The 110,067-nt window shown below is 39.0% G+C and carries 83 protein-coding genes, 2 pseudogenes and 1 other annotated feature; of the genes and pseudogenes, 7 read left to right on the forward strand and 78 right to left on the reverse strand.

Annotated features, from left to right (window positions below; all coding sequences use genetic code 11):
• The 11 genes and pseudogenes from ACSU6B_RS18305 to ACSU6B_RS18355 form a co-directional block, all read right to left on the reverse strand.
• A pseudogene (locus ACSU6B_RS18305) lies at positions 1–226 on the reverse strand (IS5/IS1182 family transposase); the annotation flags it as partial.
• 331 nt (positions 227–557) lie between these two features.
• On the reverse strand, positions 558–2,057 hold the full coding sequence (locus ACSU6B_RS18310) for an acyl-CoA synthetase (RefSeq protein ID WP_410887418.1): 1,500 nt from the start codon (positions 2,055–2,057) through the stop codon (positions 558–560).
• 113 nt (positions 2,058–2,170) lie between these two features.
• Positions 2,171–3,067, reverse strand: a complete 897-nt coding sequence (gene phaZ / locus ACSU6B_RS18315) for an intracellular short-chain-length polyhydroxyalkanoate depolymerase (protein ID WP_410887420.1) — start codon at positions 3,065–3,067, stop codon at positions 2,171–2,173.
• Entirely contained in the window at positions 3,060–4,082 is a 1,023-nt protein-coding gene (locus tag ACSU6B_RS18320; protein ID WP_410887422.1) for a 3-oxoacyl-ACP synthase, read from the reverse strand. The genes phaZ and ACSU6B_RS18320 overlap by 8 nt, the downstream gene beginning before the upstream one ends.
• Positions 4,083–4,100: 18 nt before the next feature.
• Complete coding sequence (locus ACSU6B_RS18325; RefSeq protein WP_410887424.1) at positions 4,101–4,280, reverse strand: hypothetical protein; 180 nt, start codon at positions 4,278–4,280, stop codon at positions 4,101–4,103.
• A gap of 12 nt (positions 4,281–4,292) precedes the next feature.
• A complete protein-coding gene (locus ACSU6B_RS18330; protein ID WP_374102991.1) occupies positions 4,293–5,291 on the reverse strand; it encodes a branched-chain amino acid ABC transporter permease in 999 nt (332 codons plus the stop codon).
• Positions 5,292–5,298: 7 nt separating this feature from the next.
• Positions 5,299–6,159 carry a branched-chain amino acid ABC transporter permease gene (locus ACSU6B_RS18335; RefSeq protein ID WP_410887426.1) on the reverse strand — a complete coding sequence of 287 codons (861 nt, stop codon included), beginning with the start codon at positions 6,157–6,159 and terminating at the stop codon, positions 5,299–5,301.
• Positions 6,160–6,177: 18 nt separating this feature from the next.
• A complete protein-coding gene (locus ACSU6B_RS18340; RefSeq protein WP_214730895.1) occupies positions 6,178–6,885 on the reverse strand; it encodes an ABC transporter ATP-binding protein in 708 nt (235 codons plus the stop codon).
• Positions 6,863–7,636 (reverse strand): ABC transporter ATP-binding protein, encoded by a 774-nt coding sequence (locus ACSU6B_RS18345; RefSeq protein WP_215002398.1) that lies wholly within the window; start codon positions 7,634–7,636, stop codon positions 6,863–6,865. The genes ACSU6B_RS18340 and ACSU6B_RS18345 overlap by 23 nt, the downstream gene beginning before the upstream one ends.
• A gap of 104 nt (positions 7,637–7,740) precedes the next feature.
• Positions 7,741–8,922 carry a substrate-binding domain-containing protein gene (locus tag ACSU6B_RS18350; protein WP_410887563.1) on the reverse strand — a complete coding sequence of 394 codons (1,182 nt, stop codon included), beginning with the start codon at positions 8,920–8,922 and terminating at the stop codon, positions 7,741–7,743.
• A 154-nt stretch (positions 8,923–9,076) separates the two neighbouring features.
• Positions 9,077–12,325 carry a BTAD domain-containing putative transcriptional regulator gene (locus ACSU6B_RS18355; RefSeq protein WP_410887429.1) on the reverse strand — a complete coding sequence of 1,083 codons (3,249 nt, stop codon included), beginning with the start codon at positions 12,323–12,325 and terminating at the stop codon, positions 9,077–9,079.
• A 418-nt stretch (positions 12,326–12,743) separates the two neighbouring features.
• On the opposite strand from ACSU6B_RS18355, the gene ACSU6B_RS18360 reads away from it, so the two are divergent.
• Positions 12,744–15,293, forward strand: coding sequence for a bifunctional diguanylate cyclase/phosphodiesterase (locus ACSU6B_RS18360; RefSeq protein ID WP_410887431.1), 2,550 nt, complete (start codon positions 12,744–12,746; stop codon positions 15,291–15,293).
• Here the strand turns inward: ACSU6B_RS18360 and thrB are convergent.
• Both thrB and ACSU6B_RS18370 read right to left on the reverse strand, forming a co-directional pair.
• Positions 15,286–16,203 (reverse strand): homoserine kinase, encoded by a 918-nt coding sequence (gene thrB, locus ACSU6B_RS18365; protein ID WP_410887433.1) that lies wholly within the window; start codon positions 16,201–16,203, stop codon positions 15,286–15,288. The two genes, ACSU6B_RS18360 and thrB, sit on opposite strands and share 8 nt — an antisense overlap.
• A gap of 98 nt (positions 16,204–16,301) precedes the next feature.
• On the reverse strand, positions 16,302–17,597 hold the full coding sequence (locus ACSU6B_RS18370; RefSeq protein ID WP_410887435.1) for a homoserine dehydrogenase: 1,296 nt from the start codon (positions 17,595–17,597) through the stop codon (positions 16,302–16,304).
• A gap of 286 nt (positions 17,598–17,883) precedes the next feature.
• Positions 17,884–18,096 (forward strand) — a binding site (T-box leader).
• 63 nt (positions 18,097–18,159) lie between these two features.
• Between ACSU6B_RS18370 and serA the strand changes: the two genes are divergently transcribed.
• Entirely contained in the window at positions 18,160–19,803 is a 1,644-nt protein-coding gene (serA, locus tag ACSU6B_RS18375; RefSeq protein WP_410887437.1) for a phosphoglycerate dehydrogenase, read from the forward strand.
• Between the two features lie 45 nt (positions 19,804–19,848).
• Here serA and ACSU6B_RS18380 read toward each other — a convergent pair whose 3' ends face one another.
• From ACSU6B_RS18380 to ACSU6B_RS18430, 11 genes and pseudogenes are all read right to left on the reverse strand, one after another.
• The gene (locus tag ACSU6B_RS18380) at positions 19,849–20,973 is read right to left on the reverse strand and encodes an HAD family hydrolase (RefSeq protein ID WP_410887439.1); all 1,125 of its coding nucleotides are present in this window, start codon (positions 20,971–20,973) and stop codon (positions 19,849–19,851) included.
• 145 nt (positions 20,974–21,118) lie between these two features.
• Positions 21,119–22,540 (reverse strand): NAD-dependent succinate-semialdehyde dehydrogenase, encoded by a 1,422-nt coding sequence (locus ACSU6B_RS18385; RefSeq protein ID WP_410887565.1) that lies wholly within the window; start codon positions 22,538–22,540, stop codon positions 21,119–21,121.
• 39 nt (positions 22,541–22,579) lie between these two features.
• Complete coding sequence (gene gabT / locus ACSU6B_RS18390; protein ID WP_410887441.1) at positions 22,580–23,950, reverse strand: 4-aminobutyrate--2-oxoglutarate transaminase; 1,371 nt, start codon at positions 23,948–23,950, stop codon at positions 22,580–22,582.
• A gap of 27 nt (positions 23,951–23,977) precedes the next feature.
• Positions 23,978–25,351: a putrescine aminotransferase gene (locus tag ACSU6B_RS18395; protein ID WP_410887443.1), complete on the reverse strand. Its 1,374-nt coding sequence runs from the start codon at positions 25,349–25,351 to the stop codon at positions 23,978–23,980.
• Positions 25,352–25,376: 25 nt separating this feature from the next.
• A pseudogene (locus ACSU6B_RS18400) lies at positions 25,377–26,402 on the reverse strand (aldehyde dehydrogenase family protein); the annotation flags it as partial.
• Between the two features lie 231 nt (positions 26,403–26,633).
• Positions 26,634–28,757 carry a sigma 54-interacting transcriptional regulator gene (locus ACSU6B_RS18405; RefSeq protein ID WP_410887445.1) on the reverse strand — a complete coding sequence of 708 codons (2,124 nt, stop codon included), beginning with the start codon at positions 28,755–28,757 and terminating at the stop codon, positions 26,634–26,636.
• A 116-nt stretch (positions 28,758–28,873) separates the two neighbouring features.
• Entirely contained in the window at positions 28,874–29,122 is a 249-nt protein-coding gene (locus ACSU6B_RS18410; protein WP_215002421.1) for a biotin/lipoyl-binding protein, read from the reverse strand.
• A gap of 22 nt (positions 29,123–29,144) precedes the next feature.
• Positions 29,145–29,435, reverse strand: a complete 291-nt coding sequence (locus ACSU6B_RS18415) for an SAV0927 family protein (protein ID WP_410887447.1) — start codon at positions 29,433–29,435, stop codon at positions 29,145–29,147.
• 196 nt (positions 29,436–29,631) lie between these two features.
• Entirely contained in the window at positions 29,632–30,486 is an 855-nt protein-coding gene (locus ACSU6B_RS18420) for a nuclease-related domain-containing protein (RefSeq protein ID WP_410887449.1), read from the reverse strand.
• A gap of 431 nt (positions 30,487–30,917) precedes the next feature.
• The gene (locus ACSU6B_RS18425; protein WP_210427077.1) at positions 30,918–32,279 is read right to left on the reverse strand and encodes an APC family permease; all 1,362 of its coding nucleotides are present in this window, start codon (positions 32,277–32,279) and stop codon (positions 30,918–30,920) included.
• Between the two features lie 360 nt (positions 32,280–32,639).
• A complete protein-coding gene (locus ACSU6B_RS18430; RefSeq protein WP_410887451.1) occupies positions 32,640–33,233 on the reverse strand; it encodes a cell wall hydrolase in 594 nt (197 codons plus the stop codon).
• Positions 33,234–33,594: 361 nt separating this feature from the next.
• On the opposite strand from ACSU6B_RS18430, the gene ACSU6B_RS18435 reads away from it, so the two are divergent.
• The 3 genes from ACSU6B_RS18435 to ACSU6B_RS18445 all read left to right on the forward strand — a co-directional run bounded on the left by ACSU6B_RS18435 (position 33,595) and on the right by ACSU6B_RS18445 (position 36,055).
• Positions 33,595–34,041 carry a Dps family protein gene (locus ACSU6B_RS18435; protein WP_410887453.1) on the forward strand — a complete coding sequence of 149 codons (447 nt, stop codon included), beginning with the start codon at positions 33,595–33,597 and terminating at the stop codon, positions 34,039–34,041.
• 139 nt (positions 34,042–34,180) lie between these two features.
• The gene (locus tag ACSU6B_RS18440; protein ID WP_410887455.1) at positions 34,181–35,446 is read left to right on the forward strand and encodes an FAD-dependent oxidoreductase; all 1,266 of its coding nucleotides are present in this window, start codon (positions 34,181–34,183) and stop codon (positions 35,444–35,446) included.
• Between the two features lie 522 nt (positions 35,447–35,968).
• Positions 35,969–36,055, forward strand: a complete 87-nt coding sequence (locus tag ACSU6B_RS18445; RefSeq protein ID WP_168246269.1) for a YjcZ family sporulation protein — start codon at positions 35,969–35,971, stop codon at positions 36,053–36,055.
• An 83-nt stretch (positions 36,056–36,138) separates the two neighbouring features.
• Here ACSU6B_RS18445 and ACSU6B_RS18450 read toward each other — a convergent pair whose 3' ends face one another.
• The 5 genes from ACSU6B_RS18450 to ACSU6B_RS18470 form a co-directional block, all read right to left on the reverse strand.
• Positions 36,139–36,543, reverse strand: coding sequence for a disulfide oxidoreductase (locus ACSU6B_RS18450; RefSeq protein WP_410887457.1), 405 nt, complete (start codon positions 36,541–36,543; stop codon positions 36,139–36,141).
• A gap of 1 nt (position 36,544) precedes the next feature.
• On the reverse strand, positions 36,545–37,252 hold the full coding sequence (locus ACSU6B_RS18455; protein WP_410887459.1) for a DsbA family protein: 708 nt from the start codon (positions 37,250–37,252) through the stop codon (positions 36,545–36,547).
• Between the two features lie 163 nt (positions 37,253–37,415).
• Positions 37,416–39,197, reverse strand: coding sequence for an ABC transporter ATP-binding protein (locus ACSU6B_RS18460; protein ID WP_410887461.1), 1,782 nt, complete (start codon positions 39,195–39,197; stop codon positions 37,416–37,418).
• Entirely contained in the window at positions 39,184–40,953 is a 1,770-nt protein-coding gene (locus tag ACSU6B_RS18465) for an ABC transporter ATP-binding protein (RefSeq protein ID WP_410887463.1), read from the reverse strand. Before ACSU6B_RS18465 ends, ACSU6B_RS18460 begins: the two co-directional genes overlap by 14 nt.
• Positions 40,954–41,168: 215 nt before the next feature.
• Positions 41,169–42,002 carry a helix-turn-helix domain-containing protein gene (locus ACSU6B_RS18470; protein WP_410887465.1) on the reverse strand — a complete coding sequence of 278 codons (834 nt, stop codon included), beginning with the start codon at positions 42,000–42,002 and terminating at the stop codon, positions 41,169–41,171.
• Between the two features lie 132 nt (positions 42,003–42,134).
• Here ACSU6B_RS18470 and ACSU6B_RS18475 point away from each other — a divergent pair, with 132 nt between their 5' ends.
• Both ACSU6B_RS18475 and ACSU6B_RS18480 read left to right on the forward strand, forming a co-directional pair.
• Positions 42,135–43,223 (forward strand): Gfo/Idh/MocA family protein, encoded by a 1,089-nt coding sequence (locus ACSU6B_RS18475; RefSeq protein ID WP_410887467.1) that lies wholly within the window; start codon positions 42,135–42,137, stop codon positions 43,221–43,223.
• On the forward strand, positions 43,220–44,014 hold the full coding sequence (locus ACSU6B_RS18480) for a sugar phosphate isomerase/epimerase family protein (RefSeq protein ID WP_410887469.1): 795 nt from the start codon (positions 43,220–43,222) through the stop codon (positions 44,012–44,014). Before ACSU6B_RS18475 ends, ACSU6B_RS18480 begins: the two co-directional genes overlap by 4 nt.
• Before the next feature lie 58 nt (positions 44,015–44,072).
• Here the strand turns inward: ACSU6B_RS18480 and nagA are convergent, their stop codons facing one another.
• The 49 genes from nagA to ACSU6B_RS18725 form a co-directional block, all read right to left on the reverse strand.
• Positions 44,073–45,227 (reverse strand): N-acetylglucosamine-6-phosphate deacetylase, encoded by a 1,155-nt coding sequence (nagA, locus tag ACSU6B_RS18485; protein ID WP_410887471.1) that lies wholly within the window; start codon positions 45,225–45,227, stop codon positions 44,073–44,075.
• A gap of 57 nt (positions 45,228–45,284) precedes the next feature.
• Entirely contained in the window at positions 45,285–46,373 is a 1,089-nt protein-coding gene (locus ACSU6B_RS18490) for a GNAT family N-acetyltransferase (protein ID WP_410887473.1), read from the reverse strand.
• Positions 46,374–46,420: 47 nt separating this feature from the next.
• Positions 46,421–49,567: an alpha-mannosidase gene (locus tag ACSU6B_RS18495; RefSeq protein WP_410887475.1), complete on the reverse strand. Its 3,147-nt coding sequence runs from the start codon at positions 49,565–49,567 to the stop codon at positions 46,421–46,423.
• 14 nt (positions 49,568–49,581) lie between these two features.
• A complete protein-coding gene (locus tag ACSU6B_RS18500; RefSeq protein WP_410887477.1) occupies positions 49,582–51,357 on the reverse strand; it encodes a glycoside hydrolase family 2 protein in 1,776 nt (591 codons plus the stop codon).
• Entirely contained in the window at positions 51,354–52,124 is a 771-nt protein-coding gene (locus ACSU6B_RS18505) for a sugar phosphate isomerase/epimerase family protein (RefSeq protein WP_410887479.1), read from the reverse strand. Before ACSU6B_RS18505 ends, ACSU6B_RS18500 begins: the two co-directional genes overlap by 4 nt.
• A gap of 74 nt (positions 52,125–52,198) precedes the next feature.
• The gene (locus tag ACSU6B_RS18510; protein ID WP_410887481.1) at positions 52,199–53,260 is read right to left on the reverse strand and encodes a Gfo/Idh/MocA family protein; all 1,062 of its coding nucleotides are present in this window, start codon (positions 53,258–53,260) and stop codon (positions 52,199–52,201) included.
• Complete coding sequence (locus ACSU6B_RS18515) at positions 53,254–54,294, reverse strand: Gfo/Idh/MocA family protein (RefSeq protein ID WP_410887483.1); 1,041 nt, start codon at positions 54,292–54,294, stop codon at positions 53,254–53,256. Before ACSU6B_RS18515 ends, ACSU6B_RS18510 begins: the two co-directional genes overlap by 7 nt.
• A gap of 21 nt (positions 54,295–54,315) precedes the next feature.
• The gene (locus tag ACSU6B_RS18520) at positions 54,316–55,113 is read right to left on the reverse strand and encodes a DeoR/GlpR family DNA-binding transcription regulator (protein ID WP_410887485.1); all 798 of its coding nucleotides are present in this window, start codon (positions 55,111–55,113) and stop codon (positions 54,316–54,318) included.
• Between the two features lie 37 nt (positions 55,114–55,150).
• The gene (locus ACSU6B_RS18525) at positions 55,151–57,622 is read right to left on the reverse strand and encodes an alpha-mannosidase (RefSeq protein ID WP_410887487.1); all 2,472 of its coding nucleotides are present in this window, start codon (positions 57,620–57,622) and stop codon (positions 55,151–55,153) included.
• Complete coding sequence (locus tag ACSU6B_RS18530) at positions 57,622–59,445, reverse strand: MBL fold metallo-hydrolase (RefSeq protein ID WP_410887489.1); 1,824 nt, start codon at positions 59,443–59,445, stop codon at positions 57,622–57,624. The genes ACSU6B_RS18525 and ACSU6B_RS18530 overlap by 1 nt, the downstream gene beginning before the upstream one ends.
• Positions 59,446–59,500: 55 nt before the next feature.
• Positions 59,501–60,850 (reverse strand): protein O-GlcNAcase, encoded by a 1,350-nt coding sequence (locus ACSU6B_RS18535; protein ID WP_410887491.1) that lies wholly within the window; start codon positions 60,848–60,850, stop codon positions 59,501–59,503.
• Between the two features lie 40 nt (positions 60,851–60,890).
• Positions 60,891–61,811 carry a class II fructose-bisphosphate aldolase gene (locus ACSU6B_RS18540; RefSeq protein WP_410887493.1) on the reverse strand — a complete coding sequence of 307 codons (921 nt, stop codon included), beginning with the start codon at positions 61,809–61,811 and terminating at the stop codon, positions 60,891–60,893.
• 41 nt (positions 61,812–61,852) lie between these two features.
• On the reverse strand, positions 61,853–63,367 hold the full coding sequence (locus ACSU6B_RS18545; RefSeq protein WP_410887495.1) for an FGGY-family carbohydrate kinase: 1,515 nt from the start codon (positions 63,365–63,367) through the stop codon (positions 61,853–61,855).
• A gap of 38 nt (positions 63,368–63,405) precedes the next feature.
• Entirely contained in the window at positions 63,406–64,281 is an 876-nt protein-coding gene (locus ACSU6B_RS18550; RefSeq protein ID WP_410887497.1) for a carbohydrate ABC transporter permease, read from the reverse strand.
• Positions 64,278–65,240, reverse strand: a complete 963-nt coding sequence (locus tag ACSU6B_RS18555; protein WP_257208684.1) for a carbohydrate ABC transporter permease — start codon at positions 65,238–65,240, stop codon at positions 64,278–64,280. The genes ACSU6B_RS18550 and ACSU6B_RS18555 overlap by 4 nt, the downstream gene beginning before the upstream one ends.
• A 74-nt stretch (positions 65,241–65,314) precedes the next feature.
• Complete coding sequence (locus tag ACSU6B_RS18560) at positions 65,315–66,652, reverse strand: ABC transporter substrate-binding protein (protein WP_410887499.1); 1,338 nt, start codon at positions 66,650–66,652, stop codon at positions 65,315–65,317.
• Positions 66,653–66,920: 268 nt separating this feature from the next.
• The gene (locus ACSU6B_RS18565; RefSeq protein WP_410887501.1) at positions 66,921–67,529 is read right to left on the reverse strand and encodes a YesL family protein; all 609 of its coding nucleotides are present in this window, start codon (positions 67,527–67,529) and stop codon (positions 66,921–66,923) included.
• A gap of 88 nt (positions 67,530–67,617) precedes the next feature.
• Positions 67,618–68,595 (reverse strand): Gfo/Idh/MocA family protein, encoded by a 978-nt coding sequence (locus tag ACSU6B_RS18570; RefSeq protein WP_410887503.1) that lies wholly within the window; start codon positions 68,593–68,595, stop codon positions 67,618–67,620.
• Positions 68,596–68,642: 47 nt separating this feature from the next.
• Positions 68,643–69,455, reverse strand: a complete 813-nt coding sequence (locus ACSU6B_RS18575) for a sugar phosphate isomerase/epimerase family protein (protein ID WP_410887505.1) — start codon at positions 69,453–69,455, stop codon at positions 68,643–68,645.
• A gap of 31 nt (positions 69,456–69,486) precedes the next feature.
• Positions 69,487–71,370: a beta-N-acetylhexosaminidase gene (locus ACSU6B_RS18580; RefSeq protein WP_410887507.1), complete on the reverse strand. Its 1,884-nt coding sequence runs from the start codon at positions 71,368–71,370 to the stop codon at positions 69,487–69,489.
• A gap of 7 nt (positions 71,371–71,377) precedes the next feature.
• Positions 71,378–72,721 carry a GH1 family beta-glucosidase gene (locus ACSU6B_RS18585; RefSeq protein WP_410887509.1) on the reverse strand — a complete coding sequence of 448 codons (1,344 nt, stop codon included), beginning with the start codon at positions 72,719–72,721 and terminating at the stop codon, positions 71,378–71,380.
• A gap of 96 nt (positions 72,722–72,817) precedes the next feature.
• Positions 72,818–73,114 carry a hypothetical protein gene (locus tag ACSU6B_RS18590; protein WP_410887511.1) on the reverse strand — a complete coding sequence of 99 codons (297 nt, stop codon included), beginning with the start codon at positions 73,112–73,114 and terminating at the stop codon, positions 72,818–72,820.
• Positions 73,115–73,131: 17 nt separating this feature from the next.
• Positions 73,132–75,285, reverse strand: coding sequence for a Sip1-related alpha-galactosidase (locus ACSU6B_RS18595; protein WP_410887513.1), 2,154 nt, complete (start codon positions 75,283–75,285; stop codon positions 73,132–73,134).
• A 36-nt stretch (positions 75,286–75,321) separates the two neighbouring features.
• A complete protein-coding gene (locus ACSU6B_RS18600; RefSeq protein ID WP_410887515.1) occupies positions 75,322–76,299 on the reverse strand; it encodes an ROK family protein in 978 nt (325 codons plus the stop codon).
• Positions 76,296–76,925, reverse strand: a complete 630-nt coding sequence (locus ACSU6B_RS18605; protein WP_410887517.1) for a D-sedoheptulose-7-phosphate isomerase — start codon at positions 76,923–76,925, stop codon at positions 76,296–76,298. The genes ACSU6B_RS18600 and ACSU6B_RS18605 overlap by 4 nt, the downstream gene beginning before the upstream one ends.
• Before the next feature lie 28 nt (positions 76,926–76,953).
• The gene (locus ACSU6B_RS18610) at positions 76,954–78,225 is read right to left on the reverse strand and encodes a four-carbon acid sugar kinase family protein (RefSeq protein ID WP_410887519.1); all 1,272 of its coding nucleotides are present in this window, start codon (positions 78,223–78,225) and stop codon (positions 76,954–76,956) included.
• Entirely contained in the window at positions 78,222–78,890 is a 669-nt protein-coding gene (locus tag ACSU6B_RS18615; protein ID WP_410887521.1) for a class II aldolase/adducin family protein, read from the reverse strand. The genes ACSU6B_RS18610 and ACSU6B_RS18615 overlap by 4 nt, the downstream gene beginning before the upstream one ends.
• A gap of 1 nt (position 78,891) precedes the next feature.
• Positions 78,892–81,318 (reverse strand): alpha-mannosidase, encoded by a 2,427-nt coding sequence (locus tag ACSU6B_RS18620; RefSeq protein WP_410887523.1) that lies wholly within the window; start codon positions 81,316–81,318, stop codon positions 78,892–78,894.
• Positions 81,319–81,348: 30 nt separating this feature from the next.
• Entirely contained in the window at positions 81,349–82,266 is a 918-nt protein-coding gene (locus ACSU6B_RS18625) for a class II fructose-bisphosphate aldolase (protein WP_410887525.1), read from the reverse strand.
• 20 nt (positions 82,267–82,286) lie between these two features.
• Complete coding sequence (locus tag ACSU6B_RS18630) at positions 82,287–82,946, reverse strand: aspartate/glutamate racemase family protein (protein WP_410887527.1); 660 nt, start codon at positions 82,944–82,946, stop codon at positions 82,287–82,289.
• Between the two features lie 88 nt (positions 82,947–83,034).
• Positions 83,035–85,071 carry a hypothetical protein gene (locus tag ACSU6B_RS18635; RefSeq protein ID WP_410887529.1) on the reverse strand — a complete coding sequence of 679 codons (2,037 nt, stop codon included), beginning with the start codon at positions 85,069–85,071 and terminating at the stop codon, positions 83,035–83,037.
• Between the two features lie 5 nt (positions 85,072–85,076).
• Entirely contained in the window at positions 85,077–86,333 is a 1,257-nt protein-coding gene (locus ACSU6B_RS18640) for an amidohydrolase family protein (protein ID WP_410887531.1), read from the reverse strand.
• A 140-nt stretch (positions 86,334–86,473) separates the two neighbouring features.
• Positions 86,474–87,757: an ABC transporter substrate-binding protein gene (locus ACSU6B_RS18645; RefSeq protein ID WP_410887533.1), complete on the reverse strand. Its 1,284-nt coding sequence runs from the start codon at positions 87,755–87,757 to the stop codon at positions 86,474–86,476.
• A gap of 210 nt (positions 87,758–87,967) precedes the next feature.
• On the reverse strand, positions 87,968–88,861 hold the full coding sequence (locus ACSU6B_RS18650; protein ID WP_410887535.1) for a carbohydrate ABC transporter permease: 894 nt from the start codon (positions 88,859–88,861) through the stop codon (positions 87,968–87,970).
• Positions 88,862–88,919: 58 nt separating this feature from the next.
• Positions 88,920–89,801 carry a carbohydrate ABC transporter permease gene (locus tag ACSU6B_RS18655; protein WP_410887537.1) on the reverse strand — a complete coding sequence of 294 codons (882 nt, stop codon included), beginning with the start codon at positions 89,799–89,801 and terminating at the stop codon, positions 88,920–88,922.
• A gap of 128 nt (positions 89,802–89,929) precedes the next feature.
• Positions 89,930–90,949 carry a LacI family DNA-binding transcriptional regulator gene (locus tag ACSU6B_RS18660; protein WP_410887539.1) on the reverse strand — a complete coding sequence of 340 codons (1,020 nt, stop codon included), beginning with the start codon at positions 90,947–90,949 and terminating at the stop codon, positions 89,930–89,932.
• Between the two features lie 431 nt (positions 90,950–91,380).
• Positions 91,381–92,019 (reverse strand): YesL family protein, encoded by a 639-nt coding sequence (locus tag ACSU6B_RS18665; protein WP_410887541.1) that lies wholly within the window; start codon positions 92,017–92,019, stop codon positions 91,381–91,383.
• A gap of 29 nt (positions 92,020–92,048) precedes the next feature.
• A complete protein-coding gene (locus tag ACSU6B_RS18670) occupies positions 92,049–93,362 on the reverse strand; it encodes an amylo-alpha-1,6-glucosidase (RefSeq protein WP_410887543.1) in 1,314 nt (437 codons plus the stop codon).
• A gap of 1 nt (position 93,363) precedes the next feature.
• The gene (locus ACSU6B_RS18675; protein ID WP_410887545.1) at positions 93,364–95,805 is read right to left on the reverse strand and encodes an alpha-mannosidase; all 2,442 of its coding nucleotides are present in this window, start codon (positions 95,803–95,805) and stop codon (positions 93,364–93,366) included.
• A 265-nt stretch (positions 95,806–96,070) separates the two neighbouring features.
• The gene (araA, locus tag ACSU6B_RS18680; protein ID WP_410887547.1) at positions 96,071–97,555 is read right to left on the reverse strand and encodes an L-arabinose isomerase; all 1,485 of its coding nucleotides are present in this window, start codon (positions 97,553–97,555) and stop codon (positions 96,071–96,073) included.
• Positions 97,556–97,678: 123 nt separating this feature from the next.
• On the reverse strand, positions 97,679–98,374 hold the full coding sequence (gene araD, locus ACSU6B_RS18685) for an L-ribulose-5-phosphate 4-epimerase (RefSeq protein WP_410887549.1): 696 nt from the start codon (positions 98,372–98,374) through the stop codon (positions 97,679–97,681).
• Positions 98,368–100,062, reverse strand: coding sequence for a ribulokinase (gene araB, locus ACSU6B_RS18690; protein ID WP_410887551.1), 1,695 nt, complete (start codon positions 100,060–100,062; stop codon positions 98,368–98,370). Before araB ends, araD begins: the two co-directional genes overlap by 7 nt.
• A 333-nt stretch (positions 100,063–100,395) precedes the next feature.
• Positions 100,396–101,724 (reverse strand): glycoside hydrolase family 30 protein, encoded by a 1,329-nt coding sequence (locus ACSU6B_RS18695; protein ID WP_410887553.1) that lies wholly within the window; start codon positions 101,722–101,724, stop codon positions 100,396–100,398.
• Positions 101,721–103,757 carry a beta-galactosidase gene (locus ACSU6B_RS18700; RefSeq protein WP_410887555.1) on the reverse strand — a complete coding sequence of 679 codons (2,037 nt, stop codon included), beginning with the start codon at positions 103,755–103,757 and terminating at the stop codon, positions 101,721–101,723. The genes ACSU6B_RS18695 and ACSU6B_RS18700 overlap by 4 nt, the downstream gene beginning before the upstream one ends.
• 46 nt (positions 103,758–103,803) lie before the next feature.
• Positions 103,804–104,628 carry a carbohydrate ABC transporter permease gene (locus ACSU6B_RS18705; RefSeq protein ID WP_098930746.1) on the reverse strand — a complete coding sequence of 275 codons (825 nt, stop codon included), beginning with the start codon at positions 104,626–104,628 and terminating at the stop codon, positions 103,804–103,806.
• Positions 104,625–105,554, reverse strand: a complete 930-nt coding sequence (locus ACSU6B_RS18710) for a carbohydrate ABC transporter permease (protein ID WP_410887567.1) — start codon at positions 105,552–105,554, stop codon at positions 104,625–104,627. The genes ACSU6B_RS18705 and ACSU6B_RS18710 overlap by 4 nt, the downstream gene beginning before the upstream one ends.
• Positions 105,555–105,668: 114 nt before the next feature.
• Positions 105,669–106,946, reverse strand: a complete 1,278-nt coding sequence (locus ACSU6B_RS18715; RefSeq protein ID WP_410887557.1) for an ABC transporter substrate-binding protein — start codon at positions 106,944–106,946, stop codon at positions 105,669–105,671.
• Positions 106,947–107,047: 101 nt separating this feature from the next.
• The gene (locus tag ACSU6B_RS18720; RefSeq protein WP_410887559.1) at positions 107,048–108,121 is read right to left on the reverse strand and encodes a response regulator transcription factor; all 1,074 of its coding nucleotides are present in this window, start codon (positions 108,119–108,121) and stop codon (positions 107,048–107,050) included.
• A complete protein-coding gene (locus tag ACSU6B_RS18725) occupies positions 108,121–109,932 on the reverse strand; it encodes a sensor histidine kinase (protein ID WP_410887561.1) in 1,812 nt (603 codons plus the stop codon). Before ACSU6B_RS18725 ends, ACSU6B_RS18720 begins: the two co-directional genes overlap by 1 nt.
• Between the last annotated feature and the right edge of the window lie 135 nt (positions 109,933–110,067).

The following is a 110,067-nucleotide window of genomic DNA, read 5'->3' on the forward strand; positions in this document are numbered from 1 at the left end:
GCTCGGATCGGATGCCATATATATAACCAATAAACATCATTTTAAATAGAATAGTGGGATCGGATGGGCGTCCGTTATCATCACTATAATAAGGACGTACCTTTTCAAGAAGGAATGAAAGATCAATATATTTATCGATTAAACGAAGAAGGTGATTGTCAGGAACCAATTCATCAATAGAAACAAATTCATATTCACTTTGGGTAGATACTCTTGGTTTAAACATAGATTTCACCACTTAATTTTTTATTGTTTGGTTGTGTTAAGAGCAGTGTATTATTGATTGTACAGCTCTGTTGATTTGCGCGGAAGGCACGCAGACTCCTGCGGGAGTACGGGGCAGGGGAGACCCCGCAGGTGCTTCAGCGCCGAGGAGGCTCCCCGGCACGCCCGCGGAAAGCGAAGTGCCTGGAGCGCAAATCAACAGACATGTTGCAAAGTCTATATATTAATAATATTATAATAAATTAACGCGGTGAATGGTTAAAGTTATTGTAGAAAATAAGAGGCTGTCGAAAGTTTCTCGACAGCCTGAGGGAGAACAGTTTGTTCTCCCTTTAAATGACCGTGCTCATTTCCTTTAATTTCTTTTTATCTATTTTTCCCACATGGGTTTTTGGCAGTTCTTCTAAGAAAATGAATCGCTTTGGAATTTTGTATCGGCCTAGTTTAGCCGCGCAATAAGGTCTCAATTCTTCCTCTCCTACAGTTGAGGAGTCTTTTAAAACAATAAAAGCAGCTACAATTTCTCCCCATTTTTTATCCGGCAATCCGAGGACTGCGACCTCATCTATGTCTGGGTGTTCCGCGAGCCATTGCTCTATTTCAAGCGGATATACATTCTCCCCGCCTGTGATAATCATATCTTTCTTTCGGCCGACAATATAATAGAAGCCTTCTTCATCCCTTTTGGCTAAATCCCCTGTATGAATCCAGCCCTCCATCAACGTTTCCGATGTTGCTTGTTCATTATTCCAATAAAACGAAAAGGCATGCTTCCCTTTAATTAATAACTCACCAACCTCATTGTTTTCTGCTTCTCGGCCATCTGGTTTTACTAATTTAATCGAATTAAACAGCATCGGTTTACCGACAGACCCACGTTTTATTTGGGCATCTTCCGGGCTAATATAAAAATTATTCGGCCCTGCTTCAGTTAACCCATAACCCTCTTTAAAGGCTAACCCCTTTTTTTGAAAAGAATCATATATTTGTAAAGGACAGGGCGCGGCACCTGATAAAAAGATTTTCATTGTCGGAAAATCACTGCCTTGAAATTCATCGGTTTGAATGAGCAAATGATACATGGTAGGAACCAAGAGAATAATTGTACAGCGATAACGATTGATGGATTCCACAGCCTTTTGCCCGGTAAATTGATCGCCTATAACGACAGTCCCACCAATCATAAGGACAGGGATACTAAGCGCATTTATTCCACCCGTATGAAACATCGGTAAATAATTTACCGTAACATCCTCAGCTGTTAAGCTCCAACTTATTATTGTGTTCATTGCATTCCATAAGATTGACTGATGACTTAACACTACACCCTTAGGTTTACCGGTTGTTCCCCCTGTATAAATCATCGCCAACGGGTCGGTTTCAATGATTTCTTCTGTAAAACTATCTCTAATTGGATACGAAGAAATTTCAAGATAATTTTCCGCTCTAATTAAAAAGGAATTCGGGTAAACGTTGGTTAATTGTTCGTAGATCGTCTCAAATTGCTGATGGATTCCAATTAACACGGGTATACAATCCTGCAATATTTCGCTGATCTCATGCTGCGATAAACGCCAATTCAGAGGAACCAAGATGGCTCCTATTTTTCCACAGGCAAATAATAAATCAAAATAGCTAATATCATTAGGTGATAAAAGGGCAACCCGATCGCCTTTTCTAACACCTTGGGACAGGAGCCAGCTGGCTACAGACTTTGCCCTTTTATTTACTTCTTTAAACGTCCAAGCTTGGTTTGTTTTTTCATTTATAATTGCATCCTTTTCCGGAGATAATCTTGCTCTACTATCAAGCCAATCCAGTTCCCACCTCACCGAATAATCGCTCCTTCACTACTAGATGCAACTATCTTACTTATTTCCGGTTACAAGGGAGTTACATAATCAGACTCTAATATCGGATATGAATGGTTATCGACACATTTTTCTTAAACATCACTATCTATAAATTGTGTAATTGCGTTTACTAACTGTGCAAGATCATCCACCAATGGGGAGTGACCACAATTCTTTAACTCAATAAACCTAGCTTTTTCCCCTAGGTCCTCAATTAATTCCTTCGTCATGTCTCCAGTTACCACAAAATCACGGTCTCCGCTTAGTACCAGTACTGGTACCGTAATATCATCAACTTTCCCATTTCCTTCAACAAGTCCATTATGATGGTGGCTAATATTAAACGTGTTATTGGAATGATGCACCTCAGCTAAGTTCCGCTGGGTTCTCATATCCTGAACATACTCATCATAAAGGTCAGGTGCAGGCTGATTGTGAGTATAGATTACAGCGTTCCAAATGAGCTTCAATAATTCAGTGTTATTCGTGTCATAGGCAGTCTGGACAGGAATAGTTTTAGTAACATCCCTTTTAATCTCTTCATGTAACGCAAATCTCCGCGGCTCATCATTTTCATTTAATTTCCCGTCAAATGGATAGCCACGAGTGGATTCAGATGCTAACAAAATAAGTTTGTTTGCGTACCCAGGGTAATCTGCGACAAACTGCATGGCAACCGCACCGCCGGTTGACCATCCAACAACCGCAAAATCCTTTAAGCCTATTTCATCAACAAACAGCTTTACATCATCTGAAAAATCTTTTATAGACATCACTAGATTGGTATAGGTTGAACCGCCAAATCCTCGTAAGTCAACCGCATATAGTTTATATTTGGCATCCAAATTCTCAAGCACCAAATCCCAGTGCTTCGATGAAGTCATATTTCCGTGGATTAACAAAACCTTTATTTCTCCTCCAGCCCTTTCCCGATAAGTAAGTGTTTCGCCATTTGTAAGTTTAGCTTCCTTTAATGTCACATTAATCATCCAGATCAACCTTCCCCCATTTAATAGTAGTAGCTCCCCACGCATAGCCAATTCCAGCACTAACTAAAACGACAACATCGCCTTCTTTAACTTTTCCATCTGATAAGGCCAACTCCAAGGACAATATCTGATCAATTTGCCCGATATGACCATAATCTTCTAGATAAATAGACTGCTCTTCGGACAAACCCAGTTCATTTAAAACATATTCATGTGCGGACTTTTTCATGTGAAGGATACCAAGATAAGAAATATCCTTCTCGCTAAACCCACTTTTCCTTAAAGATACACGAATGACCTTTAGAAAATTATTCATTGATTTCTGTTCGAGGCGCTCCTTCATACCTTCTGGATCGAGAACATCGAGCTTATTAAGCCGCTGAGCTATAGCCTCTTTTGTAATGGGGTTCTTAGTCCCTCCGGAAACAACGACGACGTCATCTGAAAAAGAACCATCAGTAATTATATCCGTTTCCATTAATAGGTTTTCGTTATGGCCACTTTTTAAAAGTATGGCTCCACCGCCAGCACCGAGATTAAACATGAAACGGGTCCTTGGATTGTCGTAATCAATGAAATCCACATTCCGATACCCACCTGCAAGAAGAACCGTTTGAATACCTGGATCAGCAATCATCATAGATTTTGCTACTTTTAATGCCATGACAGTTGTCCCGCATCTTAAGGCAACATCAAATGCCCATGCATTCAAAGCTCCAACTGCTTCTTGAAGTTTAATACCAGCGGTCCACAGAGGGTATTCCTTATGTTCCTCACCAATATAAATGACAAGGTCAATCTCCGTTGGATCTATTGCTGCTTTAGCAATAGCTTGTTTTGCAGCGACGATCCCCATTTCACACGTATGGTCTTCCGGTCCTGGGATATACTTTTGCTTTATGCCCATTTTTTCTTCAACAACTGAAACAGGGATATCGGCCATTTCTGCAATCTCTTTTCCAGTCAAAAATTGTTCAGGCAAATAAATGCCCGTGCTCAGGATCCCGATTTGCAAAGCTAATCACCTACCTCTCTATGCTTTTTCCGCCATAGCCTTCATAAAAATCAGCGCTTCTTCAATTGATTCAAATAATGTTTCTTGGTCTTCTTGAACATGGGTAACTTTTATTCTCCATTGTTTCTCGCCTGTTTCCTTTTCAAAAGCGGCCAACTGAAACCGAACAACAAAAGAAGCAATTTGATTTAGCTCCATTCCTTCCTCCCTCTATCCCGCCAGTTTCCCCTCTTTTTTTGCGGATGGTTGTTTTTTTCTTTTCCATGAAAGCGTACTTAACGTACCAACAATTCCACGAGGGAAAAACATAACCACCAAGATATAAATTATCCCGAAGAAGATTATCCAACGCTCAAAAATCCAATGCTCTTTCGCTAATTCTGTCAGCCAATCATGAGCAAATTCAATTAGTCCTGCCCCGATAATTGCCCCAATTAATGTTCCAACCCCGCCAATGATCGTCATTAATAAGGCGTCTAAGGTGATATCCATTGAGAACACACTCGTATTCACAAATCGGAGCGAAATCGCATATAAAATCCCTGCAACACCCGCCAGTACTCCAGATACAACACTTGCGGCAATTTTATAATGAAGAACATGATACCCTAATGATTCCGTCCTCTGCTCATTTTCCCTAATTGCCTGCAACACGCGTCCCAACGGTGAATTGGTAAATCGCTTCAGGATGAGAAAAACGGCAACCATAACAATAAGACTGAGGAGATAAAAATTAGTTCGGTCAATAAACAATTCTGGGACCCGAAAAGTGAACCCATCATTTCCATAGGTCAAGGTCCGCCACTTTTCCGCCAGAACGAGGAAAAGGCCAGATAAAGATAGGGTTAGCATAGCGTAAAAATGGCTTTTCAAACGTAGTGTAAGCAACCCAACAATGAAGCTGACCACAGCTGTAAGCACAATTGTTGTTAAGACTGCCAGTAAGAAGAAAATAAGCGTTGGTTCAAATCGTTTCATAAAAATGCCCATAGAATAAGCTCCAATTCCAAAAAACATGGCATGCCCAAAGGAAACGATTCCCGTAAAGCCCAATAAGAGGTCATAGCTCATCGCAAAAATTGAAAACACAAACACTTGTGTTAACAAAATCAAAAGGTTTCTAGATTCATAAACAAAAGGTAATAGCAGCAGAAAAGCGGCGACGACTAAAAAGATCGCTGTCATTCTATTCCCTTGAATAAATCTCAATGTATTTTCACCCCTTCGCTCCAAATAAACCCTGCGGCCGAATAATAAGGACAATTGCCATTAGGAGCATATTAACTGCCAGTGAGAGGTCCGGGACATAATAGGCCATAAAAGAACCGGAAAGCCCTACTAAGATGGCGGCTAAAACGGAGCCCTTAAAATTGCCCATCCCCCCAATGACGACAACAATGAACGCTAAAATGGCAAACTCCATTCCCATACCCGCATGGATTACTCCCGAATATGGTCCAAGGAGGACACCACCTAGAGCAGCCATTCCGGCACCAATCATAAACACAAACATAAATACCCTTTGTATATTGATTCCAAGCGCCTGAACCATTTCTTTATTCATGACGCCAGCTCGGACCACTAGACCAATTTTGGTCTTTTTGAGTAAAAATTGAACGCCGGTAAAAATGAGAAATCCCACAAAAATGATAAAAACTCGATACTTAATAATAATGACGCCGCCAAGCTCCCAGCTTCCTTTTAAATAATCGGGGGGAGATGCGGTTATTTGATTAGGACCCCAAATGACTTTCAGCATTTCGGATAAAACCAGCATTAAACCAAGAGTAATTAATATTTGCTGGACATGATTTCCATACACCGGTTTAATGATCCACTTTTCGGTAATAATCCCTAACAGGAATCCTGTTAGGATGGCGCCAATAATTCCAATCATAAAGCTGCCTGTTTTCGAGTAAATCCAAAGACCACTATAAGCTCCCCAGGCAAATAACCCGCCATGAGCAAAATTCAGCACGTCCATCAAACCAAAAATGAGGGTTAAACCGGCGGCTAATAAAAAAATCAGCATCCCTGTTGCCAAGCCATTTAAGGTTAAATTCATGAGTACTTCCACAAAGATGTTCCCCCTTCCTTACGCAATCCCTAAATATTTTCGTTTCATTTCTTCATCTTCTTTTAATTGCTTCATTGTTCCCTGACTTACAGTTCTTCCATCATCGATAATATAAAAGCAATCACCAATCGTGCTTGCCATCATGAAATTTTGTTCCACTAACACAATGGTGGTTTGATCTTTCATTTGTAAAATAGATTCCATCACCTTCTCAACCACGATGGGGGCCAAGCCTTTACTAGGCTCGTCAATTAACAAGAGCTCGTTTTCATTTACATAGGCTCTGGCAATCGAAAGCATTTGTTTTTGCCCGCCGCTTAAAAGGCCGCCTGGTTTTTTCCAAAACTTTTTCAAGTCTGGAAACAACTCTAAAATCGAATCCATCCTTTTAGCCGTTTCTTCATTTTCTTTCTGAATCGCCACGCGCATATTTTCCTCTACGGTTAAACCTGCAAAAATCCCTTGATCTTCGGGGACATAGCCGATACCCTTTTTAGCAATGGTATAGGTGGGCAGTGTTTGTATTGTTTCTCCTTTAAAAGCAATACTTCCCTTCGAAGCTGGATTTAGTCCCATAATGGTTCGTAATGTCGTCGTTTTTCCTGCTCCATTTCTTCCAAGCAGTACCGTTACTTCGCCTTTTTTCACCTCAAAGGAAACACCTTGTAGAATATGGTATTGACCAATATGCGTTTCTACTTGATCAAGCTTCAACAGGTCGTTCATCAAAATGACCTCCTAAATAGGCAGACTGAACGGTTTCATTTTTCATGATTTCTTCAGGAGTTCCGTCTGCTAGCAGTTTTCCATTAAATAACACCATCACTGAATCCGATAGATCCAAAATCATATCCATTTTGTGTTCAATCAGGACAATCGTCCGGTTCGCTTGTTCTTTTATTTTCTTAATAACTTCTAATATCGCTGGAACTTCTTCAAGCGACATCCCCGCTGTTGGCTCATCTAATAAAAGTACTTCAGTTTCAAGAGCCAGCAGCATCGCAATCTCAAGCTTCCGCTTTTCCCCATGTGCGAGGTTACTTGCTAGTGAATTCTTTTTTTCATCTAATAGGACCAATTTCAGCCACTCAAGCGCCTTTTCTTCAAATACCCGGTACTTTTTATAGTGGAAAAACATTTGGTAACGAATTCCTGCTTGCGATTGAACGGCTAACCTGACATTTTCTAAGACTGTTAGATTTGGAAAGACATTAGTGATTTGAAAAGAACGGCCGATTCCCACCCTTGTTCGATTCGTAGATGAAAATTTCGTAATATCTTTACCGCGGTAATATATTTTTCCTTTAGTAGGGTTTAATTGTCCGCTTAACAGGTTGAAAAAGGTTGTTTTCCCGGCCCCATTTGGTCCTATAATTGATTTGAAGTGTTTTTCAGGAACGGAAATACTGACGGAATCCACTGCAGTATGACCGCCAAACGTAATTGATAAATCATCGGTTTCAATAAGTGTAGACATTCGTTTCACCACCTAAGTTCTTAGCATAAAATAAGGAAGAGGGTGACCAGCAATTTATGTCGGTCAAACCCTCGTCATTTTTTATCAGTTGAGATGACTTTAACTTATTTATTCCGTATTGGCGGTGCAGTTTCTTCAAGAGATAGCTCCCTGATCAGTACTGGGACCGGGTATGGAACACCATCTTTTTTCTCTAGCTTAATTGCATACAAGGTTTGCAGTGCCTGGTGATCCTCTGGTCGGTAAGTCATCTTTCCTTTCGGTGTTTCAAAGGTCATACCTTCCATGGTTTCGATTAATTTATCAGCATCTGCAGAACCTTCCGTTTTCTTCAATGCCTCTACAATCGAAATAGCAGCACTCATCCCCCCTGGGGTAAATAAATCAGGAACTTCGTTGTTAAATCTCTTCTTATGTTCCGCTACGAGCCAGTCGTTAATTTTATTTTTCGGCAGGTCATGATAATAAACAGTAAAACCTTCCATCCCAATCAACGGCTCCATTGTTGATAAAGCAGCAATATCCGGGGCCCCAGTCGAAATTTTGATTCCTTTTTCTTGAACCTTCATATCGGACAATTGTTTCCAAGGGGAGTTTGCTCCTGCCCATACCACAAATAAGTAATCAGGTTTTGAGTCAACAATTTTTTGAATATTAGAAGTAAAATCTGTCGCTGCTGGATCCGCATATTCTTCCTTTACGATTTCAGCACCCAGCTTTTGGGCGGCTTCTTTAAAGGCAGCAACGCCATCACGACCAAACGAATAATCCGGAGCAAGTGTCGCTATTTTCACTCCTTTTTTTGCAATCGCTGCAGCACCTGCTACGGCATCTTGAGAAGAGTTACGTGCTGAACGGAACATATACTTATTAAACTCTGAACCTGTAATGCTATCAGCTGCTGCAGGTTCAACTACCATTATCTTTTGATATTCTTCAGCGAGCGGTAAGACGGCCAAGGTATCCGCAGAACTGGAGGATCCAACAAGGAAATCTACCTTATCTTCCTCTAAAAGCTTTGTTGCTTTTTGCACAGCTACTTCCGGCTTTGTTTCTGTATCTTCCACAATGAATTCGATTTTTCTTCCAGCAACCTCCAATTTACCTTCGGTTGCATAATCAAGGCCTAGCTCAAAACCTCTTAAGGTTTGCTTTCCATAGGCTTCTAAAGCCCCAGTTTTGGAGGCAAGCACGCCAATTTTGATTGGATTTTTATTTTCCGAACCACCATTGTCTTTCGAGTCTGATGATGATTGATCTGAACTGCATGCACTGGCAAACATCATCACAAAAATAAGTAAACCTAAAATTGCCCATTTCCCTCTATTACCCTTCACTCTTTTTCCCCCTTAAAATGTTTAATATCAAAATGGCATAGCTTTGATTTTATGATAGGAGATGGAAGTTACAAACTAGTTACAAAATAGAAGCAGCCTCTTATTAAGGCTGCTTCATTGGATGGATGACTTTTTCTGATTCAATGATCATCTGGTACATATGCTTGGTCGGTTCTAACGGAGTTACTCCTAGTTCTTCCTCTAATACTTCTGTACATTTTTTATACCATTTCATCGCTTGAGGACGGTTATTTTTCCGGTAATAACAATACATAAGCAAACGATACGCTTCTTCCCATGTTCGGTCACGTTCAAGGATTTTTTCACACCAGAAGATTGCTGTCTCGTAATTTTCCTTGCGGACCATTAACTGGGCCATTTTCTCGGCCCCTCGTAAAAAATAAACGAGCATGCTCTCTCTTTTGTTAATACACCAATCATCATAACGGCGGTCAGGTAAGTATTCTCCTTGATAAAGTTGCAAGCCCTTTTCTAAAAAGTTAATGACTTTATCAGAATCAGATTCTTGTAATCCTTCTAGAATCCATGTTTGAAATTGGGTCGTATCTAATTCAATCACAGCATTCGGATTTAGCCCATAGAACAAGCCTTCCCTTATTATAAAAAATGGTGCAGCCCTCGCCTTTCGTAATGGTTCCAGCACATTTTGCAGACTATTTAAGGCCACTTTAAAATCACGGTCCGCACTCTTTTTATCTTGATAGGGCCAAAGGATCTGAATGATTTCATCCTTGGCAATCGATTCACTTATTGTAATTAATAACTGAAACAACTCCTTGGCTTTTTCTCTTTGCCAATCCTTCTCCCCAACTTCCTTCTCACCGAGCCATAGTTTGAACTGACCAAGAGTTTGAACCCGAATTGTGTAACCTGGATGTGCATCAAACGTGGCAACTCCCATTTCCCGAAGGATTTTCTCGACATATGATTTTTGAATTTCCACTTTCCTGCATTCAATTAACAAAGGTACAAACACTTGCAAATCCTTTGGACTAAATACAGATCTCTTCTGAAAAAAGAATTCAAAATCGTGAACTTGGACGGAACGTAAGAATTCTGTCATCGTTTTCATAAATAAATCTGTTTCTTTCTGTAAATAAAAAATATAGGAAAACCAGAAATTGCTTAACATTAGCCCAAATGAATCTTCACATTGTTCGAATAAAGAATTGGCTTTTTCTAAAAACAGATGGGCCTTAGGCAGCCGTTGATTATAAATACAGGCGATCCCCATGCAAAGAGTAATAAATGCAGAAAGCCAGACATCATGGACTTTCTCTGTCTCTTGAAGAGCCTTTTCGCCTGCATCTAAGGCCCGTTGGAGTTCTCCACTCGTTCCATATAAAATACAGAGACCCATTAGTGGTTCCGCTTTCCCTCTGTCGACATTCAATTGATCCATAATTTCTAAAGCAGTCTGGTAGCAGTTTTCAGCTAAGTTTAATTCATATTTATTTAGAATCTGTACGGAATGACCCATTCGAATCCAGCCACAAGCCTCAACAAATGGGGCCTTTAGGCTTATTCCTTGCTGAATTCCCGCTTGTGCAAGTTCTTTTGCCTTTAATCCCTCGCCCGTAAACGCTTCAATTAATGATAGTAATAAATTGGTTTCACGGTGTGCTTGCGGCAGGGACGCAACCTTAGTCCCGTTCTTTTCCTCTTGAAACAGATAAAGCAATTTCTTCGCCTCATCAAAACGCCCGGTTCTTAAATACAATCTTGCTTGTAAATTTCCGTTCGGACTTGAAGACTTCGATTCCTGTGTCTTTTTGATCCATTTTTCTGCCTCTGATGATTTACCCGAGTTTAGCAGATTCTCCGATAGCAATTGATAAAGTTTACCCTTTTCCTCAACTGAACCATTGGTTTTTTCTCGATAGGTTATTGCCTCATATAAATACCTCTCAGCATGCTGCGGCTGAATTGTATCTAGATAAATTTTGGCTTTCCCTTCTAATGCTTTACTCATCCCAAGATAATCTTGCCTTTTTTCTGCCATAGAATAGGTCCGATTATAACAATCCTCTGCCTCTGTATAGTGGGAACGATAGCGATGAATTTCTGCCTTTAAATACCAAAGGTGGTAATAAACATCCATATCCGAATCAGGAATCATCGTTAACTGATCATATAAGCTTTCCAATTTTCCGCTTTCAAGCATCGTTAAGCCATTCAATTGTAAGATGGAGGCAATCGCTTGATAGTGATTGATTTTTTTATAATGATGGAGTGCTGCCTCCCACAGTTTCCTTTTCTCATAAAAACGAGCACATTTTTCGTGGAGACTAGCATAGTTTCCCGGGTTATTTTTTTGAAAAACATTTTCGAGAAATTCTTTAAATAAGGCATGATAACGGTAGTGGGTTAATCCAATCTTTTGGATAAATAAATTCCGGTCTTTTAGCTGTTCAAGCATACTGGAGGCTCCATGAATCCCAATTACCTCATCACATATTTCTTCCTCCATCTCTTCAAAGATTGAAGTTTGTTCTAGAAACTGCTGGATTATTAGGGGCTGCTTTGAAAAGACTTCCATTACTAAATACTGAAAAAAGTCTTGAAGGGAATGCGAAGAGTGTTCAAAAAGCTCAGATATATCATTCTTAAGTGGAATCTGAGTGGCAATCATGCACAAAGCTATAACCCAGCCTTCTGTCATTTGGTAGATGGTTTGGAGGTGTTGGGATTCAACTTCTAATCCGTAAAGATCTGTTAATAACAGGTCCATCTCTTCAATCGTAAGGACTAGGTCATCTCTTGTAATCTCTAATAATTGCCCACAGACCTTCATTTTCGTCAGATTCTTCCATCCTGGACAGCTCCGGCTTGAAATAACTAAATGAAAATTGGCAGGGATGTGTTCAAGTAATTTTTCAATCCAGCTATTGATGGCATAGGAATGTTCAATTTGATGGAAGTCATCGAGGATTAAAGTAATCTCTTCATTTATCAATAAGATTTCATTAATAAACAGGGAACACAAAACACCTAATTCCTCATCGCGAATATAACGATCCATTGATTCGATGTATGTAACTAGTTCGGTTCCAAAGTCAGGAGTAATTCCGCGAATGGAATGGATGATATAGGTGAGAAAAGGCAGGATATCATCATCGATCGATGAAATGGAGTACCAGCAGCCTGGAATTTTTTCATCCCTCATAAATAAAGCAAGTGCCGTACTTTTCCCAAAACCAGCCCCAGAATGAATAAGGGTCAAAGGGTATTCAGGGATTTTCTTCATTTTCTGAGTGAGCTTAGCCCTTCTGATAAAGTCATCTTTTACAACTGGAATGCGCAGCTTTGTTTGAATGATCGGCAGATTCAAATGATCGGCCCCCTTTCCATTTTCGCAATATTTACACTATTTTACCATATTGGGAGTAATAAGTGTACGAGTAGGAAGGAAAACACAATCAATTGTTAATTTAAACATAAGTGGGGATTTTTTCTATGTAATAAAAATAAAAAATGGAAAAAACTATAGAAATAAGAACTAAGGAGGGTTTCTATGCTTGAAAAATGTTTTTATTGTACCACTGAGATTGAAGAAAGACAGTTGCACTATGTCTCATTTGTATCCTCAAACCAGGAAAGAAATGAATCACTTTGTGATGAATGTTATAAAGAATGGTTGGAAGGTTTGAAAGGTTAAAATCCTATTTGGTAGTGAAGTTATAACAAAACAGCTGTGACTCCTCCCTATTAAAATGGCTGGGTCACAGTTTAATTGGAGTGTCGCGTTATTGTCCATCAAAAAAAAGATGCCATTGATTTTTTGCTTGTTGGTTTTTTTGATTTTATTAACCAATAATGCCTTTCATTATATTCGTTCAAAAAACCAGCTGCTCGAAACTAATGAAAGAGAAATTGAAATGATCACTCAAGAAGTGTCATTCCAAGTTGAGAATATAAGAGAAGGCACATTGTATGTTGAAGATATTCATGCCAGAGAATTAAGGACAGCATCGTTAGCGATAAAACATGCACTGCCACCTAACTATCAAGATATTACAAATAAGCAACTAAGGAAACTTGCCCAAGAAGTAAGGGTATCGCATATAACCCTGTTAGCGAAAACTGCAGATGATATTATTGGTGTTCGGTCATCAGACGATAAGGAAATTAATATGTCTACCAAGGGATGGGGATATTGGTATGATGCATTTCACCAATTGTTTGCGTTAACGCCTGTTTCTGTTGGAAAAGGTTTAACCTTGCCTTACTTTTGGTCTGGGCCGATTGAGATTGCTTCTTCCAATCCCAAGCATACGGATAAATGGGGCTATTATTTTGATGGCACGACCAACTATATTATCAATCCTTATTTTCGTGACAATGAAGTATTAGAGTATGAACGAAGATTTGGACCTGGGGAAGTAATAAAAGGTTTTACAAAAGAACGAGGCATCTTAGAACTGACAGTGTTCAATCCAAAGAACTTCGGTAAAAAGAAAGAAGTTGTCACTTTAAACGGTAATAGTTATATTCGTATTTCTGCCAAACCAGTATGGTACGGATCATATAGATATAAAAACTATCAAGTTGATGCAAAAATTATTAAACAGGCGATAAATTCAAAAAAAGTGCAATCCTACAGAGATGATCTTAATGGTAAAGATATAATGAAAACCTTTGTACCAGTTTTCTCCACACCCTCTGAACCATTTGTCATCGGCCTTGTTTATAATTATGGGCTCATTGAGAAAGAACTCACACATGAACTTTTTGTTCATATTTTATTTTCCTTCTTTATTATGATTATCGTATTTATTATCAGTTTGATTTTTTCCCGTTCGATTACACAGCCAATCGGTTATATCGTTGAGCAAGTGAATGAAATTGCACAAGGTAACTTTAATAATAAATTACACTTAAAACGAAAAGATGAATTAGGCCTGCTTACGGAAAATGTAAATGCCTTATCTAATGATTTGCAGAACTATGTGAATGATTTAAATAAGAGCAAAGAATTAATTGAATACCAGGCATATCATGATCCATTAACTGGTTTGTCAAACAGAAGATATTTTTCAGAAAAATTAAAACCTACCATCGAACACGCAAAAGAAACTGGTGAAACGGTTTCGGTTTTATTCATTGATATGGATCGTTTTAAACAGGTGAATGACTCCTTTGGACATAACAAAGGGGATGAAATATTGAAAATTGTTGCCGAGCGGATTACTGCGTGTTTGCCTAGTGACAATAGTATCATTACTAGACAAGGCGGTGATGAATTTATTATTTTGCTAATGAATCTTGATCTCTCAGCAACAAAAGCTACAGCAGAAAAAGTTGTCAATACTCTTAAAAAAACCTATCTATTAGATGGCAACGAAATTTATCTCAGTGCAAGCTGCGGTATTAGCTTATTTCCAGAGCATACAAAAAATATGGAAGCGCTCGTTGTTTATGCTGACGTTGCAATGTACTCTGCCAAAAAGCAAGGTGGTAACAAAGTCATTGTTTATACCGAGAAATTAATAGAGTCGAACATTGAAAGACCAAAGCTTGAAGCTAGGTTACGGAAGGCCATTGAAAAAGGCAAGGTAGAAGTTTATTATCAACCGAAGGTTACTGTTGATTCCGGTAAAATTTATGGAGCTGAGGCACTATTAAGATGGAATGATGATGAACTTGGATTTGTCTCACCCGAACTGTTTATTCCTATTGCTGAAGATATCGGCTTAATCCATCCTTTATGGGAATTTGTTATGAAGGAAGCTTGTTATCAGGTGAGCAAGTGGAATCGTAACCGTCCCAACCCGATATCAGTTTCAGTTAATTTCTCGGCCCATCAATTTCATGAACCTTATAGCATGGTAAAACATGTCACAGAGATTCTGAAGGAAAGTCAATTGGGTTCTAATAATTTTGAAATAGAAATTACCGAAAGCATTCTCTTGAGTAATTCAACGGAAATTATTCAATCACTTAAATTGCTTAAAAGCATGGGCATTGCTATTTCGATTGATGATTTTGGAACAGGATATTCTTCCTTAAGCTATTTGAGAAATTTACCAATCGATACCTTGAAAATTGATAAATCATTCATTCAAGATATCCATGAAGATTATGCAAATTCAGAGATCCCAGAGGCGATTATTAACCTTGCTCGAAGTCTCCATCTCAATGTAATCGCAGAGGGCGTCGAAAAAGAGTATCAAAGAGATTTTTTACTATCGAAAAATTGCATTCAAATGCAGGGCTATTTATTCAGCAAACCGTTAAACACAGAGGAATTTGAGCAATACCTTCGAACCGATGAAAATAAAAGTGGAGAGATTAATTAATAAATCTCTCCACCATATTAACCCTGCTTCCTCTATAATCTATATTTAGTATCTTCGCTGACATAGTTGAAAATGCACTTTGGATTCCTAGTGCGAGCTGGTTTCCTTTTCCCTTCTCCGTAAAACAAAGAACAGTTGGTCCAGCGCCGCTTAGTGCCACTCCGAATGCACCATTGGATTTAGCGATATCTACTATTTCTTGATAGAAGTTAATCAATGGTTTTCGGTAGGGTTGGTGAAAAAGGTCCTGCTCCATCATTTTCCCTGCCATCTCCCAGTTTTGTGTTAATAGGGCCGCTACCAAAAGATTAGCAGTAGAAGAAGCTTGAATGGCCTCTTCACGGGAAAAAGCTGCTGGAAGCACCCCGCGTGAGTCCTTTGTTAAGAGGATCTCATCTGGAATAACTGCTACCATCTCAAAAGTAATATTAGTAAAGCTTAATATATCTACTTCGTTTTGTTTATATGAGCCGATGACCAGTCCACCGAAAAGAGAAGCACCCACATTATCTGGATGACCCTCAATCTCTGTTGCGATTAGCAGCTTTTCTTGCTGTGTTAGACCTAGCTTTCCTACCGTATCCGCTAGTTCAATCCCCGCAACTATCGCTGCAGCACTTGAACCAAGCCCACGTGCTAGCGGAATATCACTGTCGACTTTTATTTTGCAAGGATGTAATTCGATGCCATAGTTAGATGCCGTTTTAATAGCAATCTGACAGATAAAATGGGTCTCATCAGTTGGGAGGGATTTCAATTCATCACAAGCAGACCGAATATCCCACTTTTGGCTCTCCTCCACCTCTAACGTCAAATACAAATCAACAGCTAGTCCCATTGAATCAAAGCCTGGGCCTAGATTTGCTGTACTTGCAGGTACTTTGATGGTAAAACGATCATTTAATGTCACTATAGACAACTCCTCGAATATGTTCAGTCACTGCCTTTTCATCATTTGGTAATGGGATTGGCTTACGCGTATATCTTCTTCTAATAATCCTGGCCACCTTATAACGATTTCCTCACTACCCGATACGCACTTTTTATTTCCTTAACTGCCTTGAGATCATTTAATTCTTGTAAAATTTGATCATAATTAGTTAATGATGCTCGATGTGTTACTAAAACAATTTCTGAGGTTTCATTTTTCTTAACAGGCAGCTGTAAGATCTTTTCAAAGCTGACTCCATATTTTGCAAAGATGGTGGTGATATCAGCGAAAACACCAACCTCATCTTGCACATGAATCCTTAAGAAATATTTAGAGTATTTCTCCCCATTATCTTTTAATTGCTTTGGATATTGAGGTGTCACAGCACTTCGTCCATTTACCCCAAGCCTTAGATTTTTGATTACCGCGACTAAGTCTGAAACGATTGCAGTTGCAGTTGGCAAGCTTCCAGCACCCGGTCCATAAAACATAGTTTCACCAACCGATTCACCATAAACGTAAACAGCATTATATTCATTTTGAACCGAAGCAAGTGGATGATTATTTGATAAGAACGTAGGGGCCACACTTACCTCGACTTTTTCCCCTTCACGATGGGCATAGCCAATTAGTTTCATCGTATATCCTAATTGTTTTCCATAGCGCAAATCTTCCTCGGTTACCTTCGAAATACCGGATACCTGTACATCTTCCAAATCAATATGCATCGAAAAGCCTAATGTCGCTAAGATTGTCATTTTACGGGCAGCATCTAGTCCTTCTACATCCGAGGTAGGATCTGCTTCGGCAAACCCAAGGTCCTGTGCTTCCTTGAGGACCTCTTCATAGGAACGGCCTTCGTCGCTCATTTTGGTTAGTATATAATTGGTTGTTCCATTTACAATTCCCATCAGCTGCTTAATTCGGTCAGAGGCAAGTCCATCGACTAATCCTCGCAGAATTGGGATCCCGCCGGCAACACTTGCTTCATAAAACAAATCACAGCCGTGTTCAGAAGCTACGGTTAACAGTTCCGACCCATGCAAGGCCATTAGATCCTTATTCGCAGTAACTACATGCTTACCTTGACGAAGGGCAGTGATTAAATAATCTTTTGTATCTTGTACTCCGCCCATTACCTCGATTACAACATCAATTTCCTCATCGAAAAGGATTTCTTCCGTGTTTGAGGTTAAAACCTTAGCATCTATTTCAACTGGTCTAATTTTATGTATATCTTGGACAAGTATCTTTTTTATTACAACCGGGCAGCCCACCTGGTGGATTAATTTATCTTGATTTTTTTCAATAATCTTTACTACCCCACAACCTACAGTGCCTAAACCCAATAATCCAATCGAGATTGCTTTCATGTTTTACCCTCCCACTTTTTTGTCCACTCAAGACATACAATTGTTTCTCTGTTGTAGACATTATATGATTCTCTTTATTTTTTTACAATAGGTTTATTTCTAGTAATTATATTTTAACCGCTTACTACCGTATTATAAAGGGATTACTATTATTGAGCAAAATTTTTTAGCAAAATTTGAAATATTTTTTCTTTTTTATCCCTTTACAATATTGAAGGTATGGTTGTAGAATAATCACTATATTCAGTTATTTTTTGAAATTTCAATCTTTTAGATATTCCATAAATGAAAAGTGATGACGAAGACGGTATTAAGAAAATGCTTCAGAGAGCTGGTGCTTGCTGCGAACCAGTGCAGTTTTCTTAAGATGCCCAGCCCTTCTGAACTGGCCGCCGAAAGTTTTAGTAGGCGGGGCCCGGTTGAAACCGTTAACTTGTTGAGGCTGCTTTTATTTTGCAGCAAAAGAGGGTGGCACCACGCGTTTATTCACGTCCCTCATAACAAGACAATTCTGTCTGTTATGAGGGACGTTTTTTATTAGAAATTAAAGGAGGATTCAAAAATGTTTAAAGTCCTTGTTACCGATGGAATTAGCAATACGGGGTTGAAAAGCTTAATAGATCATCCTAATTTTACGGTAGACCGACAGCCAACACTTCCGACAAACGAGTTAAAAACGATCATTGGCGAATACGATGCTCTTATTGTCCGGAGCCAAACGAAAGTAAGTGAAGAACTGCTCAAAGCAGCTGGCCGTCTCCGTGTGATCGCTAGAGCAGGTGTCGGTGTCGATAACATTGATGTGAATGCGGCAACTAGAAAAGGGATTATTGTCATCAATGCACCTGGTGCTAATACAATTGCAGCAACCGAGCATACCTTAGCAATGATGTTATCATTAGCAAGAAAAATTCCCCAAGCCCATCAGAAAACGACCACCGGCGAATGGGACCGTAACTCCTTTAAAGGGGTGGAATTATATAAGAAAACACTTGGCGTAATTGGTATGGGTAAAATTGGAACTGAAGTGGCGAAACGAGCAAAAAGCTTTGGGATGAACATTTTAGGGTTTGATCCCTATCTAACTGAAGAGCGCGCAAAGAAACTGGGCATGACGAAAGCCAGTCTCGATTTAATTGCTCAAGAATCAGATTTTATTACGATTCATACGCCCCTTACCAATGACACAAGAGGACTTATTAATGATGACTATTTGCGAAAAACCAAAAAAGGGGTCCGTTTTGTCAATTGTGCCCGCGGCGGTGTTATCGACGAAAAGGCACTAGTTAGAGCCATTCAGACAGGACATGTGGCTGGAGCAGCCCTTGATGTTTTTGAAAAAGAGCCTGTTGCCGATCCAGAATTACTGCAAAATCCAAATATTATCGTAACACCGCATCTTGGGGCTTCCACGGTTGAAGCTCAAGAAAAAGTGGCCCAAGAGGTAAGTGCAGAAATCATTGAGATTTTCGAATCTCAATCCATTCAAAATGCGGTTAATATGCCGCAAATGTCAGGGGAAACACAGGCGAAACTGCAGCCATACTTACTGCTTGGTGATCAAATGGGGCAGCTTGTCATTCAATTATTAAACAAACAGGCACCTACTAAAATTGAAATTAATTATTATGGCGAATTAATCGGTGAAGATACAGAATTGTTAACTCGTACGATGCTTAAAGGTGTCCTTTCTTATCATTTAAGTGATTCGGTCAATTTAATTAATGCTCTTCACCTGTTGAAGGAACAAGGAGTCTCTTATAATGTTGTAAAAAACGCTTCGAATAAAGGCTTTGCAAATTATATGGAACTGAGTGTTACCAATAATTTTGAGACGGCCAAAATTGGTGCTACGGTCTTAAACGGCTACGGAGCTAGAATTCTAAAAATCAATCAATACCGGATTGATGTCAAACCAGAAAAATACCTGTTATATATTAAGCATCGTGACGTACCAGGGATGGTTGGTAAGGTCGGTTCTCTATTGGGTGATCACCAAATCAATATTGGAACAATGCAGGTTGGTCGAACAGAGGTCGGCGGCGAAGCTATCATGGTTTTAACCCTGGATAAGACATTAAATGCTAATGTCATTCACGCCTTAAAATTAATTGATGGACTAGAGGAAGCACAAGTCTTGGAGTTATCAAATGTGGATTCTTTTGAACCGGGACGTATGGAAATAGAAAAAGTAGAAAGTATCTAGGCAGAAGAAGAGGGATTGCGATCAAGCAATCCCTCTTTTTTGCACCTATAATATCCCTTTCAAATCGAGCACCGTATCAAGAATATATTCTGCTTCATGCTTTTCAAAATCACTTCTCGCATCTTTTCCTGACAGACCAGTTAACACCGCGGCAAACGGGCAGCCCAGTTGTCTAGCCGCTAACAAATCCGCCAATGAGTCGCCAACCACTAGAACGGTCTCCGCATTTTCAAGCGGTAAACGCGTATTTAAACAATCCTGAACTGATGCTTCTTTTCCGAGAAGTCCCATGATATATGTAAATGGATGCGGCTTCGACAGCGACTTCCTTTCGGGCAGCTCTTTTTCCGCCATTAGCACTTCATCAGCGGTGACGATCCGATTCACTTCAAAATGCTTTAACCAATCTAAATGCTGGAACGGCTGAATTGTTTCTAATTCAGGCCTGCCTGTCCCGATTCCAATCGTGAAACCTGATGAATTTAAGAATTGAAATAACTCATCAATTTCCTGCCTCGGGGCTAATGTGGTTTCATTTGCCAGAAAGCCCTTTTTCCCCTTTTGAACCGAGGGTCTTCCCATAGAGGCAAGAACATGTTCATCCCCCACATACCATTCTTGGGATACATGCTCACAAACGGACCAAAGTTCTCCCTTTTTAAAAATAGAAGTTTCGACCCCAAGCTTCTCCTTGGCCAACTCATTCAAATAACTAAACAACTCCTGCTTCGTTGCTTCTGAGCGCGCAAACTCTTCCACAAACAAATTGAAATTCAACTTTACACGATAATTACTCAACACCCTGCCAATCTCCAATAATGTTTCTCTAGTGATTGGTGCCTGACACCATTTAGTGATTTTCTCAAATTCAGTATCCTTAATTTGTGACAACAGGTGGATAAGTTGGTGGCAGAATGATAGATAGATCATGTCCCAGTTGGCGTTTAAGCCGCGTGATTTCATAAACTTGAGAACTTTATCGTTTTCAAATACTAACTCTCTTATTTCCTTGATTTCATCTTCACTATAATCCGTTATAAACTGCTCTGGTTCAAGTCCCAAGTAATTACAGCTAATCAACATCTCCCAAACGGTTAAGGCGGAAGCATCAAAATAATGCTCCTCGCTTAAAAGTACCCCATCTACGTCAAACAAAATTGTTTTAATCACTTATCCCACCCTCATTTCCAAGTTTGCTTTTATACGCTATCGTAACACAGTAGAACAATCAATTTGAAGTAAATTGTTTAAATTAAAATAAAAAGAACAAGCAGTGTATGAAGTTCTCAAAATGCACGGCTTGTTCCCATTGCTGCTATAAATCCAAACCTATCGATATATATTTTACTTCTAAAAACTCTTCGATGCCGTAATGTCCACCTTCTCGTCCAAGGCCGCTCTCTTTAAATCCCCCAAATGGGGCTTGAACGACTGAAGGCAGGGCATCATTCAGGCCAATGATTCCGTATTCCAGTTGTTCCGTAATTCTAAAGGAACGGCTTAAATTTTCTGTATACACATAGGCAGCTAATCCGTAACAAGAATTATTGGCCCGTTCAATAACTTCCTCTTCCGTTTTAAAGGTGGAAATCGGAGCGAGTGGGCCAAAGATTTCATCCTTCATGCATTCCATTTCGTCATTAATATTGGTCAAGATTGTTGGAGCATAGAAATAGCCGTTGTCTTCCGCAGGCTTGAGCCCGCTATAAGTGACTCTTCCACCCTTTTCAACTGCATCCTTGACCAGTCCTTCTACTTTTTTATAAGCGTCTTGATCGATTAGTGGGCCGATATCTGTTCCCTCTTCCAGTCCGTTGCCGACTTTAAGCTTTTCTAATTCTGTTTGAAAAAGGTTAATAAATTTGTCGGCTATTCCTTCTTGAACAAATACTCGGTTTGTACAAATACAAGTCTGACCGGCATTACGAAATTTTGATTGCACAAGTCCTTCAGCAGCTTTCGCTAAATTTGCATCATCCATCACAATAAATGGAGCATTTCCGCCTAGTTCTAGCGATACCTTTTTGACAGTTTCTGCAGCACCGCGCATTAACGTTTTTCCAACTTCTGTTGAGCCAGTAAAGGTAATTTTTGTCACGCGCGGGTCCTTCAGCCACGCTTCACCTATTTCTGAAGACCTTCCTGTAATCACGTTTAACACACCTGCAGGAATTCCAGCTTCATGGGCAAGCTCCGCCATTTTTAATGCCGTAAGCGGTGTTTGATTTGCCGGCTTCACCACAGCCGTACAACCTGCAGCTAGGGCTGGTGCTACTTTTCTCGTAATCATTGCCGCCGGGAAGTTCCACGGGGTTATCGCCGCTATTACACCAACTGGTTCCTTTCTAACTAGGATTCTTTTATTTGGATGCGATGCCGGAATCGTTTCACCGTACACCCGTTTTCCCTCTTCGGCATACCAAGAAATGAATCCATTGGCATACTGAACCTCTCCAAGTGCTTCTTTTAGCGGTTTACCCTGTTCAATTGTCATAATCCGTGCAATATCATGCTTGTTTTCTTCAATTAAATTGAACCATTTCATCAGCAGCTTGTAACGCTCTTCCGAAGTTTTCTTCGACCAGATTTTGAAGGCTTTATGGGCTGCATTGACAGCCTTTTCTGCTTCATATGCGCCGCCTGTTGGCACGGCACCAATTACTTCCTTTGTAGCAGGATTGATTATTTCTGTTATAACCTCATAATCACTTCCAACCCATTCTCCGTTAAGATACATGGGATAGATTTGATAATTTTTCTTTACAGTATCCATATTTTATTCCCCTCCAACGTATATGGCAGGATCATTTTTATAAACTTCTTCCATTGCTTCTTCGAGAATTTGTAATCCTTCTTCCAGTTGATCATCAGGGATCGTTATGGGCATGAGCAGGCGAATAACATTGCTATATATCCCCGCGCTAAGTAACATCAAGCCACGTTCCCCTGCAGCTTTTACAATTTTTCCAGCCGCTTCTTTATCGGGTGTTTTCGATTGTCTATCCTTGACGATTTCCATCGCACACATGGCACCTAGGCCCCGCACATCACCAATTCCTTCGAAACGTTCCGCAAGGAGGTGCATCTTTTCGAGAACGCGGTCTCCTAGATTTCTGGCGCGGTCATTCAGTTGTTCATTTTCAATAATATCTAATACTGTCAGCGCTGCCCGGCATCCGAGCGGACACCCAGCATAGGTTCCGCCGATTTCGCCAACTTCAGCGGTATTCATAATTTCCGCCCTGCCAATCACGCCACTGATCGGAACACCAGCCCCCATTGATTTCGATATCGTAATTAAATCAGGGACGACTCCAAAATGATCGATGGCAAAGTATTTTCCAGTCCGCGCGAACCCGGTTTGGATTTCATCGGCAATAAACAAGATTCCATACTGGGTGCAGATTTCCCTTACACGCTTAACAAAGGCAGTATCAGGCACGATAAAGCCGCCTTCTCCTTGCACAGGTTCCATCACGACAGCAGCAATCGTTTCAGGGGCGACTTCTGCCAGAAGAAACTGTTCAAATTGCTCGATAACCATGGCGCTATATTGCTGCTCATTCATTCCTTCCGGGCGGCGGTACCCATAGGGATATGGCGCCTTGTACACCTCTGGTGCGAATGGTCCAAACCCATATTTGTACGGCTTTACTTTACTTGTCATTGTCATTGTCATTAAGGTCCGGCCATGGAACCCTCTTGTAAACGAAACAATTCCTTGGCGATTTGTATATTTCCTGGCAATTTTTACAGCGTTCTCAACCGCTTCGGCACCACTGTTAAAAAAAGCAGCCTGCTTGTCAAAATCACCCGGGGCAAGCTGGCAAAGCCGCTCGGCTAGTGCTATATACGATTCATACATCATCACATTAAAGCCCGTGTGGATAAATTGACTAGCTTGTTCTTGAAGAGCTCTAACCACTCTTGGATGTGAATGGCCAACATTTATCGTTCCAATAGCACCAGCAAAATCAATATAACAATTACCGTCCACATCTTCGACCAGGGCTCCTTGCGCCTTTTTAACAAAGGAATGGCAGTTATTACTGATTCCTTTGGGGACATATTTATTTCTCCGCTCCAAAATTTCCTTAGACTTCGGCCCAGGTATCTCTGTTTGGAGCTTAACATATTTCTTTTCCACTTCTGTGCTCCCCCTTTTTAAAAATCGTTAGGCATCTAAATGTTCTAATACATCTTTAAAAGTGCTAACCACTTTATTTACCTCATCATAACTAATGGTCAAAGCTGGCTCGATACGAATAGTTTTTGAATTAATCAAAGTCCCTGCTACTAGGACCCCTCTGTCAAACATTCCTTTTGAAACTTCGTAGCCGATTTCATCTTGATGGAATTCAATTCCAATCATTAAGCCCTGACCTCGGATTTCCTGAACCTTATCTTGATGGCCCTCTGCTGCCTTTTTCAGTTCTGCAAGGAAATAGGCCCCCACTTCCGCTGCTCTTTCTGGTAACTTTTCTTCAATTAACACCCCAATCGTCGCAATCGCAGCCGCACATGCTAACGGATTGCCCCCGAAGGTTGTTGTATGCATAAATGGATTATCAAACCAGCTCCTGAATACATTTTCTGTAGCTACAACAGCACCTGCTGGCATCACTCCGCCGCCAAAGGCTTTTGCTAGACAGATAATATCTGGAACAACCTCATACAATTCAGCAGCAAACATTTTTCCAGTTCGGCCCATTCCTGTTTGCACTTCATCAAATATGAGTAAGGAGCCATATTGATCACAGATCTCACGAACTTGTTTTAAATAATTTTCCGGTGGAAGGATGATTCCTCCTTCACCTTGAATCGGCTCTAAAAGAACTGCAGCCACATCTTCTCCAACGGAAGCACAGACTTCAAACGTTTTTCTCATCATGTCTATATCGCCAAACGGCACATGACGGAAGCCTGGTATTAACGGTAAGAATGGTTTACGGAACATCCCTTTAGCCGTTCCTGACAACGAGCCTAAACTTTTCCCGTGAAATGCACGAGTAGTAGAAATAAATGTTGTCCGCTCGCTGTACATTTTCGCGAGCTTTAAGGCTGCTTCCACACTTTCTGTCCCGCTGTTGGTAAAAAAGGCATACTTTAAATTGCCTGGAGTGATATCGGCTAAGATTTTTGCTAACATCGCACGAAGCGGATCCAGCAAATCCTGACTATGAAGTGCCTGACGTTTTAATTGGTCCGTTACCGCCTTAACCACCTTAGGGTTGCGATGACCAACATTATAGATGCCAAAGCCGCCTAGACAATCAATGTATTCCTTACCATTAACATCCTTAAAGCATGATCCATTATCAGACCATTCCACTGCAGCAAATTGGCCGCCTTCAGTAACTGTTTTGCGGTATTCTAGGAAGCCTGGGTTGACGTTCTCACGGAAGCCGTCAACGGTTTCTTTCGTAATCCAAGCTGCTTCTGCTTCGTTAATTTCCTCTTTTTCTATTAAACTTAGAACCTTATTAATATATTCACTTACATTTTTATTTTGCTCACTTTTTAATTCTCGTTCTAAATCGATACTCATAATTTATATTCCTCCTAGTAGTAAATTAGTTTGAAAACCAGCCAACCGGCTCAACCTGTAAATTGATATTAATCTGTTTTATTTCTTGAAATTCTTCAAGCCCAAACGTTCCAAGGCTGCGCCCAATCCCACTTTGCTTATAGCCTCCCCATGGTGCTTCGTTATAAGTAGGATGGTAGGAATTTACCCAAGTAATCCCTGCACGCAGCTTTTTAATGACCCGCAAGCCCTTTGCACCATTATTGGTAAACACACCACCGGCTAACCCATATACCGTACCATTTGCAAGTTTTATAGCTTCCGCTTCGTCCTTGAACTTCTGAATCACAACAACAGGACCGAAGATTTCCTCTTGGACAATTCTCATTTCTTGGACCACATCGACAAAAACGGTGGGTTCAACAAAATAACCTTTTTCTAACCCGTTGCTAACCATCCGCTTTCCTCCGCAAGCAACTGTCGCACCTTCTTGTTTTCCTATTTCAATATATGAAAGAACCTTTTCTAAGTGTCCCTGACTGACAAGCGGACCCATCTCTGTTCCAGATACATTTCCTGGTCCTACTTGAATTTGCTTAGCTCGTTCGACAAACCGCTGGACGAATTGATCATAGATGCTTTCTTCGACAAGGATCCTTGAACCAGCTGAACAGACTTGACCGGACCCTGCGAAGATCCCAAATAAGGCATAATCGACGGCCGTTTCAAAATCAGCATCGGCAAAAATGATATTGGGCGATTTACCGCCTAATTCTAATGAAACTTTTTTCATCGTCTCAGCTGCTGTTTTCATAATGTGCTTGCCCGTTTTCGTACCGCCGGTAAACGAAATCATATCGACCTCAGGATGGGAAGCGATTTCATTTCCAACAACCGCTCCAGCGCCCATTACCATATTAGCCACCCCTTTTGGCAAACCAACTTCTTCAAAAATTTCAAATAGCTTTTTCGGGGTCACTGGTGTCACTTCAGACGGTTTAAAGACAATTGTATTTCCCGCGGCTAAGGCAGGGGCAATTTTCCAAACACTCATTAACAGCGGATAGTTCCACCCTCACTGGAATTAATGCAAGAAGCGTGCCAACGCCTATTGACTATCGAAATAGGTTTCTTTCAAAATATATGAATAAAAACTATGCAATTTTGCATAACCCTAGTTTATTTTGCATAATCGAAAAGCGGAAGCGCCTTGTCCAGGGGCTTATGCTCCCGAGCCCAAAGGCGCTGGAGCTGGACATAAAAAAAGCTGCTTCAGATCATCAAGATCTAAAACAGCTTTTCATTAAAAGGTCGATAAATTTTCGATTTTAATATTTTTTTCTGTTAATATTTTCTGATACTTTCTGCTTACAGATGACTGGCTGATTCCTAAGGCTTTGGCGGCTTTTGTGGTCGTTTTATATTGATTCATCGCCATCACAATTAACTGCTCTTCAACATGATCAATAGCCTCTTGCAATGGAATGACCCTTGTAATTACTGGTTTCATCTTTTTATGTTCCAAGCCGATTGATAAAAATTGGCTGACGAATTCAGCATCAATCGTAGGGTGTTCGGCAGTGACTACTAATCTTTCAATAATGTTTTGAAGTTCCCTGACGTTACCTGGCCATGGATAAAACTCTAGTACATTAATAGCATCAGGGGTTAGATGATAATTCCGCTCATATTTCTCATTCAATTGCTGAAGGAAATGAAAGGCGAGCAGCGAAATATCCTCCGTCCGTTCTCTTAATGGCGGAATGTGGATCGGAATGACATTCAAGCGATAAAACAAATCCTCGCGGAAGGTACCCTCTTCAACCATTTTCTCTAATTTTTTATTGGTGGCAGCGATAATCTGCACATCCACCTTTATTGGTGTTGTAGTTCCAATCGGAATTACTTCCTGCTCCTGCAGTACACGTAACAATTTTACCTGTAGATGGATTGCCATCTCACCGATTTCGTCCAGAAACAAAATACCGCCATCAGCCTGTTTAAAGTATCCTTCTTTTCCATTCTTATCCGCTCCGGTAAATGACCCTTTCGCATAACCGAATAGTTCACTTTCAAGTAAATTTTCTGGGATCGCCCCGCAGTTTAATTTAAGAAATGGCTTTGTCGAGCGTCTGCCTAATTGATGGATCGCCTGTGCAATTACTTCTTTTCCAACTCCAGATTCCCCGTTAAGAAGGACTGTCGAAGAAAAGTCAGCAATTTTCTTGGCTTGATTGATAATCTTCTCCATTTTCGGACTACAGTAAATAAGCTTTTTCAAAAAGCGGTCCTTACTTTTAAAATCGTCCAATTCCTTCTTATATTGTTCTGATATCTTTTTAATTTCTTGCAGTTCACTTTTTAATCGTGTAGTTTCGGTAATATCGCGAGATGCAATGATAATCCGGTCGAGTTCATTTTTTTCATTTAAGACAGGATTTCCTACGGCAAGAATTTTTCTTCCAGCTTTTGTTTCTTGAACAACAGAGACCTTTTTTCCTTTTTCTAAAACAAGTCTTGTGACCGAAGGTGTAAACAGCCCTTGGTCCTCAAGTTCGAGAATATTCTTACCAATCAGTTCTTTTAAATCTACTTTCCAGAAATCTTGAATGATGTTTTCACTGAACCTGATTAGTTCCCCTTTGTTATTCACCACGAGGATTTCATCATATATACTAGACAAAATCGCATGCAGATCCTTATTTAAGTCCTTAATATATTCAATTTCCATGGCCATTTCTTCGACCATAGGCAAATCCTGGGCAACAATGATGATGCCATCGACTTCATTCTCATAGTTTAAGATGGGGCTATAATCGACAAGAATCCCGATTTCATTTTTGATGACCAAATGATTAAGAAGCGTCTTACCGGTTGTAAATACCTGATCAAGATGGGTACTGCTAAAAATTTCTCCTGCAGGAAGATTCATAACCTTTTCTGCTGTTGATCGAATCATTTTTAATCCGGCTTCATTATAATTTATAATTTGTTTTTCCTTATCCAATACAAAAATCCCCATCGGAATCGAAGTTAGAATAATTTTAAGTAAGTCGACACTTTTATTTTCCTGCTTAAAAAGCTCCGCTAGAACGTCCTCTCTACGAATATAACCTGCTGGAATACCATCCTCACCTCTAATGATGGCAAAGGGTTCGCCAATTATTTGGAACAAAGCAGGCAAGGAAATTTGTTCGCTAAGATGGCAGATGCTATCTAGCGATTTCGCTTGTTCAAGTAGAGATGCAATCGAAGCATGCTCTTTTTTATGGTTTTCAAGCAGTACATAAGCAAATAAGTGATTTTGTCTTATTAAAAACAAAAAGGGTTCTTTAAGGTTATTTAAGGTAGATCGAAAAACTTCTTCACTTTCATCCACGTCTACTGAAATAATTGGTTTCACTTTTTCTTTGGCAACGGAAAACATCGTTTACTTCCCCCTTAACACCTTATCTATTTAATACTATCATTTTATTTGCCATATTTTAAATTAAATATGGCAAAAAAAAAGAAGATGTGCGTACCATCTTCTTTTCCTAGCAATTAATCATTACCATTAACAAATAAATCTTCTTTAATATAAGCGAGAACCATCCCTGGAATAACTTTATCACCTTCCTGCACTTCAAGCGATTCAACTTCGCCGCTCAAACTAGTCTGAACCGTTTCTAATTTGCCTGACTCTGTTTTGATCATAAATAAGGTTTCCCACTCATAAATTCTTGACTCGCCCTTAATCGAAATCCTTGCCACCTTTCCATAACAAGGGCTAAGAACTACACCATAATACATAAACATCCCTCTCCCTTATGGTTTAATACTGCTCTTGAAAAGGCCGTGTCTGTAATACCAAACTGAAGAATTCTTGAAATTCAGGGATATCCTCTGCTTGGATTCCCAGTCTTTCTGCCCAATGATCGTCTGAATAGGTGTCCTCTTGGCAAAGTAACACCATTTTCCCAGACTGAATCGAAGTGACCATCGCTTTCCCAAAGAATTGCTCTGAATAGCCAATCGTCAAATCGTACCGATGGTTATTTGATATTAAACAAAAGTAATGGAACAGTTGCTGTTCTTTTTGTTCGGCTAATATCTCCAATTTCATAAAAACGTCCCCCTCTATTTGGTAGTGTTATTTATAGTAATAGCAAGTTTCGTGCCAACTAATAAATACCTGTTTTTATACGGTAATCTAGTGAAAAGGAGATAAGAGCTATGAAAAAATGATTGAATTATTCATTGCTGCATAAATGTAATTATGTCCGTTGGGAAATGTGCTAGGGGCATTTCAGAGGAGCTTACTACTGAAGAATTGGTGGTTGATGATATACCCGATTTTTAAACTTCCCTGTGTAGGGCAAATTCAATGATTTTAATATCTTATATCCAATATTTAAGGAGTCAATATGAAGAAATTGGCAGAGTTCAGCGTTTGTTATCGAGGGCTTTATTAATAGAAAGTAATCCTTAATAGCTTGAATATGTGCTGTTTTGGAAAGCGTTGCACATTTTGGACAACACCATTTTCCCTTTTTATAAACCATTGGTATGGTACTGCATTCTGGGCATTGGACACCGGAAGGGATATCTTTTTGAGATAAATTGAAGGCCTTTAAGATATCAGGGTTATCGGGCGTGTGGTTGGTTAATAGGAGACGCTTTATCTTTTTTAACTCTTTTTTGTCTAGCTTGTCTGTATTATTATATTTTGCTATTTGATCTATTTTCTCTAATAAATCTTCACTATTACAAATGTGTTGAATCATCTGGTCATTTCTTGATTCTGTTCTTATGATTGTCCTATCATTACTATTTACAAAAAAATAGTGAATGGGGACTTCGGTACAATTATGCTCCCGCAGCCAATTTTTTAGCTTTCTTGCCTGCAGCTTTGCTTGTAAAACAGGATTTTTCATCCTTTCTTCTGTCCCATTTTTTTTGCAAGTTGTCTGATTAAAATTCTTTTCAAAGGATATCTCTCCAGTCATATTTTTAACCTCTAGATCCATTGCAAAAGCTGAACAAAGTAGAAGGAAATCAATTTGGAAGTAGTATTGCCTATATAAAAGGCGAAGTCCATGAAAAATAAGGTATTTTGCGTCGGGGAGCATACTTAAGTGAAAGCCCACAGATTTCTCGCCTTGATATCCAGCCATTCTCCTTTTATATTCTGACACCACATCATGCCATTTCGGATGAAAAGTACTCAGTCTTCTGGATAGGGCCTCAAGCTTTTCAATTCGTGGGGTAATACAAATTTCTTGAGCAAACAAAAGTATCAGTCCTTTCTATTTTTTATCTTATTTCTCTTTTTTAATTCCATATTCCTGCAAAAATCGACAATAATTGTGAACTTGTCGTGAATTATTCATAAATTAATCGGTACATTTTGGGGCGGGTTCTTTGTTACCCGTCATTTTTAAGGATTTACCCGTCTAAAATCCAGAGTTACCCGTCAACTTTTCCATTTACCCGTCCGTTTACTGATTTACCCGTCACTTTCCTCTTTTTACCCGCCAACCCTTCCAACCACCCACCTATACAAATAAAAAGCCAGGCGATTAGCCTGGCTCAGGTAATTTTTTTGTTAAAGGGAAGAGGTCTTTTCAGCGTCATCAATATTTAAATCAGCAATTTTGATTTTAAAGAATCTTGTTTGGAAAAGCATATAAATCACACCAATTCCGATCCAAACAATTCCGCCAATGAGTGCATCAAATTGTAAGTTTGCCCACAAAATTCCCGTTAATCCAGCTCCAATGATCGGCATAATTATATAGGAGAAAATATCTTTACCTGTTTTATATCTCTTCTGGCGAAAAACGAAATGAGCAATGACTGATAGGTTGACGAATGTAAAAGCAATTAACGCTCCAAAGTTAATAAAGGAGGAAATCAACTCAAGGCTTGGGGCAATCGCAAGCAGTGAAACAACCCCGACTAAGATGACATTAAAAACAGGTGTCCGGAATTTGGGATGGACATAACCGAACGTCTTTTTAGGCAATACCCCATTTCGACCCATAACATACAACAACCTTGATACACTTGCATGTGAGGCTAGTCCGGAAGCGACTGTTGCTGCAAAAGCACCTGAAAGGAAAATCAGTTTGAAGAGTGTCCCACCCACAAACAAGCCAATTTCTGGTAAAGTGTCATCGGTTACCTTGAATCCTGAAACATCTGGAAATAAAGATTGGGCAAAATAACTACAAACGAAAAAAATGGCGCCGCCAATGAAGACCGTCAACATAATCGCTCTCGGCATCGTTTTTTGGTCAATCGCTTCCTCTGCATACATGGTTACTGCATCAAACCCAATGAATGAGAAGCAAACTACGGTTGCCCCTGTCAAAATTGCTCCGAGGTGGATATCGGAATGGAAAAGCGGTGCTGTTGTAAAAATCGTTCCTTGTCCCATTCCTTTGGAAAGCTGGACAAAGGCAAGGACAATAAATGCAGCAATTAAGACAACTTCAAAAATAACGAGCAGTGAATTTAAACTGGATGTTTTCCCCATACTCCATGCATTAATGGCAGTGACGATCGCGACATAAGCGACAACCCAAATCCAGGCTGGAACACTAGGAAATACTGAAACCATATAGATACGTATAATCAATGCATTTACCATAGGAAGCAATATATAATCAAGTAACGCTGCCCAGCCGACTATGAATCCTAAATGCGGGCTCATGGTCTCCCTTGTATACGTATAGGCCGATCCGGCACTTGGAAATACCCTTACCATTTTTCCATAACTAATAGCGGTAAATACCATAACAACTAATGCTGCAAGGTACGCAAGTGGGACAACACCATTTGTTTCTTCTGAGACAATTCCAAAGGTATCAAATACTATGGTTGGTGTCATATAACCCAATCCGAGCATAACGATCGCCCATAGCCCAAGTGAGCGTTTAAGAGTCGTATTCTCCAATTTAACCATCTCTCCTTTTATATCCGGATATTTGTTTATTAATAAGAAATTGTAAGCATTTACATTTTGTTTCAAGCGAAGATGGTGTAATTAATTAAAACAAATTAACTCAGAAAGGTTCCTCCTTTCATTTTACTAAAGAAGTCTAACTATTTAAAATTATTGCAATTTTTGTGCCAACTATGATTAATCGAGTTTGTCTGCCGAAACTCCTAGTTTGCACTTTTTAATTTCGTTTTTATTATTATGAAATTTTGCATAACCTACTCTAATTTGCATAACAAAAAAGCAGTGAATCCATTTTTAGGAATTCACTGCTTCGCTGATTATAATATTAAGTTCATGACATACTAGAATTACACAAGATAATTATTTCGCGAAACGGTGGTTACCGATCGTTACCGTTACTGGACGTGAATAGATCCACTTACTTACCGCTGTTTTTGGATTGTAGAAAAATAAAGAACCATTTCCTTTGCCCATTAATGCTATTGCTTCATTAACGGCTCTTTTAGAAGCAGCATCAGCAGGCTGATTAATCTGACCATTTGCTACAGGAGTAAATGCATAATGTCCATTTGAAATTTGATTGATGACTCCACGGACTGTGTTAGGGAAGTCGGGGCTCTTTACTCGGTTTAAGATGACGACCGCAACTGCAACTTTTCCACTGTAGGGTTCCCCTACTGCTTCTGCATGAACAAGACGTGCCATAAGGTCTTTATCTGCTACTGAAATTAGAGAGTTTGGTAGTGTCATATTTTGACCTGCAATAAGTGGCTTACTATTATTTGCACTCATTAATCTATTAATAGGAATACCAAATCCTTTTGCTAATTTCCAGTATGTCTCACCATACTTCACTGTGTGAGTTGTGGCCGCTTCTGTTGTTCCATTTAATGTAAAAGCTGACATGGATAAGATTAGGCCGGTCGCAATCATTAGTTTTTTAAATTTATTCATTTTATTACCTCCAATATTTGACTCGCTTCTCTACTATTAAGGCTAACAGTTGTAACATTCCAATTCATTACCCAAAAAGTGGTAACATACGAACGGCTTAAATAGCGCCCTGCATGAAGGCTTTCATCTATTAATTGGAAGTAATATCCATTATCTATTTATTTCCTAAAAATAACTCTCTTGGACAGTTTAGGAACGATTATTACATCCTGTATCAGGAATGTAACACTAAAAAGGCCTATTAAGACCGTCAAAATCACAAAACCTTCACCAAATTGACAACAAATCCCTTTAATTTGTACAGGATTTAACGTCAAACTTTGGTAATAATAAAGAGAGGATAAAAAGGAGGCTATTTTATATGGAAAATCAATTAGTCAGCATACTTAACAAACAAATTGCAAACTGGTCTGTGTTGTATACGAAATTACATAACTATCATTGGTATGTAAAAGGTGGACAATTTTTCACCTTACATGTCAAATTTGAAGAGTTTTATAATGAAGCTGGACTACATGTTGACGAATTAGCCGAACGATTGCTAGCAATCGGTGGAAAACCGGCAGCTACGCTGAAAGAGTACTTAGAAATTTCATCTATTAAGGAAGCAACAGGTAATGAAACTGCAGATGAAATGGTTGAATCAGTCATCAATGACTTCTCCATTATCATTGGTGAACTTAAAGAAGGCATGAGCTTTGCGGATGAGAAACACGATGAAACAACAGGAGACATACTGCTTGCGATTCATTCGGGGCTTGAGAAACATGTATGGATGCTAACTGCATTCTTAGGAAGATCCATTTAATTTTCATATGAGAAGCAAACAGTCCAACAATTTGTTGGACTGTTTTGTTATTTATAATAATTATTAAAAACTATTGACTTTTATTTAGTAATTACACTATTATTAAATTAAAGATACTTACAAATTGGAGGTTTCCTAAATGTCAACACCTGAAATTATCGTTTATAGCAGCACCGGCTGCCCCTATTGTGAAAAAGTAAAAACATTCCTAAAAGATCAAGGCTTTGCATATGAAGAGCGAAATGCTTCCATACATAAGGAATATTTTGATCAATTAAAGGAACGTAAAATTTATGGAACTCCTGCAACACTCATTAACGGAAAGCTGGTCCTTGGCTTTCAAGAGAAAAAATTCAATAAGCTGCTTGGATTATCAGAAGACTTTGCTCCCGCCGTGAGCAATTCAATACCAGAAACCAGCGAAGAAAGTGCAGATACTATTTTCCAATCAGTTAATGAAAAAATTCTTCAAGACGTATATGATTTTGTCACCATCGGCGGCGGACCCGCAGGTGCTTCTGCTGCTGTTTATGCTGCACGTGGGAAATTAAAAACACTTGTCATTGATAAAGCTCCAAAAGCAGGCACCCTAGCAATTACTCATAAAATTGCGAACTACCCAGGTGTGCGCGAAGAAGTTACAGGGCTTGAACTATTAACAAGAATGCAAGCACAAGCAAAGGATTTTGGCGCAGACTTCATCCGTTCCACCGTTCTATCGGTTGATTTTTCGGATGAAATCAAAAAAATTGAATTAGCTGAAGGTACCATCAAAGCTAAAAGTGTCTTCATTGGCGTTGGCGCAAAAGCTCCTTCTGGCAAGATTAAAGGCGAAGAGGAATTTACTGGACGGGGTGTAAGCTATTGTTCAACCTGCGATGCCGCCTTTTATCAAGACCGAGTTGTCGCGGTTGTTGGAGATAATGATGAAGCGATCCACGAGGCCGAGACATTGGCCAAGTATTGTAAAACAGTGAAATTGTTAATTCCAACTGAACTAAAAGGGGACGTGGATCTTTCTCAATTAGAAAATAACTCAAAAGTTGAAATTTATAAGCGTCACCGTGTAAGAGAAATTATTGGGACTGATAGTGTTGAGAAAATTGTCGTCCTTACTGATAAAAAGGAAGAACAGGTATGGGATGTCGATGGAATTTTCTTATACCTCGGCGGGATGATGCCAGGAACAGACTTCTTAAAAGGTGCTGTTATGCGCGATGAAGAAGGCTATGTGATCGTAGATGAGTACCTGCGTACCAATGTTGACGGCGTCTTTGCGGGCGGTGACGCTAGAAGAACACCAATTAAACAAGCAGTTATTTCAGCAGCGGATGGGGCGATTGCGGCTTTAAGTGCTGAGCAGCACGTCAATAAACGCACGAAACTTCGTCCCCAATATAGTTAATCTTTCAAAAAAAGACGGCAGCTGCCGTCTTTTTTTACCCGCTATAATTAGACTAGAATTGTTTCTTTAACAACTCCATTGATAACATAAGATTTCTTTATGTAAAAATTTCTTTGTTTTTCCTAGCCACCAAAACTGAATAAAAAAGCACATAAACATAAAAAACGTTTTTCGAAACCTCTTGTTGAATAGTAAGCGTATCATCTCACGCATCCTTTTCCTCACCTTTCATTGACAACTCCACGGGACAAGCCTGCGTGGTTTTCTTCCAAACTTACAACTTATTCTTTTTCCCCATCGTCTTCGATGTCTGTCTCTGTTTTTTCAAAAATTTCTTTGGCAATTTTCTCGAACCTTTTCGACTTGTTACCAACAATACCCTTCACAGATTATACATATGTCGATTTTATGACCTCTTGAAGTATGAATTTCATTCCTTTTTCTAATAGTCAACGTTTGTCCATTTCACTAGCAATGCTTCATGCATACATTGTTATTAAACAGCTGAGGGAGGTGATTTCTATGGGACATGGCGGAAGTAACAACTTCGCGTTAATTGTTGTGTTGTTTATTTTATTGATCATTGTTGGAGCATCTTTTATGTACTAATTGAGTAGACACTTTAGAAGCTCTAAAGCAGAAAAGAGCGGGAAACCATTGGTTTCACCGCTCTTTTTTATGGATGTAAGGATCTACTTTTTGCTGCGAGCTAAAATAATTAAGCTTACAGTAATAATCGTAAAAGCAATCAATGCTAATAACGGAATGGTAATAAAGCCAAGCCAGTTAATATAATCCTTTGAGCAAGGCACTCCGCTTGTACACATTTCAAACTGTTGTAAATAGGGGATTTTTTGTAATAACGTATGGTATCCTGCGATCAGCATCCCGATAATTGACAATGGCAGCGCATATCTAAATATTCCTTTATCATCCCGGTAGACGGCAACCCCTAAGATGATTGCCAGCGGGTACATAAAGATCCTTTGGTACCAGCAAAGTGTACAAGGAATGAAATGCATAACCTCACTAAAATATAAACTGCCAAGTGTAGCTATGATGGCAGCAATCCAGGAGAGAAGTAAGGATTTATTCATTCTATTCACCTTTTGCGGCTTTCGCTACCATTTCTTTTAAGTCATCAATGGTTTGTCCCTCGAACTTTTCTCCATTAACAAAAATAGTTGGGGTTCCTGTAACACCTAGTTTTACAGCGTAATCCATATCCTTATCCCAAGCCTTATCAGACTTCTTGTCCTGGAAGTTTTTCACAACCTTATCGACGTCACTATCGCTAGCTACTTCCTTCAATGTATCAACTAGGAAGTCTTCAGTAAAAAGATCCACTTTCTCATATTTGGTATCTTCAGGCTGCTTTTCGAATAATAGGTCATGGAATTTCCAAAACGTTTCATTACCAAGCTCTTGAAAAACTGATTCAGCAAACTTAGCTGAACGGGTAGAGTCCACATTGATGAACGAATCATTCATGAAATAAAATTTTGCCTTTCCGGTATTAACCAATTCCTGTTGGATAATTGGTACCACATTCTTGTCAAAATTTTTACAATTAGGGCATTTATAATCGCCAAATTCTATAATCGAGACGGGTGCTGATTTCTCTCCAAGGAATGGCTGATTGCTATAATCAATTTCAGTTCCTTTTGTTTCTTCTTGTTTTTTTGAATGATTTCCTAAGAAAATGAAAGCCAAAATGAAAACCGCTACCAATCCGACGACCCAAAAGGTGAATGTAGTTGACGATGATTTTGCTTGATTTTTCTTATTGTTTTTGTTTTTTGCCATGATAATCTCCTTTATATATTAAGGTAAGAATAGAACTTTTAATTCTAGATAGTATAAATATCACTTATCCTATTGAATAATGCAAATAAAAGGATTTTCTTTTATGTAATAAGTAAAAAAGAGAACTGCACTATCTTAAGTACAGTTCTCTTTATCTGACTATTTATCCCACTTCTAAAGATTTATGCTGTGATTGATGCAGTTTCCAATAGTAACTCTTGCGACTCATTAATTCTTTATGGGATCCATCCTCTATGATTCTACCTTTATCAATAACAAGAATACGGGTTGCATTTTGAATAGTAGAAAGACGATGAGCAATAATAAAGGATGTTCTGCCCGCCAGTAAAGTCTCAAGTCCCTTTTGTAATGCAAGCTCGGTTTCCGTGTCAATCGATGAGGTAGCCTCATCGAGGATTAGTATTTTCGGATTGGCTAACAGTGCACGGGCAAAGGAGATCAGCTGTCTCTGCCCAGTCGAAAGTCTTGTACCTCTTTCGTTGACCTCTGTTTGATATCCATCTGACAACCCGCTAATAAACGGGTGAGCCTGCACCGCTTTCGCCGCTTCAATCACTTCTTCGTCCGTAGCATCAAGCCGTCCATAACGGATATTATCCATTATCGTACCAGAAAAAATAAACGGGTCTTGAAGCATGACACCCATTTGCTTCCTAAGGGATGGGATGGTAACCGTGTTAATATCAACACCATCGATTTCAATTCGCCCTCTGTTCACATCGTAAAAACGGCTAAGCAAACTGACGATCGTTGTCTTCCCCGATCCTGTTGCACCGACAAGAGCAATGGTTTCACCAGGATTTACGCTGAAATTAATGTTATTAAGGATGTCTCCCCCTTCATCATATCCAAAAATAACATCTTGAAACTCCACTTTTCCTTTGATTAAAGGAAGTTCTCCAGCATTGGGACAATTTTTTACTGTCGGTTGTTCATCCATCATTTCAAAAATTCTTTCCAAATATGCGGTCGCATTAATGATTGCATTGTAAAAATTCCCGATATTCGCAATTGGTGCCCAAAACATCCCTATATACCCAACAAAAGCAACTAAAGCCCCAACTGTTACACCATCACCTATAAGAGATATACCGACAACATATATTAAAGATGTCGTGAGGACTGATATATTTTCAATCGAAGGCCAAAGCAAGAATTGAATTCGTACCGCCTTCATCCACGAGCTTCGATAGCTTTCAGATACTTCACTAAAAATGCGTTTATTTTCTTCTTCCCTCGTAAATGCTTGGGTCACTTTGATGCCGTTGATACTTTCATGAATATATGCATTCATATTGGATTGCTTGTTACTTAAATTTTGCCATGCTTTTCGCTGGGCATTTTTAATAAGCAGGATGACCGCAGCAAGAATTGGGAAACCAAGCATTGCCATAAGAGTTAACTTTACGTCAATGGCTAACATAAAACCTAGAATAACGAAAAGGCTGAAAAGGTCCGTAATCAAGTTAATTAAGCCATTCGATAATAAATCACTTAAGGAGTTTACATAGTTGACCACTCTCACTAAAATCTTCCCATGCGGCCTACTGTCATAAAATGAGAATGATAGCCTTTGTAAATGTGTAAACAAGTCTTTTCTAATCTGGAGAATGACACTCTGGCCAATCTGAGACATCATTCTAATCTTATATTTCATACAAATCCCGGTAATAACGAGGGCGATTAAGTAAATTCCGGCAAGAACCCATAAACCTCCAACATCTTTGCTAGGAATTTCCTCATCAATAGCTTTTTTAATCAAATAGGGCCCGATTAAATTTGCGCCACTGGCAATTAACATGATAAAAACAGTTAAAAGTATTTTTTTTCTGTAGGGTTTTAAATAAACCAACATCCTCTTAAGATGAATAAAACTGAAAGGTGATTCCAACTCTTCATCCACATCAAATTTATTGCGCGCCATTGAGATAGATCACATCCTCACCATCGTGCTGACCATCAAAATTCCCATTTTGGTTTCTAAACACTTTATAATAATATCCTTTTTTTGCAAGCAGCTCTTTATGCTTTCCTCTTTCAATAATCGTGCCATTTTCCATTACCAGAATTAAATCTGCCTCTTTTACAGAAGAAATCCGATGGGCAATAATAAAACAGGTTTTCTCCTTTAACATCGACTTTAATGTTCGTTGGATTCTCAGCTCCGTTTCCATATCAACAGCTGATGTTGTATCGTCTAGGATGAGAATGGATGGATTTTTTAGAATCGCCCGTGCTAGAGCAATCCTTTGCCTTTGACCGCCTGAAAGACCTACTCCTCGTTCCCCTATAATGGTATCGTAACCATCTGGAAGCTTGGAAATAAAATCGTGGGCCTCTGCCATTTTGGCCGCAGATTGAACTACTTCAAAGGATGCCTCTGGATTCCCATACGCAATATTTCCTTCAATGGTATCCGAAAAAAGAAATATATCCTGCATAACCATGGCCATACTATCTCTCAATTTATGAATATCCCAATCCTTTACATTGAGTCCATCCACCCTTATCCCCCCGCTGGTCACATCATAAAATCTGCTGAGAAGATTTACTAATGTTGATTTACCTGCACCAGTTGGTCCGATAATGCCCACCGTTTGTCCCGGCAGGACTTTAAAGCAGATATCCTTCAAAATAGGTTCGTCACCATAGCTAAAGGAAACATTATTGAAATCCACTACCCCCTTGAAGTGTTTCACATTGAAGCTTTTTACTTCATTGGTTATCTCAGGTCTTGTATTTAACAAATCTTCTACTTTTTCAGCTGAAGCAATAAACCTTTGAACATCATTGATTAACCATCCAGCCATACGCATCGGATTATTTAATGCCCAAATTAAGGAATTAAACGTTACTAATTCACCCAATGAAAGAGAACGATTAATTACCATACTGCCTCCAACTAAGATCATCACAACTGTTAATACTCCTGCTAATGAATCGAGCACTGGTAAATATTTTTCCCAAACTCTTGCGGAGGCAAGATTCTTTTCCTTGAATGCCTCATTTTCTCCTGAAAACTTCTCAATTTCGTAGTCTTCCTTTGCAAAAGCCTTTACCACTCGATTTCCGCTAATGTTTTCCTGCACGACTGAATTTAACCTTGCAAATTGTCCTCTGATTGCAGAAAAAGTGGGTTTGACAGTAAAGGATAAACGACCAGCAAAATAACCAATAAGTGGTGTCACCACAAGCATAGCTAAAGCTAACGGGGGATGAATATAGAACATAAACCCAATAGCAAAAATTAAAATGGTAAGATTTTCAAAGATCATATAAATAACCCAGGAGGTAAAATGCCTAACGGCTTCCAGATCCCCGGTCATTCGAGCCATAATATCTCCTGTTTTTGTGCGATCGAAAAAACTAAAATCTAATTGGTGAAGCCGATCATACAACTGATCTCTAATTTTGAATATAGCACTTTGTGAAACCCGTTCGAAGATTAGTTGATAATTATATCGTATAACCGTTTTGATCACAGTTATCCCAATCATGGCCCCCAAAACGGGCCATAACAAACCATCTTGATGACCATAGATAACCTTATCGACGATTTTTCCTGCAAAATATGGATTCAGCATATTTAATACAGAAACAAGTAACGCCAGAAAAAGACCGCTAAATAATCTGATCCTAAAGCTCCTTATATACTCCCACAACCAACGTATGCTTTGCATGATCTACTTCCTCCTTCCGAATCTGCATTAAACATAAATCATATTATTATCGTTACTTCTCTTATATGTATGGACAAAAGAATAATAGGCCTATAGTTGGTGTTGAAGTTTCAATCTTATATTAATAGTGTAATATTATTTAAAATTAAAAATGGAGTATCTAAAAAACGATACCCCATTTTCGAAACTGTTCTATTTATAGTTGTTATTTACGTTTACATATCGTTCTTTTTTCTATACTCACGGGGAGATAGCCCTATATACCCTTTAAATTGCTTGTTGAAGGCACTTAATGACTGAAATCCGCTTGCAAAGGCGAGATCGATCATACTTTTATTCGTAGAACGAAGTAAATCACTTGCACTTTGTATCCGCAATCGGTTGAGAAACTCATTAGGAGTCAGTCCTGTCAACAGACGGAACTCTTTAAAAAACATCGTTCTCCCCAACCCGACCTGCCACGACAGTTTTTCGATATCTAAAGGCTCGTGGTAATGATCAAGCATGTATCCCACGGCTTCAACTATTTCAGAAGGTGGTAACTTAAGGTTATTCGTAGAAGAAGTTTCTTTAACAAACTGATTCACCTGTAACAAAATATCAATAAAATACATGAATTGATGAGTCGTCCAAGTATCTGTCATTTGCTCCTGAGCTTCCATCGCTAAAGTCGCAGCCTTTCTTATTGCTTTTGCGTAAATCGTGTGAGCAGGTATTAAAGGCTGTACACCTTGCGCAGTATAGAAGGGCTTAAGTAACTGATTTCCATCTGGAATTTTATGTACAGCAGAGGGTGTGAACAGAACTAGAATACATTCAAACGGTTTATCAGGCTTAGAAAAACTCCAGTGCGGCTCAAAAGGACGGCAGAGGAACACATCTCCTGGCTGGCCGAGGTAGGTATGATCATTGAACCTATATTCCAGCTCGTTTTTAAGCACAATTCCAATTTCTAAACAATCATGAACATGCAAATCATGCTCTTCATCTGAGCCCCAGACTCGGCAAAATGCAAACGATCGCTGCAAATGTAAATGTTCTACGTACATTTTTTCACCCCCTAATCTATTTTATCAAATTTTCCATTGTACAAAATGATGAGTTTTAATCTAATTTTGAGGAGAATCTAATTTTTTGAATGTGGTAGAGTTTAACTATTATTGATAACAGAGGTGAGAATTTTGAGACTATATATAATTGGTGCGGGCGTTATCGGCCGTACACATGCAGAAGCAGCTAGTAAACTTTCAGAATCGATTAAATTGAGAGTGGCCGATACAAATCCTAATGCACTAGCTGCTTTTTGTAATCAGTTCCCTGATGCCATTGGTTTTACTGATATTGGAGAAATGCTCAATTTTGAAACAGCAAAAGAGGATGATATCGTAATCGTCAGTACCCCCCCATTGGCACATTTAGATCCAACAAAGTTGGCACTCGAGTCTGGTCGTCATGTCCTATGCGAGAAACCTCTTGCTATGAATTTGTCACAAGCCGAAGAGATGGTTCAGCTCGCGGAAAAGCATGATCGGTTATTAGGATGCTGCAGCGTCCGTTTTAAAGGTATGCCGCACATGGAAGCAGTCAAAGAATTCATTCGCTCTGGCCGTCTTGGGGACATTTATCATGTTACCTTTGTAAACAAATGGGAACGAAGTCGTTCCGGGATTGAATATCAACCTGCCAGCCGCTGGTTCCTTGATTCAACCCAAAGTGGCGGAGGTGTCCTAATGGATTGGGGGCCTTACGACTTTGCCACGTTGAACGACATACTTAATCCGAATGTAATAGAAGTAAATTCTGCTTGGATGGCTAAACCAATTACAGAAATTGACCCCACCGATACACCATTTGATGTTGAAACACATGTTGGGGCATCCATGACGTACATCTGCGATAACCATCCGGTCCATGTTCATTACGAACGTGCTTCATGTGCTCATGGTGAGGAGTACGTAAGGGCGGAAATCGAAGGGACACTAGGCTCAGTTAAATGGACTCCCTTTGATTCACGCCAGCCTGTCTTTAGTCGATACGATAAGCAGGGACAAATTGTTGAAGAGCAGGTTAAAACTGGTCCACGGAGTGAGTTCACCATTTTTGATAACCCGCTTCTTCACTTTTACCGGCAAGTGAGAGGCCTAGACTCACACGCTAACGTGAATCAACAAGTTCTAAATAACTTTCAATGCATAACCTCTCTATATACTGCCGCAAAAATAAGTGAAAAACAAACGATCGACCTAGTTCAGAAGGGAGTAATTATTTGAACATTCAAGGAGTTTCATCAAATATGTATGGCTGGGTTGAGCGTTGGAAAAGGGACGGCAAAAAACCTGAATGGGAGGAGCTATTCCATGCTTGTGCGGAAGCCGGGCTAGATGCTGTAGAAATCGATGCGGATACTGAAAAACTTAAATTAGCACGTTCCTATGGATTGGCCATTTCAGCCTCCTATATTGGTCTCCCTTTACATGTTCCATTCAACGATCTTGAAGTGGAGCAATCTGTGCTGCCATATGCTGAACGCTTAGCCACAGCTGAAGGTTCTGATTTGCTGTTAAATGCTGATCCACTCAATTGGAAACATGTCATTGCCAAGTCGGAGGATCATTTTAAGCAGCAAGGTGAAAACTTATCTCGTATTTCTGAACTTGTTGCCCCATTGGGGTTAAAGGTTTGCTTGCATAATCATGCCGCTGACAACCACAATGCCGTAGGAGACCTGCGATCGGTCATCCAATATGCAGATCATTCTGTAGGACTTTGCGTTGATACCAGTTGGGCCCATGTATCTGGGTGCAATCCAATTGAGTGGGTTAATACCTATCCTGATCGAATTCACGCCTTTCATTTACGTAATCAACAGGGGAACGTGCCATCCGAAGACCTGCTTGAAGGAGATATTGATTTCTCCGTCCTTATGGCTTCAGCAGCGTCAATTCACTATAACGGCTGGCTGGCACTCGAACTATGGCATCCTGAAAGTATTCAGCCTTGTCGGACGATGGGTGAGGATGTTCAACGATCAATAAACTATTTACGGAGTTTTCTTACTTAAATTAAAAGCATGAATCCATTTAGATGGATTCATGCCTTTTGTATTGAGAAACCATAGCTTAGGACCGACTATATACTATTATCCCATTTACAATTGTCCACAGTACCTCGAATTGGTCATTCAAAAGAACTAAATCCGCGTCTGCGCCGGGTTCAATCCGGCCTTTATTTGGCATGCCCAGTATATCTGCCGGTGTCTGTGTTGCCATTAAAACAGCGTCTTTTAAAGGGATTCCCGACTGAACCGCTTTCTGTAATGCTTCATTCATTGTAACAGTGCTTGATGCAAGTGTACCGTCAGTTAATTTTGCAACCCCATCACTCACCTTAACTTCATGCCCACCGAATAAATAAGTTCCATCACCCATACCCATTGCCTGAAGAGCATCTGTAATGAGGACCATTTTATCTGCTCCTTTTTCCCGATAGATCAGCCTTACGATCGCTGGGTGAAGATGTACATCATCCACTATAGCTTGTACACTAACGGAGCTTTCCTCGAATGCAGCGATGACCACCCCTGGGTCACGATGATGAATGGGCCGCATTCCATTAAAACAATGGGTAACATGGCTGGCACCACTCTGAAATGCTAGTTTTGCCTCTTGGTAGGTTGCGTCAGAATGAGCAATCGCCGCAATGATTCCTTTTCCCTTTAAAAAACGGATCATTTCAAGACCACCAGGTAACTCTGGTGCCAATGTCACCATTTTGAGGAGCGAACCGGAAGTCTCTATAATCGATTTTATTTCATCCAGATCAGGATGCCTCAAATAGCGCTCGTTTTGCATCCCTTTCCGTTTCACATTTAGATATGGCCCTTCTATGTGGAGGCCAATTAGCTGAGCCCCAGGTTCTTTACCTGCTACCTCTTTTACATTTTTAATCATTTTTAGAAGGTCATCTAATGTGGATGATACAGATGTAGCTAAGAACGACGTACATCCTGTTCGAGCGCAGGCTCTGGAAACGGCTTCCACACTTTGGATGGTGCCGTCCATCATGTCAAACCCTTCTGCTCCATGTATATGTACATCGATCATTCCAGGGATAAGGATTTGCCCATCTCCATAGATAACGGTATCAGCTTTAATTACAAAGGATTCCTCATCATTATGGACTGATTCTATTTGTCCATTCCGAATAAGGAGGCATCGAAGCTTCGGTTCAGCATCAGATAAGAAACGAACGTTACGAATTAAAATAGTATCCATGATTTACTCCCCCCTTTTTTATGGTTTAATATTACTCATTTTTACTTCTTTCAATATCTATACATAATTTAAGCCTTCAGGGAATGGAAGCGGTATCGGAAAAATATCGTTTAAATAACCGTCTAGCTTTGGATCTCCTTGAAGGATTAACTTTTCTAAGGAAATGTTATCTAAGATGATTGACTTTTGATTAAAAATTAGTTTTTTGCTGCTGTTATCCACATCTACTATTTTGACTTTTCCACGGAAGAAAGGCTCTGCTTGATTTAACAACAAATCCAGGTTAGTAATTTTAATCGTCCCTGGGTACGGAGCATCTGTTTTTTCTAAAGAGTTTAGTAGTTTGTTAATCTCTTTTTCATGCATAGGAAATGAACATTTTAGTGATTTTATTCCACACTGGAAAGAATTCACTAAAATGGTTTGGATCGCTTGCGGTTCCCCGCCCCATTCAATGACTCGCGCTAGCTGATCACCAGAACCTAACGAAGAATTAGGAACCGCCAAAACTACAAATCCCTTTATTGCATTTTCAGATTCAGCAACTAATATCTTGTGTTTCATCTTATGAATACTAGCAAATCCAGCTGCCTTATATAGGACGGAAAAATCATAAATACTTTGTTCAACATAAACAGGACGAGCATGAAGTAATTTTCGTAAATAAAACCAATCAAACGGGGATAATTCCCTAACTAAGTAGCCTTCAGTACCTAGTAAATCTCCCTTATTTATTTCGTATTTGTTTAATTTGCCGTAGTAAGAACAGCCTGCTTTTAGATACATTGGTAAATTGCCGGATACAAACAAGATAGATGCTTCAGATCTCTGAACATGGGTCAAAATCTTATCTAAAAGCAAGCTGGCATAACCTTTCTTACGATGATTCGGGTGTGTACAAACAGCTCCAATCGAATAGGCTTGAATCTCCGCATCTCCTAGATGGATGATAGAAGGCACTAAGCCAATATAGGAAACCAGTTCATCATTTATAAAAGCGCCATAGGATTGATTTAGTTCACGTGAAAATACTTGGGGGAAGGCTTCCCCCATCGATTTATGCTCCTCATCCCGGAACACTTTGTCCGCTAATCGTATCGCTTGTTCGTACTCGAACTCCGATTTTAGTAATCTAACATCTATCATCTTGCTCTCCATTCTATTATTTAGTGCTATGAATTCCGCTTATATCGTTAGAACCAGATTTTAAATGTCTTAATTTCATATGGAGAGACAGAGAAAGTAAGGGTTTGATTCTGATAGTCCGCTTCCTTTTCTTCTTCTTCTATTAAGTTGCATTCGACCGCTTTCTTAATTGGTTTTGCAAAGGAGACATTTGTTTGATTTCTATAGTGCTTATATTCATAGAAACGTACGATGATTGCATCATCGACTTCTGCTTTTTTGACCGTTTCTAATAGAACATTATCATTATCAATTTCTGCAAATTGATTTGTTGCTGGTAAGCTTCCATTCTGATTAGCTTTAAGTTCACCTGCTAATAATGGAACATTTAAATTGTAGGCTTCTTTAACAATATTTCCCTCGCGCCAGTCCCCTTTATGCGGCACTAAGCTATACGTAAATTCATGAATGCCTCGATCAGCTGTCTCGTCAGGGCTAATTGCAGATTTGATTAATGTTAAGCGTAAAACATTGTCTTTGACATCGTGACCATATTTACAGTCATTTAATAAACTCACCCCAAAGTTCCCTTCGGACATGTCCACCCATTTGTGGCCGACCACTTCAAAGCGGGCATGGTCCCAGCTTGTGTTCCAATGAGTTGGGCGTTCAATATTCCCAAACTGGATATCATAGGTTGCTTTTGTTGAACGAATATTCACAGGGAACGCGACTTTTAATAAGGTCTGTTTCTCCTGCCAATCCACCACTGTGCGGAAATCAATTCTTGGTGAATTTTTATAAACGCTGATATATTGTGTGATCGTAGAATCATAGAATTCCCAGATGAATTTTAAGCTTCCGCGAATTGGACCTTCTTCATGCACCTCTACTGATGCTAAACGATCAACCTCACGCATTTTTTCTTGGTAATAGAGGTCAATATCCCAAGCATCAAAATTCATCGGTTTATCTTCAAATGTCTGTAGGACGTTCCCCCTTGCCCCTTCAGCAAGGACTTCTCTGGCATAACACTTATCAAATAAAGAAGTAATCTGACCCTTTTCATTGAAACGAATTTGATAAAAATCATTTTCAATATAATCTTTCTTCACAACAAGACTGGACTGTAATACTGAACTGTTACTTAGTCTAAAGGTTTTATATCCTAATGCTGGGACGTTTTTAGCTTGTATTAACACCTTTTTGGTATTCTCTTCTTGGATTACTTGTGCTGGGAAAGTATTTCCTTCTTCATCAACAATGGTGGTTGTCTCCGTAAAAATTGGCGACACAGGCACTTCAATGAAACCGTCCCGTTGATATGAAAGTGAATTATAAACAATTATGCCGTCCTGCTCCATTTGAATGTTTTGTTCAATGGAACTTTTCGCTTCATTAATAACCTTTTCTCCAATATTTTGCACAGCAGCATAATCCCTGCGTGCATCCTCATTTACTTGGCGAATCGATGAACCCGGCAAGATGTCATGGAATTGATTAAGGAGTAACATTTCCCAGCCTTCATTTAAAGTAGCATGTGGATAATTTGACTGAGCTGTTAATTGATCAGACAGCACACTGAGCCATTCAGCATTATGATAGATAAATTCCGCTTTACGATTTGCCCGTTTTAACGCTGCTTGAGATGTATAGGTCCCCCGGTGGTACTCTAAATATAATTCCCCATCCCAAACTGGTAAGGTTTTATCTTTCACACGGTCTCTTAACCGTTCAAAATAGGGTTCTGCCTTATCCATTTGGACTCTTGGAAGCCCCGGTAGATTTTTCATGGCCTCAGCCGATTCAATCATGTCTTTTGTTGGTCCTCCGCCGCCATCCCCCCAGCCAAAAGCAAGTAATAGCTCATCATTTACTTCCTTCTGCTGGTAGGCATCCCAAATCCCTTTCACACTGGCCGGTTCAACCATGCCGTTATATGTGTACTGCTTTGCTCCCTCTTCAGGAGTCGTAATAAAATGCGTGAACATTTCGGTTCCATCGATGCCGCGCCAATTAAACGTATCAAATGGGAATCTATTATATTGGCTCCAACTAATTTTTGTAGTCATAAAAGAGTCAATTCCACTCTTTTTCATAATTTGCGGCAGTGCCCATGAATATCCAAACACATCTGGAAGCCACACAACCCTTGTATCCACTCCAAACTCTTCTTTCATAAACCGTTTCCCAAACTGGATTTGGCGAATTAACGACTCTCCATTTGGGACATTTGTGTCAGGCTCAATCCACATACCACCCGTAATTTCCCATTCACCAGTTGCTATCTTGTCTTTTACTTTCTCAAATATTTCAGGATAGTCTTCTTTTAAATATTTGTATAATTGCGGGGATGTATGGATGTATCTGTAATCAGGATATTGGCGCATTAAATGTAATACCGTTGAAAATGTCCGCGATGCTTTTTCACGGGAATGAACTAAACGCCATAACCATGCCATGTCAATATGTGAATGGCCAAGTGCGGTTACTAAAGGTTTTAATTCATCCATTTCCCCAAATTGATCGACCTTTGATTTAAGGAATTTATATGCTTCATGGATGGATTGATAAAAGAATTCTGAACCGGGTTTTAAGAAATCAATTTTTAAAATAGATTCATTTAATAATTGAAGCATCTTTGTTCTTCTTAAGTCATTTTCATCAAGAACTTTTACTGTATTTGCTAGTGTGTAAGCTAAATAGTAGTATTTTTCGGTTGGTACATCCACACAGGCAAGCCTTGCTGTTTTAAATCTTCGGCGGTCAGGAGGATTTAATACACCGCTCCATGCTTTTATGGCAATGTGAATCTTATCATTTTGCAGAAACTCTGGCGGCAGCCATGCCTCTTCGTGCCAGACATCAATGCCTTGCAGTGGAGTGCCATTAACGTATAATAATGATTCTGCAGTTGATCCACCACCGTCACGCGGGCCTACTAAAAAGTGTAATACTAATCGTTCATTCTTCCATTCTTTTGGTATTGAAACCGTTGTTCGGAACCAAGCAGATTTATCATAGCCACCCCAAGCATCTCCAATCTGGAAGTTCTTCCAGTTTCGGTCATCAAAATCAGGTGTATAGGCGTATTTATCCTCTTCACCAAATTCCCATTCTTTATATTGAAAAGCTGGAATTTCTTTTGTTTCTTTGTATATATACTCCTTCAATTCTGCTAAATTTTTCTCGATTTTTTCAACTGTAAAATACAAACTAATCACTCCTGTCATTCTTTTTCAATAAAGGTTAGCTTTTTACCCTCATTAATTTCACGAATAATGTTTAGGTCAACCTTTGGCTTGCGGTCATAGGTTAAAAGTCCATTAATTTCTTGCTCGACGTCTGTGATTTGGGTATAACAGAATCCCTGTACAAGTGGTGACTCTAGTAAACTAGAAACAACATGATAGTAGCGTTCAATAAAATCATCATCGTTCGATGCAGAGGTATAGCCCCACCCCTGCCATTCGCTTTTCTTATAGGCGATTCCACCAAACTCCGTCACCATAATAGGTTCATCATGATATTGAAAACCTTTTACATATAATGACCGATCTGCTGGAGTAAACTTTAAGACATTCTCAAGTTCTGAATAACGTTCCGTTAAAACCTTCTTTTCGCCTGCATAGTCATGGATTGTGAGGATATCTGAAATCGTATGCTCCCAGCCATCATTTGAAATCACTAAACGGGAGGAATCAATGGATTTTGTCAAATAATACATACTTACTAAATGATTGGCCTGGCGTGGATCCCGTTTTAATCGCGGCACTCCCCAGCTCTCATTTAACGGTACCCAGGCAACGATTGACGGATGGTTATAATCCCGTTCAATCGCTTCCTGCCATTCCGATGTCATTCTTTTTACTGACTGATCTGTAAATGTATGACTGTTTGCCATTTCACCCCAGACTAGCAGCCCTAGTTGGTCAGCCCAGTATAAGTACCGCGGTTCCTCAACCTTTTGATGTTTTCGAACCCCATTAAAGCCCATTTCCTTCGTTAACGCAATGTCTCTTTTTAAATCTTCATCCGTTGGGGCTGTCAGCAGGCCTTCAGGATAATACCCCTGATCAAGTACAAGCTTCATATAATATGGCTTATTATTGAGCTCGATTTTTCCATCATGTATCGTTATTTTTCTCATCCCAAAATAGCTTTGTACTTTATCTAAAAGGACATCATCTTCTTTTAGATAGAAATTTACTTGATAAAGGTTTGGAGTTTCTGGGCTCCATAGCTTTCCTTCGCCGTTTGCAAAATCTTTAAGAGAAACACTGTGCTGATTTTTCCGCTGAACAGGATGGACTGGGATTTTTTCATTGGCAATCATTTGGCCATCATAAGAAATTTCTACTTCGAGTTCTTGTTTTTCCGTCCTATTTTGAACTAGGTATTCTATCGCTACTTCACCAGAATCAATATTTGGTGTAATTTTTACTCGCTCAAGGTAGGCTAGACTTACCGGTTCAAGCCATACTGTCTGCCAAATGCCTGTAGTTCTGGTGTAGAAGATCCCGCCCGATTCCTGTTCCCAGTATTGTTTTCCACGCGGCTGTTCCAAATCAGTCGAACGATCCTCTGCTCTGACCACTACACTATTTTCTCCATTTAAAAGAGCATCGGTTATGTCAGCATAAAACGATGTATGTCCACCCTCATGGGACCGAACAAATCTTCCGTTAACCCAGACGGTTGCTTGGTAATCAACCGCTCCAAAATGCAGATGAATCTTTTTATCCTGCCATGCTTCTGGAATGGTAAAGCAACGTTCATACCAAACAACATCATGGAATTCTTTTATTTCAATTCCACTTAATTTTGATTGAAATGCATATGGAACGGTAATTTTTTGTGAATAATCGTGATTTAAATACCATTCTTCTCTCAACCCGCTATTGTTATCATCAAATTCAAAATTCCAATGTCCGTTAAGATTTAGCCATTCGCTTCGCGTGAAGCCTGGCCTTGGATATTCCCAACGAGGAGTTACTTTTGTCATTTCATCGATGCCTCCGCTAATAAATGTTTAAGATTATCTACATTAATCGCAAGACTTTCATATTGATCACCTTCAAATTCTTCTTGCTCCACTGTGTACCACTCAACACCAAATTCTCTTGCGTCGTTAATAAGGGATGCAAAATCAAAGAGACCTCTCCCAACTTCTGTTCCTGTCTTTCTACCGTTTACAATTTTCATATCTTTAATATGAAGTGACACGACTCGATTTTTATATTTTCGAATGATTTTTATCGGATCATGTTCTGCAAAGCTAGCCCAATAGCAATCTAGTTCCATTTTCACTAAATCGGGCTCTGTATTATCAAATAACAACTCAAGCCCAGTTTTATTTCCAAATTTTTTAAATTCAAAGTCATGGTTGTGATAACCAAAAATAAACCCAGCTTTCTTGCACGCTTCTCCAATTTTGTTTAAGGTTTCTGCTGTTTTCTTATAATCATCAGCGGTCTGCCTCATTTCCTTTGGAATAGCTGGGCAAATAATTAATTTGTTTTCAATTGTTCTATGATATTCAAAAGTATCCTCTAATTCATCATCTAAAAGTTGATGGATACCTACATGTGCTCCAGCAACCAAAATTTCTTTCTCATCTAATAATTGTTTAACTTTATTGGCTGGAGTATTATAAAAGCCCGCAAACTGAATCCCTTCATAGCCAAGATCAGCCACTTTTTGAATCGTCCCAAAAAAATCCTTTTCTGCATCTTTCCAGACAGAAAATAATTGTAAGCCTATTTTACTCATTGAAAGCTCAACCCCTTTTTAAAAAAAGAAGCGGTTAAAGTTAATTAACCGCTTCTCTTTTCTGAATGCACCAATTAAACAGTTACATTTTCACTTATTTTAATTGCCTCGCCCTTTTCGGCCGACTCATAAAGCCCATTAATGATTTTCTGAAGGTAGACACCTTGTATACCTGTACTTAAAGGTGTTGGTCCTTCTAAACACGCGTCTACAAATCTCTCAAGCTCTGTTTCATACCAGTCTTTCTTTGACAAGTGAGATGGAGTAATATCTATTAATGTATCATGCTTTTCTTGATAGATTTTCAGTGGAAAAACATCTGCCCCCCCTTTATCCCCCATTAAGGAAACATTCATCACATCATGTTTTTCCACATTCGCGGCAAAAGCAGTTTCTAATAGGATCGAAGCTCCATTTTTAAAAGTGATCATCCCACGGGCCATATCCTCGATTGTGAAGTTTTCCCAATCCCATGCTCCCAGGAGACCTACTCCTTTTTTGTTCCCAAGCTTTTGGTATGTTACACCAAATACAGTATCTGGTTCAGGATAACCCATCAAATATAAAGCAGTATCCAGCATGTGTACCCCAATATCAATTAATGGTCCCCCACCCTGAAGCTCTTTGTTTGTAAACACACCCCAGCCTGGAATTCCCCGTCGTCTCATCGCTGTTACGCGTGCAGCATAAATATCACCAAGTTCTCCCCCATCAATAAAGCGCTTTAACACTTCTACATGTGGAGCATGACGGAAATGAAAACCATAGGTTAAGATTTTTCCAGCCTTTTCAGCAGCGATTGCCATTTCCTCTGCTTCTTTAGCAGTCATAGCCGGCGGCTTTTCGCATAAAACATGACAACCTTCATTTAACGCGGCCATTGTTGCCGGATAATGGACTTTATTGGGTGTACAAATACTCACGGCATCTAGTTGAATATTTTCAAGCATTTCTTTATAGTTTGAAAATACATGGGGAATGTTGAATTCTGTTGCTAATTTTTCCGCCTTTTCTTTAATAACATCACATATTGCTACAATTTCTACCTTTTCTCCGCATTTTAAATAGTTTGGAATATGTGCTGCTGTTGCAATGCCACCTGCACCGATAATACCCACTCTTAATTTCTTCAACATTTTTCCCCCCTGATTTTAACCTTGTGTTTTATGGTCATTATTTCAGATGTTTCTACTCTTCGCCCTTGAGCGTGTGATCGTACTGCGGCCTGATTTATTAACGTTAATCCTTGAACATCATTGTCTGTAATTGTTGGAACATTCCCTTCAATAATGGAGTTTACCCATTGTTCCATTGGCAAGGGAAGCGCGTCTGGCAGTGTTTCCGGAGTAATCCACCCTACGCCTAGCTGTTTAGATTTTAAGCGGACCTTATCATCTTCTATTAATAATGCTCCTTCTGTTCCATAAAGTTCTAGTTGAAAAGGGCTACCACTAGAAAGAAACCCTGTTTCAATTGTTCCTAAAGCACCACTTTCATACTCAATGATGGCAACTGAATTAACATCTACTTCATCCTCTGATTGTGGCTGTAAACGAGCCGTCACAGCTTTAACTGGTCCTGCTAAGCGATTTGTCAAATAAATCGGGTGTGCACCAAGGTCAATAAATGCACCTCCACCGCACTCTTCCTTATTAAAAAAGTGCTTAGGAAGCCATCCGTTTGGATTTCCCTCTAAAGGAACCGCACCATTATGTGCTAACCGACAACGAATAGATGTTAGTTTCCCTAAAAGACCTTCATTCAGGACTTGTTGAGAATATAAATAGTAATTCTCAGTGAGCCGAGGTAATGAAACCATCAATTTTACATGATTCTTTTTCACTGCTTCATAAATTTCTTTACAATCTTGAACTGTAAAGGCGAGTACTTTTTCCGTAAAAATGTGCTTTTTATTTTCAGCAGAAAGAATAATAATCTCTTTATGAAGGTTTGTGGGTGTATCTACTATGACAGCATCAATCTCAGGGTTGGTTAATACTTTCTTTAAGTCTTGTTCAAAGGGTACTGCAAGTTTTTTTGCCCATTCTTGACCGCGTTCAACATTTTCATCCCAGACTACTTTGATCTTAATTTGTCCATTATCCTTAGCTTGACGTGCGTAATCGTCCGCATGCACGTGCCATTTGCTTAGCAAAGCAACATTAATCATTGGATCCCCTCACTTTTGGTCTTAAAATTCATTTATCTCGTCTGATACAGGTACAACAAGAACTTCCACACCTCTTTTTTCAATTTCCTTAAGAATCTCTTTATCGGCGAGTTCACTAGTAATAAATATATCTGTCTCATCAAAATTACAAAAAGAGGTTAATCCTGCCTTTAGAAGTTTACTATGATCAGCCACCACTACAATCTTTTGTCCGGAAGAAACCATCGCACGTTTGATTTCTGCTTCATACAAATCAGAACTCGTAAAACCATGGCGTAGTGAAATGCCTGATGTTCCTAGGAACACATAATCCGCATTGTAGTTTTTCAATTCAATTTCTGCCTGTGGACCAACGAGACTCATTGAATTTCGTCTTAATTTCCCACCTAATAAATAGATAGAGGCGGTTTCGTCCTTGCTGCATTCTTCAGCTACATCCATGGCATTGGTAATGATCGTTAAATTACTGTTATCCGGTAAGTTTTTCCCCACATACCAGTTTGTTGACCCTGCATCAAAAATGACAATTTGCCCTTCTTTTATCAAATGAGCTGCTGCTTTCCCAATTGAATCCTTTTCAAGTGAATATTGCAGTTTTCGTTTATTTACTGGAGGAATCAAGGAATGGTTCTGGTCTTCTTCAATCAGGATTGCCCCTCCGTAGTTTTTCTCGGCAATTCCTTCTTTTCCGAGCTGGGTGAGGTCCCGTCTGATCGTTTCCTCTGATACATGCAGTAATTCGACAAGATCAGAAACTTTGACACTTTTATTTTTTATTAATAGTTCTTTAATAACCTTCCTTCGCTCTGCCACAATCATTTTGAAATACCCCTTCTTGCTCAAATAAGCTTTTTACTTAATCTTCCCATTCCAGTAAATTGTTTTCAACTATTGATTTAGATTGATCTTTTGGGATCCGGAATGTTTTTATTTCTGATGGTTTAAACTCTGTATTTATGGTTCGATCCCATTTTGGAAGACTGATAACGGCAGTAGTCGCTTCATTGGATGTTTCATATGCCCGCACAATGAGATCCTCATTGTCTTCTGCTTGCTTGATAACACTTACAATGACATTTTCAACATCAACAGACAAGAAGGAATCTCTCTGTGGAAGTGATCCTTTATGATAGGTTTCAATGATACTAATAGGTTTTTGGTTTAATTCAGCTGCACGTTTTACGGTACCTGCTGTTTCCCAATTTCCTGAATGCGGCAGAAGGGAGTATGTGAATCTTTGAATTCCCTGGTCAATAAATGAATAATATCCGTTCTCCTCCGGAACGATTGGATCATGATGTGCATAGATTGGGCTGCGAAGAACAGTCATACTCATTTCCTTGTTATGTATATCAAAGCTGTACTTGCCATCATTTAATAAGCTTAATCCGTATCCTTCCCCAGTTGAAGGATGAGATCCAGAGGTATCAATCCAATTTTGGCCCGGTTCTTCTTCACCATTCCCCTCTCTGACAATATGCCCGTACGGAATTTCATAGGTTGATTTTCTAAAAATAAGATTGACAGGAAACTTCAGTTTTAGTGCTTTAAATTGTTCCTGCCAGTTTAATGAGCAATGGACATCAATCTGGTCAAGCTCCTTATACATAGTAAAGTCCTGAACGAGAGTTGATTTACCAAATTCACTAACGACACGAATGACAGATTTTACTGGCCCATATTCCACTAACCTCACGCTCACCGCTTTGAATGTGCCCGCTTCTTCATTAAAACGAAGGACATTGTGGGACCATGTGTCGCTCTTGTCTTGGATAACAACAGGTCTTGCTGCTGGTCCACTGAGTAATTCTAGGTCCTTTTGTTTATCAAATAAGCTCGTAACAAAGCCGGTTTGTGAATCGATTTCAACCCGGAAATGGTCATTTTCTAAGATTGTTTCACTTGCTTTGAGTGATGTGAATTCCTTAATCGCATGACGACGGACAATTTTATAAACCCGGTATCCCATAGAAGGAAGCTCGGCAATGAAGCTTACACGGGATCGACCCCCTGCTGTTGCCTGTGATTGAACCGTTTGCATTGGAACTTGATTTCCCTCTTCATCTACTAAAATATCTCCCGGCTGTAATCCCCCTACTTCTTGTTCAACATTTACTTTGCTATTCCAGGAATGAGGATTAAAGATAACGAGAGGTTTCATTCCTTCTTCTTCTTCAATATTAATCCTCCAGGATAACGATTGAATCGCGTAGTTTACACCTCTTTTGGCAATCGACATCGCTTCTCCATGCATATCCCGTGCATCATCATAGGCTACTTCTAAACTTGTACCGGCCAATATGTCATGAAACTGATTGAATAATACATTTTTCCATGCCAGTCCGTATTCAGTAACCGGATATTTTTGCCCTGTGGTCCAATTTGCAAGAGCCGAGAATTTTTCAGCTTTTATCAGTGCATTTTCTGCTTCCCGGTTCCATTTTTTAATTCCTGAGTGAACAGAGTAACATCCGCTTGCATGGTGCTGCAGGTCATCATGTACTACTGGAAACGGAAGATTCTTTTTCATGAGTTCATCAAAAAATTTATTTGGTGTGCTGAATACGAGCTTTGGAAATGATGAGTCTTCATTTAATTGTTTAATGCTTTCGATATTTTCCTTCGTCGGTCCGCCGCCGTGGTTACCCACCCCGTAAAAGGTCATTAAATCATTAAAAGGTGCTTTTAATTCATCGGCATTTCGACGTATATGTTTCTCAAGTTCCTTGCCCCATGTGCAATATTCAAATGGAATACGGTACGTTAATACACGAGATCCATCATCTGATTCCCACCAGAATAACCTTCCTGGAAGACCTTTTTCCTGCGGACTTGGGCGCATGAAAATATAATAATCCATGCCGCTTTTCTTTAAAATTTGTGGCAGCATTCCATGATGTCCAAAGCTGTCGACATTATAGCCAACCTTTGCCGTCACCCCAAATTTCTCTTGGAAATAACGCTGGCCATACAATCCCTGGCGTACAAACGATTCTCCGCTTGGTATATTACAATCAGGCTGGACCCACCAGCCACCGACAATTTCCCAGCGGCCTTCTTTAATACGCTGTTTAATTTCTTCAAACATTTCCGGTTCGTTGTTTTCAATCCATTCATAGTTAGCGGCAGAACTATTCGTGAACACGAATTCAGGATACTCGTTCATCCTGTCGAGTGCAGAGCGAAAGGTTGCTTTTGTTTCCTGGAACCCTTCCTGCCATTGCCATAGCCAAACTGGATCTAGATGAGCATTTCCAATCATATGTAAAGTTTTCTCTTTTGTTTTCGGCAATTGTTTTTCTTTTGTAGCAATCGTTTTCTCTGTCATTATTTGTCCCCTCCTAAAACAGGCTGATTTTTAATCGTTACAAGAGCTTCAGCATGCTGCCCAAAATGATGTTCCCCAACGGTAAGATCAACAGCAATTCGTTCTCTATAGCCAGTAGTTCCTAGAGGAACTGTTATGGTTGTTGTATATTGTACTGTTTCCATTCTAGGCAATTTCGCTTTAAACTCATCTTTATCGACAATCCAGTTGATTGGTGTAATCATTTTTGCAAAAACCTCTTTTTCTTCATGAAACGGGTTTTTTATTTCCACGGTTACTGAAAAAGTTTTTCCTGACTGAACCTCCGTCTGGTAGGGGTGAATGATGGCTCCAAAGCCTTCAGCCCCTAAATCTAGCTCATTTAAAGGCAAAAGATCTCGATGGAGTTGTTCAAGTACCTTCCCTTTTTCATCAATTCGCTGAAGAAATTCCTCGGTAACAAATATGGGGTCCCAATGCCCGGAAATAAGAATGTCGGGATTAACAGTTTTATAGAGTTCTGCGCTATCAATGTAATCCCATATTCTGAACTGGTTATGATACACATAATTGAATTGTCCGTCGTCCCCTTGATACTGATCTCCAATCGCGAGAACTCGTTTCCCATCGACGATAAATTCAATCGCAGCCGCATATAAAGTATGACCTGACTGCTCATAAAAAGTGAATTCGAACTCTTCCCACTTAATTTTTTTATTTAATGGCAGCTGTCGATCCACAGGGATTGGGTCGTACCACAAACATGGCAAATCATACTTTTGGGGATTTTCGAGAACATCTGAAAAGTTTTCAGGACACCAAATCTCCGTTCCTTCTACATCCCTCAATAAATTGAGTCCAGCCACATGGTCATCATGGTAATGCGTTGGAATGACAACATCTATTTTTTCGACCCCATATTGTTCTTTTAACTTTGATAAAGTGTATAACCAGGGTCTCCTTGAAGCTCTGTCACTTCCAGCTGCGATCCCGCCAATAAAATCGTAACCAAAGTCAATCAACAGGGCTTTGCCGCTTTCAGAAAGCACTACATAGGCATGGGACATGCTAGTATTGTTTTTTAACAAATGGGGTGTAATTTCTTCATAGGGGTTTTCCCTCAATGTGAATAGCCTTGGGTTGTGATTTCTTTGTTCCATCAAATCTGCAAAACGCTCAATGAGGAGGTTAATAGCTTCAGAAGCGGGCTCCATTATTTGCCCATGTGAGGGCAAAAGCAAATCAGGATTTCGGTCTTTTAGATCCAAAAGGGAAAGAACACTTAACGCAATCCCCTCACCACCATTGTACGACCATTGTGTAGCCGACATCGACCAAACCTTGCCTGGTGCATAAATTAAATCTCCGGTAAATGCTGCCAGCTTACCATCAAATTCTGCTATGACTGTAATCGAACCAATGGTATGGCCTGGAGTAGGAATGATCGTTAAAGAGATACCGTTAATGACATGTGTGGAATAATCTTTTAAAGTTCCATAAACAGGTACAGATTGAAGCAGAGAAAAACGATCCTGGCGCATATTGTAGTTGTTAGTGATTTCCCGGGCCTTCCAATGTTCATCGATATGATGAAATAAGTCTTGTTCAATATGGGGCACCCAAATTCGTATCCCTTCCTGAACAGCAATAGGCAGCCCCTGGGCCTGGTCGCGGTGATGATGTGTCATAAAAATATCTGTTACGTTCTCAACCCCAATCGAGGACAGATGCTGAAGAACATTTCCATCTCCAAAGTCGATTAAGACCGCAGTTACTCCGGTCTTAATCACGTATACATTACAAGCATCTTCAAATAAGAAAAGATTTGTTGAGATTTTTCTCATCCCTAGGTACATCCCCTTATATCTTTAATTAAAGATATTTACACATTCGTTTTTTTCAATCAACTTTCGACTCAACATACTCAATCAATGGAAGGAGTATGCTTCCTGCATATCGTTTCGGATGTCTCCGTATTTCACTGACCGACTCCTTAAGCCAATTGAGTGGAGCAGTAATATCCTCGTTGTTTTCCAAAGCCCTTAAAACCGCAATGGCCCTTCTCCCTGCCCATGCCAAGCTTTCCATTATTTCAATCCATGGAACAAGATTATTACGCAAGGCGTAATTAGACATTCTGTATTTAAGATGGTATCCAGCTTCATCAAGTGAATCCAGGTAATCAAACAGTTTTTGGACGTCCTTACTAACGGATGCTGCTTCACCTGAGCGAAGGCTAAAAAGTGCCTTCTTTGCCAACAGGTCCAATAATGCTGCCTCTGGATAACCAAGACATGAATACAAAGAATTCTCAGCAAAGAGTTTTATAGATTCGTAGCTTTCCTCTCCAGCGATTGTTTTCAATGCTTTTTCCCATGATAGCCATGGTTCATAGCAAACTGGGTTTTTGAAATATTCGGCGAAGGTTAGCAAAGCTATTTTTGAAGCCTCTGCCTGGCTCATCGTATTGACGATAAACCCTTTACACACTCTCGGAAGACTAGATTCACGTCCGGTAATCGGACCGATATGCATCTCACTCTCCATCGCTAAATCATTCACTGGATAGTTGTCCCAAATAACCGGTTTTCTCTGGACTGCTGCGGCAAAGTCAGCTGTGTCCTGTTCCGATATGGTTTCAGAACAAATCTCTGGTCCTGTATAAAAGATATCAATCTCTTGGTCTAATCCTTTTCCTAGTTCATGAATATAATCACTAAATGGAGCCCTCCCATGGTAATCAGTTGGACAAAGTGATAACTTGCATGATTTATCGAGCGATTTCAACCAATGGAACAATCTGTTCGCAGTATAAACATGTGCTCCAGCATAACTATTAAACATTAGTTGTTCTTTTTCATGATGGAATTCAGCAGCAATGTCATCGAGCATAATCATAAAATGTCTAACTCCAATATCATAAAAGGCTTGATACTTTGATGTAATCAATCGGAAATCTTCTTCAGATGCATAATTGATTGAAACCCCTGATCCGATCGAATAGCAGAATTCTATCCCTCGATTCATTGAGTGTGCCACTGTTTCAGTAAACTGTTTCATAATGAAATCTGGATAAGGCTCCCGCCAGCGGGCACGATGCTGGCGATCATTTTTGGGTCCGTAAATGTAAAGATTAAAGCCATGATCTGCAATAAAAGAGATTAAATCATTTCGTTCGGGAGCCGTGTAGAACACACCATAAAATCCTTCAATGATCCCTCTTACTGGAAAATGGGATGATCCTGTCATCTAATACCTCCCTTATTAAGTGGTTAACCTTTTCCTCAATTTAAGCCTGAAATCTTCCAGCCTGATGCGCACTCCCCAGAAAGTTCTCGATTTTTTCGATTACTGTTGCCTCAACTGCGTTTTGTGCAATTTCTAACTGCTCCTTTGAAAGTGCTTTGCATTCCTCGTTTGTCATCCGTTCTTCTTTTCCAAGGGATTTTAGAAGGGCAATCTCCAAATCTGTTGCGATATTAACTTTACTGACACCGCCATTTGGAAGCTTAGTGGCTTCGATGATCATTTCAGCCGGAACACCAGATCCACCATGGAGAACTAAATGAACCGGAGTTAACTTACGGATTTCCTTTAATCGGTCAAGGTCCACCTTTGGCTGTCTAACAAGATAAACACCATGGGCGGTTCCGCATGAAACGGCCAATGCATCACAACCGGTTTCATTTACAAACTGCAAGGCTTCAACCGGATCCGTATACAGTTCCTCATCCTTATCGGTTTCCACAAAATCCGTTGTCCCGATTTTTCCCAACTCTGCTTCAACAGAAACTCCTTTTGCATGGGCATAGTCAACAACTTTTTTACTGATTAATATATTTTCGGCTAATTCATGCTCAGATGCATCAATCATAACGGAAGTAAACCCAGCCTCAATAGCATCCTCAAGCACAGAGATTTGCTTTGTATGGTCAAGGTGTAGAACGACAGGAACCGTAACGTTCTCCTCTTCGACTGCTTTGTAAAATTCTTCTGCAAATTCAAACGGAGTAATCCCATACCGTTCCAATTCTTTTTGTGAAATCTGGACAATCAACGGTGATTTCGTCTTTTCACCCGCACGTAAAACAGGGCGAATCATTGGAGTATACCGTGGGGAGAAAGAGCCTATTGCATAGCCCTTTTTTTCTGCTTCCTCTAGTGCTTCTTTTAGCGTCAATACATTGATTAATTCAGTTTTATTTGTCATAATCACGAGCTCCTTAAATTAACTATTATTTTATTACTTTTTCATCCATTCGTTGGGGACGATGGGAAACTACGATAAAAGTTCCGTAATTGTTCCTGAAGGCCCATATACCCTTCTTTGTACAAGCATTTATATTCTTGATGGAATTCCTGATTTGGTACTATTTCCTGGGAGTGTATAAATTGGATTGCCGAAACTGCTTCCTCCTCGCACTTATAAACTCCGGTACCAATTCCTGCCGTTATAGCCGCACCAAGCAGGGTTGCTTCATTAATTTCTGGAATGGTTAACTGACAGTTTGTAATGTCTGATTTTATTTGCAGCCAATATCTGTTTTTCGTCCCCCCGCCAACTGAAATCATTCGGTTGATCGGATGTCCAGATATTCTTTCTGCAGATCTGCGAATGGATTCCAATTCATACGCTGTACCCTCCATCATTGCTTTCAAAAGATCTTTACGTTGATGAGATGCCTTGAGACCAATGAAAGCTCCTCTTGCGTATGGGTCGGGCTGTGGTGAGCCACTTCCGGATAAGTATGGGTAATATAAAATACGTGATGGACCCTCTTTCACCTCTGTGCAGAGAGACATAATATCTTCATAGGACATTTTCTGATTAGAAAACTGTTCCCTGAACCATTCAATTGAACCTCCAGAGGCTGAAATCCCTCCCATCCAAAAGAAGCGGTCCCGCACGATATGACAGCCAAAGGTCATACCAGAAGCGTAATCCATTTCTGTAAGCAGCTTCTTTTCAAACGTTCCTACCATTGTCTCAGCTGTTCCGATAGAGTCGAATACGATTCCTGGGTTTATCGCACCAACGGCAAGGGCAGCAACGAGGTGGTCATGACCTGTAATTGTGACAGGAATCCCCGGGGCTATTCCTAGTTCAACAAGCTCTTTTGATTGGGTTACACCCATTTTGCTTCCGCTCGGCAATGCTTCTGGAAACAATTGTTCCGGTAAGTTAAAATGCTTCATCCAGGGCTGGTCCCATGTTAGATAATCAATTCGAAACGCATATGTTCTTGCAGCCAAAGAATAATCAGTAGCAAAATTCCCTGTAAGCCTATAAGCAATATAATCGGATGCAGACAGCCAGATTGCCCCTTTTAAAATATTTTCATCTTGCTTTTTTAATTGCAATATTTTTGCAAGCCCATACTTGTAGCTGTTATGGAGTCCTGTTTTTTGAAAGCGATCAAAGGGTTTATCCTCATTCGATATCTCCGCTGCTTCAGCTTCTGCAAGGCGGCTGAACCATGGAATGAAATTAGTTCTTGGCCTTCCTGTGCTCCTGTCCAGCAGCAGACCGGTTTCAGCCATACTGGTGATACCGATTGCCGAAATCTTTTCCTCACAGCCAACTAAGATTTCCTTCAGGCAGCTTGCAATATTTCCCCATATTTCTGTAGGAGAAAAAAACGGATCACCTTGTTGGTTATAATGAGTAATGGTAGGACGAACAGCTATTTTAATGACTGAACCATCTTCCTTAAAAAAACCTGCCTTGCAATGAGTTGTCCCAATATCAATACCAAGTAATGCCATTGATCAAACAATTCCTTCCATAAATTCCTTGTACACCATTATCCTTTAGAACCAGCTGTTAAATTCATCCCTTCGATAAAATAACGTTGGAAGAAGAAGAAAAGCAGGATAACCGGTAGTAGAACCATGATGGATCCAGCCATCAAAAAGTTCCATTGGGTGTCATTTTGTCCTTTAAATACTTGCAATCCTAATTGCAGCGTAAACAGTGACTCATCATTTATGAATAGCAGAGGACCAAGAAAATCGTTCCATGCACCATTAAAAGATAAAATCGCAACCGTGGCTATCGCCGGTTTTGAGAGTGGCACAAAAATTTTCCACCAGATAATTAAATGGTTAGCGCCATCTATTTTAGCTGCTTCAATTAATTCATTTGGTATTGTTAAAAAGAATTGTCTCAGCAAGAAAATGAAAAAGGCACTTCCAAAGAATGCAGGAAGGATTAACGGTAAATATGTATTTAACCAGCCCAATTTTGCATATAGAACATATTGAGGGATTAATGTAACGAATCCAGGAATCATCATTGTAGCTAGGACGATCCCAAACAAAACATTTCTGCCTTTAAACTGGATCTTCGCGAATCCGTATGCGATAAACGAGTTAGCGAAAACATTCCCAAGTACAACGAGAGAGGTTATAAAAAGCGTGTTCATGGTGTATTTCAAAAATGGACCTTTTTGAAGAGTGATTAAATAGTTTTCCCAATGCCATTCCTTTGGAATGAAGCTTGGCGGGTATGTCATAATTTCTTTCATATCCTTCAAAGAAGTGGCTATCATCCACCAGATTGGAGATAAAATTAACAGGCTTCCAGCAATGAGTACGAAAAGTACAATGAATTGGCCCATTTTTTTCTTGAACTTTACACTTTCAAAATAATTATTCTGCTTTTGGGCTTTTACACTCATTTCCGATCCTCCCCTTCATAATGTACCCAGCGTGGGGCAAGCTTTAGGTTGATTACGGTTAACACAAGGATGATGATGAATAAAACCCAGGACATAGCCATCGCATAGCCCATATCAAAAACCTTGAATGCCTTATTCCACATATGCAAATTGAAGAATACCAATGAATTAGCTGGTCCACCTTCTCCATTCTTACTCATTACGTAGGCTTCCTGAAAAATTTGGAAGGCTCCGATTGTACTTGTCACGATATCAAAAAAGATGACTGGGGTAATCATTGGCAAGGTTATATGAAAAAACTTTCGAAACGAACTTGCGCCATCAATCTCAGCTGCTTCATACAAAGACGGTGATACACCTTGAAGGCTTGCCAGGTACAAAAGCATACCTCCACCCACACTCCACATTTTCATAAAAATTAAAGCGTTCTTTGTCCAAGAAGGATCTGTCAGCCAAGCAGGACCATCAATTCCTATAAAGCTCAGCAAAGTATTTACCAATCCTGAAGATGGGCTTAATAGCTGCATCCAAAGCAAATACACGCCCACACCGGAAAGAACAGCCGGTAAATAATAAATTGTTCGAAATACTCGCATTCCCCGTATTCCTTGATTTAATAGAACGGCAAGCACGACAGCCCCAGCCGTTGTTAAAGGCACAGAGACGACGACAAAATAAAGCGTGTTTCGCAGTGAGAGCCATATGATTGGGTCATTAGTAAACATTTTTTTGAAGTTATCAATGCCGATAAAATCCATCGTCGAAGTAATGTTGAAATTGGTAAAGCTGCCATAGAGGGAAAATAACAGTGGTCCAGCCATGAAAAATAGAAACCCAATGATCCATGGTGCAATAAAAAGGTATCCTTGCAATCCTTCTTTTCGCTGTAACGAGGCCTTTACTTTTGATTTTTTTAATTTTTTTGTAATTACTGGTTTGCCTGAAATCATTCTTTCCATCTCGTTCATCCCTTCTTTCAAGGTTAAACAATCAGGGAGCGAAATGAAGTCACTCCCTGAACAATTTACTATCATTATTTGTTACTTTTAACCAACTCTTCTACTGCCTTTTGTGCAGCATCCAATCCTTGTTTCGGTGACTTTTTCCCTAATAGAACCAACTCAAGCTCAGGTTTAATTAAATTGACATAGTCAGGCGCTTCAATTGGCGTTGGCGTAAGCAAGGTTTGTTTCATGTTTTCATTTGCTGACGAATACACCATCTTGCCATCCTCTGTAAAATCTGCACTGCCAGAAGCTTTTTCTGCTGCTTCTTTGTTTGCAACAATATCAAAGTTTTTCACAGCCCAGTATTCTTGTGCTTGAACATCTGTTAAATACTTTAGGAATTCCCATGCTTCATCAGGATGTTTTGCTCCTTTAGGAATTTCAGCCACAAATCCACCGCCCCAGCTTGAATTGCCAGTTCCTGGTTCCATTTCAGGTAATGGAGCAACGCCGAAGTTCATCCCTTGACCATAATCTCTTATTTTCGTGAAGAAATTTGCATTATCAGTAGTCATTGCTAGTTTACCAGCAACAAATGGATCTGCCGTTTGCTCACCAAATTCTGCCTTAAAGCTATTAATCGTTTTATCACCGTAGTAGTCATAATACTTTTTCATCCATGTTAAAGCTTTTACGTTTGTTTCATCATTGATAACCGGTTTATTTGCATCAAAATCCCAGTAGCCTTTTCCGTCTGCATTGATCATCCAGACATCTGATTCAATTCCATAGTTAGGCAGATAACCGATTCTTTCGAATTTATTACCCTTCTTCACATCTAGCTTTTTCCCCATTTCTTCTAACTCTGCCCATGTTTTTGGTGGTGTATTAGGATCAAGGCCAGCTTCTTTAAACATATCTTTATTCCAGAATAAAAGACGTGTATCTGTGTTGAATGGCAATGCGTATGTTTCCCCTTTGTACTGAGTAGCATTATACAATTCCGGGAAGAAGCGGTCCTTTACTTCTGGGTCCTTCTTTAAATATTTTTCAAGATTCGTAATTTGATTGTTTTTCGCCCGGCTTCCAACTGCGTTTATGTCGTTAATGATTAGGTCAGCTGGATTTCCAGCGGCGATTGAAGCTAAGTTTTTCGTCCAAATATCCCCAAATGGCAGATATGTATGTTTTACTTCAATTCTGTCCTGAGATTTATTGAAATCATCAATAATTTTTTCAATGATAGGACGGCGGATCTCAGATCCCCAAAAAGTCCAAAAATCGATGACAACTTTTTCGCCGTTCTTAGATTTGCTGCTATTTTCATTTGCACCAGATTCTTTGCTTGAACAACCAGTCAGGATTAATGAGAAGCTCATTGCTAGAATAAACAGCGTCATTAATGTTTTTCTTACTGTTTTCATTCAATTTCCCCCTAGAAAATTTTATAATCGGTCAAAACCTCACAAACTATTAATAATTTATTTTAATTTCACTCTCCTTCGAATGATTTTTTCTCACAAGACTATGGTATTATGACTATTTTTGTGTAATTATCCACTCATCATGTGAGGTTTTGTGGACTTGTTACTATTATTATATGAATACGCTTACATGTCAACAACTTTTGAATATTCTATTTATTTTATTTGGAGACGTACTCAAAAAGTTTGTACAAAGGACGCTAACCGATTAGTTAACTCCTTGTGAACTCAATTTAGGCAAGCTATTAATGATATATTGCGCAGATATGGTACTGATTAATGCAATTAAACTCGCAAACAGTAATACTCCAATGCCGGTAACAAACAAAAGCAGTAATATAATCAACAAAAAGCCACACGATATTAAGAATGTGATGACAGGTTTACGCACTCCGAGCATAAAAGAAAAAAATAGAGTTTTATACCATGGAAATTGGTAGCGCAGAAAAACTGGAAAACTATAGACTACGGCAATTAGAAACAACAAACTAACTGCTAAAACTGCAACCCTAATAATTTCAGCCACATCAGAAACAGCATTTCTTAGTATCAATAAATCCAAAACTAGTAACCCGCCAAAAATAACGATTGAAAGTCCAAGTGGATAGCTTTTTAAAAATAATCTTTTAAACTCACTTAAAAACACATTAAAGTCGGGCTCGTCCTGATCCTCTCTCACCAATCTGTCCATTACTCCAAACATAGCCGCTGTTGCTGGAATAATCGTAAAAATAGGCAGTGAAAATAATAGCCAAATTGCGTTCAGGTATAGTAGTCTCCACAGCCACTCCATTATAAACATCAGTGCTCTACGCATAATAACGCTCTCCTTATAAAGACTTAATCATAATGGAAAACCAAGGATGCCTCTAAATCTCATGACACCCCCGGCCAAACTAAACTATTTATCTAGTTATTTTTGTAGTAGCTTCGAGGGCATCCATTGCTTTTAGAGCAACTGAAAGAGATTGAATACTGTCTTTATAGGTTGAGAGTACCAATTCAGGATTCTTTTCTTCGATTGCTTCTGCAAATGCTGCTAGCTCCAGCTGGTATAGTGCATTATCTTCCGTTTGAAAGGAAATAGTTTCTCCCTCCACCTTCCCCGTTACACTTCCTTTTACAAGGTCAAGCGTTAAGTGAAGTTGGTCAGAAATGAGTTCAATTTGTGTAAAAACATCTGGATAGGACCATGTATGAGTATGATTTTGTAAAATTCCGTTCTGATATTTCATCGACAAATTAAAGCTATCTTCAACCGTAAAGTCTCCGCCTTTTGGGACTACGAGATTGTCTTGATAACCAGTTACTCGCTCCACTTCACCAAGCAGGTAGCGTGAGAGATCAAAGATATGAATCGCTTGGTCAAAGACAGGCCCTCCCGATATTTTTTTATTAAAGAACCAGCGCGGCCAGTTGGTACGAAGCGCTAACCCATCAAGCATCGCACTGCGGACCAAGGCAATTCTTCTGCCTTTAATCAGCTCTTTTAAAAAGGCAACAGCAGGGCTATACCTGTACATAAAACCCACACTATTAATGACACCAGTTCGGTCTAATATCTCTTCAACCTTTTTCGCCATTTCCAGACTTTTTGCAGGCGGCTTTTCAATAAAACAATGGATGCCCCGCTCCGCTGCTTCACGTACAAGAAATTCCCGGACCTCTGGCGGTGTACAGATAATGACCCCGTCGGGTTTGCTTTCCTCGAGCATTTCCACATAGTCTGTAAAACCCTTCACTGCAAATTTATTCGCAGCTTTTAAGAGGGTTTCTTCATTTAATTCACAAACACCTACTACTTCAATTTCTGGCATTTTCTTCATCGTACTTAAATGCCCTTGGCCTTGCCAGCCGGTGCCAACTACTGCAATCCGTACCATTATTTCATTCCTCCTCATTATTATTTTATGTAAACCTAAACAAAGCTCTATAGCCCTGAAATCGGCTGGCTCTCTTTAAGTAAACTCTTTACCCATACAAGAGCTTTAGCGCAGTCATTGGTTGGATCATGTTTTCCTGCTTCATGTTCGATTGATACTGCCCGATCATAGCCGATTTCTTTTAGGGCTTGTACACACTCAGCAATACCAGCAATTCCTGTTCCGAGCGCAACGGGATTATGCTCCCCTATTTCCCTGACATCTTTAAGATGAACATTAAGTAAATAATCCTTTAATTGCCAGATTGCTTCGGCTGCTGAAAAGCCCTGCGTCCCATACCAGCCTGTATCGACGGTCGCACCAAGTAAGTCACCATAATCCCCAATGGCAGCCTTTATCTCGTCTGGGTGCTTTTCTGGATGGTTCTCAACGCCAACCTTCATTCCATATTCATTACAAAGGCTATAAATAACTGGAGCTGATTCTTTGGTAATTCCGCTAGTAATTAACTCAATTCCAAGCATTTTGGCTGTTTCAAAACAAAGACGGGTCCATCTTGGATATCGAACGGGATCGCCAAGCGAGCATGAATATGAATAAACACTTAATCCATGACTTTTCCAAATTTTCTGTAATTCCTCCGCAAAAAAAGGAGTCATAAATTTAGGAAAGGAATGTCCCATCCATAGTTCGATGTCCTGAAACCCTGCACCTTGAATATCCCCGCAAATACGGTCAAATTCAGCTAGGCTAAAGGTCTCAATTACTTTCCTTTCCGCTTCTCCCCACATATCCATACTAGTCTGGTAGTTAGTTGCACGGGCAAAATAGTTTGCCGTTTGAAAGCCAATTATCATCATCAACACCCCTATTCTATATTTTGCAAGCTACTTATGCAGAGAATCCTCCTGCTGTTACTATTCGATGGTATGAATTTCTTCCTAAAGCACCTTCAGGCATCTTCCATGGCGCATCAAAGAAAAGACGTTCTTCCTCTAATTCTTCGATTCTGCTAATGCTTCCATCAAGCCATTGGTGCAGGCGATATTCCACTGTTTCTAATCGAGATAATATCCCTCCGTAGCGAATATCGATTACTTCCCAGCCAAAAGGCTTCAAGGTTGTAAACCATAAGGAGCGGTGTAGTTTCCTCAGTTCATCTACCTTGCTGCGTAATAATGGAAGCTGGTCCTTTAAGTGTGTTAACTTCTGTTTATCCACTTGATCATAAGCAGCTTTTAAATGGATGCCAAACTCTGCTTTTATACTTAGAACATGGGCAAGTTGAGTATAAAAAGAAAACATCTCTGACCAATTTTTATTCCGTTCCATAGCTTTACCCATACGTGAAGCTAAGTTTAAATAATGTTCACTTATCGGCAAGGTGCGAATATTTTCATCATATAAACCGAGTAAAACATCCTGCCATAACAAAAATTTAGATGGATGTGATTCATGGAGATTATCCTTTGAAACACCCGGGGTTTCATCAAACTCATTTAGGGCAAGGAAGTCGTCCCAATTTCCACCGGTACAAAATGAAAAACGTTTTGCTAATCTCTCTTCACTCACTTCCATTCCATATCCATGTTCAGCATACAGCTGCAGTCCAGCCAAACCAGCAAATGGATGTGTTTCTGCCCCGTTATCGCCCCACATGGTAGCGAATACCTCGGTGATTCCTTCTTTTTTACATGCTTCCAAAGCAGCATTTGTAGTTGCTATTGTTTTTCCATAGTTTGGGGCAATCCCATTCCAAGTCCACACGCCGCCTGCAAAGATCGGCTCAGAGCCAAATTCTTTATGCTTTTGCAAGAACGTTCGATAAAAACCCTCATCTGTATGGTAATAATCCCAATAAACCATCTGGACATCTTTCGGCATTGAATCAATGACATCCGCTGGTATATGGGCATTTAGGTCGTAATAATTTCCTGTTTTCGAACCAAGTCGAAAATACATATCGCTCCAAATCATTGGTTTTAACGAGTGCTTCTCTGCAAGTGCCACAACTTTATGAAGATGTTGATTCATAATCGAGAATCGTTTTTGATAACCATGCTGCTCCAAATATTTTCCTAAGCCAAGCTGATGTGCTTCATCCATACCTATATGAATTCGTTTGCTTCGGAATGGCTTAGAAGCAGCCTTCAATAACTCCTCAATAAATTCGTAGGTTTCCTCATTACCAACCAATAAGATATCGCTCGTATCTTTTATGGTCGAAGCATAATTCCATTTCAGTGCCTCAGTCAAATGCGCAAGAGTTTGGATACAAGGGATCATTTCAATTCCAAAATGATCGGCATATTCATCACATTCTTGTAATTCCTGCTCACTGTATCTGCCACGCATATATCCAAAATAGGGATATTTCTCAACTGTAAATGTATCCTCTGTATACAACATGACGACATTTAGGCCCATTAAAGCCATTTTTCGTAGAAGATTTTGAATCCCATCTACGGTCATAACCGCATTTCGAGAAACATCGACCATCACACCATTGGTTTTAAATTGAGGCTCTTCACTTACCTGGAAGTCATTGCTTTCCTTAAATTCTTGTATCCACAATCCTAATGCTCGAAAAAAGTGAATTTTCTCTTGAAAGAAAATTTCGCCGCGTTCCGGCTGGCAGTTTACCGTTATCGGACCAGCCATTTGTTTCACATTAATAGGAAACCCTTGTTCACTTTGTTCAATCTTTAGCTCGTTACAAATGATTGCTAATCCTTGTTCAAGACCTTGGATATCGCCGTAAAAGTGAATTTTCATTGGGAAACTACACCTCAAACCAATAGTTTTGATTCAACTTACTGTACCAATAATAGCTGTCTTTCTTTGTTCTTTTTAATGTTTGATAGTCGACATGAACAAGACCGAAACGCATGCTATAGCCGTATGACCATTCATAATTATCCATCAATGACCAGATACAATACCCTTTTAAATTAACACCGGAGCTTAGAGCACGACTAATTTCCGTTAAGTGCTGCTTCAAGTATTTAATACGCTTATCATCGTGAACACGTCCATCTACTGGTTCTTGATTGTACGTTGCGCCATTTTCGGTAATATAGATAGGAACATCACCATATTTATTTTTAATATCCATTAGTACTTTATAAAAGCCTTCTGGATAGATAGTGAAATCAATGTCCGTACGATCAATTCCGATATCAACATGTTCACAATCGAACGTCCCCTGACCTTCTTTATATCTGGAAACCGTTCCAGTATAATAATTGATTCCTAAAATATCGATCGGCTGAGCAATAATTTCCATATCGCCTTCCTCGATGTTGACCTTTGCACCTTTTTTTGCAAACCAATCAACTAATATTTGTGGATAGCCGCCTTTAAAGACAGGGTCGAAAAACCATTCCATGAACCAGGCAGATATACGATTGCAAGCCTCTATATCTTCTGGTCGGTTACTAAAAGGTTCATACCAAGTAACGTTAGGTGCAAAACCAATTTCTCCTGAAATTCCAAGCTCTTTAAAACGTTTTACCGTTTTCCCATGTGCAAGTAATAAGTGATGTGCTACATCAAGGGCTGATTGGAGATTTTTTTCTCCTGGTGCTTGTTCTCCAACGAAATACCCTAAGAATGAAACACACCATGGCTCATTGATCGTTAACCATGATTTGATTTTTCCAGAAAACTCATGGAACAATAAATCAGCGTACTCCACAAATGCCTCGATGGTTTGACGATTCTTCCAACCGCCTTCATCTTGAAGTGCTTGGGGCAGGTCCCAATGATAAATAGTGCATAGCGGTTCAATTCCGTTTTCTAACAACTTATCAACAAATTCATGGTAGTGATCGAGACCTTTTTGATTGACTTCTCCTCTTCCATTTGGAAAAATTCTCGGCCAGGCAATTGAGAAGCGGTATGTGTTTACACCTAATTCTTTTAATAAGGCAATATCTTCATCGATTCGATGGTAACTATCACAAGCGATATCGCCATTGTCTCCGTTTCTGACTTTTCCCGGAATCCGACTATAGGTATCCCAGATGGACATGCCTCTGCCGTCTTCGTTATAGGCACCTTCTATTTGATAAGCTGCGGTGGAAACACCAAAGCGAAAATCTTTTGGGAAAGTAATAATTGACACGATTGTTAACCCCTTTCGATAAGTTACTTAGTCGCTTTAAGGAAGGCTTAGACACGTTTCCAAAATGGAGGGAGTAGTGCTGCCTTACCTAGTTGACTATAAAGTTATTTTTCTTAGAATCGTTTCATTGTTGTCACAAAGATCTGTATGCACAATATATGGTTGTGGTTTTAAACAAGCTTTTTCACTCTCAAGCCAATTGCTCCAAGCCTTTTTATCCTTATGAAGCGGAAGGGCACTTAACCGCTTTAATTCTGTAAGAGCCTGCTTGCTAAGTAAGGAACGGACATCATCCAGATAGTTGATTAGAATTTCATACCCTTTTGTACTACCGCATCGGGCCAAGGCCCTGCCAATGGCTAATTTGAGCAGGCAATCGATGATGTTCCACAATGATAGCCCCCTTCAAATTAGTACACTTTTTTTATCTCTAGAAATACTTCGCCTTCCACATCGCTGCAATCAATGGTAAAAAGCTGCTCGTTTATAGGATCTTGGTGAACTAATACCAATTCACCATTAACGGTTGCTTCTACAGGGGTTCCTTCAGATAAGAAAGCAAAAACTCCGCCTTCTCTTAAGATTACCTTCATTTCCTTTTCCAGGTTCCAAACCCTTACGATCCCATCATTGCAAATGAGCTTATTTAAAAGACCAATTGGCGTAAATTGCTTTTGAACTGGAATGATTAAAAAGAGGGAAGCTACGTTTTCAGCAATTTCGATACTAATCTTTTCTTCTTTGCTCACAACCGAGTGGTTCTTCCTTAATACATCAAAGATAACAAACTTCTCACCCGCTAGATTTGGAACATCACTTGGGCTGATGGAGCCATGAATGGTTCCAGTTCCTTCATTAATATTAAACGCTGCCACGACTCCGGCACCCTTGCATGAATTCCATATCTTTAACGGCGTTTTCGTTTGAGTTGGATCAACAAACAGGCAATCCTCAGTTGGTACTCCAGGCTGTTCACAACGAATGATTTGTCCATCATTATAAATTAACGGCCAAATCATGTCGGGATTTGTTTGATCTACCGCATCACTAAAATAAATCGGTCCACCGCTAACTACCCGTAAAATCATGTTTTGCAGGTCATCATGGTTTTTCGTCCAGTACATATCCCAATCGCCCCAATAAAACGCACCATGGTAAAGTGAGTTATATGCATTTTGCAAGGCATGTTCTTTGAAGCCGCTCTCTTCTTGTGGGACAAAGTCATCACTATTACGAGAAACGGCTGAGTATGGACGATGCCAAATATTTTCCTCTGCCATTCCCATACAGTTGATCACCGTATTATCAAAATGTAAGGAACAAGATGCTTCGAGTGCTGTATGGGCCCCGCTTGCTGCTTCGCCGACAGCCTGGTTATTCACCGTAAAGTTTGAGATGGCACTTTGGCTGTCAACTTTCACAAAGTCGATTCCGTCTTTCTTTAATTTGGAATGCCATGCATGCCAAAAACCAAATCCCTCTTCCGCATTTGGTGATGGAATTAAGCTGCCGTTTTTTGCTTTATATAAATGGTTTTCTAATGACTTCGCTAAGGGACCATTGAGTGAAATTCCTTCCCAATAACCTGCAAGGGTATGCCAAACTCCTACCCAATTCACGCCATAGTTATTCTTAAGTGATGAAACGGTATTGGCTAAACCATGGGGAAATTTCTCCTGGTCAGCATCAAAGGAGTGAAGCTTATTATTATCCACTTCGGACCAGCCATCATCAATCATCATCCATTTAACAGGAAGTTTTTTCTGTTTGAGCTCTTCAGCTTTTGATAGGATTCCTTCCTCATTAACGGCATGATAAAAAGCATCCCAGCTGCACCAGCCTAAGTAATCTAAAATCTCTGGATATTTTTTTTCTTCTCTAGGCATAATGCTTTGTCCACAAACAGTTGTCGCTTTCTTAACATTTTCATTCACTAAAGAGAATGGATTATTCCCAGTACCTAAAATGAAGGCAAATGTTGATAAATGATTAAAGCCGCCATGGAAAGGGGAAATGGAGATTTGCAAGCCCTCTTTCGTACCTGCTAAATCTGTCCGCGATACTTCATCACAAACAGGCAGTATATGAAAATATTCTTTTTCACTTCTTAATAATAACGATTGTGTCCGTTTTGGCACTTCTTGGATGTTATTCGTGAAAAATGGCCGCGTCCACCAGTCCTTATGTTGATAGTTCGCCATAACCTCATACTCTTCCATCATGTTGTTAATGGTTATGTTGATGGCACGCCGCGGAGCAAAAAAGGATTGCTTTTTAAACAATTCTTCATTATTTATTTCCGCATCCATAAAGGCAGTAATAAATAAATCGTAGCACCTGAAACGTAACTTCGTGTTTACTGTCTCGGCATGATCACTAAATTCGGAACGATATTCTGTATAAAAACCAAGATGATCTTCTCCAGTACTCTCATCTAGGGTTTTTAACTCTAGTAATTGAATTGATTGATTATCTAGATTGGTAGACACTTGGATTCCGGAAAGAACCATTTTATTATTCAACAGACAATGCAGCTCGTTTTGATTTTGCTGAAATTGAAACATAGTTTCGCTCCTTTAGTTCTTTTTTTGTTCATACGCTTATCCTTCGATTTCAAGGCCATACTTGGCAACAGAGAGTGCAGCCAAATCACCCACACTTTCTCCTAAGCCGGAAGGTAAAACGGTACAAACCTCGAGGGAATAAGAAAGTGCTTCTTTTCTAAGTTCTTCCATGACAATTGGCTCCAGCAATGCTTCTTGACGCAAATAAATGCTGCCAATGACAATTCTTTCTGGATTTAACATGTCCACTAACAATGCCAGACCTCGACCTAATTTCTGCCCAACAATGCTGTATATCTCTTTCGCGAAAACATCTCCGGCCTGGGCAGCAAGCCCAACTGTTTTCGCCGTAATTGCCGGTATCTCATCACGATTAGAACAAATAGAAGTCATTTTCCCTTGGGCCAACCACTCATCCGCTTTCATTTGTGCCAAGCGGGCGATCCCGCCTCCACTACAAAAGCCTTCAAATGAGCCTGCTTTACCAAATCCGATTGGACCATTATTCTCTAAACGAACATGACCGACTTCCCCAGCCATATCATTTGTTCCGGTGTATAATCGTCCATCTAAAATGAGGCCTGCTCCCATTCCTGTACCAAACGTTAGAAAAATCATATTATTCGTGCCTTTTCCTGCTCCCCATTTCCATTCAGCCAACGCACAAGCATTGGCATCGTTTTGGACGGAAACGGGGACATGAAAACGATCTCTGAAAGGTGACAACACATCGATACGATCCCAGTTTGGCAGATTTGGTGGAGACAAAATCAGACCCTTATTACTATCCAGCGGGCCGCCGCAGCTGATTCCAATTGCTTTTAGTTCAAGTCCTTTTCGTTCTAACAATAATCTTTCTAACTCACTCATCATCAATAAAAGGGCTAAATCAGGCGTGTCCGGAGTGGGAAAACTTTGTTTTGCAACTAAAGTAATCCCTTTTTCATCTTCAACTCCTAATACAACGGCACACTTTGTTCCGCCAATATCTAAACCTGCCAACACGGGAATCATTCGAAGAACGCCTCCTCTAATAATATGCACAGGGTATGGTATATCGGGAGATGTCTTTCTTGAATATCAGGTGTCGAATCAAAGGGAACCGAAATCGTTACATCACATAACGTTTTCATTTCCCCGCCACTTTTACCAGTAAACCCGATCGTTACTAACCCTAGGGCCTTGGCCACTTTTATGGCATGATTAATGTTTTTGGAGTTACCTGATGTGCTAAAGCCGATAAATACATCGCCTGCTTTTCCGTATCCAAACACTTGTTGAGCAAAAACCATATCCGGGGCAACATCATTAGAGAATGCTGTCATAAGGGCTGAATGACTTACAAGCGAGATGGCAGGGAGCGCACCTTGTAAATGTTCACCCAGGTAGTCATCGCCACCAGAAACCGAGGCTAATTTATCTTTCAACTCTTGTGACAAAGGACGTTTTGACATAAATCCTTTCATTAATTCGCCCACTACATGCTCACAGTCCGCTGCACTCCCGCCATTACCTGCTAATAACAGCTTTCTGCCAGACTGATAAGCTTGGTTAATCACTTCAAAGGCTTCGACAATACTTGTTTGGCATTCTACTAATTCTGGATATTTTCCAAATAGTTTTTCTAAATTAGCATTCATTGCTACATCCCCTATTACAATCGTTAGATTAATTTTCCTTCAGGTGATCAATCGCCTTAGCAAAGAAATCCTTACTTCCAAAGCTTCCTGACTTCAGTACAAGCATCCGCGGTGTTGAATCTAAGCTAATACATGATGGAAGACCTGGTTCGATTTCTTTCCATACTGCGAGTCCTTCAATGCCGAGCCTGCTGCAAACAGAAGCAGATGTTTCTCCACCCGCTAATAACAAACGGTTAACTTTTGTCCTTTTTAAGGTCTCATCCACTACAAACGCTAATGATTCAGATACCATCCTTGAAATCGACGTATTTGTATAGCCTAATCTAGTACCCAGTTGTTTTGTTTCCTTGACTACATCTTGGGTGTTCGAAGAGTGAACAAGAACATCCTTACCATCATTTAATAGCGTGGTGAGATTCGTAATTAGTTCCTCTAAATGAGCAGCCTTTTGATCCGAAAATAAGATCACTGTTTTCATTTCGAATACAGGCAGCCCGCGCTGTTTCATTTCTTCCACTTGATTAAAGGTCTGCGGCATTAAACTACCTGCCGCGCATAAAATTCCTGCTTCTAATTTTGGTAGTGTAATAGACCGAGTTCCATTTTGATCTTTATTCATTACCAGTGCTAATTCTTCAGCAATCCCTGAGGCACCACAAATAATCTTTTCATCCTTTATTGCTCTAGCAATTATTTGTAAGGAAGACTGATCTTTGACATCAACAATTAAGTACTGACACTGCGATCGCATCTGAGAAATTTCTTGCTTTAGCTTTTCACTGCCTTGTTCAACAATTTCATGATCGACAAGAGCAACCTTCCTCTTTGTTTGAGCTTGTAAAATATCAACCAAATCCGAGTGCAGCATTGGATGAACAGGATCATTACGGAACTCAGAATCTGCTAATTTCTTACCATGAACATAGTGTTGACCATACATGGTAGTTCTTCCATTTTTCGGAAAACCAAGCACAACCACTGCAAATTCATTTTCGAGTGCATCGAGCATGGCATCAAATTCTGCACCAATATTTCCTCTAAAAACGGAACAGGTTTTATTGAAGAATTGTTCACATCCTAATCCCTGGAGACTTTTGGTACTCGCAAATACTTTCTCATAGGCTTCTTCATATCGATCAAGACGTGAATTTGTATCCATAATCAATACATTAGGTGGGAACGTTCCCATTTTGTTGTAAAGTGGATAGGGAAAAACTTCTGTCTGCCAATCTGCTTTAGCAAACATGATTCCAATATCATTTGCACCAGTAATATCATCCGCGACAATTCCAATCAATTTTCCCACATCCTCCTTGGCTTATATCCTGATTCATGTAGAAAGCTATGTACCTCTTTCTCAGAAAGCTCTTGTAAAACAACACCTGCTTTTTGAGAGATTAATAGCATTCGACAAGCCATTTCTAATGTTTGCAGTGCCATTTTCGCTTCTTTTAAGGACGTATCATAAACAAGGACGCCATGATTTTCTAATAAAAGGATATTCGCCTTTTTCGCCTTTTCTCTAACAAGGTCGCCAAGTTCCATTGAACCTGGGTTTGCATAAGGAACTCGCTCAATCTTTTCTAAATAGTACATACTTTCAACAAACCAAGCCGAAGGGATATCAATGTTTGATGAAGCAATCAGTGTGCTATATAAAGGTGAAGCATGTAATACTGCACCAATCTCAGGACGAGTTTCATAGATAGCGAGATGCATCGGAACCTCTTTAGAAGGTTTTCTGCCACTATTTATACTCTTACCTGATTCGATCGAGCACTCGGCAAAATCCTCTACATCCAAATCTCCTAAATAGGTTCCACTTGCTGTGATCAGAAAAGAATTTTCCGTGGTTTTTGCACTGATATTCCCTGAATTCCCCCATGCGAGGTCATATTGCATCATATATTTTCCTGTTTCCCGTAATTGCTTTTTCAGCTCTTGTTTTCTATCCAAAATCATTTTACTCATCCCATTCAATCAAATTTGTTTTCCTGACAGGCACATCAACATTTTTGGGAATACGGAAGGTTTTAATTTCAGATGCCTTAAAGACAGCCTTGAACGTACGGTTAAATTTCGGCAAAGTGATTTCTACTTCAGTGGGTACTTTATTTGTTTCATATAAACGAATGATTAAATCTTCATTGTCTTCGGCCTTTTTTAGAGCACTAACAATCACATTATCGGCACTTACTTTCACATAGGAATCTGATTGTGGTAAGGAACCTTTATGGAAGGACTCAATAATTGAGATTGGTTTACAATTTAATTCTGCTGCTCTTTTCGGTGTTTCCGCTTCTTCCCAGCTTCCTTCGTGAGGAAGTAATGAGTATTCAAAATGTTGAACTCCTTGGTCAATAAATGTATATTCTCCGTCCTCTTCTGGTACGAGCGGATCATGATGGGCGTAAATAGGGCTGCGTAATACCGTTAATGCAAGTTCCTTATTATGAATGCTATAGCTTGATTTAGCGTCATTGATAAGACTTAAGCCATAAACTCCTTCATGGTTTGGTGTAACACCTGTCACATCAACCCAGCTTTGACCTGGCTCTTCTTCACCATTATGCTCGCGCTCAATTGTTCCATATGGAATTTCATAGGTTTGTTTTCTAAAGATGGAATTAATCGGGAAAACAAGTTTAAGCATCTTGAACTTTTCGCGCCAATCTACCGTTACTTTTACATCGATCTGGTCTTTTCCTTGATACATCGTGAAGTCTTGGATTAAGATCGAGCGTCCGTATTCACTTTTCACCCGAATCACTGATTTAACTGGTCCATGCTCAGCAAGATATACTTTCGTTGCTCTGAAATCGCCAACTCTTTCATTAAAATGAAGGGTGTCATGGCTCCATGTATCTGTTTTATCATTGATTATTACCGGCTTTGCTGCCGGACCTGCAAATACTTCATGTTCTACTTTTTTATCAAATAGGCTCGAAATCCAACCAGTCTCTGCATCAAACTCAATTCTAAAGCGTTCATTTTCCATCGCATGTGAACTTGCTTTTATAGGTTCAACTACAGATTCACTGCCACTTAATTCTGTATAAATTCTATATACACGATATCCCATTGCAGGTAATTCGGCTAAAAAGTTTAAGCGGTAGCGTCCCCCAGCTGTTGCTTGTGACTGTATTGTTTGAAATGGGATAGCATTGCCTTGATCATCTACTAAAACAGATGCTGGTTTTATGCTGCCTATTTCGATTTCAACATTCACTTTGCAATCCCAGGCATGTGGGTTAAAGACGACAATGGGTCTCATTTTTTCATCTTGATCAATGTCAATTTTCCATGAAATGGACTGGATCGCATTATTCAATGCCCGATCAGCAATAGCCAATGCTTCTCCGTATAAATTTCTAGCGTCCTCATAGGCAGACTCAATGCTCGTTCCAGCTAAAATATCATGAAATTGATTAAATAAAACATTCTTCCAAGCCCGGTTGATTTCAGCTGGATAGGGTTGTCCGGTTATCCAAAAAGCGAGTGCTGAATACTTTTCAGCCGTCATCAGCATATTCTCTGCTTTTCGATTGTATTGTTTTACGCCTGAATGGGCCGCATAGCAGCCGCTGGCATGATGCTGCAAGTCATCGTGAACAACAGGTAAATCCTTTGTATCCTTTACTTTTTCAAAATATTCTTCAGGAGTAGAGAAGACTAGATTAGGAAGATCAGCATCCTTATTTAAGCGATAGATACTCTCTATATTTTCCTTAGTTGGCCCGCCGCCATGATTTCCAACGCCATAAAAAATCATCTGGTCGTCGACGTTTCCTTTAAACTCGCCTTTACACCGCTTAACAATCCGATCTAATTCTTTTCCCCATGAATTATATTCATGCATGATGCGGAATCCCAGCACACGAGATCCATCATCAGATTCCCACCAAAAAAGATTACTTGGGAGCCCTTTTTCATTTGGCGCTGGCCGCATAAATACGTAGGAATCCATGCCGCTTTTTTTCAATATTTGGGGCATCATGCCATGATGACCAAAACTATCGACATTATAGCCAACCTTTGCCGTTACACCAAATTTTTCTTGAAAATATCGTTGACCATAAAGACCTTGACGAACAAAGGATTCTCCATTTGGGATATTGCAATCAGGCTGAATCCACCAGCCGCCAACAATCCTCCAGCGTCCTTCTTGGATCCGCTCTTTAATTTCTGCAAACATTTCAGGTTCATTTTCTTCTACCCATTCGTACATGGAGGCAGAACTAGAAGTGAAAATAAAATCTTCGTATTCTTTCATTCGATCCAATGCAGACCGAAAAGTAGCTTTTGTTTCTTGAAATCCTTCTTGCCATTGCCAAAGCCAAACCGGATCTAAATGGGCGTTACCGATCATATGAAATGTTTTATCTTTCATTTCCTCAACCCCTGTCTCATTCTTGTTGTCTTATTGGTTGAATTGAGATGCTTTGTTATTACTTAACAAGTATTGTGTGATCTTTTCTGTTACTGTTTCTTCGACAGCATCCTGCCCCACTTTTAACAATTCAGCAGGTAATTGATTACATTCTTTATTGGACAATCTTTCTTCACGCCCGATGGCTTTTAAGAAAGAAATCTCAAGGTCTGTTGCAATATTTACTTTACTTACACCACCATTTGGCAGCTGAAATGCCTTTTGTACCATTTCACTTGGTACACCAGATCCACCGTGAAGAACAAGATGTACAGGAGTTAACTCACGAATGGCCATTAACCGTTCAAAATCAACCTTTGGTTCACGAACCATATAAACACCATGCGCTGTTCCACATGATACAGCTAATGCGTCAACACCTGTCTGCTTCACAAATTCAGCTGCTTCAACAGGATCTGTATATAATTCTTCATCATGATCGGTCTCAATAAAATCAGTTGTTCCAATCATTCCAAGTTCTGCTTCAACAGAGACCCCTTTGGCATGTGCATATTCAACAACCTCTTTTGTGATTTTCACATTTTCAGCAAATGGCTTTTCTGAAGCATCAATCATCACCGATGTAAAGCCAGCAGCAATTGCATCCTTAATCACATTCAACTCTTTCGTATGGTCAAGATGTAAAACTACTGGTACAGTAATTGATAATTTTTCTACCTGTGCATAAAACTCATCTGCAAATTCAAACGGGGTAATCCCGTAACGTTCTAATTCCTTTTGTGAAATTTGCACAATAAGAGGTGATTCTGTCTTTTGTCCAGCTTGTAAAACTGGGGCAATCATAGCGATATAACGCGGTGAAAATGACCCTGTTGCATAGTGGGATTTTTCTGCGATTGCAAGAGCTTCTGTTAATGGGAGTACATTCGTTGGTTTTAATCGATTCATTATTAATCATTCCTTATTTATTAATTTTTTAGTGTGCGTTTTACTGCTTCCATTCCTAATTCAGGACTCGTCACAAAATAACGCTGCTCGTCAGGCGTAAAGCTGGAAACAACCCTGGCCATCGATGCTTGAGCTAAGACAACGATATCTACTTTTTTTGCTAACTCACGTAAAGTAACTGAAAGATCCAAATCATGTCCTTCTTTATCGTTTGCGATTAATTTCTGATAGGCCGAAGACACTAGAATAGGTTCAAACTCCACTTTCTTCTGTTTCTGAGCCGCTTTTTGTTTAAGCAATTCTAAGGTTGGCTTTAGTGTTGTTTCCAATGTCGCTGCTACCCCTATTTTTTCGGCTGAGTTAATCGCGAATTCTGCCATTGCATCATCAATACGAATAATGGGAGTTGCTATCTTCGGTTGGGTAAATGCAACAAGTTCACCAATGGAAGAACATGCATTTAAAATACAATCTGCTCCAAGCTGTTCAGCAACTTTAGCATAACCTTCCCACCGATCAGCGATTTCTTGAATATCTCCGCCATTTTTGCCTAATTGCGGCAGGATTGAATCATCTACCAAATTGATAATTTCACATTCCCCGATCATTTTGTTGGCTAAATCTTTCAACGGCTCAATCGTCACTGGAGTCGTATGAATAATTGCAAGTTTCTTTTTCATGATTTTTTCCTCCAATCATTAATAATTTCACCCTTGAACACAACTAACCATCAGGGTATTGCCCAAGATGGTTAATTGAATTTTCAGGTTAAGAAAGCTGCAAAGAGTTGTTAAATGCTAAGGCTTCCTGTGTTGCATAAAGCACGAGTCCCACACACCAAGAATGAGATAAGGTCAGCATCATTCCTTTTGGCTGAAAACAATTCGTATTATAAAAACGCTCGGTAACCATCCCTTTGTATGCATTAAAATCACCATCTTTTCTTGCAATAAACTGCAAGAAACAAGCAATATGATCACGTGTCCGGTCTAAGTAATAGGGATCATCTGTGTACTTCCATAATCGAAGCATCTCTGGAACACAAAATAGTCCATAATTATGTAAATGCTGATTTGATGGTGAAGCCTGATCAGCACCTCGAGAACGAAAATCGTATTGATGCAGGAATGTATTCTCTGGGAAGGCCAAATTGTAGGTCCACCGGAACGTCATTAACCAATCAGCCGCATGTTTTGCAAGCTTTAACCATTTTTCGTTTTTTTCATTTTCATAGAGTAATACATAGGCAACCACGGCATTATAAGCATCCTCAGATGTTGGTGTTAAATGAACATCCTCTGGAGCTCCATAAATGTATTCGTCTAGCACAAAATGCTCATAATAATGCCCCGCCTTTTCTGCCGCGAACCGATACTCATCTTTTTCAAAAAAGTTACTTCCTTCAAGGAGTGAAGCAATCCATAAGATGCCGCCTGCTCCATCCCATTCTTCTACCTCACCTGTTTCAAAGTGGTAATAGGAACCGAAATTACCATCTGAACGTTGATGCTTAACCGCAAAGTTTAAATTGGATTGGACTGCTTTTTCCCAATCCGGATGACTTACCCCTGCTTCCTTTTCAAAGGCTAGGGCACGAACCAAAAACAAAGTTGCTTCAGAGATTGTTCTGGCTTGCAACCATGTATTCTTTGGGTTCCAACCAGTTCCCCAACCCTTTCCGAGCACCCATGACGCCCAAAATGTTCCACTCGGGGCAAGCGCCGAAGCTATATTATTCATAACATCAATGGCGGCATCAACATAGTGTTGATGTCCATTTTTTCTTCCATAGGTAAGCAAAGCGTAAGAATATGGTGCGCCGCTGACCCAGCCCACATGCATATGCGGACGGTCACCCATTCCTTTTACATTATTGTTAAACTCACGGTCAAACGCTGCCGTTTCTGCTAGAATGCTATGCTCAGGCATATAGTGCCAACGATATAAACCATGCGCTGTTAATTCTGATGCCTCCTCAAGACCCATCCAGGGATTTAAGGAATACTCTTGTTGATGCTGCCGATACATTTCACGGACAAATGGATCATATGAATGTAAATCAGGTGAAGCCGTATAGATCTTTACTTGTAAATGAATAGTTTCCCCTGGCTTAAATGTGTACAAAGATATATCCTTGGGCTCTGGAATCGGTTCACCAACAAATGTAACCGGTTCTTCTTTATACGGGAAATTAACCCAGATTGATGTTGTCGAATCATTTCCTCGGAACCCTAGGCTTGTTAGCCCCACCTCACTCATTTCCTCTACACAAAGTGCACCGCACATTTCATCATTCCAGGCAAAAACAGCTGGGAGAGCGGCACGGTCTGAACGAAAAGACCAATGGTCCGAAACCATCTCCTCATGATTGCCATCCTGGTAATCATATCTTGGATATTTTCGAGTATTATGCTCAAAGCGATTTTCTTTATAAAAAGCACCGGGAATCATCCAAGTCGGCTTTCCGCTGCCTGCTAAATCAGCATTAAACTGTAATCCATAATTGCCTGATGCTTCTTTATTATAGGTAACATTGAGATTAACTTGGATAAAGCCACAACCAGCTTGTTCATTCTTCCATTCCGATTCTACAGAGAAGTACTCTCCTTTCCCCGAAATGTGGTACCCCCCAACAATTTCTTCAACTTTAACAATTTGAATTTTTCCTATATTTTTTTCTTCATTATATATATCGAGAAGTGAGTCAATTTGAAGGTATGCATTTCCACTCTTCCGTTCCGAAGAATAGACCTGTATTTCGGTTTGTTTCTTTACGTTTTCATGTATGTTGATGAATGTACCCACTGAAATCACACCTTTAGTTTGTAAAGTTCAATCAAGTTTTCTCTAAAAATCCTTCTAGCAAACTCTACTGCTTCTTTTTCTGTTAACATTTGATCTTGCACTTTCTCTACTAAGACGTCACCCACAATTTTTCGGGCAAGCTTTTGGTGTGCATAAGTTCCTTCAATAAAGTTGTAATCCCCACCAAAACCGAAAATTTTGTTTTGGGGAACCATTTCAATCATTTGATGAAGTATTTGCTTGGCAATTGTTGGAGAAATAGCATACACCCAAGTCAAATCTGCATAAACATTCGGATAATTTTTTACAATACTCAAATACTCCTGGTGGTACGGGATACCACAATGTAAAAGAACAAAATCAGCCTCAGGATATGCTGCCAGAAGCGGAATAAGATCCGTTACCTTCGAGTTTGTAATAATATTTCCATTACCCGAAACACTCGTTTCATGGTGTCCCGTATGAATTTGAATTGGTAATTCATATTTGATCGAGCATTGGATAATGTGATGAATTAAGTAATCTTGTAAAACGACCAATTCTTTTTGCGACATGGGTTCATTTATAATAGAAGAAAGCAGGGCATTAAAGCATTGTTCAGCCTCATGGAAGGTTGGCTTCATCGTTTTCAGCGTCCTCCAATAGGCATGGCCTAACTTAATAGCAACCATTCCTTCTTTAACAAATTTATATAATAAGGCATCAACTGTATGAAGATAATCCTGGAATGTTTGAACATTCTCTCCAGTATGTCCTTCAATGACTTGAACATCCTTAATTGTTCTCAAATTAAAGGCATAGTCCAAAAACATGACGGGACGAAAAAGGGAAAAATCAACATTGGTTGTAAAAGGTAATGTAATGGCTAAATCAATTCCCGACTTTTCATTTAGAACCCTCTGATACCATGTATCATCATTTGTAGCGGCTAATACTTTTTCATTTAAAGCTAATATGCCATTAACAGACCAGTCATCCATTCCAAATAAATCGTGTACCGCTGTTTTTAATAATCGTGCATAGGTAGTATTTTTCGTTTTTTGATAATAAAGCAAAAATTGCTCTGCTTTCTCTTCCACACTTAATTTTGAGTTTTCGCTTAAAATTCCACGTTGCATCCCCGCGGTGATTAAGTCTGAATCTAAATAATGAAGAAGACCAAAGAAATCTACTTTATTTTTCTTTCGAATCTCCATTGGATCAATGTGTTCATGTCCATCGATGATGCGAATTTTGTTAATTTCTTCATGTATACTACTCATGGTACTGCTCCCTCCAAAGATAAAGGATGACTCAAAAGAATTCGCCCCCCTCTCTATCACGCCAGAGTGATTATTTCTTCTGGCGTGGCAGGGGCTGCCATTTCATTTTCAAGTCATCCTTTTCTTAAACAAACAACTAATTAGTCAACTTTAAGTTCAGGGAATGTATTCTTAACTTCTTTTTTGAAGTTCTTAATTACTTCCTTAATATCAGCATTATTTTTGACGCCTTGACCTGCAACTTTTCTCCAAATACTTAACACTTCTTCACCATATTTGTCTGACTTATAGCCAGGAATATCTTTAACGGTTTCGTAATATGGCTTTAAAATATTTTGATCGCCAAACATCGGAGATTTGAATGTTTCTAAGTTGTCTTCATATACAGATAAAAGTCCTGGCATATTGCCTGTTGCTTCTAAATTGTGCTGTTGCCATTCTTTACTTGCAATAAACTCAATAAATTTATAAGCTAAATCTTTATTAGGAGATTTTTCATAGATTGAACGGTATGTTCCACCCATGTAAAATCCTTTTGGAGTTCTAGCAACACCAAACTTATCTTTCGCCTTATCATCTTTGTTATCAACCATGAAGCTTGCCCATGCTGGCATTGCTGATAAAACAACACTTCCATCATTAATGGCATTACCCCAGCCTGCAGAGAAGAATTCTAATTTCGCGTCCACATCATTATTAAAAATTTCTTTTTGTAATTCATAACTTTTCTTCCAAGCGGAATCGATTGTTAATTTTCCATCCTTTACCCATGGCTTTGTATTATAAGCTTCCATGTTATAGATATCGCCATAATGGGAAATTAAATGAACTTTTCCATTGCTGTCTTTATTTACTTTCTTACCTAATTCAATAATTTTGTCATAAGAATCGACCATTTCAGAAATTTTTTCTGGGTCATCTGTTCCTAAATATTTTTTTGCATTTTCTTTGATATACCAGAATCCGCCTGGTGAAGAATGATCTGAAATCGCTTTAACGTCACCCTTAGCATCTCTTCCTAAAGCTTGTACATAGGGAACATAATCTTTCACAAGATCTTCCGCACCCATATCAGAAAGGTTTGTTGCATACTTTGAATTGATAAACTTATCAATATATCCTCTTTCTAAGTCAAAAATATCTGGGACATCTTTACCTGATTGAAGTACATTTAAAAGCTTTGTTTTATATTGATCACCAGGGAAGATTTTCACTTCCACTTCAGCATCCGGATATTTTTTCTCAAATTCTTTTGCCATGTCTTCAACTTGACCAAAGAATGTCCAAATGGTTATTTTACCTTCAACTTTATTGTCATTACTTTTTTTAACTGTACTTGATGCAGTCTCATCTTTTTTCGAACATCCCGCAAATAAGGATAAGACAAGGACAGCAGCGAATAGGATTGGAAGTATTTTTTTCATTATGGAATACAGCCCCTTTTTTTGATATAATGAAGGTCTAATGTTTTTCTTATCGTCCTCTTTAAGTGGCTAAGACCGTCAATTCTTTTACACTTAAACGTGAGGATAAGGTAAGCTTTTCTTCAGTGAGGGTTCATTCCTTCACTGAAGGATATTTTTGATCATGATGTATTTTACTGGACATCACCCCAATCAAGTGGTCACTATTATTTATCCTTTTAATGCTCCTGCAGTAACACCACTAATAATCTTTTTAGAAACAATAGAGAAGAAGATTAAGATTGGTATAACTGAGATAACAATTCCTACATACATTGCCCCAAAATCAGTTGAGAACTGAGACTTAACACTTGCAATCATTACTGGTAATGGCTGCAAGTCATTATCGAAAAGAATAATCATCGGTGTTAAGAAGTCATTCCACTTGCCAATGAATGAAAAGATTCCAAGAGTTGCCACAGCTGGCATTAATAATGGAAGCACCAACCGATGGAATATTTTAAGTTCACCACACCCATCTATTCTCCCTGATTCCAGAATTTCTGTCGGAACACTGGAATCACACATTTGTTTCATAAAGAAGATCCCAAACGCGTTTGAAATAGATGGAAGAATGATTGGCCAATAGGTGTTCAACATATTAAAGGAATCCATAAGCTTAAAAAATCCGATAATTCCTAATTGCCCTGGAATCATCATTGTTCCTAGGACGGCCATGAAAAGAATATTTTTACCTTTGTAGTTGAATTTTGAGAATCCATAGCCTGCCAGCGCTGAGAAGTATAAACTTAATATGGTTGATGTAACAGTTATAAACACTGAATTAACAAAGCCTCGCCAAATTGGTACTGTATCCAACAACCGATTATAGTTATTTATAAACTCAGTGCCTGGAAGAAGTAATAATTTCCTGGCAATGTCTGAATTTGCGTGGGTTGAAGTGATCATCATACTATAAAAAGGCAGCAGACAGGTCATTGCGACTATTATCAAGAATACATATATCGCGAATTTACCTAACAATTTTTTAATATTTCTTTCTTTTATCGTTTTACTTTTACCTAATGAAATACTATTGTCAGCAATACTATTACTAGCTTTCATAAAGGATCCCCTTTCTTCTAAGCGGAAAGTCTCCTACTTTTTAAAGTAAAAAGTCATTTTACTGTTCAACTTTATTCATTTTTGAAAACTTAATAGATATTAATGAGAAGATTAATATTATGACAAAGATTGCGTAAGCGATTGCTGCTCCATAACTATAATCAAAGTTTTTGAAAGCTGTTTGGTATAAATACATAACCATTGTTAGTGTTGAGTTATCAGGGCCATTACCTAACATTAATGGTGCGTCAAATAATTGCAGACCACCGATAATCGAAGTAATAAAGGTAAATAACAGTACCGGTTTTAACAAAGGCAAGGTAATTTTTGTAGCGATCTTCCAGCGTGAGGCTCCATCCACTTCAGCCGCTTCATATAATTCAGGGGATATGGATTGAAGTCCGGCGATAAATACTAAAAGATTGAATCCAAAGTATTGCCACATAATTACTCCTGCAACAATAAGCCTTGATAACCATGGACTATTTAACCAATTCACTGGATCGTCAATAAGCCCGATCCCCATCAATAACTTATTAACACTCCCCGTTTGCCAGTCAAACATTAAACTGAACAAAACCCCTAATGTTATAGGTGTTACGATATGCGGAAAATAGTAGACTGCTCGAAAGAAATGTTTCCCACGAATAAATTTTTCATTGAGAATCATCGCTAACAGTAGCGAAAGTACCAATTGAGGAACAATGGAAAGAATCCAGATAATTAACGTGTTCCCAATTGACTTAAAAAAGAAAGTATCGTGCAGTAATCGTGAATAGTTTGCTAAGCCCACAAAGACTGGGTCGGAGAAACCATCCCATTTTGTAAAACTTAGATAGAGTGAATATATGATTGGCGCTAAGCCAAAAACTAGAAATGAAATGAAAAATGGAACCACAAAGTAGAAACCGTATTGAGATTTATTAATAGAATTTCTCATATTTTCACAGCCTTATATTCTTTTTTGTTACATCATTGAACATGTGTGTTTTTCAGGAGTCATCTCCTATGTAGTAAACCTATCAATCTATTTTTCAACCAAATCGATTGATTTTTCTCTTGTTGAACTTAGTTGGATATTGGCACAGATATTTTTCTGCATGAATCGCGAATAATTAGTTTTGGTGTTAATAGATGTCGTTCAGAAAAATATTCGATCTTATTTTCCATTCTATTAAATAGTTCAATCGCTGCTTTTGTGCCCATTTCCATAAATGGTTGTTTCACTGTTGTCAATGAAGGATAAACCCAGCTTGATAGTGTAATATCGTCAAATCCAGTAATCGAAAAGTCGGTTGGGACGTTATATCCTCGTTCCTGAACCGCTCTTAATGCTCCAATCGCTGTTTCATCGTTTGAAGCAACAACGGCAGTGAAGTCTCCAGAATTTAATAATTGATTCATTGCCAGATATCCATCCTCATTTGACCAATCTGTCGAAACAATCAAATCTGTTTTAATATCTAATCCTAATAGTTCCATTGTTTCAAGATAGCCAGCTAAACGGCATTTTGTTGCCGCAGCATCTGAAGGTCCTGAAATATAAGCGATTTTTCGGTGGCCAATTCTATTAAGATATTTCACAAGCTCAGAAATACCGTAATAATTATCAACATCAACAGAGACTAAACCATCCACACCGGCAGAATCCCCAAAGACAACAACCGGGCAATCAGATTCCGCTAATTTCAATAAATCCTCTTTATCCCTTTTCCTGAAGCTGATTAAGATAATTCCGTCAACATGACCTTCATAATATAGATTTTGAAAATAAGATTCCTTGTAGTTATAAGAAGTCATACTGTAGAAAACACAATTAAAACCCTTTTCCTTTGCCACCTCTTCAATTCCTCTGAAGATCATCGGATAAAACATGTTCGTAATACTGTCAACGACAATCCCAATGGTTTGCGTTTTATTTACAACCAATCTTCTTGCATTTTCATTACGATGATAGTTCAATTCTTTAATAGCCTTTTTTAGCGCTTCTTCTGTTTCTTTTTTTACTGGCTGGCCATTTAAATAACGAGATACTGTACTTTTTGAAGTATTGGCCAATCTAGCAACATCTATAATCGTAGAGCTCATGTTTAAACCTCCTCACCCTTGCAAGAAAATTGGAACGTTCCCAATATAATGCAAAATTTTTTTAAAACTATTAAACATCTATAACATTGATCCTGGTACGGCTCACTCTACCGTTTTGAAACGATCGTAGAAACAGCAAATCTCATATAGTTATTACCATCCTATCGATGGACTAACAGAACTACCAACAAGTAGGCAAGATGATAAACCCAATTACCATCTATAGAAACCGTTTACATTCAGTCGAAAAAATTTTTATTTCACCTTGCAACTGATCCCTATACAGTGTAATTCAATAGGCTTTAAGAAATAGCCCATTGAATTACACTTCACTTATCGGGAACGTTCCCAATTTGGTGCTAAATACTATCTAATCAAATTGTAAGCGCCTGTCTATCTTTTGTCAAACGAAAATATATAATTTTCAGATATTATTTCTCGTCATTTTCATCCTTTATTGAAGAAGGCATTCTAGCAATCGTCCGATATATATACCACATCCAGATATAACTAATAATACTACCGCTAAAAAACAGAAAAAGAGCCGGTACTTTCATTGATAAAAAATAGAATAAATAGGTGATGATAAATAATCCTGCTGTTTTGAGTGGTGAGGCAAGACTAAATAAAAAACTATATTTTATATAGGCAAAAAACCTATATTCAAAGTGAACGAAAATCGGGAAAAAATAGATACATGTCGTGATAAATAAATAAGCAATCAATAATGTCATTATTTTCAATATCGTGCTGCCAATAGATACACCTATCGCAAAGTAGTGATAATCAAAATACAATAACCATCCAATTGCTGCTAGTATCAAACCAAGTCCATTTACTTTAAAAAATTCTATTTTATAGTTTTTCCAGAATGTTTTAAATACGGGTGTATCCACTTCTCCTATTACCCATTTGCGGATAACAGAAAACATAGCTGCTGTAGCGGGAAAAATCCCAAATACCCCTAACCCTAGTATCGTAAAAGCAATCCATAACAATTGGAGATACGCAAATTGCATGATCAGTTCGGTTATCCGATAGATAAACTGATGTATTCCTCTAGTTTTCATTGATCATCACCCTTTAAATATTTGGAGAATTAAAAATTACACCACTCATGCTCAGTATTAAAAATATTAACCTTTTGATTTTTCACAGCATTCTCAGCAAACAGATACATCGCTGCCGACCACGATTGGCCTGCATACCCCATAGGTCGTCCTGATTGTCCATGAAACCACTCATTAAATTCCCATTCATCCTTCTTACCTGCTTTATTCATCTGAGCTAATTTCCCTATTTGATACTCTGCCTCCTCAAACCTTTTGGCCTGGATTAGCGCAGCAACATAGAAACCGCCAATAAATGGCCATGATCCGCCGTTATGATAATGATGCGGCAAATTAAGATTTCGAACCCGATAGTAATCCCGCCAATCCTTTTCACCTTCGCGAATCGCTGGATACAAGGCTTGTACCGGATTAGGCTCATTGATTCCGCAACCATGGATATAATCCAATATTTTATTTGCTTTATCTTCATCAGCAATTCCAAAGACAATCGCCAGTAAGTTTGCGAGTGTATCAAATCGGTCAGCATAATCACGAAACCCCATATATGGTAAATAAAATGGTCTTTCCACTAATTCCGTTTCGACGCGCTTGATTGGATATATCCATTCTTTCCGTTCTTTTTTAACCCAATCCATTTTCTCCTGATTTTCTGGGGTTATCCACAAAAGGATATTAATCTTCTTTTTTACATCCTTAGCATTGTCATAATAATAGCTTGAAGGAATATCTAGCGCATCTGCCATATGTCCCATGCACTTCCATGCAGCAGCATATAAAACATTATCAAATAGAACATTATAGCGGTTTGCAAATAAATCAGCCCAGTCCATTGCTTCGTGAACTTCCAATAAACCGCACTCATTTGAATCTTGATATCGAAGCCATAGCAATGCCCTTTCTAAATTGCCCCACCATTTTTGTAAAAACTCTTTGTCCTTCACTTCCATATAGTACGAGTAATGGCCAATGATATACCAAATGTTGCCGTCAACACACCCTGCATGAATGGAATCTTCCACAGCTTGACCGTTTTCACCCTCATTCTCTAATTTACCACCGTGTGCGATTAAAGCTGGGTCAGCAACATTCGGAAATCCAACATTATGTGGAATTTTTCCTAGTTCACTTTGGATACGACCCAATGTTTCCAATGACCTGCGGTGCACCATCTGCCCCATGTCATTATCACAAACTAAAAGACCAAGTCCACAGATCATACTGTCTCTTGCCCAGACTTGTTGGTAAGCGGTACTTGATCCGAGCAGACCAAGCTCTCCCCCGTTCTGTAACAGAATTTTCTCAGCTTTTTCTCTTCCTATTTCAACTATTTTAGTTTCCATCTCAAAGTTCCCCCCCTAGATTTTCAATTAAATTTGTTTCATAAATTGGCTCTTCAGGATTTTTCGGGATGCATAATGTTTTGATTTCCAATGGCCCAAAGTGCAGTTCGAATGATCTACCCCAGTTTTTCAATTCTATTTTTGCAACCGTTTCTGCATTATTCATTTCAAATAAACGAATAATCAAGTCATCATGATTCTCGGCTTTCTTTAAAGCAGAAAGAATAATGTTTGATTGATTAATCGAAATAAATGAATCTTCTTGCGGCAGTGAACCCTTATGGTAGGTTTCAATAATCAATTGCGGTTTTTGATTTAATTCTAGTGCATGCTTTACAGTTTCAGCTTCTTCCCAACTGTTTTCATGTGGTAACAATTGATACGTAAAAGTTTGAATCCCTTGATCAATAATCGGGTAGTCTTCGTCCTTGTCAGGGATAAATGGTGCATGGTGTGCATAGATTGGGCTCCTTAAAACCGTTAAGTTGATCGTGTTTCCTTTCACATCGACCCCATATTTCCCGTCATTAAGAATGCTTAGGCCGTAAATATCTTCCCTGTGTTTGCTGATTGTTCCCGTTATATCAATCCAATTTTGCATTGGTTTTTCGTTTCCATCCGACTCACGAGAAGTATGCCCAAATGGAATTTCATAGGTGGCATTCCTCTGATTAAAACTTACAGGAAACTTGATTTTTAACGTTTGATAGCTTTCTTGCCAGTTTACTTTTACTTTGACTTCAATCTTATTGAATTGTTTATACATGATAAAATCTTGAACTATCATTGAAGATTGAAACTTTGATGTCACCCGGATAACGCCTCTTACCGGTCCTTCTTCAAGCTTCTTAATTCGAACGGGCTTGAATTCGCCTGCAAACTCATCAAATCGCAGTGTCCCATGTCCCCATGTATCAGAAGAATCATTCATTACAACAGGAATAGCTGCGTCATTCTTAAATACTTCAATTTGCTTGACTTTGTCAAATAAGCTGCTAATTCCACCGGAATCTGGATCAATAACAAGCCTGAAGCGATCGTTTTCCATTTCACAGTCTGTTACTTTTACTGTATCAAACTCATTTGCAGGCTTAACCGCACGAAGTTTATAGGTGCTATAACCTAGTGGCGGAAGCGCTGCCAAAAATACCACTCTTTTTCGATTTGGAATTTTTGCTACGGGATCAATAATTTGGTATGGTATTTCATTCCCATTTACATCTTCGATTATGAACTCTTCTGGAAGTAAGTAATTTACAAACAACCCATCCTCAAGTTCAACATTCACCTTCACCGGCCATGAATGTGGATTAAAGATAACGATTGGCTTCATGCCTTTTTCTTCTTCAATATCAATATTCCAACTCAATGATTGTAAAGCGTAATTCATATTTCTTGAAGAGATGCTGATTGATTCCCCATATAAATCTCTTGCATCATCATACGCTGATTCAATGCTTGTTCCTGCTAAAATATCATGAAACTGATTAAATAAAATCCCCTTCCAAGCTTGGTTCATATCCTCTGGGTATACTTGTCCGGTTGTCCAGTTTGCAATCGATGAAAACTTTTCAGCCATAATTGTAAGATTCTCAGAATATCTATTTAGCTTTTTTACTTCCGAATGAACAGAATAACAACCAACGGCATGGTGGAGCAGGTCATCATGAACAACAGGAAGCTGGTCCTTCAGGCTTTCCACATGGTAGAAAAAGTCATTCGGTGAGCTAAAGACAAGATTTGTATCTTCGATCGATCCATTTAATTTTTCAATAATCTCAAGGTTTTCCTTGGTCGGTCCACCCCCGTGATTACCAACACCATAAAAGCACATTAAGTTGTTAAAAGAATGTTTCAGCTCTGTTTTGCAATGCATTATATGGTTTTCGAGATGGTCAAATGTACAATACTCAAAAGGAATACGAAAGGCTTTTACCCGCGAACCATCCTTAGATTCCCACAAAAACAAACGGCTTGGAAGTCCTTTTTCCTCTGGCCCCGGTCTCATAAATACGTAGGAATCCATCCCTGATTTCTTTAATATTTGCGGAAGCATTCCATTATGTCCAAAGCTGTCAACATTGTAGCCAACCGTTGCAGTCACACCGAACTTTTCTTTAAAATAATTTTGACCAATTAAGCCTTGGCGGACAAATGACTCACCACTAGGAATATTACAATCTGGTTGGATCCACCAACCGCCACAGATGATCCATCTGCCTTCTTGAATCCTCGCCTTGATTTCCTCAAACATCTTCGAATCATTTTTTTCAATCCATTCATAATAAGCTGCTGAACTGGATGTGAAAATAAAATTCTCATATTCTTTCAAACGATCGAGTGCCGAACGAAATGTCGCCTTCACTTCTTGAAAGCCTTCCTGCCAGCGCCAAAGCCAAACGGGGTCTAGATGGGCATTTCCAATCATAAACATATTCTTCATATAGAATTTCCTCCTGATTGATTGATAATCTTAGTTGCATTACTTTTATGTTTTTCAGTTTTAACTGCCTCTAGTAATCGCAAAAACAACGCTTACATTTTATTTACTTACGATTGGATTTATTATAGCATCTCAATCTTTGTTTGTGTACCCAATAAACTAAGTATTGTAACTTATTCACCCCTAAGGAAGCGTTGGCACTATTTAAAAAAATAAAAAAGACAGGAGGAGCTTCAAACTTAGAGCTCCTTCTGTCTTTTTTTAATTAACGATAAATAATGTCATTCCAACGTAATTCGTTATTGAATGCATTTGTGTTCGTGTCATTATTAATAACAACCATTTCGATTCCAGCTAGTTCTGCAAAGTCTCTTAGTTGTTCTGTTGTTACTTTATATGAGAATCCAGTATGGTGGGCTCCGCCAGCTTGGATCCAATTCTCAACAGCTTGACTTAAAGATGGCTGAGTTGTCCATAATACTCTAGCAACGGGGAGATTAGGCATATCTTTCTCTGGCTGCACTGCATCCACTTCATTTACTAGGAGACGAAAACGATGTCCAAGGTCAACAATGGAGGCATTTAAGGCCGCGCCGCCTCTTCCATCAAATACAATTCTCGCAGGATCTTCTTTACCGCCGATTCCAAGCGGATGTACCTCAATTTTCGGTCGAGTAGCTGAAATAGATGGGCATACCTCAAGCATATGGGCACCAAGTACCATTTCATTTCCTGGCTCAAAATGATATGTATAATCTTCCATGAAGGATGTCCCTTCATTGCCTGCAATGATTTTCATCAATCTTACAAGCGCTGCTGTTTTCCAGTCTCCTTCACCAGCAAAACCATAGCCTTGTTCCATTAAACGCTGAGCGGCAAGACCAGGAAGTTGGTTTATTCCGTGTAAATCTTCAAAAGTGGTCGTAAATGCAGTATAGCCACCCTCAATTAGGAATGCTTTCATACCAAGTTCAATTCTTGCCTGATAGCGGATGGAATCTCTAACTGGACCATCAGTAAGTCCTTCAGGAGTAATATCATATTGGTCTTCATATTCAGCCATTAACTGATCAATTTCTTGTTCCGTTACATCATTCATGCGTTGAACTAAGTCACCCACTCCGTAACCATTAACTGTCCAGCCAAATTTGATTTGCGCTTCTACTTTGTCACCCTCTGTTACTGCTACTTGGCGCATGTTATCACCAAATCTCGCAACCTTTAAGTTTTTGCTTTCCTCAAAAGCAACTGCTGTTCTCATCCAGCTGCCAACACGTTCTTTAACATCTTGGTTTTCCCAATGACCTACAACAACCTTACGCTTTACTTTTAGGCGGCTGGCGATGAATCCATGCTCACGGTCGCCGTGTGCGGCTTGATTTAAATTCATGAAATCCATATCGATAGAATTCCATGGGATATCACGGTTAAATTGAGTAGCTAAATGTAGATAAGGCTTTTGAAGGGCAGACAGACCTGCAATCCACATTTTTGATGGTGAGAATGTATGCATCCATGTAATAATTCCTGCACAATTTTCATCTGCATTGGCCTCTAGGATCAGTTTGCGGATCGAATCAGAATCCTTTACTACAGATTTAAAAACTAATTTATAAGGTACAGCAGAATCGTCGTCCAAACCATTTACGATAGTTTTTGAATTCTCTTCTACTTGTCGCAGTACATCTTCTCCATATAATAATTGACTTCCTGTTACAAACCAAAATTCATAAGCTTTTGTAGTTAACAAGGTAATTCCTCCTAGAGTAAATGAAATATATTTTTATATCAGATTAATTATGAATATTTTATTATTAGTCATCCGTACAAGTTACCTCGGAAAGAGTCATAAAATTGTTGCTGTCTCTACTGCCTACTTTTGGCCGTAATAGGCATTCACACCATGTTTGCGAAGATAGTGCTTATCTAGCAGAAATTGGTCAATAGGTTTCATTTGTGGATTAAGCTTGAACGTGTTTAACGCCATTTTTGCTACTTCCTCTAAAACAACCGCATTGTGAACAGCCTCGTTTGCATTTTTCCCCCAGCTAAAAGGAGCATGGCCTGATAATAAAACTCCAGGCATTGATAGGGGATCAAGTCCTTCTTTTTCAAAGGTTTCAATAATTACATTACCTGTTTCAAGTTCGTATCCACGTTCAATTTCCTCTTGGGTCAAGGTACGTGTACAAGGAATTGCCCCATAAAAGTAATCAGCATGCGTCGTTCCAAGTGCAGGAATTGCTTGCCCTGCCTGAGCCCAGCTTGTAGCCCATGGTGAATGAGTATGAACAATTCCGCCAATTTGACTAAAAGCCCGGTACAGTGCAAGATGAGTTGGAGTATCAGAAGAAGGTCTTAATGTTCCCTCTATGATTCTTCCATTTAAATCTAAAACAACAAGATCATCTATTTTCAACTCTTCGTAAGGAACACCACTTGGCTTAATAACAACAAGACCTTGCTCACGATCAATCCCACTTACATTACCCCAAGTAAAAGTTACCAACCCATGTTCTGGCAGTTGCAAGTTAGCTGCTAAAACCTCCTTTTTTAATCGTTCTAACATACAGTTTCCTCCCTTTTTTCCAAGGAGCTTTCTTTTTTAATCTTTTTCAAGGTTTTCATGACATTGTTTTCACCTCTGCCAAAATAATCATAAAGGCGGGCATATTCGTTGAAAAGTTGATCATACACTTTTGCATTAGCTTTAATTGGCTGGTAGATGTAATCTTTTACACTGCCCATATCTTTGGCAGCATCTGTAATGCTGTCGTAACCGCCGCGGTCTTTTCCTGCTGCGACTGCACCAAACATCGCTGATCCAAGAGCAGGTGTTTGTGAAGAAGCAGAAATCTTAATATCCATATTTAATACATCCGAATAAATTTGCATCATCATCGCATTTTTCTCAGCAATTCCTCCAGCAGCATAAACCTCATTTACTGGAACTCCATTGTTGCGGAAAGTTTCAACAATCATTCGTGTACCGTAGGCTGTTGCTTCAATTAATGTACGATAGATTTCCTCTGGCTTTGTTAAAAGAGTCGCACCTAGGAGAACACCTGTAAGATCCGCGTCAACCAGAGTAGAGCGGTTACCGTTCCACCAATCTAACGCGAGGAGGCCGCTTTCACCAACTTGTAATTGATTTGCTTTTTCTGTTAATAGGTGATGGATGTTTACTCCTTTTTCTTCTGCTTCTTCGTGGTAGCTTGCAGGGACACAGTTTTCAGTAAACCATTCGAAATGGTCGCCTACACAGGATTGACCTGCTTCATACCCCATAAATCCAGGGATTACACCATCCTCAACCACACCACACATACCCGGAACAATCTTTTCTTCTTCACCTAGCAAGATATGACAAGTTGAGGTTCCCATAATCATTAACAATTTACCTGGCTCAGTAATACCTACTGCTGGGACGGCAACGTGAGCGTCAACATTAGCGACAGCTACTGCTGTACCTAGATTCAAACCTGTTAACTTTGCCGCTTTTAAAGTAATTTCCCCTGCTTTAGACCCAATTGGGACAATCTTAGTTGATAGTTTTTCTTCGACTACATTTTCCAAACGTGGATCAAGCGCCTTGAAAAATTCATTGGATGGGTATCCCTCTTGTTTATGCCAGATAGCTTTGTATCCAGCTGTACAACTGTTTCGATTTATTTCTCCTGTCAACTCAGAAATAACCCAATCTGTCGCCTCTAATATTTGGTCAGCTGCTTCATAAATTTCAGGTGCTTCATTTAAAATCTGCCATACTTTTGGCAGCATCCATTCAGAAGAAATCTTTCCGCCATAACGCTGTAAAAACTTTTCTCCGCGCGCTTCAGCAATTTCATTTAAGCGATTCGCTTCATCTTGAGCTGCATGATGTTTCCAAAGCTTTACATAGCTGTGAGGGTGGTTCCTAAATTCCGCATTGAAACACAATGGTGTTCCATATTCATCAATTGGGAGGACCGTACAAGCAGTAAAGTCAATCCCTAAGCCGATTACATCATCAGCAGAAATTTCCGCTTTCTTTAACACTTCTGGAATAGTAACCTGTAATACTTCAAGATAATCATTCGGATGCTGCAAAGCCCAGTCATGTTCTAACTTCGTGATCCCATCAGGTAAAAACTCATCCATTACCCCATGAGTATATTCTTTTACAGCAGTGGCTACTTCTTTACCGCTCCCAACCTCAACAAGCACAGCTCTTCCTGATTGCGTTCCATAATCTACTCCTATCGTATACTTAGCCATTAAATTCACCTGTCCTTTAGAATACGTTTACAAAACTAGTTTCTATTTAATTTATTCTATAAAAATATAATTCTATTTTTCATTTTTTATGCGTACAAGTTTGAAATAAGAAACTTGAAATCCTTATTATTAATCCTTACAAGATATCCGAAAATCCCCCACTTGTACGTATAACTTTAATTAAATTTTACCACCTATCTGATTTTTTTCAATGCTATTTTGTAATTAATTCATTATTTCTTGAAAAAAGTTATTAAATTTTGAAGAGAATATAAAATGAAAAAACACCCTATTATGATCAATTTCTGAAATCATAATAGGGTGTTTTTTCACTTAAAATACGAATGTATTAAATGAAGAAGGTTCTAATGTAACTTTATATCTTTCAATTCCTTCTCCGATACAAAGTTCACGTTGATTTTCAAACGGATTTGAAATAACAACTATTCTTGAGCCATCCGGATTTCTAAATGCAACTGCATTTCCGGTCCATGGACCATTTGTTTCAATCCTAACCGCACCAGGTTTAATAAAATGAGAGAAATGCTTCATCACATAAAACTCTGGATTACAAATGACTTCCTGTGTTTCAGGATCGACTGTAATCATAGAATTTTGTTCCCATCCCCAAGTGCTTCGGCCAAACGGTTCCAAGACCATGTTCCAATAAACATAAGAGTTTGCACCATTCACGAAGTAATGTCGAAACAAATTATAGACGTATTGAGCATATTCCCACGTGTTTTTTCCATCTCCACATTCATTTTCTGTCTGCATGTAACGTAGTTCTGGATAGCTTTGGACTGTTTGTTGTATGGCATACTTTCCTGCCCATTGATAGCCGACACCTTTAATGTATTTATAAGCCTCAGGGTCACTTAGGACCGTATTTGCCAGTTGATCATAATCAGATGCTGATTTTTGAAATAATTCATTGACAATTCCATTAATGGTTCCTAGCCATATTTCCGTGTTTAGTCCATGTCGTTCAAAAGCTGGACCTAAATAATCAGAAATGAATTCACGAAGCTGCTCGCCGGTCCAAACACATGAAGGAAATTTCTGATCAGCAACCACTTCGTTTTGGACATGGATTTGGTCAATCTTAATACCCTCTTGTTTGTAAGCCTCTACAAACTTTACAAAGTATAAAGCATACGCCTCCAAAACTTCCTTTTCCCAGCGCAGTTTTCCATAATTGTATGCTTTAGGGAACTTCATCCATGTTGGAGGGCTCCATGGGGATGCGAACAATTTCATGTTAGGATTACGTTTCAACGCTTCTTTTATAAATGGAATCAAATACTGTTGATCCCTTTCGATATTAAAATGCTCCATATGATAATCATTATCTACTTCGTTGTGACTATACCATTCTAGTGCGTAGTCACTTGCCCCAATTGGAAGCCTGCAGATTTCGAACTTACATTCACCATTTGGATCAAACAATGCATCATACACTTTAGTTCTGTCTTCTTCTGTCAAATGTTGGAGAGCGGTAAGTCCCAATTCATTAAAGCAGCCGCCAAAACCATCTATAGTCCGTCCAATCTGATCCGTCAGGGTCAAATTGAGTGAACCTGATTCGGTTTGAAAAACCGTCGTCTCTTTCCAACCACCTAGCTTTGTTGTTGAAAACCAATGAATTTGCTTGTTATTCATTTTAGTAGTTTCCTTTCTTCCGCCTCTTGGTCTTCCTCGATAATGATAACTCCCCAAGGTTCTAAATCCATTGTTTCACCTATATTCACTGCTCTTTCTGTCAACAGTTCCAAACCTTCGTTATGGGGATACTTAAAGACTTTCGTTTCATCAGAATAATTAAAGTAATAATGAAGCATCTTGCCATTTTGATTGATTCCAGATTTAATGATTAATGGAAAGGCTAAATCTTGGTTTACTCCCCATAAGCCAGCCTTTTTAACAGCCTGTTCAAGTACTTTTTTCATAATGACTGCACTTGGTATACAACCAATGTAGGTTGTACTACCCATACCGTATTGATTTTCAGTGATGGCAGCATATTTACCCCATTGTGGGTGGTCATAGTAAGCAAGAACCTCTGCGGTTGTTGGCGTAATTAGCTCCATCCATGTTTCCACAAAATTATTTTCTTCGCCTACCTGAAAAGGATCATTTCTTAGTGAAACATTTTTCGGCTCAACAAACATATTGTAATAAATACCACAAGCTTCATTTATGATGCCTGGTTGATGTGAAGTTCTTACCTTAACATTTTCATCCGTAAAACCACTCTTAAAGGTATAAACAATATGTCCGCCGTTTTTAATAAATTCGTTTAATCGTTCTAATAGATTATTGGAAGCAGTATACAATGCGGGTACCACTAACATCGAATAGTCCCCAAGATTTTCACTAGTTGGATTCAAAAAATCGCAGCCAATATTCAATTTGTATAACTCATCATACATCAGTCGAACAATGTCATTGTAGTTCTTAGAGGTTGATTGATTAAATTTAAACCAATTTAAGGCGGTTAACGACTCATTGCTAACTAGAATCGCAACTTTATTTTTTTTCTTTAAGTTAACTAGATGTGGAGAAAGTCTTTCGAAATCCTTTCCAATTGTCTTCGCTTCATTGTATACAGGATTGGGTTCAAAATCATGACTTAATAAACCTTTCCAATATGTTTCAAAAGAGTTATGGATGGAATGCCAATGCCAGTAGGCTACCATATTTGCCCCAGAAGCAAGATGACTAAATGCCTGCAATCTTAGTTGACCAGGGTATGGAGTCCAGTTAGTAAAAGCTTGAGCCTCTGTTTCTATTACTAAATAATTCTTTCCCTTTGTGGATCTGGCAACATCGCCTCCAAAGGAAATTTCAATTCCTGTTAGATCGTCTTGTGAAGGATGGTAAATATCCACTCCGGTTATATCGAAGGCTCTTGAAGCTTCAAAGTGGTCTACATTCGGTTGGATTCCGTAGGAGTATCCTCTCCATTCAAAGTCAAAATTTTGTGTGACAAACTGACTGGAATGCTTATATTCATTAACAATGGATACTTGCCAGCTAAGGAAATCAGTGACTAGCTTTCGTTGAAACTTAGAAAACTCCGATCCAAGGCTGCCATTAATAGTTCCAACAACGGAGGGAAAGTCCTCCCAGCTGTTTATCCGGTTGCTCCAATAATCGAGACCAAATTTCTCATTTAGACTTTCAATTGTCTTGAATTTCTCCTTCATATATTTTACGAATAATAGTTGGACATTCGGTCCTGCTGTATTATAATGCTTCGTTTCATTATCTGTTTGGTAACCAATTACCGCAGGATGATCTTTTACATGACCAATCAACTTTCGGATGATTCTTTCTGAATAAAAAAGATAGCTAGGATTGGTAATATCCATAATCTGGCGAGCGCCATATCGGCCTGGTCCATTTGGCGTTACCGCTAACACATCTGGGTGTTCCTTGACCATCCAGGTGGGAACAGCATAGGTTGGTGTTCCCACAATAACCTTGATTCCAGCATTGTGCATCGCATCAAGAACCCGATCCACTGATGTAAAATCGAAAACCCCGTTTTGTGGTTCATGGGTACTCCAGGTCGATTCGGCAATCCGAACTACATTGATTCCAGCATCCTTCATCATCTGAATATCTTTATCTAAACGGTCGTATGGCATGTATTCATCGTAATATGCTACCCCATATAACAATTGTTGCATTAGGTAAACCCCTTCCAGTTAATCTATTAATCATTTGCTTTATTAATTATTTAATAGCTCCATCTGCTATTCCTTTAAGAATGTATTTTTGGAATATGGCGTAAAAGACAATGACAGGAAGGGCCGTGATAATAAGCCCGGATAGAATTTTTGGCCAATCGCTGTTATATTGACCGAATAACATGTTTACCGATAACATTAATGTATAATTATTTACATCGGTAAGCATAATCATTGGCAATAAGAAATCGTTCCATAACCATAGGACATCTAAAATAAGGATGGTTGCAGTAATAGGTTTTAAAAGAGGAAATATAATTTTTGTGAATATTTGGAAGTCGTTGCAACCATCAATTCTTGCTGCTTCCTCAAGTTCTTTCGGAATCGTTTTAACAAATCCATGATATAGAAATATCGCCATGTTAACCCCGAGGCCAATATAAATAAGGCCCAATCCGAATGTGGATCCCTGTACGGACAACCCCTTTGCTACTTTTGTTAGCGTGATCATTATGGAGTGAAATGGAACAAGCATTGATGCTAGGAATAAGGTAAACAAGAAGTTGCTCAATTTACCCTTTGTTCTTGCTAGTTTATATCCAGCTAATGAACCGCAAATAACAATTCCTGCCAGCCCGATAACGGTAACAATTATGGTATTCCAAGCACTATTGAATAAATCTAACTCTTCGAATATTCCTGTATAATTTTCAAAATGTAATTTTGTAGGGAGCTTCATAACAGATGTAAAAATCTCCCCTTGTGATTTAAATGAATTGATGACAGCCATGTATATTGGAAAAAATGAAATCGCCGCAAAAATTGCCAAAACTAAAGTTGTACCAATAGAAACCAGTTTCTTTTGCATTATGCTTCCACCTCTTTCTTTTTCAACACTTTTACTTGAATTAGCGTGATGACCAAAACAATCAAGAAAAGAATCATCGCTTTAGCATTCGCATAACCATATCTAAAATTATTGGAAAAGGCTTCTTCATAAATATTCAACGCCATAACCTGTGTCGATCTTCCAGGCCCGCCTGCAGTAAGTGCATAAACTACATCAAAAACTTTAAAAGCACCATTTAATGTTAAGAAAGCGCAAATCGTTATTGCATGCATGATCATCGGAATCGTCACGTGGAAAAGTCTTTGAATTGGATTTGCACCATCAATCATAGCAGCCTCTTTTAGGTGTTGCGGAACTCCTTGAAGCGCAGCCATGTAGATAACCATCATATAGCCAATCCCATGCCATAAGGACACGATAAGAATGGAGTAGAAGGAAACGTTGGCATCACCAATCCATCCCTGATCAAGAAATGATAATACAGCCTTTTTGGATAATTCCGGTAGGACGTTGGTAAAAATAAATGAAAACATGAATGCACTAATTATCAAACTCAACATATTAGGCATAAAAAAGATGGTTCGAAAAAAAGCTTTTGTTCTAACTCTAGTTTCAATGAATAAGGCGAGAAGCAACGCAATCACGTTCTGAAAAACAAACATGAACGCTGTATATTTTAAAGTGAAGAAAAAAGAATGGCGAAATGCAGGGTCATCTTTAAAAGCTTCTATATAATTGCTTATTCCAACAAAGTTATAGGTTTGAGATAGAGCAGTCCAATCTGTAAAACTATAGAATCCCGCTCCAATCATTGGAATCAACAAGAATACAGAATAAAATAGAAATGCAGGTAGAACAAATAGGATTAAACTAATGGAACCTTTATGTTTTTTTAGATTTAAACCACTTTTAGAGCTTACTTTAGATTGTACTTGTTCAATAGCCATTTCACCGTTTTGCTTATTTAACTGCGACATTACCTAACACCTCACTGACATTGTTGTTTTGGATAATGATAAAGACAGCTGTAAGCTGCCTTTATCATTCACTGAATTTAAAATTTACTTATTATTTTGGTTGAATTGGTCCCAAGCACGGTCCAAGCCTTTGATGACATCCTTCTGAGATGCATCCCCCGCAAAATAACTTTGTAGTAATTTCTGTGACTCGTCTTTTACAGCAATCGGAATCGGAGGATCTTGGTAAGCCTTTCCTTGAGATACATATTCAGTTGAATCCTTTAACCAAGGAAATGGTTCAAAGGTATGTTTGCTAGAGACAGCATTAAACCCGAGGCTTTTATAAAATTCACTAGAATCTTTATCATCCAAAATATAATTGATTAAATCCTTTGCTACATCTTTATGTTTGCTCATTTTTGATACTGCAAGAGATGTTGATGTTGAAAGGTTTATTTGTGTCGTTGCTGAATCATCATTGACTGGAAGTGGAGCAACGCCAAATTCAAAGTCCTTGTTTGTTTTTAAAATCGAATCTGCCATCCATGGACCTTGGATCCACATCGCAGCTTTACCGTTAGCAAAGTCTGCCGCTCCTTGATCTTGTCCGTTCTCAAAGGCACGTTTTGTGCCATTAGAGTTAGATAAATCCATAATTTTAAACATATCTTTTAACGCGGAGAAAGAGCCTTTTCCTTCATTCATTTCCTTAATAAAGTCAGGATTGTCCTTCGCTTGAGCTGCACCTACTGCTAGCGGTAAAAATAACTGAGGAATATACGCATCTTTATAAGTTAACAAAAATGGAGTTACATTTTTTTGCTTTAGTGTTTTAACAACTTGTTCCATTTCCGAATATGTTTGTGGTAATTTTATATTTAAGTCTTTAAAGATTTTCTTGTTGTAAAGATATCCCCATTGAAGTGTCTCCAAAGGAACCGCTACAACCTTACCATTACTTGTTATCGCTGGTTTGACCGTATCAAACACTTTGTCTACGAAAGGTTCATTTGATAAATCCTCAAGATAACCTGCTTTATCGTAAATAGGTATATCATTGATTGCATGCAGAGCAAATACGTCAGGGCTATCACCAGATGCCATCCTGGTTTTTAATAATTGTGCTGCCTGATTAACACTTGGTAATTCCAATTTGATTTCTACATTAATACCTTTTTCCTTTTTCTCTTTGGCTACAAATTGATCCAAGTATGTTTGATACTGCTGCTTAAAACGTGGTTGTCCAATAAATACTTTCAGTTCAACATTTTTTTCGGCCTTTGATCCATTTTCGTCAGAAGCTGTTTCCTTAGAATTACAACCTGCTAACAAACCGATAGCTAGAATAAAGATTAGCAAAGATGATAACGCTTTCTTCATTTTTCGTGACCCCCCTGAATAATATTTAAAGCATACTTTTATATTAATCGCCCCTCTAGAATTTAAATATTGAAAATATTAGCGCTTACATTTGGACTTTTTTAACCTTGTCTCATTTCACCTGGTGAAGTTTTGAAATATTTCTTGAAGACCCGATAAAAGTAAGAGATATCTTCATAACCAACCATCTGGGCAATACTCTTGATTTGAAACTCCTTACCTTGTAGTAATTTTTTTGCATATTCCATACGACGGCTGACGATAAATTCGGTGATATTACATCCATAAACATTTTTAAATGTTTTACTCAAGTATTCTTTACTTACAAAAAACTTGTTAGCTAAGACCTCTAAAGATATATCGATATCTGCAAAGTTCCGTTCTATATATTCTTTAATTTCCTCCAAGTTTAACTTGCTCTTCCGCTTATTTATATCAATCATATACTCGATATAGCGTTTTCCTAAATCTTGTTGCTTCTTCATAACTCTATCAAGGGAAAGGTCAAATTCACTATTTAGCTCCCCATTATTTTCAAAAACCTCGTGAACATTAAAGTTATTTTTTATCATTAGTTCTTCTAAAGTAAGAATAAATTCATGCTCAATCTTTGCAATTACATTGCTGTCAACCCCAGTCACTTTTTTAAATTCATTAAAATAATGGTGAATGACATTTTCAAAGCCGTCAATATTTAATTCTTGCAAAAATGAGGTAATTGTTTTTTTGTATTCCATAATTAAGGCGGAGATATCTTTGCTAGAAAAAGATATTGGCTTATAAAATTGTGTCTGTGAAGAACTTTTAATTTCGTTGATACACTTTTCTAGCGCTAGATTTAATTCTTCTGCATTGATTGGTTTCAGTAAATATTCATTAACCCTCGAACGGATTGCCTGGCGCATAAAATTAAAATCGTCATACCCACTTGCCACAATAAGTTGAACCTGTGGGAAACGGTCTGCCATGATTTGAAGCAGCTCCATACCGTCAACTCCAGGCATCTTCATATCCGTGATGACAATATCAGGAGACCTCTGTTCAATTAGCCTTAATCCCTCTTGTCCATCCCCAGCTTCCCCAATTATTTCAATACAATATTGGTCCCATTTTCCAAATTGCTTAATCGTTTCTCTTGTCCATTTTTCATCGTCAACAATTAATATTTTAATCATTAATTACCCTCCATAGCTATCTTAGCGGGAATCCGAATTACCACTATTGTTCCTTTTCCGACGGTACTTGAAATATCAAGACCATAATCATTACAGAAATACAATCGTATCCTTGCAGCAACGTTTTTAATACCTATACTTCCTTTTGTATTTAAAGAATAGGGAATTCCTTTCATTTGCTCCATAAGGTCATCTAATTTTTCCTCAGGAATTCCAACTCCATTATCCGTAATGGTAATTTCAATATCGTCAAAAACTTTTTGAACATCAATCGATAGTTTCCATAATCCCTTTTTTTGTTCAAATCCATGATTAAAAACATTCTCTACTATTGGCTGAATCGTTAACATTGGAATCGTGTAACCCTCTGTACCTTCTTCAATGTATAAATCAGTCTGTACCTTCCCCTCAAAACGCATGTTCTGAATATATAGGTAATTTTTAATATGTTCTATCTCACGGTCAATTAAAACCATGTTTCCTTGCTTTCCTGTTATATAACGAAACATATCACTCAATGCACTTATAACCGAATAAATCTCATTAGCTTTATGAGTCACTGCCATTCCGCCTACCAGCTGAAGGGTGTTGTATAGAAAGTGAGGATTGATCTGTGCCTGCAATGCCATAAATTGTGCGTTTCGTGTTTCTATCTCACTTTTGTACTCTTTATTAATTAACTCATTAATTCGGAAAACCATCGATGAAAATCGTTTTTCGAGCAATCCAATTTCATCTATACGCTCTGTTTCAATACTAACATTAAGGTTGTTTTCTCCTACTTCATTCATAGCATTTACTAACTTAATGATCGGCTTTGTCGTTCTTACTGATATAACAATCGATAAAATAACCGTAAGCAGAATCGAAAGAGCACTAATAATTATTCCAACGATAAGCGTTTTCGTGACTCCATTCAAAAGCATACTTTCAGGAACCACCTTTACAATGGCCACTTTATTGTTGAAAGCCTTCTTAAAAAATACATATCCTTTGTTCATTTTTAGATAGGATATATTTTTCTTACTATCATTCATTTGTTTGACGATTTTTTGAAAATCAACAGATGTTTTTTTACCTAGTTTAGGATTGTATAGAATATGCCCCTGACGGTCTATCACAAAAACAGAACTTTCCGGTTCTGATTCCAGCATCTCAATGACACTATCGATTATATTCCAATTCATTTCCAGAGATATTCCACCAACAATTTTTCGATTCTCAAATCTTATGATACTTCTTGTAAGGGAAAAACCTTGATTCGGCAGTTTGCTTTCAAAACTATAATTCGGACGAACCCCTAAATTACTCCAGGTAGTCCCATTTAGTTGATTAATCTTGGATACTTTAAAATCTGCCTCTTTTATGGAGTAGACTGTCTGGCTTTCTTTGGCATATATCGAAACAGCATTCACATGTTTATTCCCATAGTAAATAGAAAATAACTTATCCTGGATATAAGCCAGCGTACTAAAATTTAAAGGAATATTTTCATCATTAATCTGACTAATACTTGGTATTAATTTTTCATCTATTAAACTTGCAAACAAAATATTGTCACTCTCTGTTAACTTTTCATCCAAATATTTTCCTGCTAAATTAATTCTCGCCTCATTTGAATTTACTACTTCCTTTTCAAAATTACTTTGTGAAACATTTATTGAAAAAATGATCAGAATTAGTAATGGTAAAATCATGACAGAAAGCATTAGGAGCATAAGTTTATAGCGGATATTACTTGCTATTTTACGAAAAAGATTTTGATGTATGTACATCCAAAAAGCATTTAGTGCCTTCATAAATTTCAGCATTCATTTTCTTTCCTTTTCAATAAATTTATAACTTATTTTATATTATTTTATATACCAACTTAACTTTCAAATAGGGGTTTGTCAAAAGGATTTTAATACTTGGTGTACCAAACAAAAAAAGACAGAAGGAGCTTC

The sequence above is a fragment of the Neobacillus sp. C211 genome, assembly GCF_051842875.1.
GTDB lineage: Bacteria > Bacillota > Bacilli > Bacillales > Cytobacillaceae > Neobacillus.

What these genes read in the sequence shown, in the direction of transcription:
- phaZ (WP_410887420.1), bottom strand. Translation starts at nt 3,067, where the DNA reads ATGATTAATGTGACATTAAAGGAAGCTAAACTTACAAATGGCGAAACA.
- ACSU6B_RS18325 (WP_410887424.1), bottom strand. Translation starts at nt 4,280, where the DNA reads ATGGAGCTAAATCAAATTGCTTCTTTTGTTGTTCGGTTTCAGTTGGCC.
- ACSU6B_RS18340 (WP_214730895.1), bottom strand. Translation starts at nt 6,885, where the DNA reads ATGAACGACCTGTTGAAGCTTGATCAAGTAGAAACGCATATTGGTCAA.
- ACSU6B_RS18345 (WP_215002398.1), bottom strand. Translation starts at nt 7,636, where the DNA reads ATGTCTACACTTATTGAAACCGATGATTTATCAATTACGTTTGGCGGT.
- ACSU6B_RS18350 (WP_410887563.1), bottom strand. Translation starts at nt 8,922, where the DNA reads ATGATGTTTGCCAGTGCATGCAGTTCAGATCAATCATCATCAGACTCG.
- ACSU6B_RS18370 (WP_410887435.1), bottom strand. Translation starts at nt 17,597, where the DNA reads ATGAAAGCAATCTCGATTGGATTATTGGGTTTAGGCACTGTAGGTTGT.
- serA (WP_410887437.1), top strand. Translation starts at nt 18,160, where the DNA reads ATGTTTAAAGTCCTTGTTACCGATGGAATTAGCAATACGGGGTTGAAA.
- ACSU6B_RS18385 (WP_410887565.1), bottom strand. Translation starts at nt 22,540, where the DNA reads ATGTATCTTAACGGAGAATGGGTTGGAAGTGATTATGAGGTTATAACA.
- ACSU6B_RS18395 (WP_410887443.1), bottom strand. Translation starts at nt 25,351, where the DNA reads ATGAGTATCGATTTAGAACGAGAATTAAAAAGTGAGCAAAATAAAAAT.
- ACSU6B_RS18405 (WP_410887445.1), bottom strand. Translation starts at nt 28,757, where the DNA reads ATGTTTTCCGTTGCCAAAGAAAAAGTGAAACCAATTATTTCAGTAGAC.
- ACSU6B_RS18410 (WP_215002421.1), bottom strand. Translation starts at nt 29,122, where the DNA reads ATGTATTATGGTGTAGTTCTTAGCCCTTGTTATGGAAAGGTGGCAAGG.
- ACSU6B_RS18415 (WP_410887447.1), bottom strand. Translation starts at nt 29,435, where the DNA reads ATGAAATTGGAGATATTAGCCGAACAAAAAGAACAGCAACTGTTCCAT.
- ACSU6B_RS18420 (WP_410887449.1), bottom strand. Translation starts at nt 30,486, where the DNA reads ATGGCTGGATATCAAGGCGAGAAATCTGTGGGCTTTCACTTAAGTATG.
- ACSU6B_RS18425 (WP_210427077.1), bottom strand. Translation starts at nt 32,279, where the DNA reads ATGGTTAAATTGGAGAATACGACTCTTAAACGCTCACTTGGGCTATGG.
- ACSU6B_RS18430 (WP_410887451.1), bottom strand. Translation starts at nt 33,233, where the DNA reads ATGAATAAATTTAAAAAACTAATGATTGCGACCGGCCTAATCTTATCC.
- ACSU6B_RS18435 (WP_410887453.1), top strand. Translation starts at nt 33,595, where the DNA reads ATGGAAAATCAATTAGTCAGCATACTTAACAAACAAATTGCAAACTGG.
- ACSU6B_RS18440 (WP_410887455.1), top strand. Translation starts at nt 34,181, where the DNA reads ATGTCAACACCTGAAATTATCGTTTATAGCAGCACCGGCTGCCCCTAT.
- ACSU6B_RS18445 (WP_168246269.1), top strand. Translation starts at nt 35,969, where the DNA reads ATGGGACATGGCGGAAGTAACAACTTCGCGTTAATTGTTGTGTTGTTT.
- ACSU6B_RS18450 (WP_410887457.1), bottom strand. Translation starts at nt 36,543, where the DNA reads ATGAATAAATCCTTACTTCTCTCCTGGATTGCTGCCATCATAGCTACA.
- ACSU6B_RS18455 (WP_410887459.1), bottom strand. Translation starts at nt 37,252, where the DNA reads ATGGCAAAAAACAAAAACAATAAGAAAAATCAAGCAAAATCATCGTCA.
- ACSU6B_RS18460 (WP_410887461.1), bottom strand. Translation starts at nt 39,197, where the DNA reads ATGGCGCGCAATAAATTTGATGTGGATGAAGAGTTGGAATCACCTTTC.
- ACSU6B_RS18465 (WP_410887463.1), bottom strand. Translation starts at nt 40,953, where the DNA reads ATGCAAAGCATACGTTGGTTGTGGGAGTATATAAGGAGCTTTAGGATC.
- ACSU6B_RS18470 (WP_410887465.1), bottom strand. Translation starts at nt 42,002, where the DNA reads ATGTACGTAGAACATTTACATTTGCAGCGATCGTTTGCATTTTGCCGA.
- nagA (WP_410887471.1), bottom strand. Translation starts at nt 45,227, where the DNA reads ATGGATACTATTTTAATTCGTAACGTTCGTTTCTTATCTGATGCTGAA.
- ACSU6B_RS18490 (WP_410887473.1), bottom strand. Translation starts at nt 46,373, where the DNA reads ATGATAGATGTTAGATTACTAAAATCGGAGTTCGAGTACGAACAAGCG.
- ACSU6B_RS18500 (WP_410887477.1), bottom strand. Translation starts at nt 51,357, where the DNA reads ATGACAAAAGTAACTCCTCGTTGGGAATATCCAAGGCCAGGCTTCACG.
- ACSU6B_RS18505 (WP_410887479.1), bottom strand. Translation starts at nt 52,124, where the DNA reads ATGAGTAAAATAGGCTTACAATTATTTTCTGTCTGGAAAGATGCAGAA.
- ACSU6B_RS18510 (WP_410887481.1), bottom strand. Translation starts at nt 53,260, where the DNA reads ATGTTGAAGAAATTAAGAGTGGGTATTATCGGTGCAGGTGGCATTGCA.
- ACSU6B_RS18515 (WP_410887483.1), bottom strand. Translation starts at nt 54,294, where the DNA reads ATGATTAATGTTGCTTTGCTAAGCAAATGGCACGTGCATGCGGACGAT.
- ACSU6B_RS18520 (WP_410887485.1), bottom strand. Translation starts at nt 55,113, where the DNA reads ATGATTGTGGCAGAGCGAAGGAAGGTTATTAAAGAACTATTAATAAAA.
- ACSU6B_RS18525 (WP_410887487.1), bottom strand. Translation starts at nt 57,622, where the DNA reads ATGACAGAGAAAACGATTGCTACAAAAGAAAAACAATTGCCGAAAACA.
- ACSU6B_RS18530 (WP_410887489.1), bottom strand. Translation starts at nt 59,445, where the DNA reads ATGAGAAAAATCTCAACAAATCTTTTCTTATTTGAAGATGCTTGTAAT.
- ACSU6B_RS18535 (WP_410887491.1), bottom strand. Translation starts at nt 60,850, where the DNA reads ATGACAGGATCATCCCATTTTCCAGTAAGAGGGATCATTGAAGGATTT.
- ACSU6B_RS18540 (WP_410887493.1), bottom strand. Translation starts at nt 61,811, where the DNA reads ATGACAAATAAAACTGAATTAATCAATGTATTGACGCTAAAAGAAGCA.
- ACSU6B_RS18545 (WP_410887495.1), bottom strand. Translation starts at nt 63,367, where the DNA reads ATGGCATTACTTGGTATTGATATTGGGACAACTCATTGCAAGGCAGGT.
- ACSU6B_RS18550 (WP_410887497.1), bottom strand. Translation starts at nt 64,281, where the DNA reads ATGAGTGTAAAAGCCCAAAAGCAGAATAATTATTTTGAAAGTGTAAAG.
- ACSU6B_RS18555 (WP_257208684.1), bottom strand. Translation starts at nt 65,240, where the DNA reads ATGGAAAGAATGATTTCAGGCAAACCAGTAATTACAAAAAAATTAAAA.
- ACSU6B_RS18560 (WP_410887499.1), bottom strand. Translation starts at nt 66,652, where the DNA reads ATGAAAACAGTAAGAAAAACATTAATGACGCTGTTTATTCTAGCAATG.
- ACSU6B_RS18565 (WP_410887501.1), bottom strand. Translation starts at nt 67,529, where the DNA reads ATGCGTAGAGCACTGATGTTTATAATGGAGTGGCTGTGGAGACTACTA.
- ACSU6B_RS18570 (WP_410887503.1), bottom strand. Translation starts at nt 68,595, where the DNA reads ATGGTACGGATTGCAGTAGTTGGCACCGGCTGGCAAGGCCAAGGGCAT.
- ACSU6B_RS18575 (WP_410887505.1), bottom strand. Translation starts at nt 69,455, where the DNA reads ATGATGATAATTGGCTTTCAAACGGCAAACTATTTTGCCCGTGCAACT.
- ACSU6B_RS18580 (WP_410887507.1), bottom strand. Translation starts at nt 71,370, where the DNA reads ATGAAAATTCACTTTTACGGCGATATCCAAGGTCTTGAACAAGGATTA.
- ACSU6B_RS18595 (WP_410887513.1), bottom strand. Translation starts at nt 75,285, where the DNA reads ATGTTTCAATTTCAGCAAAATCAAAACGAGCTGCATTGTCTGTTGAAT.
- ACSU6B_RS18600 (WP_410887515.1), bottom strand. Translation starts at nt 76,299, where the DNA reads ATGATTCCCGTGTTGGCAGGTTTAGATATTGGCGGAACAAAGTGTGCC.
- ACSU6B_RS18605 (WP_410887517.1), bottom strand. Translation starts at nt 76,925, where the DNA reads ATGAATGCTAATTTAGAAAAACTATTTGGAAAATATCCAGAATTAGTA.
- ACSU6B_RS18615 (WP_410887521.1), bottom strand. Translation starts at nt 78,890, where the DNA reads ATGATTTTGGATAGAAAACAAGAGCTGAAAAAGCAATTACGGGAAACA.
- ACSU6B_RS18620 (WP_410887523.1), bottom strand. Translation starts at nt 81,318, where the DNA reads ATGAAAGATAAAACATTTCATATGATCGGTAACGCCCATTTAGATCCG.
- ACSU6B_RS18625 (WP_410887525.1), bottom strand. Translation starts at nt 82,266, where the DNA reads ATGAATCGATTAAAACCAACGAATGTACTCCCATTAACAGAAGCTCTT.
- ACSU6B_RS18630 (WP_410887527.1), bottom strand. Translation starts at nt 82,946, where the DNA reads ATGAAAAAGAAACTTGCAATTATTCATACGACTCCAGTGACGATTGAG.
- ACSU6B_RS18640 (WP_410887531.1), bottom strand. Translation starts at nt 86,333, where the DNA reads ATGAGTAGTATACATGAAGAAATTAACAAAATTCGCATCATCGATGGA.
- ACSU6B_RS18645 (WP_410887533.1), bottom strand. Translation starts at nt 87,757, where the DNA reads ATGAAAAAAATACTTCCAATCCTATTCGCTGCTGTCCTTGTCTTATCC.
- ACSU6B_RS18650 (WP_410887535.1), bottom strand. Translation starts at nt 88,861, where the DNA reads ATGAAAGCTAGTAATAGTATTGCTGACAATAGTATTTCATTAGGTAAA.
- ACSU6B_RS18655 (WP_410887537.1), bottom strand. Translation starts at nt 89,801, where the DNA reads ATGAGAAATTCTATTAATAAATCTCAATACGGTTTCTACTTTGTGGTT.
- ACSU6B_RS18660 (WP_410887539.1), bottom strand. Translation starts at nt 90,949, where the DNA reads ATGAGCTCTACGATTATAGATGTTGCTAGATTGGCCAATACTTCAAAA.
- ACSU6B_RS18665 (WP_410887541.1), bottom strand. Translation starts at nt 92,019, where the DNA reads ATGAAAACTAGAGGAATACATCAGTTTATCTATCGGATAACCGAACTG.
- ACSU6B_RS18670 (WP_410887543.1), bottom strand. Translation starts at nt 93,362, where the DNA reads ATGGAAACTAAAATAGTTGAAATAGGAAGAGAAAAAGCTGAGAAAATT.
- ACSU6B_RS18675 (WP_410887545.1), bottom strand. Translation starts at nt 95,805, where the DNA reads ATGAAGAATATGTTTATGATTGGAAATGCCCATCTAGACCCCGTTTGG.
- araD (WP_410887549.1), bottom strand. Translation starts at nt 98,374, where the DNA reads ATGTTAGAACGATTAAAAAAGGAGGTTTTAGCAGCTAACTTGCAACTG.
- araB (WP_410887551.1), bottom strand. Translation starts at nt 100,062, where the DNA reads ATGGCTAAGTATACGATAGGAGTAGATTATGGAACGCAATCAGGAAGA.
- ACSU6B_RS18695 (WP_410887553.1), bottom strand. Translation starts at nt 101,724, where the DNA reads ATGAATAACAAGCAAATTCATTGGTTTTCAACAACAAAGCTAGGTGGT.
- ACSU6B_RS18700 (WP_410887555.1), bottom strand. Translation starts at nt 103,757, where the DNA reads ATGCAACAATTGTTATATGGGGTAGCATATTACGATGAATACATGCCA.
- ACSU6B_RS18710 (WP_410887567.1), bottom strand. Translation starts at nt 105,554, where the DNA reads ATGGCTATTGAACAAGTACAATCTAAAGTAAGCTCTAAAAGTGGTTTA.
- ACSU6B_RS18715 (WP_410887557.1), bottom strand. Translation starts at nt 106,946, where the DNA reads ATGAAGAAAGCGTTATCATCTTTGCTAATCTTTATTCTAGCTATCGGT.
- ACSU6B_RS18720 (WP_410887559.1), bottom strand. Translation starts at nt 108,121, where the DNA reads ATGATTAAAATATTAATTGTTGACGATGAAAAATGGACAAGAGAAACG.
- ACSU6B_RS18725 (WP_410887561.1), bottom strand. Translation starts at nt 109,932, where the DNA reads ATGCTGAAATTTATGAAGGCACTAAATGCTTTTTGGATGTACATACAT.